103 protein-coding genes (1 of these 103 cut by a window edge) are annotated in these 110,978 nt (G+C 70.3%); 51 read left to right on the forward strand and 52 right to left on the reverse strand.

From position 1 onward, the window contains the following. Positions 1 to 44 precede the first annotated feature (44 nt). A complete protein-coding gene (locus G4D86_RS32895) occupies positions 45 to 1,673 on the forward strand; it encodes a peptide chain release factor 3 (RefSeq protein ID WP_163998047.1) in 1,629 nt (542 codons plus the stop codon). A gap of 22 nt (positions 1,674 to 1,695) precedes the next feature. Here G4D86_RS32895 and G4D86_RS32900 read toward each other — a convergent pair whose 3' ends face one another. Further along, a complete protein-coding gene (locus G4D86_RS32900) occupies positions 1,696 to 2,238 on the reverse strand; it encodes a hypothetical protein (protein WP_163998048.1) in 543 nt (180 codons plus the stop codon). A gap of 71 nt (positions 2,239 to 2,309) precedes the next feature. Here G4D86_RS32900 and G4D86_RS32905 point away from each other — a divergent pair, with 71 nt between their 5' ends. Continuing rightward, positions 2,310 to 3,803: a carboxypeptidase M32 gene (locus tag G4D86_RS32905; RefSeq protein ID WP_163998049.1), complete on the forward strand. Its 1,494-nt coding sequence runs from the start codon at positions 2,310 to 2,312 to the stop codon at positions 3,801 to 3,803. A 7-nt stretch (positions 3,804 to 3,810) separates the two neighbouring features. Here the strand turns inward: G4D86_RS32905 and G4D86_RS32910 are convergent, their stop codons facing one another. The 3 genes from G4D86_RS32910 to G4D86_RS32920 form a co-directional block, all read right to left on the reverse strand. Continuing rightward, the gene (locus G4D86_RS32910) at positions 3,811 to 4,167 is read right to left on the reverse strand and encodes a four-helix bundle copper-binding protein (RefSeq protein ID WP_163998050.1); all 357 of its coding nucleotides are present in this window, start codon (positions 4,165 to 4,167) and stop codon (positions 3,811 to 3,813) included. Between the two features lie 166 nt (positions 4,168 to 4,333). Beyond that, the gene (locus G4D86_RS32915; RefSeq protein ID WP_163998051.1) at positions 4,334 to 7,078 is read right to left on the reverse strand and encodes a M1 family metallopeptidase; all 2,745 of its coding nucleotides are present in this window, start codon (positions 7,076 to 7,078) and stop codon (positions 4,334 to 4,336) included. A gap of 171 nt (positions 7,079 to 7,249) precedes the next feature. Next, positions 7,250 to 8,419, reverse strand: a complete 1,170-nt coding sequence (locus G4D86_RS32920; RefSeq protein WP_163998052.1) for a ribonuclease D — start codon at positions 8,417 to 8,419, stop codon at positions 7,250 to 7,252. 65 nt (positions 8,420 to 8,484) lie between these two features. On the opposite strand from G4D86_RS32920, the gene ttcA reads away from it, so the two are divergent. Genes ttcA through G4D86_RS32940 form a run of 4 tightly spaced genes read left to right on the forward strand, consistent with a single transcriptional unit; the run spans position 8,485 to position 11,490 of the window. Further along, positions 8,485 to 9,339: a tRNA 2-thiocytidine(32) synthetase TtcA gene (ttcA, locus tag G4D86_RS32925; RefSeq protein WP_163998053.1), complete on the forward strand. Its 855-nt coding sequence runs from the start codon at positions 8,485 to 8,487 to the stop codon at positions 9,337 to 9,339. Continuing rightward, entirely contained in the window at positions 9,318 to 10,142 is an 825-nt protein-coding gene (locus G4D86_RS32930) for a TerB family tellurite resistance protein (RefSeq protein WP_163998054.1), read from the forward strand. Before ttcA ends, G4D86_RS32930 begins: the two co-directional genes overlap by 22 nt. Before the next feature lie 12 nt (positions 10,143 to 10,154). Further along, complete coding sequence (locus G4D86_RS32935) at positions 10,155 to 10,979, forward strand: phosphate/phosphite/phosphonate ABC transporter substrate-binding protein (protein WP_163998055.1); 825 nt, start codon at positions 10,155 to 10,157, stop codon at positions 10,977 to 10,979. A gap of 52 nt (positions 10,980 to 11,031) precedes the next feature. Then, complete coding sequence (locus G4D86_RS32940; protein WP_163998056.1) at positions 11,032 to 11,490, forward strand: hypothetical protein; 459 nt, start codon at positions 11,032 to 11,034, stop codon at positions 11,488 to 11,490. 3 nt (positions 11,491 to 11,493) lie between these two features. Here G4D86_RS32940 and G4D86_RS32945 read toward each other — a convergent pair whose 3' ends face one another. Beyond that, positions 11,494 to 12,756 carry a COG3014 family protein gene (locus tag G4D86_RS32945; RefSeq protein ID WP_163998057.1) on the reverse strand — a complete coding sequence of 421 codons (1,263 nt, stop codon included), beginning with the start codon at positions 12,754 to 12,756 and terminating at the stop codon, positions 11,494 to 11,496. Positions 12,757 to 12,827: 71 nt separating this feature from the next. Here G4D86_RS32945 and G4D86_RS32950 point away from each other — a divergent pair, with 71 nt between their 5' ends. Beyond that, positions 12,828 to 13,190, forward strand: a complete 363-nt coding sequence (locus G4D86_RS32950) for a GFA family protein (RefSeq protein ID WP_163998058.1) — start codon at positions 12,828 to 12,830, stop codon at positions 13,188 to 13,190. Positions 13,191 to 13,302: 112 nt separating this feature from the next. Here G4D86_RS32950 and G4D86_RS32955 read toward each other — a convergent pair whose 3' ends face one another. The 6 genes from G4D86_RS32955 to G4D86_RS32980 form a co-directional block, all read right to left on the reverse strand. After that, positions 13,303 to 14,802 (reverse strand): serine/threonine protein kinase, encoded by a 1,500-nt coding sequence (locus G4D86_RS32955; protein WP_240360600.1) that lies wholly within the window; start codon positions 14,800 to 14,802, stop codon positions 13,303 to 13,305. Between the two features lie 104 nt (positions 14,803 to 14,906). After that, a complete protein-coding gene (locus tag G4D86_RS32960; protein ID WP_163998059.1) occupies positions 14,907 to 17,912 on the reverse strand; it encodes a choice-of-anchor D domain-containing protein in 3,006 nt (1,001 codons plus the stop codon). Between the two features lie 235 nt (positions 17,913 to 18,147). Then, the gene (locus G4D86_RS32965; protein WP_163998060.1) at positions 18,148 to 19,008 is read right to left on the reverse strand and encodes an alpha/beta fold hydrolase; all 861 of its coding nucleotides are present in this window, start codon (positions 19,006 to 19,008) and stop codon (positions 18,148 to 18,150) included. Positions 19,009 to 19,097: 89 nt separating this feature from the next. Beyond that, positions 19,098 to 19,277 carry a hypothetical protein gene (locus G4D86_RS32970; RefSeq protein WP_240360601.1) on the reverse strand — a complete coding sequence of 60 codons (180 nt, stop codon included), beginning with the start codon at positions 19,275 to 19,277 and terminating at the stop codon, positions 19,098 to 19,100. A gap of 214 nt (positions 19,278 to 19,491) precedes the next feature. Continuing rightward, a complete protein-coding gene (locus G4D86_RS32975; protein ID WP_163998062.1) occupies positions 19,492 to 21,408 on the reverse strand; it encodes an AAA domain-containing protein in 1,917 nt (638 codons plus the stop codon). A 135-nt stretch (positions 21,409 to 21,543) separates the two neighbouring features. Next, positions 21,544 to 23,868 carry a S8 family serine peptidase gene (locus G4D86_RS32980; RefSeq protein WP_163998063.1) on the reverse strand — a complete coding sequence of 775 codons (2,325 nt, stop codon included), beginning with the start codon at positions 23,866 to 23,868 and terminating at the stop codon, positions 21,544 to 21,546. A gap of 193 nt (positions 23,869 to 24,061) precedes the next feature. Between G4D86_RS32980 and G4D86_RS32985 the strand changes: the two genes are divergently transcribed. Further along, positions 24,062 to 24,535, forward strand: a complete 474-nt coding sequence (locus G4D86_RS32985) for an ATP-binding protein (protein ID WP_163998064.1) — start codon at positions 24,062 to 24,064, stop codon at positions 24,533 to 24,535. Further along, entirely contained in the window at positions 24,522 to 25,280 is a 759-nt protein-coding gene (locus G4D86_RS32990) for a tRNA(His) guanylyltransferase Thg1 family protein (RefSeq protein WP_163998065.1), read from the forward strand. Before G4D86_RS32985 ends, G4D86_RS32990 begins: the two co-directional genes overlap by 14 nt. On the opposite strand, the gene G4D86_RS32995 is transcribed toward G4D86_RS32990, so the two are convergent. The 9 genes from G4D86_RS32995 to G4D86_RS33035 form a co-directional block, all read right to left on the reverse strand. Next, entirely contained in the window at positions 25,267 to 26,142 is an 876-nt protein-coding gene (locus G4D86_RS32995; RefSeq protein WP_163998066.1) for a transglutaminase domain-containing protein, read from the reverse strand. The genes G4D86_RS32990 and G4D86_RS32995 overlap by 14 nt on opposite strands. Before the next feature lie 20 nt (positions 26,143 to 26,162). Beyond that, positions 26,163 to 26,705 carry a DUF350 domain-containing protein gene (locus G4D86_RS33000; RefSeq protein ID WP_163998067.1) on the reverse strand — a complete coding sequence of 181 codons (543 nt, stop codon included), beginning with the start codon at positions 26,703 to 26,705 and terminating at the stop codon, positions 26,163 to 26,165. Between the two features lie 49 nt (positions 26,706 to 26,754). Then, positions 26,755 to 27,360 carry a CAP domain-containing protein gene (locus G4D86_RS33005; RefSeq protein ID WP_163998068.1) on the reverse strand — a complete coding sequence of 202 codons (606 nt, stop codon included), beginning with the start codon at positions 27,358 to 27,360 and terminating at the stop codon, positions 26,755 to 26,757. A 137-nt stretch (positions 27,361 to 27,497) separates the two neighbouring features. Next, on the reverse strand, positions 27,498 to 29,672 hold the full coding sequence (locus G4D86_RS33010) for a S41 family peptidase (protein WP_240360602.1): 2,175 nt from the start codon (positions 29,670 to 29,672) through the stop codon (positions 27,498 to 27,500). Between the two features lie 167 nt (positions 29,673 to 29,839). Next, positions 29,840 to 30,250 (reverse strand): DUF779 domain-containing protein, encoded by a 411-nt coding sequence (locus G4D86_RS33015; protein WP_163998069.1) that lies wholly within the window; start codon positions 30,248 to 30,250, stop codon positions 29,840 to 29,842. Continuing rightward, entirely contained in the window at positions 30,250 to 31,770 is a 1,521-nt protein-coding gene (gene adh, locus G4D86_RS33020) for an aldehyde dehydrogenase (RefSeq protein ID WP_163998070.1), read from the reverse strand. Before adh ends, G4D86_RS33015 begins: the two co-directional genes overlap by 1 nt. Positions 31,771 to 32,024: 254 nt before the next feature. Then, entirely contained in the window at positions 32,025 to 34,031 is a 2,007-nt protein-coding gene (locus tag G4D86_RS33025) for a sigma-54-dependent Fis family transcriptional regulator (RefSeq protein WP_163998071.1), read from the reverse strand. 99 nt (positions 34,032 to 34,130) lie between these two features. Then, a complete protein-coding gene (locus G4D86_RS33030) occupies positions 34,131 to 35,300 on the reverse strand; it encodes a hypothetical protein (RefSeq protein ID WP_163998072.1) in 1,170 nt (389 codons plus the stop codon). An 18-nt stretch (positions 35,301 to 35,318) separates the two neighbouring features. Next, positions 35,319 to 36,044: a helix-turn-helix domain-containing protein gene (locus tag G4D86_RS33035; RefSeq protein ID WP_163998073.1), complete on the reverse strand. Its 726-nt coding sequence runs from the start codon at positions 36,042 to 36,044 to the stop codon at positions 35,319 to 35,321. 257 nt (positions 36,045 to 36,301) lie between these two features. Between G4D86_RS33035 and G4D86_RS33040 the strand changes: the two genes are divergently transcribed. Next, positions 36,302 to 37,108, forward strand: a complete 807-nt coding sequence (locus tag G4D86_RS33040; RefSeq protein WP_163998074.1) for a CPBP family intramembrane glutamic endopeptidase — start codon at positions 36,302 to 36,304, stop codon at positions 37,106 to 37,108. Between the two features lie 66 nt (positions 37,109 to 37,174). Next, positions 37,175 to 38,464, forward strand: coding sequence for an MFS transporter (locus G4D86_RS33045; RefSeq protein ID WP_163998075.1), 1,290 nt, complete (start codon positions 37,175 to 37,177; stop codon positions 38,462 to 38,464). Here G4D86_RS33045 and G4D86_RS33050 read toward each other — a convergent pair. From G4D86_RS33050 to G4D86_RS33070, 5 genes are all read right to left on the reverse strand, one after another. Further along, entirely contained in the window at positions 38,442 to 38,939 is a 498-nt protein-coding gene (locus G4D86_RS33050; protein WP_240360603.1) for a nuclear transport factor 2 family protein, read from the reverse strand. The genes G4D86_RS33045 and G4D86_RS33050 overlap by 23 nt on opposite strands. A 107-nt stretch (positions 38,940 to 39,046) precedes the next feature. Then, positions 39,047 to 40,420, reverse strand: coding sequence for a hypothetical protein (locus tag G4D86_RS33055; protein WP_163998076.1), 1,374 nt, complete (start codon positions 40,418 to 40,420; stop codon positions 39,047 to 39,049). Further along, on the reverse strand, positions 40,417 to 41,340 hold the full coding sequence (locus tag G4D86_RS33060; protein ID WP_163998077.1) for a hypothetical protein: 924 nt from the start codon (positions 41,338 to 41,340) through the stop codon (positions 40,417 to 40,419). Before G4D86_RS33060 ends, G4D86_RS33055 begins: the two co-directional genes overlap by 4 nt. Positions 41,341 to 41,506: 166 nt before the next feature. Beyond that, complete coding sequence (locus G4D86_RS33065) at positions 41,507 to 42,400, reverse strand: phosphatase PAP2 family protein (RefSeq protein WP_163998078.1); 894 nt, start codon at positions 42,398 to 42,400, stop codon at positions 41,507 to 41,509. Beyond that, the gene (locus G4D86_RS33070) at positions 42,393 to 43,322 is read right to left on the reverse strand and encodes a fatty acid desaturase family protein (RefSeq protein WP_163998079.1); all 930 of its coding nucleotides are present in this window, start codon (positions 43,320 to 43,322) and stop codon (positions 42,393 to 42,395) included. The genes G4D86_RS33065 and G4D86_RS33070 overlap by 8 nt, the downstream gene beginning before the upstream one ends. A gap of 77 nt (positions 43,323 to 43,399) precedes the next feature. Between G4D86_RS33070 and G4D86_RS33075 the strand changes: the two genes are divergently transcribed. Genes G4D86_RS33075 through G4D86_RS33085 form a run of 3 tightly spaced genes read left to right on the forward strand, consistent with a single transcriptional unit; the run spans position 43,400 to position 45,965 of the window. Next, positions 43,400 to 44,362: a DUF3419 family protein gene (locus G4D86_RS33075; RefSeq protein ID WP_240360604.1), complete on the forward strand. Its 963-nt coding sequence runs from the start codon at positions 43,400 to 43,402 to the stop codon at positions 44,360 to 44,362. Further along, complete coding sequence (locus G4D86_RS33080) at positions 44,359 to 45,279, forward strand: GNAT family N-acetyltransferase (protein WP_163998081.1); 921 nt, start codon at positions 44,359 to 44,361, stop codon at positions 45,277 to 45,279. Before G4D86_RS33075 ends, G4D86_RS33080 begins: the two co-directional genes overlap by 4 nt. Beyond that, complete coding sequence (locus G4D86_RS33085) at positions 45,249 to 45,965, forward strand: iron-containing redox enzyme family protein (RefSeq protein WP_163998082.1); 717 nt, start codon at positions 45,249 to 45,251, stop codon at positions 45,963 to 45,965. Before G4D86_RS33080 ends, G4D86_RS33085 begins: the two co-directional genes overlap by 31 nt. On the opposite strand, the gene G4D86_RS33090 is transcribed toward G4D86_RS33085, so the two are convergent. Together G4D86_RS33090 and G4D86_RS53175 are read right to left on the reverse strand one after the other, a co-directional pair. Beyond that, a complete protein-coding gene (locus G4D86_RS33090) occupies positions 45,962 to 46,558 on the reverse strand; it encodes an imm11 family protein (protein WP_163998083.1) in 597 nt (198 codons plus the stop codon). The genes G4D86_RS33085 and G4D86_RS33090 overlap by 4 nt on opposite strands. Before the next feature lie 5 nt (positions 46,559 to 46,563). Then, positions 46,564 to 47,694 (reverse strand): PAAR-like domain-containing protein, encoded by a 1,131-nt coding sequence (locus tag G4D86_RS53175; RefSeq protein WP_240360605.1) that lies wholly within the window; start codon positions 47,692 to 47,694, stop codon positions 46,564 to 46,566. A 101-nt stretch (positions 47,695 to 47,795) separates the two neighbouring features. Here G4D86_RS53175 and G4D86_RS33105 point away from each other — a divergent pair, with 101 nt between their 5' ends. Further along, positions 47,796 to 48,452, forward strand: a complete 657-nt coding sequence (locus tag G4D86_RS33105) for a YigZ family protein (protein ID WP_240360606.1) — start codon at positions 47,796 to 47,798, stop codon at positions 48,450 to 48,452. A gap of 33 nt (positions 48,453 to 48,485) precedes the next feature. Beyond that, a complete protein-coding gene (locus G4D86_RS33110; protein ID WP_163998084.1) occupies positions 48,486 to 49,820 on the forward strand; it encodes a replication-associated recombination protein A in 1,335 nt (444 codons plus the stop codon). A gap of 4 nt (positions 49,821 to 49,824) precedes the next feature. On the opposite strand, the gene G4D86_RS33115 is transcribed toward G4D86_RS33110, so the two are convergent. The 4 genes from G4D86_RS33115 to G4D86_RS33130 are packed head-to-tail and all read right to left on the reverse strand — an operon-like array spanning position 49,825 to position 53,099. After that, complete coding sequence (locus G4D86_RS33115) at positions 49,825 to 50,517, reverse strand: lycopene cyclase domain-containing protein (protein ID WP_163998085.1); 693 nt, start codon at positions 50,515 to 50,517, stop codon at positions 49,825 to 49,827. A gap of 7 nt (positions 50,518 to 50,524) precedes the next feature. Beyond that, entirely contained in the window at positions 50,525 to 51,421 is an 897-nt protein-coding gene (locus G4D86_RS33120) for a prenyltransferase (RefSeq protein ID WP_163998086.1), read from the reverse strand. After that, positions 51,418 to 52,143 carry a ferrochelatase gene (locus tag G4D86_RS33125; protein WP_163998087.1) on the reverse strand — a complete coding sequence of 242 codons (726 nt, stop codon included), beginning with the start codon at positions 52,141 to 52,143 and terminating at the stop codon, positions 51,418 to 51,420. Before G4D86_RS33125 ends, G4D86_RS33120 begins: the two co-directional genes overlap by 4 nt. Further along, positions 52,140 to 53,099, reverse strand: coding sequence for a prenyltransferase (locus tag G4D86_RS33130; protein ID WP_163998088.1), 960 nt, complete (start codon positions 53,097 to 53,099; stop codon positions 52,140 to 52,142). Before G4D86_RS33130 ends, G4D86_RS33125 begins: the two co-directional genes overlap by 4 nt. Before the next feature lie 147 nt (positions 53,100 to 53,246). Between G4D86_RS33130 and G4D86_RS33135 the strand changes: the two genes are divergently transcribed. Next, positions 53,247 to 55,337 carry a thioredoxin domain-containing protein gene (locus G4D86_RS33135; RefSeq protein WP_163998089.1) on the forward strand — a complete coding sequence of 697 codons (2,091 nt, stop codon included), beginning with the start codon at positions 53,247 to 53,249 and terminating at the stop codon, positions 55,335 to 55,337. A gap of 75 nt (positions 55,338 to 55,412) precedes the next feature. Here the strand turns inward: G4D86_RS33135 and G4D86_RS33140 are convergent, their stop codons facing one another. The 5 genes from G4D86_RS33140 to G4D86_RS33160 all read right to left on the reverse strand — a co-directional run bounded on the left by G4D86_RS33140 (position 55,413) and on the right by G4D86_RS33160 (position 61,319). After that, on the reverse strand, positions 55,413 to 56,723 hold the full coding sequence (locus G4D86_RS33140; RefSeq protein WP_163998090.1) for a polysaccharide deacetylase family protein: 1,311 nt from the start codon (positions 56,721 to 56,723) through the stop codon (positions 55,413 to 55,415). A 148-nt stretch (positions 56,724 to 56,871) separates the two neighbouring features. Next, on the reverse strand, positions 56,872 to 58,125 hold the full coding sequence (locus G4D86_RS33145; protein WP_163998091.1) for a hypothetical protein: 1,254 nt from the start codon (positions 58,123 to 58,125) through the stop codon (positions 56,872 to 56,874). 135 nt (positions 58,126 to 58,260) lie between these two features. After that, positions 58,261 to 59,796 carry a transglutaminase family protein gene (locus tag G4D86_RS33150; protein ID WP_205519923.1) on the reverse strand — a complete coding sequence of 512 codons (1,536 nt, stop codon included), beginning with the start codon at positions 59,794 to 59,796 and terminating at the stop codon, positions 58,261 to 58,263. A gap of 64 nt (positions 59,797 to 59,860) precedes the next feature. Continuing rightward, a complete protein-coding gene (locus tag G4D86_RS33155) occupies positions 59,861 to 60,328 on the reverse strand; it encodes a GNAT family N-acetyltransferase (protein WP_163998093.1) in 468 nt (155 codons plus the stop codon). Next, on the reverse strand, positions 60,240 to 61,319 hold the full coding sequence (locus G4D86_RS33160; RefSeq protein WP_163998094.1) for a D-alanine--D-alanine ligase family protein: 1,080 nt from the start codon (positions 61,317 to 61,319) through the stop codon (positions 60,240 to 60,242). Before G4D86_RS33160 ends, G4D86_RS33155 begins: the two co-directional genes overlap by 89 nt. 148 nt (positions 61,320 to 61,467) lie before the next feature. On the opposite strand from G4D86_RS33160, the gene G4D86_RS33165 reads away from it, so the two are divergent. From G4D86_RS33165 to G4D86_RS53180, 3 genes are read left to right on the forward strand one after another with little or no spacing between them, the layout of a single operon-like run. Beyond that, the gene (locus tag G4D86_RS33165) at positions 61,468 to 62,763 is read left to right on the forward strand and encodes an HD domain-containing protein (protein ID WP_163998095.1); all 1,296 of its coding nucleotides are present in this window, start codon (positions 61,468 to 61,470) and stop codon (positions 62,761 to 62,763) included. Continuing rightward, positions 62,760 to 64,286 (forward strand): MBL fold metallo-hydrolase, encoded by a 1,527-nt coding sequence (locus tag G4D86_RS33170; protein WP_163998096.1) that lies wholly within the window; start codon positions 62,760 to 62,762, stop codon positions 64,284 to 64,286. Before G4D86_RS33165 ends, G4D86_RS33170 begins: the two co-directional genes overlap by 4 nt. Before the next feature lie 35 nt (positions 64,287 to 64,321). Then, positions 64,322 to 65,332, forward strand: coding sequence for a hypothetical protein (locus G4D86_RS53180; RefSeq protein WP_240360607.1), 1,011 nt, complete (start codon positions 64,322 to 64,324; stop codon positions 65,330 to 65,332). A 22-nt stretch (positions 65,333 to 65,354) separates the two neighbouring features. On the opposite strand, the gene G4D86_RS33180 is transcribed toward G4D86_RS53180, so the two are convergent. The 3 genes from G4D86_RS33180 to G4D86_RS33190 all read right to left on the reverse strand — a co-directional run bounded on the left by G4D86_RS33180 (position 65,355) and on the right by G4D86_RS33190 (position 68,459). Continuing rightward, positions 65,355 to 66,131, reverse strand: a complete 777-nt coding sequence (locus G4D86_RS33180; protein WP_163998097.1) for a GlsB/YeaQ/YmgE family stress response membrane protein — start codon at positions 66,129 to 66,131, stop codon at positions 65,355 to 65,357. 38 nt (positions 66,132 to 66,169) lie between these two features. Continuing rightward, positions 66,170 to 68,020 (reverse strand): cytochrome c/FTR1 family iron permease, encoded by a 1,851-nt coding sequence (locus tag G4D86_RS33185; RefSeq protein WP_163998098.1) that lies wholly within the window; start codon positions 68,018 to 68,020, stop codon positions 66,170 to 66,172. 67 nt (positions 68,021 to 68,087) lie between these two features. Next, positions 68,088 to 68,459, reverse strand: coding sequence for a hypothetical protein (locus tag G4D86_RS33190; protein WP_163998099.1), 372 nt, complete (start codon positions 68,457 to 68,459; stop codon positions 68,088 to 68,090). 121 nt (positions 68,460 to 68,580) lie between these two features. Between G4D86_RS33190 and G4D86_RS33195 the strand changes: the two genes are divergently transcribed. Continuing rightward, the gene (locus G4D86_RS33195; protein WP_163998100.1) at positions 68,581 to 68,922 is read left to right on the forward strand and encodes a hypothetical protein; all 342 of its coding nucleotides are present in this window, start codon (positions 68,581 to 68,583) and stop codon (positions 68,920 to 68,922) included. A gap of 12 nt (positions 68,923 to 68,934) precedes the next feature. Here the strand turns inward: G4D86_RS33195 and G4D86_RS33200 are convergent, their stop codons facing one another. After that, entirely contained in the window at positions 68,935 to 69,414 is a 480-nt protein-coding gene (locus G4D86_RS33200; RefSeq protein ID WP_163998101.1) for a dihydrofolate reductase, read from the reverse strand. After that, positions 69,411 to 70,205, reverse strand: a complete 795-nt coding sequence (locus G4D86_RS33205) for a thymidylate synthase (protein ID WP_163998102.1) — start codon at positions 70,203 to 70,205, stop codon at positions 69,411 to 69,413. Before G4D86_RS33205 ends, G4D86_RS33200 begins: the two co-directional genes overlap by 4 nt. 101 nt (positions 70,206 to 70,306) lie before the next feature. Here G4D86_RS33205 and G4D86_RS33210 point away from each other — a divergent pair, with 101 nt between their 5' ends. Genes G4D86_RS33210 through G4D86_RS33220 form a run of 3 tightly spaced genes read left to right on the forward strand, consistent with a single transcriptional unit; the run spans position 70,307 to position 72,844 of the window. Beyond that, the gene (locus G4D86_RS33210; RefSeq protein ID WP_163998103.1) at positions 70,307 to 70,870 is read left to right on the forward strand and encodes a cob(I)yrinic acid a,c-diamide adenosyltransferase; all 564 of its coding nucleotides are present in this window, start codon (positions 70,307 to 70,309) and stop codon (positions 70,868 to 70,870) included. Positions 70,871 to 70,880: 10 nt separating this feature from the next. Continuing rightward, a complete protein-coding gene (gene queG, locus G4D86_RS33215) occupies positions 70,881 to 71,900 on the forward strand; it encodes a tRNA epoxyqueuosine(34) reductase QueG (protein WP_163998104.1) in 1,020 nt (339 codons plus the stop codon). Continuing rightward, on the forward strand, positions 71,873 to 72,844 hold the full coding sequence (locus G4D86_RS33220) for a DMT family transporter (protein WP_163998105.1): 972 nt from the start codon (positions 71,873 to 71,875) through the stop codon (positions 72,842 to 72,844). Before queG ends, G4D86_RS33220 begins: the two co-directional genes overlap by 28 nt. A gap of 18 nt (positions 72,845 to 72,862) precedes the next feature. Here the strand turns inward: G4D86_RS33220 and G4D86_RS33225 are convergent, their stop codons facing one another. Then, the gene (locus G4D86_RS33225; protein ID WP_205519924.1) at positions 72,863 to 74,545 is read right to left on the reverse strand and encodes a mechanosensitive ion channel family protein; all 1,683 of its coding nucleotides are present in this window, start codon (positions 74,543 to 74,545) and stop codon (positions 72,863 to 72,865) included. A 196-nt stretch (positions 74,546 to 74,741) separates the two neighbouring features. After that, positions 74,742 to 75,062, reverse strand: a complete 321-nt coding sequence (locus tag G4D86_RS33230) for a hypothetical protein (RefSeq protein ID WP_163998106.1) — start codon at positions 75,060 to 75,062, stop codon at positions 74,742 to 74,744. A 166-nt stretch (positions 75,063 to 75,228) separates the two neighbouring features. Between G4D86_RS33230 and G4D86_RS33235 the strand changes: the two genes are divergently transcribed. From G4D86_RS33235 to G4D86_RS33245, 3 genes are all read left to right on the forward strand, one after another. Then, complete coding sequence (locus tag G4D86_RS33235) at positions 75,229 to 76,272, forward strand: NAD-dependent epimerase/dehydratase family protein (protein ID WP_163998107.1); 1,044 nt, start codon at positions 75,229 to 75,231, stop codon at positions 76,270 to 76,272. Further along, a complete protein-coding gene (locus G4D86_RS33240; RefSeq protein ID WP_163998108.1) occupies positions 76,244 to 76,756 on the forward strand; it encodes a WbuC family cupin fold metalloprotein in 513 nt (170 codons plus the stop codon). Before G4D86_RS33235 ends, G4D86_RS33240 begins: the two co-directional genes overlap by 29 nt. Positions 76,757 to 77,307: 551 nt before the next feature. Further along, complete coding sequence (locus G4D86_RS33245; RefSeq protein WP_163998109.1) at positions 77,308 to 77,922, forward strand: hypothetical protein; 615 nt, start codon at positions 77,308 to 77,310, stop codon at positions 77,920 to 77,922. Positions 77,923 to 78,023: 101 nt separating this feature from the next. On the opposite strand, the gene G4D86_RS33250 is transcribed toward G4D86_RS33245, so the two are convergent. Next, on the reverse strand, positions 78,024 to 78,929 hold the full coding sequence (locus G4D86_RS33250) for a hypothetical protein (protein WP_163998110.1): 906 nt from the start codon (positions 78,927 to 78,929) through the stop codon (positions 78,024 to 78,026). A gap of 93 nt (positions 78,930 to 79,022) precedes the next feature. Between G4D86_RS33250 and G4D86_RS33255 the strand changes: the two genes are divergently transcribed. Together G4D86_RS33255 and G4D86_RS33260 are read left to right on the forward strand one after the other, a co-directional pair. Then, positions 79,023 to 79,922 (forward strand): MTAP family purine nucleoside phosphorylase, encoded by a 900-nt coding sequence (locus tag G4D86_RS33255; RefSeq protein ID WP_163998111.1) that lies wholly within the window; start codon positions 79,023 to 79,025, stop codon positions 79,920 to 79,922. Positions 79,923 to 80,032: 110 nt separating this feature from the next. Further along, complete coding sequence (locus tag G4D86_RS33260; RefSeq protein ID WP_163998112.1) at positions 80,033 to 81,082, forward strand: YihY/virulence factor BrkB family protein; 1,050 nt, start codon at positions 80,033 to 80,035, stop codon at positions 81,080 to 81,082. Positions 81,083 to 81,092: 10 nt separating this feature from the next. Here the strand turns inward: G4D86_RS33260 and G4D86_RS33265 are convergent, their stop codons facing one another. After that, positions 81,093 to 81,917 carry a M48 family metallopeptidase gene (locus G4D86_RS33265; protein ID WP_163998113.1) on the reverse strand — a complete coding sequence of 275 codons (825 nt, stop codon included), beginning with the start codon at positions 81,915 to 81,917 and terminating at the stop codon, positions 81,093 to 81,095. Positions 81,918 to 82,180: 263 nt separating this feature from the next. Here G4D86_RS33265 and ku point away from each other — a divergent pair, with 263 nt between their 5' ends. Continuing rightward, positions 82,181 to 83,143 (forward strand): non-homologous end joining protein Ku, encoded by a 963-nt coding sequence (gene ku / locus G4D86_RS33270; protein WP_163998114.1) that lies wholly within the window; start codon positions 82,181 to 82,183, stop codon positions 83,141 to 83,143. 28 nt (positions 83,144 to 83,171) lie between these two features. On the opposite strand, the gene G4D86_RS33275 is transcribed toward ku, so the two are convergent. Then, positions 83,172 to 83,780 carry a superoxide dismutase gene (locus G4D86_RS33275; RefSeq protein WP_163998115.1) on the reverse strand — a complete coding sequence of 203 codons (609 nt, stop codon included), beginning with the start codon at positions 83,778 to 83,780 and terminating at the stop codon, positions 83,172 to 83,174. Positions 83,781 to 83,931: 151 nt separating this feature from the next. Between G4D86_RS33275 and mutM the strand changes: the two genes are divergently transcribed. The 9 genes from mutM (at position 83,932) to G4D86_RS33320 (ending at position 92,547) form a co-directional block, all read left to right on the forward strand. Next, positions 83,932 to 84,777, forward strand: coding sequence for a bifunctional DNA-formamidopyrimidine glycosylase/DNA-(apurinic or apyrimidinic site) lyase (gene mutM / locus G4D86_RS33280; protein WP_163998116.1), 846 nt, complete (start codon positions 83,932 to 83,934; stop codon positions 84,775 to 84,777). Between the two features lie 76 nt (positions 84,778 to 84,853). Continuing rightward, positions 84,854 to 86,668 carry a TIGR04551 family protein gene (locus tag G4D86_RS33285; protein ID WP_163998117.1) on the forward strand — a complete coding sequence of 605 codons (1,815 nt, stop codon included), beginning with the start codon at positions 84,854 to 84,856 and terminating at the stop codon, positions 86,666 to 86,668. Positions 86,669 to 86,670: 2 nt separating this feature from the next. After that, the gene (locus tag G4D86_RS33290) at positions 86,671 to 86,898 is read left to right on the forward strand and encodes a hypothetical protein (protein ID WP_205519925.1); all 228 of its coding nucleotides are present in this window, start codon (positions 86,671 to 86,673) and stop codon (positions 86,896 to 86,898) included. Continuing rightward, complete coding sequence (gene lysA, locus G4D86_RS33295) at positions 86,895 to 88,136, forward strand: diaminopimelate decarboxylase (RefSeq protein ID WP_163998118.1); 1,242 nt, start codon at positions 86,895 to 86,897, stop codon at positions 88,134 to 88,136. The genes G4D86_RS33290 and lysA overlap by 4 nt, the downstream gene beginning before the upstream one ends. A gap of 16 nt (positions 88,137 to 88,152) precedes the next feature. Next, complete coding sequence (gene dapA, locus G4D86_RS33300; protein ID WP_163998119.1) at positions 88,153 to 89,040, forward strand: 4-hydroxy-tetrahydrodipicolinate synthase; 888 nt, start codon at positions 88,153 to 88,155, stop codon at positions 89,038 to 89,040. Positions 89,041 to 89,079: 39 nt separating this feature from the next. Next, complete coding sequence (gene dapB, locus G4D86_RS33305; protein ID WP_163998120.1) at positions 89,080 to 89,895, forward strand: 4-hydroxy-tetrahydrodipicolinate reductase; 816 nt, start codon at positions 89,080 to 89,082, stop codon at positions 89,893 to 89,895. Continuing rightward, entirely contained in the window at positions 89,892 to 90,662 is a 771-nt protein-coding gene (locus G4D86_RS33310) for a fumarylacetoacetate hydrolase family protein (protein ID WP_163998121.1), read from the forward strand. The genes dapB and G4D86_RS33310 overlap by 4 nt, the downstream gene beginning before the upstream one ends. Further along, the gene (gene folK, locus G4D86_RS33315) at positions 90,659 to 91,183 is read left to right on the forward strand and encodes a 2-amino-4-hydroxy-6-hydroxymethyldihydropteridine diphosphokinase (RefSeq protein ID WP_163998122.1); all 525 of its coding nucleotides are present in this window, start codon (positions 90,659 to 90,661) and stop codon (positions 91,181 to 91,183) included. Before G4D86_RS33310 ends, folK begins: the two co-directional genes overlap by 4 nt. Continuing rightward, on the forward strand, positions 91,180 to 92,547 hold the full coding sequence (locus tag G4D86_RS33320; protein WP_163998123.1) for a tetratricopeptide repeat protein: 1,368 nt from the start codon (positions 91,180 to 91,182) through the stop codon (positions 92,545 to 92,547). Before folK ends, G4D86_RS33320 begins: the two co-directional genes overlap by 4 nt. Before the next feature lie 100 nt (positions 92,548 to 92,647). Here the strand turns inward: G4D86_RS33320 and G4D86_RS33325 are convergent, their stop codons facing one another. Next, entirely contained in the window at positions 92,648 to 93,700 is a 1,053-nt protein-coding gene (locus G4D86_RS33325; RefSeq protein ID WP_163998124.1) for a KpsF/GutQ family sugar-phosphate isomerase, read from the reverse strand. 153 nt (positions 93,701 to 93,853) lie between these two features. Between G4D86_RS33325 and fsa the strand changes: the two genes are divergently transcribed. The 4 genes from fsa (at position 93,854) to G4D86_RS33345 (ending at position 97,779) form a co-directional block, all read left to right on the forward strand. Beyond that, on the forward strand, positions 93,854 to 94,522 hold the full coding sequence (fsa, locus tag G4D86_RS33330) for a fructose-6-phosphate aldolase (RefSeq protein WP_163998125.1): 669 nt from the start codon (positions 93,854 to 93,856) through the stop codon (positions 94,520 to 94,522). 161 nt (positions 94,523 to 94,683) lie between these two features. Then, positions 94,684 to 95,820, forward strand: coding sequence for an acyl-CoA dehydrogenase family protein (locus G4D86_RS33335; RefSeq protein ID WP_163998126.1), 1,137 nt, complete (start codon positions 94,684 to 94,686; stop codon positions 95,818 to 95,820). Positions 95,821 to 95,970: 150 nt separating this feature from the next. Then, positions 95,971 to 96,768 carry an electron transfer flavoprotein subunit beta/FixA family protein gene (locus tag G4D86_RS33340; protein ID WP_163998127.1) on the forward strand — a complete coding sequence of 266 codons (798 nt, stop codon included), beginning with the start codon at positions 95,971 to 95,973 and terminating at the stop codon, positions 96,766 to 96,768. Positions 96,769 to 96,813: 45 nt separating this feature from the next. After that, entirely contained in the window at positions 96,814 to 97,779 is a 966-nt protein-coding gene (locus tag G4D86_RS33345) for an electron transfer flavoprotein subunit alpha/FixB family protein (protein WP_163998128.1), read from the forward strand. Positions 97,780 to 97,858: 79 nt separating this feature from the next. On the opposite strand, the gene G4D86_RS33350 is transcribed toward G4D86_RS33345, so the two are convergent. Then, a complete protein-coding gene (locus tag G4D86_RS33350; RefSeq protein WP_163998129.1) occupies positions 97,859 to 98,461 on the reverse strand; it encodes a cytochrome c oxidase assembly factor Coa1 family protein in 603 nt (200 codons plus the stop codon). A 124-nt stretch (positions 98,462 to 98,585) separates the two neighbouring features. Between G4D86_RS33350 and G4D86_RS33355 the strand changes: the two genes are divergently transcribed. The 5 genes from G4D86_RS33355 (at position 98,586) to G4D86_RS33375 (ending at position 103,430) form a co-directional block, all read left to right on the forward strand. Further along, complete coding sequence (locus G4D86_RS33355) at positions 98,586 to 99,569, forward strand: GNAT family N-acetyltransferase (RefSeq protein ID WP_163998130.1); 984 nt, start codon at positions 98,586 to 98,588, stop codon at positions 99,567 to 99,569. Positions 99,570 to 99,641: 72 nt separating this feature from the next. Further along, positions 99,642 to 100,772, forward strand: coding sequence for a calcium/proton exchanger (gene cax, locus G4D86_RS33360; RefSeq protein WP_205519926.1), 1,131 nt, complete (start codon positions 99,642 to 99,644; stop codon positions 100,770 to 100,772). A gap of 6 nt (positions 100,773 to 100,778) precedes the next feature. Then, complete coding sequence (locus G4D86_RS33365) at positions 100,779 to 101,717, forward strand: DMT family transporter (RefSeq protein WP_163998131.1); 939 nt, start codon at positions 100,779 to 100,781, stop codon at positions 101,715 to 101,717. Positions 101,718 to 101,803: 86 nt separating this feature from the next. Then, positions 101,804 to 102,781, forward strand: a complete 978-nt coding sequence (locus G4D86_RS33370; protein WP_163998132.1) for an MBL fold metallo-hydrolase — start codon at positions 101,804 to 101,806, stop codon at positions 102,779 to 102,781. Between the two features lie 31 nt (positions 102,782 to 102,812). Continuing rightward, complete coding sequence (locus G4D86_RS33375) at positions 102,813 to 103,430, forward strand: MOSC domain-containing protein (protein WP_163998133.1); 618 nt, start codon at positions 102,813 to 102,815, stop codon at positions 103,428 to 103,430. Here the strand turns inward: G4D86_RS33375 and G4D86_RS33380 are convergent, their stop codons facing one another. After that, the gene (locus G4D86_RS33380) at positions 103,431 to 103,652 is read right to left on the reverse strand and encodes a hypothetical protein (protein ID WP_163998134.1); all 222 of its coding nucleotides are present in this window, start codon (positions 103,650 to 103,652) and stop codon (positions 103,431 to 103,433) included. 91 nt (positions 103,653 to 103,743) lie between these two features. Continuing rightward, positions 103,744 to 105,210: a pentapeptide repeat-containing protein gene (locus tag G4D86_RS33385; RefSeq protein ID WP_205519927.1), complete on the reverse strand. Its 1,467-nt coding sequence runs from the start codon at positions 105,208 to 105,210 to the stop codon at positions 103,744 to 103,746. Positions 105,211 to 105,254: 44 nt separating this feature from the next. On the opposite strand from G4D86_RS33385, the gene G4D86_RS33390 reads away from it, so the two are divergent. Together G4D86_RS33390 and G4D86_RS33395 are read left to right on the forward strand one after the other, a co-directional pair. Next, positions 105,255 to 106,220 (forward strand): RluA family pseudouridine synthase, encoded by a 966-nt coding sequence (locus G4D86_RS33390; protein ID WP_163998136.1) that lies wholly within the window; start codon positions 105,255 to 105,257, stop codon positions 106,218 to 106,220. Between the two features lie 24 nt (positions 106,221 to 106,244). After that, positions 106,245 to 108,818 (forward strand): penicillin-binding protein 1A, encoded by a 2,574-nt coding sequence (locus tag G4D86_RS33395; RefSeq protein WP_163998137.1) that lies wholly within the window; start codon positions 106,245 to 106,247, stop codon positions 108,816 to 108,818. An 89-nt stretch (positions 108,819 to 108,907) separates the two neighbouring features. Here the strand turns inward: G4D86_RS33395 and pyrF are convergent, their stop codons facing one another. Continuing rightward, positions 108,908 to 109,774: an orotidine-5'-phosphate decarboxylase gene (pyrF, locus tag G4D86_RS33400; RefSeq protein WP_163998138.1), complete on the reverse strand. Its 867-nt coding sequence runs from the start codon at positions 109,772 to 109,774 to the stop codon at positions 108,908 to 108,910. A 29-nt stretch (positions 109,775 to 109,803) separates the two neighbouring features. Then, complete coding sequence (locus G4D86_RS33405) at positions 109,804 to 110,565, reverse strand: SDR family oxidoreductase (RefSeq protein ID WP_163998139.1); 762 nt, start codon at positions 110,563 to 110,565, stop codon at positions 109,804 to 109,806. A gap of 246 nt (positions 110,566 to 110,811) precedes the next feature. Here G4D86_RS33405 and G4D86_RS33410 point away from each other — a divergent pair, with 246 nt between their 5' ends. Continuing rightward, positions 110,812 to 110,978: the start of a response regulator gene (locus G4D86_RS33410; protein WP_163998140.1), read on the forward strand. The gene runs 229 nt beyond the window's last position; only the first 167 of its 396 coding nucleotides appear in the window; the start codon lies at positions 110,812 to 110,814; its stop codon lies off the right edge, out of view.

A 110,978-nucleotide genomic window follows, 5' to 3' on the forward strand; every position in this document is an offset into this window, starting at 1 on the left:
GCGGGCTGCAAGGAAAGACCGCGCGTGATAGTTGGCCTCGGGTCATGACGAACGAGCTCGACAGGGAGGTCGCCCGCAGGCGGACCTTCGCGATCATCTCCCACCCCGACGCGGGCAAGACCACGCTGACGGAGAAGCTGCTTCTCTACGGCGGCGCCATCCACCTGGCCGGCAGCGTGAAGGCCAAACGGGCGCGGCGCCACGCCACCTCCGACTGGATGGAGCTGGAGAAGGAGCGCGGCATCTCCGTGACGTCGTCCGTCCTCCAGTTCGTCTACCGCGACCACGCGGTGAACCTGCTGGACACCCCGGGCCACCAGGACTTCTCCGAGGACACCTACCGCACCCTCGCGGCGGCCGACTCGGCGGTGATGCTCATCGACGCCGCGAAGGGCGTCGAGCCGCAGACCAAGAAGCTCTTCAAGGTCTGCCGCCTGCGCGGCATCCCCATCTTCACCTTCGTCAACAAGCTGGACCGGTACGGCCGCGAGCCCCTGGACCTCATGGACGAGCTGGAGCAGGTGCTCGGCATCCGCTCCTACCCGATGAACTGGCCCATCGGCATGGGGCCGGACTTCCGCGGCGTCTATGACCGGCAGGCCCGCGTCGTCCACGTCTTCTCCGCCGAGGGCTCCCACGGCGAGTCGGAAGTGGCGGAGCGCTCGGTCTCCATCGACTCGGACGAAATCAAGACCATCCTCACCGAGTCGGAGCTGGAGAAGCTCCACGGCGACATCGAGCTGCTCGACATCGGCGGCGACGAGTTCACCCGCGAGAAGCACGACTCGGGTCAGCTCTCCCCCATGTTCTTCGGCAGCGCGATGACGAACTTCGGCGTGCGCCCCTTCCTGGACGCGTTCCTGGACCTGGCGCCCGCGCCCACCGCGCGCCCCACCACGAAGGGGCCCCGCGAGCCCAGCAACCCCAAGTTCGCGGGCTTCGTCTTCAAGATTCAGGCGAACATGGACCCGGCGCACCGGGACCGCATCGCCTTCATGCGCGTGGTGAGCGGCCGCTACGTGAAGGGCATGAGCGCCTTCCACTCGCGCCTGGGCAAGGAAGTGCGCCTGGCCAAGCCGAGCCAGTTCATGGCCGCCGAGCGCACGGCGATTGAAGACGCCTGGCCGGGAGACGTCATCGGCCTGTTCGACCCGGGGCAGTACCGCATCGGCGACACGCTGGCCGAGGGCAGCACCGAGGTGGAGTTCGAGGGCGTGCCGCGCTTCAGCCCGGAGCACTTCGCCGTGGTGCGCTCCAAGGACCCGCTGCGCCGCAAGCAGATGGAGAAGGGGCTGGAGCAGCTCTCGGAAGAGGGCACGGTGCAGATCTTCCAGCAGCTCCACATGGGCATGAAGGACCCCATCGTCGGGGTGGTGGGCGCCCTCCAGTTCGAGGTGCTGCAGTACCGCCTGGAGCACGAGTACGGGGCGAAGATTGCCCTGGACCGGCTGCCCTTCGGCCACGCGCGCTGGGTGGTGGGCGCCAACTTCGACCCGAAGTCGTTCGACTGGGAAGGCAACCGCCAGACGGTGCAGGACCGCGACGGCCTGCCCCTGGTGCTCTTCCGCGACGACTGGGCGCTCCAGCACGCCGAGGACAAGCACCCGGAGCTGAAGTTCCTCTCCGAGGCGCCCATGCTCCGGAAGATGGCCGAAGTGGCCACCGGCTCGTAGTCCGTGACACGCGCGGCGGCGCCTACTTGTACGGCGCCACCGTGCCGCCGCGGAACGCGGAGTCGCGCAGCACCAGGCCTTCCTTGAAGAGGCGCGCGGCCTTGGGGCCGACGAAGAAGCCCTTGGGGTCGCCCTTGCGGTAGGTCTTCTTCACGAACTCCTCAATCTCCAGGAACAGGAGCCGGAACCTGTCCGGCGCCGCGTTCTTGCGGCCCGTCTGCGCGGTGATGTCCAGCTCCGCCCAGAACTGGCCGCTGAGCAGCTCGCCCTCCTCGTTGGGGCGCGAGCGCTCCATGAAGATGACGGGCGAGCGCACCTCGTCGATGCGCCAGTGCCCCTTGTCGGGCCCGCGCTTCACCTTGTCCACGATGGCGGGGCCGAGGTCGGTGGCCACCATGTAGAGGTCCTCGGGCGGGAGCTTGGGGATGTTCTCCATGCTCGCGCGGAAGGTCTTCCAGTCCTCGGGGACGCGCCGCGGGTAGACCTCCAACGTGAAGCGCTCCAGGAAGCGGAAGAAGGCGACTTCGTCATCGGGGGACATGAAGAACTGAAGGACGTTGGCCATCGCGCAGCCCTCATACCCCCGAGTGCGTCTCTCGCGAAAGTCCGCCGCGAAGCGCGCTAAGAATCCCGGGCATGGATACCTGGCTGCTCTCCCGAATGCAGGAGCTCCGCGACCTCCAGGGCCTCATCGGCCTGGCCACCTGGGACCAGGAGACGTACCTGCCCGCCAAGGCGGGCCCCGCGCGCGCCCACCAGCTCTCCACCCTCCAGGGGCTGCACCACGAGCGGCTGGTGCACCCCCGGCTGGGCGAGGCCCTCGCCAAGGCCGCCACCCAGGACGACCTCTCGGAGGACGAGCGCGCCATGGTGCGCGTGCTCAGCCGCGAGCGGGAGCGCGAGGTGCGCGTCCCCTCCGCGCTGGTGAAGGCCCTCTCCGAGGCCCAGAGCCGCTCCCTCCACGCGTGGCGCGAGGCGCGAAAGGAGAGGCGCTTCGCCCTCTTCCAGCCCGCGCTGGGGCGCCTGCTGGAGCTGCGCCGCGAGCAGGCAGACGCCTACGGCCACGGCGGCGAGCGCTACGACGCGCTGCTGGAGGGCCACGAGCCCGGCATGCGCGTGGAGCGGCTCACCCCGGTGCTGGCCGCGCTGCGCGAGCAGCTCATCCCCATGGTGGGCAAGCTCGCCGCCGCGCGCCGCACCGTGCCCCGCCTCTTCGACGGGCGCCGGTACGACAGGGACGCGCAGTGGGCCTTCACCGTGCGGCTCTTGAAGGACATTGGCTTCGACCTGGAGGCGGGCCGGCAGGACGTCAGCATCCACCCCTTCACCGGCGGCACGCACCCCTTGGACGTGCGCCTCACCACGCACCTGGACGAGTCCAACCCGCTGTCCGCCATCTTCAGCACCATCCACGAGGCGGGCCACGGCCTGTACGAGCAGGGCTTCGCGCTCGAGCACTTCCGCACGCCGCTGGCCGCCGCGCCCTCCATGGGCCTGCACGAGTCCCAGTCCCGCCTCTGGGAGAACATCGTCGGCCGGAGCCGGCCCTTCTGGGAGCACTACTTCCCCGGGCTGCGCGCCGCCTTCCCGGACGCCCTGGCCGGCGTGGACGTGGAGGGCTTCCACGCCGCCGTCAACGAGGTGAGCCCCTCGCTCATCCGCATCGAATCCGACGAGCTGACGTACAACCTCCACATCGCCCTGCGCTACGAGCTGGAGCTGCTGCTCGTGCGCGACGAGCTGCCGCTTTCGGACCTGCCCGCCGCGTGGAACGCGCGCATGGAGAAGTACCTGGGCATCGTCCCGCCCGACGACACGCGCGGCGTGCTCCAGGACATCCACTGGGCCTGGGGCGAGCTGGGCTACTTCCCCACGTACTCGCTGGGCAACCTCTACGCCGCGTCCCTCTACCGGGCCGCGGAGCGGGCGCTGCCGGACCTCCAGGGCCACCTGCGCCGGGGTGAGCTGCTGCCCCTGCGCGACTGGCTGCGCGCCAACGTCCACAGCCAGGGCTTCCGCCTGCCGGCCGAGGAGCTGGTGCGGGGCGTGACGGGAAAGGGCCTCACCGACGCGGACTTCCTCGCCTACCTGCGCGAGAAGTACGGCGCGCTGTACGGCGTGACGCTCTGAAGAAGTGTCAGTGAGCGAACAGCAGGGGCCTGCACGCGCGGGCCAGCTGCAGCGCGTCGCGGGCGAGCGCGTAGGAGTCCGGGTCCTCCGCGTCCAGCCACGCGGTACGGGCCACGCGGTTGCCCAGCTCGAAGCACAGGCTGGCGGTGCGGCGGGCCAGCCGGCTCTCCTTCTGCAGCGCGCGCACGTTCAGCTCGCACAGCTCCGCACACTGCCGGAGCAGGCGTACCACCTCGCCGCCCATCGGCTGTCCGCGGGCCACCATGCGCGCCATGCCTTCCTCGCAGGACGCCTGGCACTGGAGGCTCGCGGCGATGCAACGGGAAATGTCCGCGCGTGCACCGTCCACCCTGGCTCCCAGCATTGCGTACACCTCCACGAGGAGGACAAAGCTATGCACGCGCGTCCGGCTGGCAACCTGAAGTGGGGGGCCCCGGGGTGCGTGTTCAACGGTGGGCCCTGTGCGCGCTCACCTCCCGTCCCCTCGGGAAATGAGGAGTCCGCGTGAGCACACAACCCTGCACCGGCTGTCAGTAGCGCGTCAGGAATCGCTCCAGCCCCGGGCGCAGGGCCTCGCGCTGGGCGATGCACAGGTCCACGCGTTCCAGCGACTGCGCCAGGGTGCGCTCGCCGCCCTCGATTTGCCGTGCGTGCGGGCCGAAGAAGTCGGCCACCTGCTGGCGGTGCTCGGCGTCGCAGAAGAAGCTGCCGGTGGCCAGCAGCCACGTGGAGATGTCGCGGGGAAGGCGCTGGCGCAGCGGCTCGAAGTGCTCGCGCAGGAAGCCGAAGGCGCCGGCGCGGGTGGGGGGCTCGGAGAGCTGGCCGAAGAGGATGGGCAGCGCCTCGCGTGCGTCCACCTCCGGGGCCAGCAGCAGGTCCAGGCTGGCGCGAGAGAGCGCCGGGTCCTTGAAGGTGCCCAGCGCGCCGAAGATGAGCTCGCGCTCGCGGCCGCTCGGCGTGGAGCGCAGGGCCTCGCGCAGGCGCTGGTGCAGGGCGGCGTCACCCGAGGCCGCGGCGGTGCTGAGCACGGCGGAGGCCGCGTCCAGGGAGAGGGCGCTCCGGTCCTTCAGCCAGCGCAGGGCGAGCCTGCGGGCGTCGGCGCGCAAGGTGGAGTCCTCGCCCACGTTGGCCACCATCCACACCAGCAGCGGGCGCAGCATGCGCTGGTCCTCGCTCTCGCCCGGGCGCGACACGAAGCCCAGCTTGCGCGCGAGCGGACCGAAGAGCCCGCGCACGAAGCGCGCGCGGTGTGGCAGGAGCGCGTCGGGAACGAACTCGTCTCGCACGCTGCCCACCACGCCCACCGCGCCCGCCAACAGGTCCGGGTCCTCCGGGCGCAGCAGCCGCGTGGTCAGCGTGAGCGCCTGGGCCACGTCGAGGTCACCGCTCGCCACCAGGGCCTGTGCGTCGTCCATCAGCACGCGGCGCTCGGTGATGCTCAGGCCCTGGCCGCCCCGGCGCGCCAGCCGCTCCAGTCCGTCTCCGTGCAGCAGCGCGTGGTAGTAGCCGCGCCCGTCCGCGTTGGGGTGGACCTGCTCCGGGCAGGCCTTCGCGTCCTTCAGCACCAGCGTGCCCGTGGGCTCCGCGAGCACCGTGCACGCGCGGGCCTTGGCGCCACCGGCCGTGTAGACCACGCACACCGGCACCCGCCACGGCGTCGCGTCTTCTCCACCGGGAGAGCCCAGCGGCAGGTAGCGCCGCTGCGCCAGGGCGAGCTGGGGCGGCGCGCCCTTGGGGCACTGGAGCTCCATGGACACCAGCGGCACGCCGGGCTGGTCCAGGAAGGTGGAGAACGCGGGCCCCACGTCCCGGTCCACGGTGGCGGAGAGGGCCTGGAAGAAGTCGGAGGTCGTCGCGGTGCCGCGCGCATGCGACTGGAGGTAGCGGCGCACGCCGAGCTGGAAGGCGTCCGGCCCCAGCCAGGACTCGAACATGGCCAGCACCGCGGCGCCCTTGCCGTAGGTGATGCCGTCGAAGGCGCCGTTGATGTCGCCGACGGACTCGATGGGCTGGCGGATGCTGCGGGCGCTGACGAGCTGGTCCTCCGCCATGGCCTGGCCGCGCGCCTCCACGCGGCGCACGTCCCAGCGCCACCCGGGCTGCCACTGCGTGACGATTTTGTACGCGAGCCAGTCCGCGAAGGACTCGTTGAGCCACAGGTCGTCCCACCACGCCATGGTGACGAGGTTGCCGAACCACTGGTGCGCCAGCTCGTGCGCCTGCGTCTCCGCGAAGGCGCGCTGGCGCCACAGCGAGTCCCCCTCCACCGGGCCCAGGATGGACTGCGCGCCGAAGGTGATGAGGCCCGGGTGCTCCATGGCGCCGCCCGGCCCGCCGGGCACGGCCAGCACGTCCAGCTTCGCGAAGGGGTAGGGCGTGCCGAACCACTCCTCCAGCCGCTCCAGCAGCGGCGGCGTGACGCGCGCGGCCCAGGCGGCCTCGGCGCCATGGCCGCGCGGCACCAACATGCGCACCGGCACGGCGTTGCGGCCCGCCCTGCCCGCGTCCACCACGTCGAAGGGGCCCACCGCGAAGGCCACGAGGTATGAGGGCAGCGGCGGCGTGGGCCGGAAGCGCACCGTCTTCCAGCCGTCCTCGCCGCGCTCCTCGGCCTCCACCAGCGAGTTGGAGAAGGCGCCGTCCTCCGCGCGCACGCGCAGGGTGAGCTGCCAGGGAAGCTTGAAGCCGGGCTCGTCGAAGCAGGGGAAGGCGCGCCGCGCGTACAGCGCCTCGAACTGCGTCATCGCGTACCAGCGCCCGTCGTCCTGCTCGCGGAAGATGCCGGAGTCCTCGTTCGCGAGCGCGCGGCCCATGTACTCCACGTGCAACGTGGCGGCACCGGGCCCCACCGGCTCCTCGGTGACGAAGGCGAGGAACTCCCCCATGGGCAGCGCGGTGACGGGCACCTTCCGGCCATTCACCTCGAGGGTGGCGGCCTCCACGTCCAACTCCTCGCCATGGAGCCACAGCTCACGCGTGGCCTCCGTCAGGGTGAGGTCCACGTCCGCCGTGCCGCGGAAGGCCTCCTTGCGCGGGTCCAGCTCCAGCGTCACCGCCTGCCGCAGCGGGCGGGCCCGCACGTCCAGCCGCAGCTTCGGCGGAACGAGGGCGCGCGGTCCTTCGTCGGAGGACACGGCGGAGGGCACCGCTTCGCGGGCCGCCACGGGCGCTGCCGGGGCCTTGGGGGAGGGCGGCTCCTGCCGCGTGCTCGCACAGCCGGCGAGGGTGAGCGCCGTCAGGAGGCACGTCGCCGCGCCGAGGTGTCCGAGCCGCATCAGGAAGGTCTCCGCTCGCGGGACACAACGGCCCGCAGCCTCGGACATTCCACCACTCGCCACCTCGCGGCGATAGCGCCCCGCGCGGGTGTCAGGCGTGACGCAGGCGGGCGTGGAACGCCTGCCTCCCCGAGACGGGGAAAGATTGCGGTGACGGTGTCACCCCATGTGTCAGCCGTTGAGCACGGGGTGTTTGGCGAGCAGCTCGATGAGCGCCAGGCCGTACAGCCGCACCCGCTTCTCGCCGAAGTAGGGCACCTGGGCCAGCTCCTCCACGTCCTTCGGCGGCCGGCCCGCGAGCATTTCGAGGATGGGGTTGGGCAGCACCGCGCTGGGCGTCACCTTGCGCTCGGTGGCCTTCTCCACGCGGAACTGCTTGAGGGCGTCCTCGCGCTTGCGCCGGTTCACGTCCCGGGGCCCCTTGGCCTCGCGCTCGGGCTCCAGCTCTCCCTTGCGCGACTTCTCCACCAATTCGCGCACCACGCCGAGCACCTCGTCGCCATACGTGCGGACGAAGGAGCCGCGCACACCGGCCATGCGCGCCAGCTCGCGGGGGTTCGTGGGAAGCTTCACGGCGATGTCACCCATCGCCATGTTGGAGAGCATGCGCCCCATGGGGACGTTCTCCTTCTCCGCCCACTCCAGCCGCTTGCGGTGCAGCGCGTGGGCAATGGCGTTGGCCAGGGCCATCTGGGCGGGGTTCATCCCGGCGCGCGGCAGCTTGGGCTTGAAGTCCGCGCCCACGTCGGGCCGCGCCACCGCCTCGTCACACAGGCGCACGCAGTCCAGCAGCACCTCTTCCAGGATGTCCGCCTCCCTGCACGCGTCGCGGACGTTGCGGCCCAGCTCGCAGAGGTAGCGCACGTCGTTGGCGATGTACTCGCGCATGCCGGCGGGCAGCGGGCGGATGGAGAAGTCCGACTGCTGGTGCTCCTTGGGCAGGTCCACGCCCAGCCGTTCGCGGGCGACGTCGGCCAGGCCCACCTTGGGCCAACCCAGCAGCGTGGCCGCCCGGTGGGTATCGAACAGGCCCTGCACCCGGACGCCCGCCTCGGCGAGGAACTGCAGGTCCCCCTGCGCGGCGTGGAAGAACTTGGTGCGCGCCGGGTCGGCCATCAGCGGGGCGAGCAGGCGGGCCTCCACCCCGGGCTGGAGGGTGTCGAAGAGGAAGACGTCGTCGTCGGTGGCGAGCTGGAGGAAGCACAGCCGGGCGCGGAAGGCGTGCATGGAGTCCGCCTCCAGGTCCACGGCAATCTCGCGAGCCTCCTCGAGCTTGCGCGTGGCGCTCTGCGCACCAGCGGAATCCACCACGTCCACGGCACCCTGCGGGTAGGTCGGCATCGGGCTGGGCAGGCTAGCGGACCAGGGCTTCCCTTTGAGGTGTTTTTTCCCGGGCCGCCGCTAGGATGGCCACGCCGATGAACGACGTCCAGCGCCTGGAGAAGAGTCTGCTTGGCCACATGGGCCGGGCTATCGCGGACCACCGCCTCATCGAGGCGGGGGACCGCATCATGGTGGGCGTGTCGGGAGGCAAGGACTCCTACACGATGCTCCATCTGCTGCGGGAGCTGCAGCGGCGAGCGCCCGTGAAGTTCGAGCTGCTGGCAGTGAACCTGGACCAGGGCCACCCCGGCTTCCCCGCGGACAAGCTGGAGGGCTACTTCCAGCGCGAGGGCTACGCCTACAAGATGCTGAAGGAGGACACCTACAGCATCGTCCTGGAGAAGACGCCTCCCGGCAAGACGCAGTGCTCGGTGTGCTCGCGGATGCGCCGCGGCATCCTCTACACGGCGGCGGTGGAGCTGGGCTGCACCAAGATTGCCCTGGGCCACCACCGGGACGACCTCATCCACACGCTGCTGTTGAACCTCTTCTTCGCCGGCTCCATCAAGGCGATGCCGCCGTTGCTCCGAAGTGACGACGGGCGCAACGTGGTCATCCGCCCGCTGTGCTACGCGCCGGAGAAGGACATCGCGAAGTTCGCGGAGCTGATGCAGTTTCCCATCATCCCCTGTGATTTGTGCGGCACGCAGGAGAACCTCCAGCGCAAGCGGATGCAGCGGCTGGTGGAGGAGCTGGGCAAGGAGATTCCGAACGTCCGTCAGAGCGTGCTCAACGCGATGATGAACGTGCGGCCGTCGCACCTCCTGGACAAGACGCTCAACCCCGACCCGCTGCACGCGCGGGAAGATGGGGCACCGACAACGGATTCGAACGATACGCAAGGGAGCGCCAGCCCATGGCTCGAGAGCAGGCAGTAAAAGCGCGCAAGGACCGCAACGGCGCGCTGGTGGAGGCGATGCTGCTGGCCGCCATGGCCGACGGCCGGGTGTCGCAGCGGGAGATGCAGACGCTGCTCAGCCGCGTGCTGGAGCGGCCGGAGTTCGAGGGCACGAAGCCCGACGAATTGAACGCGCTGGTGGAGACGAGCGCGGCGCGGCTTTCCGAGGCGAACGATTTGGAGGAGGTGCTGGCCTCGCTGCGGCGCCGGCTGCCGGACCACAAGAACCGGATGCTGGCCTTCGGGTTGGCGGCGGCGGTGGCGCTGGCGGACCAGCGGGCCACGCGCAACGAGCTGGGCCTCTTGAAGACGTTCCAGGCCGCGCTGGGCATCTCCGAAGACGAGGTGGCGCAAATCATCGACGTCATCGAGAACGGCGGCAGCCTGGCGGAGGCGCTGGGCGAGCCCCTGGAGCGGCTGTTCGCGGAGGTCATGGTGCTGGTGAGCGCCGCGGACGGGAAGCTGAAGGAGGCCGAGGCGCGGGCGCTGGTGGAGAGCTTCGCGGCGGACCCCCTCTTCGAGAACGTCAGCCCGGAGCGCGCGCAGAGCTTCGTCAGCGAGTCGGTGGTGGCCCTGGCCGCGGAGGGGCTGCCCCAGCGGCTCCAGGTGCTGGCGCACGGGCTCACCACCCATACCCAGCGGGTCAAGGCCTACCGGCTGGCGACGAAGATTGCCCACGCGGGCGGCGAGCCGAGCCTGGCGGAGCAGCGCATCCTGGACATGCTCCAGGCCACTTTCGGGTTGGCCGACGACGAAGTGGCGCGACTGGGCAGGGAGGGGTAGTTAGGGGACTGCATGACCCTGCAAGTCCCATCCGGCCCCCGGCATTCGTTCCGCTTCGGGCTGCCTCCTTCGCTGGGCAACGAGACGGCGCGGGAGCGCGCGGAGCGGCTCGCGGCGTTCCTTCAGCGGGCCCTGGGCAAGGTGGTGGAGGTGTCCGTGGCGCCCAGCTACGAGACGCTCGCCAAGGACCTCCTGTCCGGGCGGGCGGACGCGGCCTGGGCGCCGCCCTTCGTCTGCGCTCGGATGGAGGCGATGGGCGTGCGGGTGGTGGTGCGCGGGGTGCGCCGGGGCATGTCCTCCTACCGGTCGGCATTGGTGTGCCGGGCGGGGGCGGGGCTGACGGTGGAGCGGCTGAAGGGCACCACGGCGGCGTGGGTGGACCGGGATTCGGTGGCGGGCTACCTGCTGCCCACCGCGTACCTCAAGGCGCAGGGGCATGAGCCCACGCGGGCCTTCTCCGCGCAGCAATTCACCGGCTCGTACCGGGGCGCGCTGGAGGCGGTGCTGGACGGCAAGGCGGACGTGGCGAGCGTCTTCTGCCCGCCGGCCTCCACGGGCCTGACGTTCGCCACGGGTGTGGAGGACGTGCTGGGCCCTGGCGCGGGGCGCCGCTTCGAGCTGATTGCGTACACGGACGAGGCGCCCAATGACGGGGTGCCCGTGGCCATGGGCCTGCCGCCGGAGTTGGTGAGCACGCTGGAGTCCTCGCTGCTGGGCCTGCAGGCGTCGGCGGAGGGCCAGGCGCTGCTGAAGGACATCTTCAACGCGGACCGCTTCGAGCCCGCGCCGCGCATGGGCTACCGCGCGCTGTACCGCGTCGCGCTGGCGAGCCTGTAGCCGCGCACGCCGGCTTGTCGTGGCGGGCCTTCGCGGGCTTGACTGCGCGGGCATGCGTCTCCTCCTTCGCCGCCTGTCCCTCACGGGGGCCGTCCTCCTCGCCGGCTGTGGCGGTATCCGCCAGGGCCTCGCGGAGGAGGGGTACCTGCAACAGCAGCTCTACGACTACGCCTACGACGTCCCCCTGGACAGCCTCTGGACCGAGGCGAAGGGACTGACGGGGCAGGGGGAGGAGTCGGCGGAGCGGGGTGTGCGCACCCTCTCCGTGCCTGCTCGGAGGGGAGAGGGGGACGTCCCGGAGTCCTACGGACTCCTGCTCCGGGGCTGGGAGTCGGAGGGGCGCAGCTACGTGCGCGTCTTCCGGGTCCGGTATGGCGACCCCGCGCCGAATCTCTCGGACCCCGCGGCACGCGTGATGGAGCTGGAGCTGCGGCTCCTCGAGCGCTTCCACCCGGAGGACGCGCGGAGGTTCCAGGAGGGCGCGCGCCTCGCCGGGCAGCGCGCCCGGTAGCGCTCACTCCATCTGCACGACGAGCACCGCGGGCCTGCCGGGGGAGATGTCCACCTCGCGCACCTGCTCCCGGGTTGCCGTCCGGACTCGCACCACCTGCCGTCCCTTCGGCACCGGCAGGCGCACGACCTGGAACTCGGCGGGAAGGCTGAGCCAGCCCTGGGCCATGCGGTTGTTCACCTCCGACACCCGGCGGATGACCAGCGCGCCTCCCACGGGAGGAATCAGCAGCCAGCTCACCGCCGTGCCCAGGTTCACCGCGAGCGACGGTGCCCGCTCCGTATCGGTGAGCGCTCCCAGCGCGCCACGGCGGAGCAGCAGGTTCTCCAGCGAGGTGACGGTCTCCGCCTCCTGGGACTGTCCGGCCACCTCCACCCGCGCCTTCACGTGAGACCAGCTCCGCGCGCAGACGGACCAGACGCTGGTCTCGCCCATGGGAACGACGCAGCGCTCGGGGATGCGGCCGGCTTCCACGAAGACCACCAGCTCCCCTTCATCCGGCGCTGCGGGCGACACAGGCTCCGGGTGTGCCTGCTCCAGCTCCGGCAGCTCCGGGCGAGCCAGCCGCCGGGCCTCCGCGACGAGCTTCGGCGTCAGGTGCGCCAGGTGCGAGGGCGCTCCCGGGGGCGCCAGGCGGGTGACACGCCACGCGTCCAGGTAGTCGATGAACGCTGACGCCTCGTTTCCCGACAGCTCGAGCGCCAGCGCGCTCACGTACAGCCCGAACGCGAGCCGCTCCAGGTACGCACGGAAGTCCTCGTCGAAGGGCACCAGCGCGAGGTTCCGCTCCAGCTCCGTGCGGTGCCGTGCCTCCAGGTGTTGCCGCAGGTGCAGCGCGTCCGTGAGCCGCGCCTCCACCGCCGCCTCCTCCGGGCGGCCGAGCTGGAGGAAGTTGAGCGCGTTCAGGGTGTGCAGCGCCTGTCGCTCCAGCGTCCCCATCCGCCACGGCGCACTCCCGAAGAGCTCCTCGGACAGCCGCACCGTCTCTCGCTCGTCCGCGAGCTCCGCCGCCTCCTGGAGAGCCCGGGCGCTCTGCTCCCACTCTCCGGCCCGGTGCAGCAGCGCGCCCCGGTCCGCCACCACCAGCAGCGGGTCCAGGGACTCGCGTCCCGCCTCGGCGTCCAGCTCCCGCAGGGCCTCGGGGTACTGCTCCGCCTCGGCCAGTGCTTGCACCCGGGCGGTGTGCCGCACGTAGCTCGGTGTGCAGGCGCCCAGGGCCAGTACGAGCAGGAGCCCGACACAGCGGATGGAGCGGGGGACGACCATGGCGGCCCTCATGCTACCCCGTGTCGCATTTCTCCAATGCAGGCCCCGAGAGACGGCGGCAGGATGCGCGCATGACCGAGCTCAAGACCTACGAAGGTGGCTGTCACTGCGGGAAGGTTCGCTACTCCGTGAAGCTGGACCTCTCCCAGCCCGCGGTGTCGTGTAATTGCTCCATCTGCCAGAAGACGGGGACGATGCTCAGCTTCGTGCCCGTGGAGAACTTCACGCTGAAGTCCGGTGAGAAGGACCTCACCGACTACCAGTTCAACAAGAAGGTCATCCACCACCTGTTCTGCTCCACGTGCGGCGTGCGCTCGTTCGCGCGCGGCACCGGCCCGGATGGCAAGGAGATGCGCGCCATCAACGTGCGCTGCCTGGACGGCGTGGAGCTCGACAAGTTGAACGTGATGAAGTTCAACGGCAAGGACCGGTAGTCCCGTAGGACGATGAAGCGGAAGTCCCCGCGCTCCAGTCCGCACCAGGGACTGCGTGGGATCAGGCCTGCTCCAGTCCCTCCAGCATGGGCGGAGCCTGGAGCCTGGACTGCTACCGCTCACCCTCGCCGTGGCCACCACCGCGAGGCGGCGCACGCCGGGGCGGAGGAGCCTCCTCCGCCGTGGGCCGAGCGGACTTCGCTGGGGCAGGCTTCGTGCCCGGTGCCGCGGCCGGTGACTTGCTCACCGCAGCGCTCTTGCCCTGCGGCGGCGAGGGCGGCACGGGCGCGGCGGACGCGGAAGAGCCGGCCCCCGCGCTCCGTCCCGGTGAAGCGGGGCCAGGCGAACCACCCCCCACGTTCCTGCCAGGAGTCGCGGGGACGGGCGAAGCCGAGGCGGAGGACCCGCCACTCGCGCTCCGCGCAGGCGGGGACACGGGGGGCACCGACGCGGACGACACCGTCCGGCCCGGTGCACCCGGCACGGGCGCCGCCGACGCGGATGAAGCCCCAGGAGCCTTCACGGGTGCCGCCGAAGCGGACGAGCTCCCCTTCACCGGCGACGCCGCGGGAGACGAGCCGCCACCCTGCCGCGCCGGCTTCGCCTCGGCCGACGGCGCACTGGCCGCCAGCCGCGCCGCGAGCTTCGGGTCGTAGTGGATGACGGTGGGCTCGGCGGCGAAGCGCTCCTCCTCCAATTCATCCGCGTACATGTCCTGCATGAACGCGGCGAGGTGCGTGGGCGTGGCGTGCAGCTTCTGCTGCATGAGGAACTCCTCCAGCGCGAGCTGCAGCTCACCCGCCGTGGAGAAGCGCTCCTCGCGCTTGCGCGCCAGCGCCTTGAGGACAATCGCGTCCAGCGCCTTGGGAATCTCCGGCACCACCTCCGACGGCGGGAGGATCTTCGCCCCCACCACCGCCTTGAGCGTGGCGAACTCCGTGTCCCGCTTGAACAGCCGCGTCAGCGTCAACAGCTCGTAGAACACCGTCCCCAGGCCATACACGTCCGAGCGGTGGTCCAACGGCTCGCCTCGCGCCTGCTCCGGGGACATGTACGCGTGCTTGCCCTTGATGGTGCCCACCATCGTCTGGGACAGCTTCCCGGACGCCTTGGCCACCCCGAAGTCGATGAGCTTCACGCCGCCGTTGAAGCCCACCAGCACGTTCTGCGGCGACACGTCCCGGTGGATCAGCGCCAGCTTCCGTCCGGACGGGCTGCGCGCGTTGTGCGCCGCGTCCAGCCCCGCGGCCGCGTCCGCGATGATGCGGCACTTCAGCCCCAGGGGAATCGTCACCTTGCGCTGCTGGGCGCGCACCCCCAGCGGCCCCACCGCCTCGCCGTGCACGTACTCCATGGCGATGAAGTACTGCCCGTCCACGTCGCCCAGGTCGTAGATCTGCGCGATGTGGGGGTGGTTGAGGTGCGCGGCGATGCGCCCCTCGTCGAGGAACATCTGGATGAACTCGTCGTCCTCGGACAGGTGGGGCAACAGCCGCTTGAGCACCAGCAGCTTCTGGAAGCCCACGGGGCCCTTCTGCCTCGCGAGGTAGACGGCCCCCATACCGCCAACGGCGATTCTCCGGAGCAGCTCGTAGCGGCCGAACGTTTCCACGACGACCGCCACGATAGCCGCGCCGGGGCTGGGGGCGGAAGCCCGCGGCGCGTCATTTCCCGCAAGGCCCGGACTCCCGTGTCAACCCCCGAGTCCGTGAAACCTCAGGGCGAGGACGGAGGGGCCTTGCACACGCTGCGGTAGCGGACCTCCACGGCCTGTCCGGGCGTGGGCACCGCGTCCGCGTTGAAGACGACGGAGTTGCTGCCCGCGTCAAACGTCCACCGGCTGCCGGGCAGCACCTGCCCCTGGACGCGCACCGTCATCTCCGCCGTGCCCGTGGGGTCCGCCGTGAGCGGGAAGTCCGCCTGCAGGGCCCCGGCGCGCTGGATGACCGACTCGAGCAGCGGGCGGTAGTCGGAGCGGCAGATGGACTCCACCTGGCCGCCCGTGCCGCGCGCCACGCTGACGAAGCGGTCCGCCTCGTTGCCGGCGGTGGAGCAGCTGCTGTCGGTGGGCACCAGCGCGTAGAGCTGGCTGCGGTGGGACATGCCCGTGCCCTTCAGCGTCTGCAGGAACTGGATGTAGCTGTCCGGGCTGAAGCCGGAGTTGTCGTCCTCGTCGGCCAGCACCACCACCGCCATGCGGGCGGCCGCGCGGGTGAAGCCCGCGTTGCCGTCGTTCGCCTGCGCGGTGCGCGGGTCGTCCATCTGCTCGGACAGCGGCGCGGACAGCGCCGCGCGCATCGTCTCCAGGCCCTGCACCAGGTTGTGGCAGAGGCCCACGTCCAGGTTCTGCTGGATGATGTTGGCCGCGTTGGCGTTGTTGCCGGACACCACGCGCGGGCTGCTGCCGTCCACCGGGAACAGGCGTCCGGCCTCGCCGCCGTTGGCCCCGCCGCCGCACTGCTGGCCGCGTGCCACCAGGCCCGTGCTGGTGACGCCCACGCGCACGTCCACGCCCTGGTCCTTCGCCGTCTTCAGCCAGTCCGGAATCGCCGCCTTCAGCCGGCTCTGGTAGGGCGACATGGTGGTGGTGTTGGACACCACGAAGAGCACGTCCAGTTGGCTGTCGGTGCCCTGCGTGTAGCGGTCCACCTGGATGCCCTCGTGGTTCGTCTCCGCCAGCAGCGGGACGAGGAACGGGCCGGGGTCCGTGTCGGTGTACAGGTACAGCGGGCTGAAGTGCTGCCCGTGCACGTTGCGGGCGTAGCCCACCTCAAGCTCGAAGCCTTCGCCCGGGCCCAGCGTGCGCGGCGTGGTGACCGGCGTCAGCAGGCTGAACTGGGTGCTGGTGCCGTTGCCAATCTCCGCGTCGGAGACGGTAATCGGCTCGCTGCAGCGGTTGGAGACGTACGTCTTGCGCGGGGCCGCGGCGCAGTCGTAGCGGATGGGGCCGAAGTCCACGAAGGACGGCGTGGCCACGAGGCAGCTCGCCTTCGACATGCCCTTCAGGGGCAGCGTCACCGTGGGGTATGCCGGGTTGTTCACCGTCAGCTTCAGCTCGCCCGTGTAGCTGCCCTCAGCCGGAGGCCGGAAGGCCACCATGGCGCTGAAGGCCGTGTCATAGACGACCACGCCACCGGTGAGCCGGCCGCCGGGCATGAAGAAGGCGCCGCCCGCGTCGTTGGAGAGGTGGATGTCCTTCACCGCGCACTCGGCGCGGCCCGGGTTGCGGAAGTAGAAGCCCAGCACCGCGCCGCGGCCGGGCACCACGTTGCCGAAGTCCATCGCCGGCTGCGGCAGCAATTCATACACGCAGGGGCCGCTCGCGCGAGCCCGGCCGGTGAGGACGATGGCGCGCTCCGGGTTGAACATGTCGTCCGAGCGCACGTACAGCGTGGCCTGCCAGCTGCCCTCCGCCTTGGGCTCGAAGTAGACCTTCAGCTCCAGCGCGTCGTTGCCGGGGGCAATCGTCAGCGCATTCGAGTCCAGCGTGGGCCAGGTGCCGCCGCTCCACGCGTAGCGCTGGGTGCCGCGCGTGGGCACGTCGACGTTGAACTGGGTGCTGGCGCCGTCGGCGCGCACGCCGGTGAAGCGCAAATCCCCGTTGCTGCCCGCGTTGGTGATGCGGATGAGCTTCTCCACCTTGCCGCCCACCGGCAGCTCGCCGAAGTCGAGCGCCACCGGCGTCACCGCCAGGGTGGGCCGGCCGCCGCGCGCGTCCAGAATCACCTGCGACTGGCGCGCCTTGTCGGACGCGTAGTGCACGGTGAGGTCGCCCACGTTGGGGCCGGAGAAGCGGGCGGCGAACTCCATCTTCACCTCCACCGTCTCGCCCGGCTGCACCGTGCTGCCCTCCGGCTTGGAGAGCGGCTGGAAGGCGCGGTCGCTGGTGGCGAGCTTGGAGATGGTGACCGGGCGCCAGGTGATGTTGCGCGCGCGGGTGAAGGACTCGGTGCGCTCGTGCACCGGAATCTGGTCGAACGGCACCGGCGCCGGGTCGAACGCGAAGGCGTTGGCCACCGAGTTGCCCTTCAGGTCCACCACGGAGGGCGTGCAGCCCTCGCACGAGCGGACTTCCAGGCGCGCGCCCATGGCACCCAGCGCGCGGGGCAGGTACTTCGTGCTGACCTTCTGCGAGGCGAAGGGCGGAATGGTGATGGTGTCCGGAGTGAAGGGGTCCGGGGTGTCACCCTGCACCACCAGCGTCAGCGGCAGGTCCACCGGGTTGGTGACGGTGACGTCGAGCGTACGGTCGCTCTCCACCTCCAGCGTCTCGTAGTCCAGCAGGGGCGGGTACACGCCGATGTGCGTGGGCGTCCCCAGGCCCATGACGCGCACCTGCGCCTGGGCGCCCTGGTTGGCGTCCGTCGTCACGTGCACCGTCTCTTCGGTGTTGCCCTCCTTCAGCGGGTGGAAGCGCACGTGCACCAGGTGCGACTCGCCCGGCTCCACCCTTCCGCCGCCCTCCCCGAGCTCCACCTCATAGGAGGGGTTGCCGGCCAGCCCCAGCGCGTCGAGCGCGAAGAAGGGCACATAGCCGACGTTCCGGATGCGTACTTCCTTCTCACGCCACTCGCCCACCGGCACCTCGCCGAAGTCGAGCACGTCCACGTCCAACACCGCCGTCGCCTGCACCGCGCGGGTTTCATCCCCCTCGTGGCAGGCCGCTCCGGTGATGGCGAGCAACGCCAGCGCGAGCAAACGCCCCCTCAGCCCCATCCTCATCTTCCGCTCCCCACCCTTCTCCCAACCCCGCCCGGTGCGTGATCCACCGCGCCCTCCCTAATCAATTCGCGTACCAACCGGCGCGCGGGGAACGGGCTCGTGAAATCAAGGGGTTGTGGAACGGAGTTCCCCGCTTGGGGGAAGAAAGGAAGAGTCTTGCCCTGGAGGGTGAAAGGTTTTTCCCGACCTTTTTGGAGGGAGTTCAGGGTCCCTCCAGGCTCCGCTCAGGATCCGCTCAGGCTTTTTCGACGAAGTCGGTGACGGCGCGGGCCACGTCTTCGGGCTGCTCCATGTGGACGTGGTGGCCCCCGGGGAGCATGAGCGTCGGCCCGGCGAGCGTGGGCAGCCCGTCCAGCCGGCGGCGCAGCAGGGCCTCGTCGGGGACCAGTCCCTCGGTGCCTCGGAGCAGCCGCACCGGGCACCGGATTCCGGCCTGCACCGCCAGCCACTGCGCCTCGTCGTAGCTCATGCCGAAGCGGCGGCGGTGTCGCGGATCAAACGTGAAGGCCACGCCGTCCTCGAAGGCCTCCGTGCCGTGTCGGGCCAGGTGCAGCGCGGCCGGCTCGGGCAGGGAGGGATTGTTCTCCCGCAGACGTGCGGCGGCGGCCTCCACGCTCGGGTAGCGCTTGCGGTTGGGCGGCCGGTGCGAGTCGTCCAGGAAGCCGCGCAGCCGCTGCAGCGCCAGGCCAGGCGCGCCGGCGGTGGGGCCGATGCTCTCGATGAGGAAGACGCTCTTCACCGCGTCCGGCCGCGCGGCGGCGTAGGCCAGCGAGACGATGCCGCCCAGCGAGTGCCCGACGAGGTGCACCGCGTCCAGGCCGAGCCCGGCGCGCACCGACTCGACGTCCAGGACGTAGTCGCTGAAGTGGTAGGTGCCCCCGCCGCCCACGTGCCCGCTGCGGCCCATGCCGCGGAAGTCCATCATCACCAGGCGCCAGTCGTCGGGCAGGTGCGCGGTGAGCGCGTCGAAGCTGTGCGAGTGGTCCAGCCAGCCGTGGAGGAACAGGACGGCCGGCGCGCCCGACGCATTGCGCTGGCGCACGTGCAGGGGCAGGCCCTGCGCATCAACGGTGAGGGACTCGAAGGGTGCGGGCACGGGAGCCTCCTGCCCCGTGCCTTACCCGTTAACGGCCCGCATGAGAATCGCCGCCTGCCATGTGGCCGGCGGGCGGGAGGCGGAGTCTTCTAGCGTGACTCGGCTGGCGCGCGCGGCGGCCCGCCCGTGTCTGGCTTCGAGAGCACCATCGCGAGCTGCCGCGCCTGGTTCTCCGTCGCACAGCGGTACTCCTGCATCTTCCCGTTGTCCTTCTCGATACGGAGAACCCAGACGTCGTTCTCCTGCGTCACAGTGGGCCGTTGAGGCATTTGGCGGTTCCTCCCCACCGTGGGGAGAAGCATGTTCCGTGCCGGACAGTGGTCTGCGTCCAAGCGCTCGGAATTCCAGGACAACACCCCAAATCCAGGCGCGCGGGGTGACAAAAATTGTGCAGCCCTGCGACAAAAGAGGCGCTCGTGACTCGCACTCCTTGCGTAGTACCGCAGGGTCGGGTCGGAGTGGACCCGCACCGGGGCCGCATTGTCACTCCATTGCGTCTGGCCACTCCCAGGCGGAGCGGTAGGCGCCGGTGGCCTGGGTGCCCTCGATGAAGCGCGCGTAGAAGGGGTGGCCGCTGAGCGTCGCGGAGTCGCCCACCACGAAGAGATGCCGGCGCGCGCGGGTGAGGGCGACGTTCATGCGGCGCAAGTCGGTGAGGAAGCCGAGCTGGCCCTCGCCGTTGGAGCGGGTGAGGGAGACGAGGATGGCGTCCTTCTCCCGGCCCTGGAAGGCGTCCACGGTGTCCACCTCCACGTCGGGGTGGAGCGCCTCCACGCGCTCGCGCAGGCGGTGGGCCTGGGCGCTGTAGGGCGTAATCACGGCCAGCTCGCGCGGCGACAGTCCCAGGGCGAGCAGGGCCTTCACGCGCGCCTCAATGAGGCCGGCCTCGCCGTCATTGAAGAGGCTGCGCGTGGTGGTCTCCACCTCCTCGTCGAAGCCCTTGCCGGCGGTGTCCAGGTAGATGACGGGCGGGGCATCCACCTCCGCGCCCGGCGTGAGGACGTCCGCGAGCGTGCGCTCCGCCACGGACGGGTGGGCGCGCAGCTCGCCGCCGTACATCTCGCGCGAGGGGAAGTCCATGATGGCCGCGTTCATCCGGTACTGCTCGCGCAGCATGCGCTTGACGCCCTCGCCGTGGTCCTTGAGGAGGCGCTCGAAGAGGCTCACCCCGAGGCCGGCCTTGGCGGCCTCCTGTGAGAGGACGGTGGGTGGGAGCTGCTGCGGGTCTCCGGCGAGGATGACCTTCGGCGCGCGCAGGAAGCCGAGCAGCGCGAGGGGCTCGGTGGCCTGGGTGGCCTCGTCGAGCAGGGCCAGGTCGAACTCCTCGCTGGCGAGCACGCTGGAGCCCAGGCTGGCCAGGGTGACGCAGACGACGTCGGCGCGGGCGAGCACGGCGCGCACGGCCTTCTTCTCCAGGGCGCGGGCCTCGTCGAGCATGCTCTTGGCCTCGGTGGAGGAGGCACGGGCATTGGCGAAGCGCGCGCGGCTGCGCCCCTGCGTGCGCTGGCGGCGCGCGTAGCCGAGCAAATCGTAGGCCTCCTCGAAGAGGTCGCGTGACACGACGCGGTCCGGGTGGTCCTCCACGACGATGTCCAGCGTGTGCTCCTGGAGGCGCGCGGCGACGCGGGCGGGGTGGCCCACGCGGATGGCGCGCAGTCCCTTGTCCAGGCAGAGGTCCAGCAGGTGGTCCACGGCGGCGTTGCTGGCGGCGGTGCACAACAGGCGCTTGCCCTGCGCGACGGCCTGGGCGGCGATTTCGGCGAGCACGGTGGACTTGCCGGTGCCCGGCGGGCCGTGGACGAGGAAGAAGTCCTCGGCGGCGAGCGCGCGGGAGGCCGCGTCGAGCTGCTCGGGGTTGAGGGGGCGGGTGGGCTCGAACTCGAGGGGTTTGTCGAAGCGCGGGGGCTCGTTGCCGAGCACCACCTCTCGCTTGCGGCGCTCGGCGCCCTTGTCCATGGACTTGATGCGCTGCAGCCCGGCGCGGAGCCTGTCGTAGGTGACGTCGTTGGGGACGATGTCCAGGCGGAGCAGGCCTTCATGGACATAGGGCGGAGGCGCGCGGTCGAAGGCGAGCTGGATGCGGGTGGAGGTGGCGCGGGAGATGAGCGCGCGGGCGGGCTCCTTCACCTCGGCGCGACGGGGGAGGACGGCCACGAGGTCGCCGTTGTGCAGGCGCGTGGGCAGGGGGCGCCGGTCGGCGCGGCCGAGGGTGAGCAGGTAGCGGCCGCCCAGGCCCACCTCCTCCTCGATGGACTCCAGGTCCAGCACGGACAGGCCGTGCTCCTCGCGCTCGGAGAGGGAGAGGCTCTCGGCGAGGGCGGCCAGGCGGGCTTTCTCGGCCTCGCGCTCCCGGGCGAGGAGGGAGCCGAGGTGGTCGAAGAAGGAGACGTCACGGGCCATGGCCACGTCATGCCACCCGGGCGCGGGGACGGCCAGCGTCTCCGCGCATGCCGTGTCGCCGGGCGGGCGGCGGGGCACGGAAAGAGGGCCGGTGCTCCCGAGCGGAAAGCACCGGCCCCGTGAGTCACCCGACGGCTAGATGAACTTCCCGCCGCTCACCACGAGGCCGTAGTCGGCGTCGATGGCCGGGGTCTCCGGGCGAGCGTCCTGGACGAGCTCATCCGCCAGCACCTCCACCGTCCACGTGCCGGCCGCGGGGTTCTGCAGGAAGACGTTCTCCACCGTGTCCAACTTGTTGGAGACGCCACCCGCCGTGGACACGTTGCCCGCCGTCAGGCCGTTGTTGCCCCAGTAGATGACGCCGCTGGGAGACGTCACGCGCAGGGACAAGTCATTGATGCGCGCCCGTGCGGCGCCCACCGTGCCCGCGGGGTCGTTGTAGACCATGGTGACGTTCAGCTCCGTCTGCCCGGTGGCCACGCTGACGTTGTAGGTCTTCTTCCCGAGCGGGAGGAGGACGTCCGTCTCGTTGACGATGCTCGTCACCGCCGCGCGGTCATACAGGCGCTTCACGTCCGCGGTGCCCCAGCCCTGCTTGTTGCGGTCCAGGTCGCCGTTGGCGCCGCCCGCCGGCCAGTTGTAGCGGTAGGCCATGTTGATCATCAGCGCCTTCGCGGTGGCCATCTGCGGGCGGCTGGCGAACACGTCCGCTCCGCCGCCGAAGCCGGCCCACACGCCGTTGTGCCACATCTGGAACAGCAGCCCGAAGTGGCCCGCCGTCTGGGGCGTGGCCGCGCTGGTGCCGCTGAAGTTGTAGTACGACGTGTTGCTCGTGTTGTTCGCCGAGCGGACCGCATCATAGAAGTAAGCGAGGTCCGGCTTGATGCGGCCGTCCGCCGCCGGGCCGATGCTGGCGCCGCTGCCCCAGTGGTCATCCGTGCGGCTGGTGTTGTCGTAGTGGTACATGCCGCCCACGGAGACGATGTTCTTCGCCCACGCCTGCGGCCGCGAGTTGCGCGTGCCGGAGTTGCTCTGCGACTGCGTGCTGAGGATGGGGTGCTTCAACAGGTAGTCGTCCACCTCGGCGGAGATGGTGGTGTACGTGGTGCCCAGCGTGCTGCCCACGCTCGACGTCTGGAACACGGCGCGGTACGGGCCGGCCGGGTCGATGAGCTCCTTGTTGATGTCGTAGCGGGACTTGGTGCCGCCGAACTGCGTGGACTGGCTGTAGAGGTAGAAGATGCCCTGGCCCGAGGGCAGCAGGCCCCGCGCCGTGGCGTCCACGCCCCGGGCGAAGTTGATGCTGTAGCACGCGGTGCCGTGCGCGCTGCCCGTGGTGGAGGTGCTGTGGATGATGGGCGGGGTGGCCCACTCCTGGTGCGTGGTGCGCAGCTCCGTGTCGAAGACCTCGCCGCGCACGCCCTGGCCCGTCCAGCCGCGCAGCGTCTCCAGCGCGGCGGCGCCGCCCACCGTGCGCACGTTGTTCATGTCCACCTCACCGGGGCCGCCCCAGCGGTCGATGAACTGCACCGCGTTGGAGCGCACCAGCCGCTCCAGCTGCGGCTGCGTGAGCGTGGCCTCCACGCGCCAGCCGCCCGGCTCCACCAGGTCCACCGTGCCGCCCAGCTTGCGCACCAGGTCCGCCACTTCGCCCTGCCGCGCCGCCCCGTGCTCCCCCACCATGATGGAGTAGCGCTGCGCCTCCAGGCGCGCCGCGCGGCCCAGCAGCGCCTCGCGCAGCGGCGCCTCCACGCGGTACTCCGGATGGTACGGGCCCACCCACCGCACGTAGGGCAACTCCGCCACGCGCTTGTGCGTGCTCGCGTCCATCTCGACGAGGAAGGTGTGGTCCGACAGGAAGCGCAGCACCTTGCCTCCGGAGGCCTCAATCGCCGCGCGGAACTCCGGCAGCGGCGTGCCCTGGAACTGCACCAGCCGCAGCGTGTTGTCCGGGTCCGCGGACAGCAGCCCCGTCGTCAGCGGCATGGCGCCGCGGACCGGGTCGAACTGCGTGTGCTCCAAGCGGATGACGTAGCTGGTGGCCTGCACGCGGCCCATCAGCTCCGTGCCGCCCCGGCTGTAGGCGAAGAAGTCCTGGCGCACGCCGTCCGCCCCTTCCTCCTCCCACGTGTGGAGCTGCACCGCCGTGGCCGGCACGTCGAGCGTCCGCAGCGAGCGGACGGCCGCGTCCGTGCGGTGGAAGACGAGCCCCGCCCCGGTGACGAGCGCGAAGCGGCCGTCCGTCCCGCCCTCGAAGCCGGGAATGAGGCGGGTCTTCGCCGCCGCGTCCGCTTCGACGAGCCGCGCCGGCCCCACCGCCTCCGAGGCCCGTGCCACGCCCGGCCGCGCGTGCGGCCCCTGCGCCGCGAGCACAGGCAGTGGGACGACCAGGCCCCAGCCCAGGGCCAGGACGGAGAGGGGACGCCAACGATCCGCATACGACGAGAAGGGAAGCTTCATCTCGGTGTCTCCTTTGCAGCGGGCGGGTTGCGACAGCTCACGGGAAACGCGGAAATCGAGATGAAATGGATAATCCAGACAAGCACGGAGAGTCAATTCACCCGGCCGGTAGGTGACATCCGCTGTTGTCGGTGCCACTCAAGGAGGAGGGCGTCAGGCGTCGGAGCGGCGTCGCGTCGAGTGAGGCTCCGCCATGGAACTGGTCCTGTTCATCGGCCTGCAGGGCTCCGGGAAGAGCAGCTTCCAGCGCCAGCGCTTCGCTGAAACGCACGTGCTGGTGAGCAAGGACCTGTGGCCCCACGCGCGCCGGAAGGAGGCGAGGCAGCGGCGGTACATCTCCGAGGCGCTCGCGGCGGGACGCGCGGTGGTGGTGGACAACACGAACCCGTCGCCCGAGGTGCGCGCGCCCCTCATCGCCCTGGGCCGGGCGCACGGCGCGCGCGTCATCGGCTACTACTTCGCCTCGGACTTGAAGCTGTGTCTGGAGCGCAATGCCCAGCGGCAGGGACGGGCGAGGGTGCCGGAGGTGGCGCTGTTCGCCACCGTGAAGCAGCTCCAGCGGCCGAGCCGCGCCGAGGGCTTCGATGCGCTGTACCACGTGACGTTGACCGCGGAAGGCGACTTCCGCGTCGAGGACTGGAAGGAGGAGACCGATGGAACCGGATGAGCTGGCGACCCGCATGCGACAGGGTGAGGTGTTCCACGGCCTGCGCCTGTTGCCGGGGGCGTGGACGGTGCTGCGCGTGGACGGCCGGGGCTTCTCGCGCTTCACCGGGGAGCGCTTCGAGAAGCCCTTCGACCCGGCCTTCCACCAGCTGATGGTGCGCACCGCCAGCGCGCTGCTGGAGGACCTACAGGGCGTGTACGCGTACACGCAGAGCGACGAAATCTCCGTCCTCTTCCGGCCGGAGTGGTCGCTGTTCGACCGCTCGATGGAGAAGCTCGTCTCGCTGTCGGCGGGCCTCGCCAGCGCCACCTTCACGCTCGCGGCGGGCGTGCCGGCCGTGTTCGACGGCCGCGCGTGGCTGGGCACCAACGAGCGCGCGGTGCTGGACTACTTCCAATGGCGCCAGTCGGACGGCAGCCGGTGCGCGCTGCATGGCTATTGCTACTGGACGCTGCGCAAGGAGGGCCGGACGGCGACCCAGGCCACGCGTGAGCTGGACGGCCGCAACGTGGGCTACAAGAACGAGCTGCTCTTCCAGCGCGGCATCAACTTCAACGAGGTGCCGCTCTGGCAGCGCCGGGGCTCCGCCATCTTCTGGGAGCAGTACTTGAAGGAGGGCGTGGACCCGCGCAACGGCCAGCGCACGCAGACGTCGCGGCGGCGGCTGAAGGTGGACTCGGAGCTGCCGATGAAGGAGGCGTACGAGGATTACCTGCGCGGCCTCCTCGCCGTCAGCCCGACGTAGGCGCGCCCAGCGCCAGCACCTTCCACAGCCGGGGCTTGTCGTACTGGGGAGGAATCATCCCCAGCGGCCAGCCCTCGGCTGTGACTTCCGCGTACTGGTAGCTGCGCCCGCCCAGCCGCAGGCGGGTGCCGTTGCCGGGCAGCCCCACGCCCACCGCCGCGTGCGACAGCGGGTCCGAGTACAGCAGCACCGCGTCGATGCCCGCCTGGCGCAGCAGCATCACCGCCAGCACCGCCTTGGAGTCGCAGTCCCCGCGGTCCTGCGCGGGCACCAGCGCCGGGGGGATGATGCCGAAGGGCATGTCGTGCGGCAGCTCGTAGCGGATGCGCTGCACGAAGCCGAGGATGAGCTGCGCGGCCTGAGCGGCGTCCAGCCCGCGCTCGCGGATGGAGGTGACGAAGCGCTCGCCCAGCGCGTGCACCGGCTCCGCGTTGGTGCGCATCAGCTCCTCGTAGATGCAGCGCATGTCCGCGGTGCACCCGGCCGGGGCGTTGTAGGTGAAGCGCTCGGGGCCCATGGAGCGGTAGCGCAGCCGCCGGCCCAGGGCGGCGTGCTCCTCCTCCAGCTCCAGGGTCAGCTCCTCGCCCAGCCCGTAGGAGACGTAGTGCTGTGGGGGGCTGATGCTCTCCGCCTTCCACTCGTAATTCTTCGCGCGCTGCGGCGGCGTGTCGGACGGGAGCAGCACCGCGCCCAGGTCCACCAGGCGCACGCTGCTCGGGAAGCCCGGCAGGGGCGCGCGCACATCCACGTCGGCCAGCCGGCCCAGCATGCCCAGTCCGCAGCAGCAGAAGCAGCTGCCGAGGGCGATGCCCGCGAGCAGCAGCTTGAACAGCGTCTTCCAGGAACCGGAGCCGGAGGCCATGGGCGCGCGCCTACCTCACGTCACGCGGGTGCGCGCAGCGTCCCCTCGGGCAGCTGCGGGAAGGGGATGAGGCCGTTGAGTGCCGCCTGGAGCCCCGGCGCCGTCAGCAGCGCGAGCACCACCAGGATGGCGGAGAGGATGAGCGCCGCGGCGACGTTGCCCTTGCGCACCTCCGCCAGCTCGTCGATGCCGGGCGTCATCCGGTCGAACAGCAGGATGCCCATCGCCAGCACCGCCACGCCCACGCCCAGAGACAGCCCCACGTGCAGCACCGCGACGGCGAGCAGCTTGCCCACCATCAGCGGCTGGAAGGGCAGGGTGCGCACGGTGAGGTCCACCGCGTCCGACGTGGCCTGCACCGCGTGCTGCACCAGCAGGCCCAGTGACAACAGGCTCGCGGCGTGCACGGTGCAGGCGGCGGCGTTCCCCTGGCGCAACTCCTCCACGGGGTTGGTGCCGAGGATGCGGCTCAAGCCGCGCAGCCCCAGCCAGATTCCGAGCGCGGCGACGAGGCCGCCGAACACCACCTTGACGAGACCGACGAGGAGAAGGACGAGGTCCATAGCAGGCGCGGCGCCCCGAGACCAGGCGCCGCGCCGCGGACTCTACCGCTCAGGGCGTGCCGAAGTCCTGCGTCCAGTAGTGCTTGTAGGTGCTCGTCGGCGCGTAGAAGTAGCCGATGCCGATGTGGCGCAGGCCGGCGTTCATGATGTTGTTGCAGTGGCCGGTGCTGGACATCCACCCGTTCACGACGGCGGCTGCGGTGGAGTAGCCGGCCGCGACGTTCTCCGCGGCGCTCCGGTACGTGTAGCCGGCCGAGGTGATTCGCTGCCACGGCGTGGTGCCGTCCGAGCCGGTGTGGCTCATGAAGTTGTTCGTCCCCATGTCGCGCGAGTGGTGGCGCGCCGCGCAGCGCAGCCGGGTGTCGAGCGTGAGCGCGGGCGCCGCCGGCTTCGCCACGCCGCCACAGGTGGCACCCGCGGCCCGGCGCTGGTTCACCAGGGTGAGCACCTGGGACTCCAGGCTGGCCCAGTTCGCATCCCACGTCGTCACGTCATCACAGTAGGCGAATGCGGAGACGGCATGGGACGGCTCGGAAGTCTCCACGGCGGGGACGAGCGCGCCCTCGCCCGTCTCGGTGACGGGAGACTCGGGTGCACCGCAGCCGCCGAGGACGGCGGCACCCAGGAGAAACAGCGGAAGGGAGCGGGAGGCCATGTCGGTTCCTTTGGTCAGAGGTGATGCGGCCCGCCTCGGGGGAAGCGGACCGCCCACGCATCCTGCCCGCTCTCCTCGCGGAGTCGAGGACGGGCCGGACTGGGGCCCGCATGCTCGGGTGTTTCCGTCAGCCCATCCTATTGCAGCAGCAATTCAATGGCCCCGAGCAGCTCCGAATCCCTGCCCGTGGCGAGGTCCTCCGCCGTGGGTGTCACCTCCACGTCCGGGACGATGCCCACGCCATGGAAGGTGGAGCGGTCCGGGAAGAGGACCTCGGTGCCGGTGGAGATGAAGCGGAAGGCCCCCGGCAGCACGAGCATGGTGACGTTGCCGTTGGTGCCCGCGCTGCGCTGGCCCACGACGCGCACGCGCTTCTGCGCGACGAGCATGATGGAGAAGTTCTCCGCCGCGGACACCGTGTGCGGGCCCACCAGCAGGACGATGGGGCCCGTGAAGGACGGCTCCGGCAGGGGCGGGTTGGCGTACTGGAGCTCATCGAAGTCGAGCTGGTCCGGGCCCGTCCAGCGCCTCGTGCGGAAGATGGCGGAGAACACGGTGTCCTGGAGCAGGTGCTGGGCAACCGCGGAGTGGTCGATGGCGGGATAGTCCCGCATGTCCAGCACCAGGCCGCGTGCGCCCGCCGCCTCCTTCAATTGGGTGCGGAAGTCCACGAGGCGGGTGAGCACCTCGCCCGCCAGGTTGATGTAGTAGACGGACGGCGCGCCCAGGTCCCCGAGGAAGCCCGCCGCCCGCCGCGAGCCCCAGGGGCCCAGCCCCGCGGCCGCATCGGCGGGGGCCCAGGGCTTCACCGTCTCCGTGCGCTCGCTGCCATCCACGGCCCGCAGTCCGAGCGTGAGCGGTTCACCCTGCTCGCCCAGCCTGCGCGTGGCGAGGTCGAAACGGTAGCCCTGCGTCGCGGCGGAGGTGCGCCCCAGCTCCTCGGCATACCAGTCGGCCGTGGACTGGCTCCCGATGCGCACCAGCGTGTCTCCCGGCCGCAGCTCCGGCACCAGCGAGCGGTGCACCACCGGCGCTCCGGCAACTTCTTCCATGAGCGCGGGCAGTATCCCGACGGCGGGCGGATTCGTGTCGATGACGAAGCCATGCCCGTCCTGCAGGACGGCGCCAAGCCGGCGCAGCAGCAGGCGGATGCGCTCGCGGCTCACGGGCGCCGCGTCCACGGCGGCGAGCGTCTCCTCCAGCCGCGCGTCGAGGCTGTCCCCGACGACAGCGAAGTAGGGAAAGAAGCGCCGCATGGTGCCGTGGATGATGAGCAGGTCCGCGCGGGCGATGCCGGCGGACTGCTCTGGCGCGGGAGGGGTATGGAGTTGCGGGGTGCGTGGCACCATGCGCGCCCGGGCGGGAGTCACGCTTCGGTCCAGCGCGCCTGGCGTGCCTGCCGTGGGAAGCTCGCGCAGGCTGTCCGCCAGGGACGCTTGCAGCGTCCGGTCCGCGGGCAGCAGGTCCGGCAGCGGGCCCTCGGCGTCCGCGAGCTGCAGGAGGCGGATGGCGAGCCCCTGCGCGGCGCCGATGGGCACCCAGCGGGACTCCGCCACGGCAGTGGCCACGGGCACACCCTGGAGCCAGGCACGTCCCGAGGCGCGCAGGTCCACCGCGAAGCGCGCCGCCGTGGGAGGCAGGGCAGCACTCGTGAGCAGCGCCACCGGCAGCTCCGCCTGCCCCGAGGCGGCATACGGCGGAGAGGTCAACAGGGCCGTGGTGTTCGAGTAGATGTTCCGGGCGTTGAACTCGTCCGTCAGTCCCGCGTGGCGGCGGACGCGGTGGCTCACCCGCGCGACGGGCCGGGTGCTGGCGGCGGCGATGGCGCGCGCGAGGGCCTCCTCCAGTCCCGGCGCTTCGGTCAGCCCCCGGAGGTCGATGGCCACGGCCCGTGTGCCCGGCGGCAGCGTCACCTCGCCCGTGCCCGGATGGATGACCGCGATGCCGCCTGCGTCCTCCACGCTCACGGCGGGCAGTGGCTGCGCGGCGGTGGCCTCCCGCGCGCACACGTCCTCGAGCGACTCGGCGTAGGTGCGGGCCGCGACATCCCAGTCGACGGTGGGGCCGTCCAGCGCCTTCGCGAGCGCGGCATCCAGCTCGAAGGCGTGACTGCCCGGACTGAAGAAGCGCACCAGGGCGTGAGCCGAGGACATCGCCAGGGCGGGGCTTCCGGAACCGGCGGGGCCCGGAGCCACGAGGGGGCACCAGTCGATGGCCACCGGCGGAGGCCCCGGCTCCGGCGCGGGGGCAGGGGGCTTCTCGTCATCCGTACAGGCCGACAGGAGGCAGGCCGCCAAGAGCAGCCACCCCATGCGCGGGGCGCTCCGGCCCCTTGTCATTTCAGGGTTGAGCAGGGTCATGCACCCAGAACGCAAGCACGGGCGCGAAGTCTCGGCCAGGGGGCGGGAGACTGCGCGGGGCGCCAGCGCACGTCGGAGGGGGGAAGTCCGTCACGCTGGCGCCCCGGTGCCGGCCGTGGCTACTCCGGCGGTCCCCGCCGGGGCGGCGGGGCGTGCTTCATGCGCTCGTACTCCTCATCGGTGAAGACGCGGCTGCGGGTGAGGAAGCGCACGCCCATCGGGGCCTCCAGGCTGAAGCCCGCGCCCCGTCCCTTCACCACGTCCACGGTGAGGTGGGTGTGCTGCCAGTACTCGAACTGCGCGCCGCCGATGTAGACGGGGCAGCCCTCCACCTCGCCCAGGAAGACGTCGCGCTGGCCGATGCGGAACTCGCGTTGCGCGTAGCACATGGGGGCGCTGCCATCACAGCAGCCGCCCGACTGGTGGAACATCAATGGCCCGTGCGTGGCGCGCAACTCGCGGATGACGGCGGCGGCCTCGGGCGTCACAGCCACCCGGGCCACCTCCGCTTCCGGCTGCTCGGCAGCCATCAGAAGAAACCCAGGGCCTTGGGGCTGTAGCTCACCAGCAGGTTCTTCGTCTGCTGGTAGTGGTCCAGCATCTTCTTGTGGTTCTCGCGGCCGATGCCGGACTGCTTGTAGCCGCCGAAGGCCGCGTGCGCGGGGTACAGGTGGTAGCAGTTGGTCCAGACGCGACCGGCCTCGATGGTGCGCCCGGCGCGGTAGGCCTGGTTGATGTCACGCGTCCACACGCCCGCGCCCAGGCCGTACAGCGTCTCGTTGGCGATGCGCATGGCGTCGTCGAAGTCCTTGAACGTCGTGACGCTCACCACGGGGCCGAAGATCTCCTCCTGGAAGATGCGCATCCGGTTGGTGCCCTGGAACACCGTGGGCGACACGTAGTAGCCGTCCTTCAAGTCACCCGGCAGGTGCGCGCGCTCGCCGCCGGTGAGGACCTTGGCGCCCTCCTTCTTGCCGATGTCGATGTAGCCGAGAATCTTCTCCAGTTGGTCGCTGGAGGCCTGTGCGCCCAGCATCGTTTCGGTGTCCAGCGGGTTGCCCGGCTTGACGCGCTTGACGCGCTCCAGGGCGCGCTCGATGAACTGGCCGTAGATGCGCTCGTGCACCAGGGCGCGCGAGGGGCAGGTGCACACCTCGCCCTGGTTGAGGGCGAACATGGCGAAGCCCTCGAGCGCCTTGTCGAAGAAGTCGTCGTCATGGGCCATGACGTCTTCGAAGAAGATGTTCGGGCTCTTGCCGCCCAGCTCCAGCGTCACCGGGATGAGGTTCTCGCTGGCGTACTGGAGGATGAGCCGGCCGGTGGTCGTCTCGCCGGTGAAGGCCACCTTGGCTACGCGGTTGCTGCTGGCCAGGGGCTTGCCGGCCTCGATGCCGAAGCCGTTGACGATGTTGAGCACGCCGTCCGGGAGGAGGTCCTGGATGAGCTCGGTGAGGACGAGGATGCCGACGGGCGTCTGCTCCGCGGGCTTGAGCACCACGCAGTTGCCCGCCGCGAGCGCCGGGGCGAGCTTCCACGCCGCCATCAGGATGGGGAAGTTCCAGGGGATGATTTGCGCCACCACGCCGAGCGGCTCGTGGAAGTGGTAGGCGACGGTGTCGGCGTCCAGCTCGCCCGCGGAGCCTTCCTGGGCGCGGATGCAGCCGGCGAAGTAGCGGAAGTGGTCGATGGCCAGCGGCAGGTCGGCGGCGAGCGTCTCACGCACCGGCTTGCCGTTGTCCCAGGTCTCCGCCAGCGCGAGCAGCTCCAGGTTCTGCTCCAGGCGGTCGGCAATCTTGTTGAGGATGTTGGCGCGCGCGGTGGGCGAGGTGCGGCCCCAGGCGACGCGCGCGGCGTGGGCGGCGTCGAGCGCCTTGTCGACGTCCTCGGAGGTGGAGCGGGGCACCTCACAGAAGGGCTGGCCCGTGACAGGGCTGATGTTCTGGAAGTACTGACCGCGCGTGGGCTCGACCCAGCGTCCGCCGATGAAGTTCTGATAGCGGGACTTGAACTTCACCTTCGAGCCGGGCTGATTGGGGGCGGCGTAGATCATGACGCTCTCCTTCACGTGGGCTGCGGGTTGGGACGCCGCCGTCCCGGAGCAGCGCGCGTGCCAGCGGACACTTCTCCGACGTCGCGGCGCGTCGTGTCCCGCTCTGCAACACTGTTGCGGACACAGGTGACGCGGGACGCAACACGTGCGTCGCATGGGGGAGACAGGGTTGGAGCGCTGACCGTGCGCGTCACGGTGCGGATGCGAACCCCGGGCCGGAGCGTCACGCGAAGGGAGTCAGGCGGGCGCGGTGCTCACGGGCGGGGCGGCAGCACCAGCCCGAAGCGCTCCACCATCCGGTACAGCGTGCTGCGAGCAATGCCCAGCCGGCGCGCGGCCTGTGCCACGTTGCCGCCGCTGCGCGCGAGCGCTTCCTGGATGGCGTGGGCCTCCAATTCCCGGAGCGCGCGCGGGGCAGCTACATCGGCCGGCGGCGGTGCGGACTCCACCGGGCGAGGTGCGGCGGCGACACCAGACACCGGCCCTCTCCCGAGCTCGGGCGGCAGTGCATCCACGTCCAGCACTGGCGAGCCCGAGGCCCGCACCAGCGCTAGACGCAGCACCGTCTTCAGTTCACGCACGTTGCCGGGCCACGAGTGGGCCGCGAGCCGCGCGAGCGCGGCGGGTGACAGCGTGGGTCTCGCCTGGCCTGACGCCTCCGCCAGCCCGGCGAGGAGTGCCTGCGCCAGCTCGCCAAGGTCCGAGCGTTCCCGCAGTGGTGGGAGCCGCAGCATGACCCCCTGGAGGCGGTAGTAGAGGTCGGAGCGGAACGTGCCGGCCCGCACCGCCGCATCGAGGTCTCTGCACGTGGCGCCGATGAGCCGGAAGCGCGACTGTCGTACCCGGGACTCGCCCACGCGCGAATAGCTCCCGTCCTCCAGCACGCGCAGCAGCAGCACCTGGAGCGCCGGAGGCATCTCCGCGAGCTCGTCGAGGAACAGCGTGCCGCCATCCGCCGCCGCGAGCTTGCCGTCCGCGCCCCCCGAGCGCGCACCGGTGAAGGCGCCCGGAGCATGGCCGAACAGCTCGCTCTCCAGCAGCGCGGGAGAGAGCGCCCCGCAGTTGACGGCCACGAAGGGACCGGAGGCCACGGTGCTCGCGGAGTGCAGCGCCCGCGCGAGCAGTTCCTTCCCGGTGCCCGTCTCCGACAGCAGCAGCACCGGGAGCGCCGTCGGAGCGAAGCGCGCCGCCTCACGCAGCGTGGCGCTCAGGTGTGCGTCACTCCCCTTGAGCTCGGCCCACGGCCCGCTCCTGGGGGCCGGTGCGTCCACGGCCACGGACCGCGCGCGCGCCACCAGCGGCTCCAGTCTCACGAGCACCGCGAGCGTCGCGCCACCTCCGCCCTCGCCCACCGCCTCCGCGTGGACGCGCCAGGGTGTGCCGCGCTCGGAGGGCCGGACCTCCAGCGACTCTCCCCGCAGCGCCGCCGCCTTCAGCTCCGGCCACGACAGTCCCAGCACTCCGCCCGCGCCCGTGGACGCAGCGTCCCCGAGCAGCGCACGCGCCGCGCCGTTCGCATGGCGCACGCGCCCCGGGGGCTCGACGATGAGGACCGGGCCGTCCTCGCGCGCCAGCCGCGCCTCCAGCCCACCACGCGCCGCGGCGGCCACACGCGCCCAGGCCACCTCGCGCAGGCGTGCCTCGGCCGCGTACGCCATGCTCACCACCGCCACGAGCACGAGCGGGTCCGCCGCGCCGGCGGGCCCCGTGACGTCCAGCACGCACACCAATTCCCCGAAGGGGTCATGCACCGGGGCCGCGTAGCAGACGAGCCCATGGTGCCGATGCGCGTAGTGCGCGGGCCCCACCACGGCCACGGACGAAGCCTCCGCCAGCGCGGTGCCGATGGCGTTGGTGCCCCGCGACGTCTCATCCCAGCATGCGCCCTCGATGAGGCGCACCGCGTCCGCGTGGTCCCGGAAGTCCCCACCCGAGGTGCGGGTGGCGAGGATGACGCCATCCCGGTCCGCGAGCAGCGCCACGCGCCCCGAGGGCAGGGGCGCCGCCGCGAGCACCTCCATCATCCCTCCGAGCTCGTGCCACACCGGCTCCAGCCGCGCGCGCCGCTCGACGAGGGCCAGGTGCCCGACGCTGGGGCCCTCATCCGGAACGCCCGTGCTCGGAGCCCCCAGCATGCGCGCGCGGTGCCAGCGCGTGAGGAGAGGCTGCAGCTCCGGACGCGCTCCGGCATCCCGGTCGAGCGCGCCGACGAGGAACTGCTCCCAGAGGAACGGTGAGGCGCTGAGGGTGAGCGTACCCACGAGGTTGCATTATGCCGCCAGCCCTCGCGCTGACGGCAACCCGGGGGCCCACGAATCGTGGACTGTTCACTGACGCGGCGCGCCGTCCCGCGCAGTGGCTCACGGCTTCGCGGGCGGTGCCCAGAGGCGCTCGGGCGGCAGCTCCAGCACGGAGGCCGCGGACGCATGCAGCGACGCGGGCTCGAGCCGTCCCTCGCGCGCGGCCTTGCCCAGCCACTCCTGGATGGCTCCGCCGGTGCGCTCGAAGCCGTCGGCCTTGAGGAGTCCATAAAGCCCGGCGGCGAGCACGTGCATGCCGTCATCAGCGCGGCGCCAGCGCTCGCCCGCCGGGACGGCGACGCCGAGTCGCTCGGTGATGAGCTGCTCCAGCGCCTCAGCGGTGTCCTCGTCGAAGAGGCCTTCGAGCGTGGTGTAGCCGAAGCTCGGGTCATGGTCCGCGACGATGCGGGTGAGCAGCGGGTCGCGGTGCAGCACCTCCATGGCCGCGCGAATGGTGGGGTGCTTCGCGTCGAAGGGCGGGTGCAGGATTTCGTGGGCCGCGTTCCGGATGACCAGCTCGTCCGGGTAGCTGAGGTGCGTGAGGAAGCGCTGGCCAATGACCTTGATGCCGTGCGGCTTGGAGAAGTGCAGCAGGTCGATGGTGATGTCCTCCTGCAGCGGGTGGCCCAGGAGCCGCTCCTGCTCGGCGATGACGTCGACTCCGGCCAGGCGCTGTCGCAGCGCCGCCGCGCGCTGCTCCGCGCTGTCACCGAGCACGTCCCGACGGAGCGAGGGGAAGCCCGAGGCCGCCATCGCTTCGAGCACGCGCGCCAGCGCGGGGCGGGCCGTGAGGAACCAGTCCCAGGCCTCGGGCTCCCAGTAGGGGCTGGCGCGGAAGCCGGGAAGCAGTTGCGCCTCGGCGCTCGCGAGCGAGCCGCGCAGGTCCTCCAGCGTCGCCGTGGGGCCGGCGGAGAACACCACGCAGAGGAACGGGCCCATCAGCCGGTTCTGCGCCTTCGAAGACTCCTTGAGCTGCTGGAGCGTGGTGACGGCGTCCGTGGAGAAGCCGGGAGTGAACCGGGCCAGCTCCTCGGCGTAGTAGCGCGTGTAGAAGGAATCCCCGGACAGGGGATTGAGGAAGCAGAGCGCATCCATGCCCTCGGAGCCGGCGACCTTCCAGCGAGTGCGGGGAGTGGCGGCGGCCGGGGCCCGAGTGCCTCCGGAAGCGCAGCCCAGCGTGGCGGCGAGGGGCAGGGTGAGCAGGGCGGAGAGACAATCGCGTCGGTTCATGTCCTCCGTGTGTAGTCGCTAGCGCCGGGTCGTTCTTGAATCCAGTTGACCCTCGGGCCGTGGTGGTCCGCGCCTCAGTACCCCGGGCGTCCGCCCCGTCAGGGCGACCACGTCGCGAGTCATGTGCGCCTGGTCGGTGAAGCCCAGCGCCAGGGCGAGCTGCGCGAGCGGCAATGTGGAGCGGGGAATCAGTCGCCAGGCCTGGAGCGCACGCACGTCGGCGCGGTAGCGCTTGGGCGAGACGCCGTAGGCCCGCTTGAAGCCACGGGCCACGGTCTCCACGGCGAGGCCCATGCGCTCCGCCCAGTCCGTCAGGCCCAGGGAGGGATTGTCGCGCAGCGCCGCGGCGAGCAGGTCGGGCCAGTCCCCAGGACTGGCGAGCGGCGCCATCAGCGACGAGACGGCGAGGTCCGCCGCCGCGATGGAGTTCCGCTCGGCCATCCGCACCACGGCATCCACGTCTCGCAGCAGTCCCACGGGCACTTCGGGCACGGCAGCGGGTAGTGGCAGGTTGAGGATGACGGCTCCGGTGGTGCCGAAGTGGTCCGCGTGTGCCTCGTAGGCGCGGTGGAAGACCACGGAGCCCGCCTCCAGCCTGAAGCGGCCGGAGTCGCCCGCCTCGACATAGCCACCCGCCACGACGACGGCGGTGTACCCCGTCACATGCCGGTGGCGATCGAGGCGGGCCGCCGCCGTGAAGCGCTGCCGTGCTGCGGTCCTCGTGGCGGTCATCGGCTCGGACATCGCGGCCTCACGGTTCCTTGCAAGGGCGCGGCATGGCGCCGAAGGAGTGCCGATTGAAGCACGGGTTTCGGGCCCCACCGCTCGGTGTCGGAAGCAATCGTTCCGGTGTGCAACGTAGGGAGAGCGTATGTGCGAAGGTTTCCCCGCTCGCCGCGTCGTCCTCGTGGAGCAGCGGCTCGGGCCTCGGAACCCCGGGGGACGCGCGGGGCGAGGCTGACGACGGCACGCCTCCCGGTGGGCGCCAAGGAGCTGAGGTCGTGAATCGAAGCCGGCTGACATCCCGTTGGAGCGTGACGCTCTTCGCCATCGGCGTGTTCTTCCTCATCAGTGAGTACGTCCGGCGGCTTCTGCTCCTGGCTTCGATGCAGCTCACGACGCGCAACGTGACGCGGCAGGCCCTGGAGGTGGTCCTCTGTCTCATCGCGGTCGCGCTCGTGCACCGCCTGCGTCCCGGCGCCGCCTTCCGAGAGGTCGGCTTCGGACGCTCCCCGCTCCGGGCCGCTGTCTTCTCGCTGGTCGCCACCGTGCCCATGTTCGTCACCTACGGCCACGCCGCGGGCTTCATGCCGCAGCGGCTCACGGCGGGCTACGTCCTGACGTCGGTGGTGATGGCGGCCCTCGCCGAGGAGGTGCTCTTCCGAGGCTTCCTCTTCGGTCAGTTGCGCCGGCGGGCGGGCTGGTCGTTCTGGGGGGCGGCGCTGGTGGGCATGGTGCCCTTCGCGCTCGGGCACTTCTATCAGGGCTACCAGACGGGCCATGGCGTCTGGGGCCTCGTGGGCGTGCTCGCCATCACCGGAGCGGGACACCTCTTCTTCACGTGGCTGCTGGAGCGCTGGGGCGACCTGTGGGTGCCCATCGGGATGCATGCGCTGATGAACCTGTGGTGGGACCTGTTCGGGGTGGATGCCACCGCGTTGGGCGGGGTCCAGGCCAACATCGCCCGGCTCCTCACCGTGGCGCTCGCCATCGGGCTCACGCTGAGGCTGCGGCGAGGAAGGCCCACGTGGGCGGACGAGGGACGGAGCCCGACGCTGGGCGCCCTCGGTGAGCGAGTCGCGCCGTGACAGCACGGGCTGGAGTGGTCTTTCCCGCTCGTCTACGGTGCGCGCCATTGCACCGAGGAGACGCGCATGTCGGCACCGGCAGCGGAGGATAAAGCCGAGACGCGCGCATCGGGGCTCCTGCTCCGCAACAGGGCCTTCCGCTCACTGTGGACCGCGCGAGTCATCTCCTTCACGGGAGACTCGCTCAGCCTCGTGGCGCTGATGCTCCATGTCGCCGGGGCCACCGGGCAGGCACTCGCGGTGTCGCTGCTGCTGCTGGTGGGAGACTTCGCTCCCGCGCTGCTGAGCCCCATCACCGGAGCCCTCAGTGACAGGTTCGACCTCAAGCGGGTGATGGTCGTCTGCGAGCTGCTCCAGGGCGCGCTCCTCCTGACGCTCGCGCTCTTCCTGCCGCCGCTGCCGGTGCTGCTGGTCCTGGTGGGACTGCGCGCGATTGCCGGACAGGCCTTCCAGCCCGCGTCCCGGGCCGCGCTGCCGGCGCTGGTGAAGGAGCGGGAGTTGGAGGTCGCGAACTCCACCCTCGGCTTCGGCACCAACGCCGCGGAGGCGCTGGGCCCGCTGGTGGCCGCGGCGCTGCTGCCGTTCGTGGGCGTGCGCGGCGTGCTCCTCATCGACGCCGCGTCCTTCCTCCTCTCCGCGCTGCTGCTGGCCTTCGTACCGTCCCTGCCGCCAGCACCGAGCGAGGCGCACGGCCCTCCGCCGTCGCTCCTCCGTCAGGCGAGGCTGGGCCTGGGCTACATCTGGTCCGCTCCCGCTGTGCGCGTCATCGCGCTGGGCTTCTGCGCCGTCGTCGCGTTCAACGGCGTGGACGACGTGGCGCTGGTGGTGCTGGCGAAGGACACCTTCCGCGCGGGGGACTCGACGGTGGGGCTCTTGCTGGGCGCGGTGGGTGTCGGGCTGGTGTGCGGCTATGGGCTGCTGGCGCGGTATGGCCCGCGCGTGTCGATGCCGCTGCTCCTCGTGCTCGGGTTCGCGGTGAGCAGCGTGGGCAACCTGCTCACCGGGCTGGCCTGGGCCGTCTCCGCCGCGCTCGCGATGCAGACGGTGCGGGGCCTGGGCATCGCCGCGATGGACGTGGCCACCAACACGTTGCTCCAGCGGGTGGTGCCCCCGGGAATGCTCGGGCGGGTCTTCGGCAATCTCTACGGTGCGATTGGCGTGGCCGCCGCGGTGTCCTATCTGGGCGGCGGCCTGCTGCTGGATGCGACCTCCGCCCCGGTGACGCTGATGGTCGCCGGGGCTGGAGGCACGCTGGCCACCCTCCTGGTGGCGCTCACGCTGCCGGGCTCCCTTCGCAGGAGCCTGGCCGCGCGAGACGCCGCGTCCGACGACGTCAGACGAGCCGCTTCCCCTTGACGAACTCCGCGCCGAGCAGATTGCCGCGATGGTGGATGGGGTCCAGCAGCACCTTGCGAATCCTCCAGCCCTCGGCGGTCTTCTCCACGTCGTGCGTGTAGCGGATGACGAGCGTCCACTCCTGGGGAACGCCGTTCAGCGAGAAGAAGTGGCCGACGTCCGCGTAGGCCATCACCTGGGCCTCCGTGGCGTTCTTGAAGTGGGTCCGCACCGTGTTGGCGGTGGCGTGCTGGACGCGGCTGTAGGGCGCCAGGGCGTCACCGCCCAACTTGCCCATCTCCTCCCGCGCAATGGTGATGGGCTCTCCTCCGAAGAGCCGGGTGTAGTCCGCCGTCACCTGGGGCGTGAAGACATTCACCCAGCGGCTCCAGTCCCCGGTGTCCTTGCCGAAGTCGATGGCCTGCCCGTACTCCGCCACCAGTTCCTGGACCGCAATCCAGTCCAGTACGTACTGCAAGTCCTGACCCTTCATCATGTCGGTGCACCTCACTGAGACGAGATGCCACCAGCTTGCTATTGATTGCCCTGTCACGGAAGCGCCCACCCGGGGCGATGGGCGCTCCGCGTCAACCGGGCCCCGGGTCAGGGGCCCGCGAAGAGATACGAGATGTGCATGAAGTTGAAGACCCGCTCGAAGTTCGCCCTGTAGTTCACCGACTCCGGAGCGGAGGCCTCGGTGTAGACAATCATGCCGGTGGAGCCGTCGGGCACCCGCTTGACGACGACGTCGAAGGACCCCTTGCCCGCGACGCTGTGTACGGACTCGACGTAGAGGGCTCCCGCACTGTCCAGCGCCGACGCGTACGTGACGTTGCCCACGTTCTCTGGGGCGGGGCCATATTCCCCCTGGAGGGTTGCAACGCCGTTGTTGGCGACGTGCCACAATTGCCGGGCGATGATTCCGGTGCCGGAGCTGAACCGGTAGCCAGCCAGCCAGAAGCCCGTCGTCGGGTGCGCGCGCGCGTCGACGAACGACCAATCGAACGGCAGCCCGGTGACGGGGATGAGCGTCCGCGAGGGAGTCCGGACAACCAGGTCGTGGGAGTAGTTCTGCTCGCCGAGCATGAAGTCCTCGGCGCTCCACGCAAGCATCCGGTACCCGGAGGCCACGACGTCCCCCGCGGAGTTGTAGAACGAGCGGACCTCGGTGTTTCCACAGGTGTAGGCAATGGCGCCGGTGCCCGCCTGCATGACGAAGCTCCGAACGTCCTCGGTGTCGCCGCACTTCGGCGCCGCGACCCGGGTGTCGTTCGCGATTCCATTCGTGGGGTACGAGCGTTCCCCTCCCTGGAGCTTGAAGCCGTCCGGAACGAAGATCTTCACCCTCTGCGGGGACTCCTCCCCATCGAGGTAGTAGATGCGGCCGGAGGGTGAGAGCACCGCACGCTCCAGGGAGCTGGTGGTGTTGCAGCCGAAGCCCACCTGCACGCGCGTGGGGGACAGGACGCTGGAGATGGCGTCGGAGTCGCAGCTGCCCGGCGAGAGCGTGCCCCAGATGAGCACGTCGTTCTCGCCCGACGGCTCGGAGTGACACCGGTTGTCCGCCCCACACGTCGTCGCCCAGAGGCCCCCACCGACACAGTTGTCGGAGGTGCTGCACCGGCCGGCCTGGAGGACGCACTTCCTCGTCGTGCCGTCGCAGTCCTCGTAGGACTGGCAGTCCGTCGCCGACTGGCAGGAGCCCTCCGCGAGCTGGCAGGTGTTGGCGGTCCCGCAGACCTCCCACGCCTCGCATTGCGCGTTGGTTCCGCACATCCCCGCGCGCAGCTCGCACCGCCGGCCCGCCGAACAGGCCTCCCAGGCCTGACACTCACCATCGCCGCCGCACCCGACGCACACCCCTTCCTCGCAGCGCAGGCCCGGCAGACAGCCCGAGTCGTTCTCACACAGCCCCTCGGGCACCGTCGTACACGCGAGGAACAGCACCGCACCACACACGACGAACGAGCGAATCACCACCGCCCCCCTACGTTGACGTTTCCGCCGCGGCCATTCGATTCGAACGACACCGCGGACAAGCCCCAGAAGCTGAGGCCGGTGAGCGCGATGACGCCGCCGCCAATCATCAGGGTGTTCGCCAGCGTGTTGTACGTCTTCACCTGGTCGTACCTGGAGCGGTCCGACGTCACCAGGAGGCCCTCGGAGTAGCGGCGCGAGAGGTCGTTGTTCAGGCTCTTGCTGCGCAGCCCGAAGAAGCCGCCGGCGCCGAGCACGAGCGCGCCGCCAATCGACGCGTAGATGCCCGTGCTCCGCATCCACTTGGAGGTCGAGCTCGGGGCCGCCGTGTCGTCGAGCGACTCCGCGAGCGACGTCGAGTCGGCCTCATATTGCGAGTCGGCTTCATCGGAGGGCCGTGGCGCGCTCTCGACGGGCTGCGGTTGCGGCACGGGCTGAAGCTCGGCCTGGGGCGCGGATGGGGCGGGCTCCAGCTCGACGAGGGCCTTCTCGAGCTGCTCGACCGCGAAGTGCGCCGGCCGCAGGTCCAGGAACCCGGGGATGAAGCGGAAGTGGACGGGATTCGTCCGCTGCTGCTTGCCGGTGATCAGCGACAGGGTGACGGAGACCACTCCGTCGTTCATCGCCGCCTCGGCATAGATGATGGCGCCGCCACGCCCGAGCGCCGCCAGGCACTCCGGCGTCGCCTGGGGCGCACACGACGCCTTCAGCGGCACGGGGCCGCGCAGGATGAACGTCCCCCGCCGTCGGTCACTGGCACGGACACCGGACACGATGAGCCCTTCCGCGTCAGCGCGGACCTTGGGCTCGAGATTTCCCTGTACAGGGTAGAGGCCGACCACGACCTGCGCGCGGGCAATTCCAGGCAACGCGAGGATCGCCGCCAGCACGAACAGTCGAAAGACTCGCGCATGCAGCATCGCGCGGCAAACTAGCTTAGCGGATGCTTAATGGTAAACAGCCCGGCGCTCGCATTGGATTGTCTGAACTGTCATTGCGTTCCGTTCTCGCGGGTCTTTCTGGGGGGGGGTGCAATGGCAAGCCTGGGGCATTGCTGACACGAATTGATGTCGTGCCCGACGCGGGTCACTCCAGACGCGCTGGGGGCGTCGGAAGCGGAGCGGGTGCCGTACCGTCGCGGTTCCACCGCGCGTGGATGCGCGGGTACACGGAGCGGAAAAAGGCAAACCACAGCACGCCCGCGAGAACGTCCACGGCGTAGTGGTAGCGCAGCACCAGCGTGGACGACACGATGGCCACTGCAACGGGCAGCAGAATCCTGAAACGCCGCGGGTGCGTGAGCCGGTCATGCTCCAGCAGCACCAGCGTGATGTACGTGTGCAGGCTCGGGAAGATGTCGTAGGCGGACGAGCCGCTCGCCACCACCGCCGCATTCAGCCGGGTGAGCCACCCGCCTTCGATGGGGACGGTGAAGAGCGCGGGCCACGCCACCGAGGGCCCCAGTGCCGGCACGAGGTAGTAGCCCGCGATGCCCGGCACGTACGCGGAGAAGACGTGGACGAAGAAGCGCTCCGCTCGCGCACGGGGACCGATGACAGCCCACGCCATTGCCAGGTGCAGGTACGCGTGGAACGCGAGGTAGCTCGCGCTGAACAGGTCATTCACCCACGGGGTGCTCCAGCGCTGGAGCCACACCGCTGGTGTGACGCCGAACAGGCGCTCGTCCACGGCGAGCAGCGCCGCGTCGTACGAAGGCAGCCCGAGCGCCGGCACCGTGTGCTTCACGGACGCATAGAAGAAGAACGTCGCGGCATACGCGAGCAACAGCCGCACGCGGAATGCATGGACGAAGCCATCCAGGCGCGCGAGCAGTGCCACGCCACCCACGAACAGCACCGTCGCCCCGAGCACCTGCGAGGTGATGGGAGCCCCGGCGCCCGCGACGAGCAGCAGCGCCAGGGAGAGGGCCGCGCCGAAGGTGGCCAGCAGCACCTCGTGCAGATACGGCCGCTCAGGCATCCGGCGAGGCGCTCTTCGCTCCGCGCACGAGCGAGCCGGTGACGACGCCGCGCACGAACGAGAAATAGGACGGAATGAAGGGAGCGCCCTGGGCGAGGAGCTCCGCGCGCAGTGTCCGGTGCAGCTCGGGCAGGTTGTACCAGGGGACGCGCGGGTAGAGGTGGTGCTCGAGGTGGTAGTTCTCGTTGCACATGAAGAAGCGCGTCACCGGGTTCGACAGGATGGTGCGCGAGCCGCGGACCGGATGGTTGCTCTCCGCGAGGAACGTGTGCTGGCTCATCCCGCGGATGTTCACGAGCGTGTTGATGACGAGCATGGGCACCACCCATGCGTGAAGCAGCACCGTCCCGGGTACGAAGGCCACGGCGAGCGCGGCGCCCACCGCGAGCAGCGCCACCTCGACTTCAATCCACCGGCGCTCGGAGGGCGTGCCGTGCCGCCAGCCCAGGATGGGAATCATCGTGATGTACGCGGGATAGCCGAGCAGCAGCCGCCCCACGTGCATCGACAGCTCCAGCCAGCGGCGCCCCGTGTAGTTGCCGTAGTGGTCCGGGTCCCTCCCGCCACCGAGGTCGATGTGGTGGCGCAGGTGGAGCACCTTGTACGCCGCGAAGTTCTGCAGCACGGGCAGCGCGCACAGCATGCCCCCGAGCCGGTTGAGCCACCGCCGCCGAGACAGGCTGCCGTGGACCGCCTCGTGGGTGAACAGGCTGATGCCGTGCAGTGACGCCGCGGCGATGACGTACAGCACCGCGCGCGCGAGCCACCCGGAAGCGGAGGTCTCCGTCGCGAGCCTGACGGCCAGGGCCGCCGCGACGAGGTACAGCGCCAGGAAGAGGAGGAGCCGGGGGACGTGCCGGGCGTCGACCTGCTCCAGCGTGCGCAACCGGGCGGGTGTGAGGGACTCTGTCGGCGACGGCATGGGCTGTTCCGGTGGAGACGACCATGCCATACAGTCGGCGCTTTCGTCGACGTCACCTCCCTCCGTCCCGCCTGCCCGTGAGCTCAACGCCGTACCGACTGAAGTTCGCCGTCGTTCGTGAAGACCCCGAGCTGGAGCTGGCGCTCATCGAACGCACGAAGGCCCGCGCCGTCCTCACGGTGGCCTCCGGTGGCTGCACCCTCCTCACCCTGGCGCGGCGTCACCCCGGGGTGGACCTGGTCGGCTTCGACTTCAACCCGAGACAGCTCGCCCACGTGCGGGAGAAGGCCGCCGCGCTGGGAAGCGAGCCGCTGGAGCGGTTCAACGTGGGCAGCGCGGACCCCTCCGGGCTGAACCAGCGCGGCGAGTTCGAGGGCCTCTTCCGGACGCTCCGTCGCTTCATCGAGGAGTTCGTCGCGCCCGCGCGGGAGCTGGCGGCGTTCTTCGAGCCGGCCACGCCCGACACGGAGCGACGCGCGCTGCTCGCCCGCTGGTTCGGCTCGCCGTACTGGCCGGTGGCGTTCGAGCTGGCCCTCGCGGCCCCGTTGCTCCATGCCATGTTCGGTCCGGCGGCCACGCAGCACGCGGCGCCCGGCTCGTACCCCGGCTACTTCCAGGCCGTCTTCGAGCGGGGACTCCGCCGCGAGGACGCCCCGCGCAACCCGTTCCTCCAGCACGTGCTGCTCGGCCAGTACCGCGCGGAGGACGCGCCGGAGTACCTGCGCGCGGACAAGCCCGTGCCGCTCACGCTGGTGGAGGGCTCGCTGCCCGATGTCCCCGGACTGGGCCGCTTCGACGTCATCTCGCTCTCCAACATCTTCGACTGGTCGGATGACACGCTCGTCGCGAGCTGGGCGACGCTGCTCTCCCGCGAGGCCCGGCCGGGCTGTGCGGTGGTCTGCCGGCAGCTCAACAACCAGAGAAACCTCCGGCGCTTCTTCGAGCCGGCGTTCGAGTTCGACGACGCGCTCGGGGCGGAGCTGCTCGCGAAGGACCGCAGCCTCTTCTACGAGCGCATCGAAGTCGGCTTCCGCGCATGAGCGGCGTGCGCTTCGTGGTGGCCCGGCCCGACTCGCTCGGGCCGTATGTCGAGCGCCTGCGCCGGCTGGAGCAGGGCATCCTCTATCCGCTCGCGGATGGGGCGGACCACTTCTTCATCGACCACGGGCCGGAGTACCACCCGTTCTTCTCGTCCATGGGGGACGCGTACTTCCTGCTCGCCCTGCGCGGTGACGAGCTGCTGGGCTCCGTTACAGGAGTGGCCCGGAAGGTCTTTCGCGGCAGCCGTGCGCTGGACGCGCTCTACATCTGCGACCTCAAGCTGGTGGAGCACGCACGCGGCCAGGGACTGTCGCGGCGGCTCATCTTCGAGGGGCTCACGCACCTGTTCCGCATCCCCGCCCTGCGCCGCACCCGGTTCCTGTATGGCGCCGCGATGCGAGGCGCGCGGGGCGACGTGATGCGCACCGCGCGAGGATGGAACCCGCTGCGGATGGGGCGGCCGGCGAGCCGGCTCGCGCTCTACTTCGTGCCTCCCGCGAGGCTCGCGGCGCTGGAACTCCAGGGTAGCCCCGGGCGTCCCATGGGGGACGGGCTGTGCCTGGGGCCGGCCCCCGGGCGGAGGCTGGAAGGAGCGGGCTGGTGCAGCACGGTGGGAGCCAAGGACCTGCAGCGGCTGTCGACCCGGAGCCCGTGGCTGCTGGTCCACCTGGCCGCGCCTCCGGGCGCCTGGACGCATGGTTGGGCGGCGTACCTGCGCGCGTGTGGTGAGGAGCTGATGGCGCGGGGCACGGATGCGCTGGCCTGCTTCAGCATCGACGAGCGGCTGGAGGACCACGTCGCCTGGTTGCGTGGCGCGGGTCTTCCTCCGGACTCGGTGTGTACTGTCTATTCACTCGACCTCTCCTTCTCGACGAAAGCGCCAGCATGGGTGCACCTTCCCTCGTCCGAAATCTGAAGCTGCGCCAGCGCATCTCCGGGCTGAAGGCGGAGTGGAATGCCCTGGATGTGCCCTACCTGCGCGCGCTGCGGGACGGCTCCTTCGAGCGCGACGACTTCGTGGAGACGCAGGTGCAGTTCTTTGGCGCGGTCGCGCACTTCTCGCGGCCCATGGCCGTCCTTGCCAGCCGGCTGCCCCGGCCCGAGCAGCGGCTGCCACTCGTGGAGAATGTGTTCGACGAGCATGGGCGTGGGAACCTGGTGCACGGCCATGAGCGCACGTTCCGACTGCTGTTGGAGCGGCTTGGAGTGGAGGCGGCCCGGGTGGGGCGTGTGCCCTGGCCGGAGGTGCGTGCCTTCAACGCGGCGCTGACGGGGTTGGCCGCGTTCGACTCGACGCTCACCGGGCTCGCGGTGTTCGGCATCATCGAGGACCTGTTCAGCGGAATCTCGCTGGAGCTGGGTCGCGGCATCGTCTCGCGCGGCTGGCTCGACTCCGCGCAGGTGGTGCACTACCCCACGCACGCGACGCTCGACGAGGAGCATGCGGACGGCTTCTACCGCCAGCTCGACGGGCCGTATGGCGCGGACGCGCGTGACGCGGAGGAGATTGAGCAGGGGCTTCGCCTGGGAGGCCACCTCTTCCTGAGCCTCTACGACGACCTCTACCGGGCGCGGGGGCGCCGCGAGCCCGGGTGTTTCTAATCCGCGGTGGGCGGCTGGAACCCTGCGGAGTCATTCCACCTGTCCACACGGAAGAACCGAAGACCTTCGGGTGGCGGTGTGAGCGCGAGGATGCGGTCAACCAGGGTGTGGTGGAACACGTAGGTGGAGGTTGACTCCGCCAGCACGAACAGCAGGCGCTGCTCCAGTGGGATTTCCTGCAACGCACGCTCGTCGAGGACGAGCCTGTTGATGCTCAGCACGTCTCCATCCGAGTAGAAGGTGCAGCTGGAACGTTGCCGGTCGAGGCAGTGGATTTCGTTGAAGACATGCAGCAGCCAGTACCGTCGGACGTCATCTGGCTTCACCTTCACGTCGGCAGGCACGAGCTGAACCCCATGGAGCCCGAGCGGCTCCAGCACCTCCTTCACCCGGGTGGAAAACACCGGCTGCGGCAGGCTGTGATGGTCCACCATCACCGGGTTGCGCGGAACAGGCTTGCCGAGACGCAGGCGAACTGGCTCGGTTACGGTGACGTGCCTTCCTTTTCGGAAACGCCCTCCATGCTCATCCCATTGCAGCAGGGGGTGAGAGTTGTTCGGCGCGGACTCGATGACGAAGTAGTCGGTCTGCACGGTGCTCACTCTCCAACGCGCAGGGGCCGTTTCGCCAGAGGCTGGCCCGTGACTGTGTGCTTCTGGCCGTGGCGTCGCTCCTGGGGGCAGGCCACGGAGCTGGGCTTCTGTTGGATGCTCTTGAGGCCCGAACACCCATGGCCTCCTGGCGCATAGTCGAGCCCGTCCCGGGTCAGCGTCCAGATGAAGCTCGCCACCTTTCCCAGGATCTCCGCACTGAGCTGATCGAGCCTGCGAACGAGAGCACCAGGGTCGGAGCAAAATGCGCCTCGCTCCAGATTGTCCTCAACCTCCTGAAGCTTCTTCATCACAGCTTTCGGGTAGGGCAGATGCAGGTCAAATGCATGACCCTCTGCGTGGTTCCCGCGGTGCACCGCGACGTGGAGTTCGCAGGCGCTGGCCATCTTCATTGGGAGGAAGACCCCGTTCTCCTTGCGGTCAGGGTGGTAGCCAAAGCGAGGGCAGTGCGTTGCCCACTGCTCGTTGTCTAGCGCTTCCAGGCAGATGAGGTGGTGCGCGGCGACCGAGAACGGCCCCACGTACCACGGGTGAGTCGCCAGCTCCTTTCCTTGCAGCATGTTCCGCCCGAGCACCGCCGAGCTGCCCAGATTTCCGCCGATGCGCCCCTTGGTGTCGAAGGGGTGCTTCTCCTTGCCGCAGTACTCGCACGACTCTACGGGCTTCGACTCCTCTCGCGTGTCGATGCGTCCGGCGATGGGGCGCGAGACCTGCGGCTGCACGATGGGAGACGGCGGCACGTTGTGGTCGTTGAGGGTGAACAGGTCGAAGTTCCGCACGACGTTCTTCCCTTCAATCCTCACGTCGAAGGAGTAGTTGGCCGGGTGTGCCGCACCTTTCGTCTTGCCGGAAGCAACGCCTCCACCTGCGCTCCCCGCTTCATTCCCAGTGGACTTGCCCAGGCAGGAACTGGAGAGGCCCACCGGCGCGTCGTTGATGGTGACCGACCGCGAGCCACCCTCGAGCGAGTCGCTTTCCGCGACGTTGGGATACGGCACCGGAACGGGCCCGGCAGGTCCTGGCGTCTTGCACACGTCCGGAAACCCAGCCACCGTTCCACCACTGTCCTTTGTGACAGGGCTCATCCCGTTGACGAGTGTGGTGTTCTCCTTCGGCATGGCGCGCCCCCCGGGAACGAACAGGAGGATGAATTGCTCGCGGTGCCGGGCTGCATTGCCCTGGAGCGCAGGTGCTCCCCAGATGACAGCGGCAGCCACCGATGGTGTGCGAGAGTGCGGCCACGCACTCCATGGACGACAGGCGCTACCCCATACCGGCGGGGCTCCACCGGGTGGAGCAGGACATCCAGCGAAGCCGCTTCGTCACCACCGCCATGCACACGCCGACGGTGGAAGAGGCAAAAGCCTTCGTCGCTCGCGTCCGCGACGAATTCCCGGACGCGAACCACAACTGCTGGGCGTACGTCGTGGGGGCTCCGGGCTCGACGGCCCAGGTGGGCATGAGCGACGACGGCGAGCCCCACGGTACGGCGGGCCGGCCCATGCTCACTGCGCTGCTTCACGGTGGAGTGGGGGACGTGGCCGTGGTCGTCACCCGCTACTTCGGCGGCACGCTGCTCGGGAAGGGCGGGCTGGTGCGGGCGTACACCGGCTGCGTCCAGCAGGCGCTGGAGCACCTCCCCACCACCGAGCGTGTGCGGAAGGTCCGACTCGCCGTCGAACTGGAGTACGCGAGCATCGACGGCGTGCGCCGGCTCCTGCCCGAGCACGAGGCCCAGGTGGTGTCCGAGGAGTACGCCGCCACGGTGAGCTACCGGTTCGAACTGCCCGTCACCCGCGTGGACGCGTTCCGCACGGCGCTGACCGACCTGACCCAGGGCCAGGTCCTCATCGAGCCGGTGGAGTCCGAAGATTGACCCTGGGGCCCGCAGGGGAGAGCCTCCGGGGCGATGAGCGCAGGTCCCGACCTCTTCTCCGCCTCCGTCGATTTGAACCGCTTCGCGCCCCTGGCCGAGCGGATGCGCCCGCGCACGCCCGAGGACTTCATCGGGCAGGCCCACCTGCTCGGCCCCGGTGCGCCGCTGCGCCAGCTCATGGAGCGCAAGTCGATTGTGTCCTCCCTCTTCTGGGGGCCGCCCGGCGTGGGCAAGACGACGCTCGCGCGCATGCTGGCGTCGAGCGTGGACGCGGAGTTCGTCATCCTCTCCGCCGTGTCCGACGGCATCCCCCGCATCCGCGAGGTGGTGGCCGAGGCGGAGCTCCAGCGCAACCGCTACTCCCGCCGCACGGTGCTCTTCGTCGACGAAATCCACCGCTGGGCGAAGAACGTCCAGGAGCAGGCGCTGCCCCACGTGGAGAGCGGGCTCCTCGTCCTGCTCGGCGCCACCACGGAGAACGTTAGCTTCGAGGTGCGCCCCGCCCTCATCAGCCGGTGCCGCGTCTTCCAGCTCAAGGAGCTCACCCTCGCGGACATCCAGCGCGCGCTCACCCGGGCGCTCGCGGACGAGAAGCGGGGCTTGGGGACGCGCAAACTGATGCTGGGTGAGGACGCGCTGACGCTGCTGGCGAAGGGTGGCGCGGGCGATGTGCGCAAGGCGCTCGGCGCGCTGGAGCTGGCGGCGAGCCTCACCGCCGACGGCGCGGAAATCACCGTGGAGACGGCGCGCGAGGCCGTGGGCACCAGCCTGTCGCGCCACGACAAGGACGGGGACGAGCACTTCGACCTGCTCAGCGCGCTCCAGAAGTCGTGCCGGGGCTCCAACGCGCAGGGCGCCATCTTCTGGGCGGCGAAGCTGCTCCAGACGGGCGACGTCGTGTCGCTGTGGCGCCGACTGAAGGTGATTGCCGTGGAGGACGTGGGCATGGCGATGCCCGAGGCCATCACCATCGTCCGGGCCTGCGAGGAGAGCTTCCACTCCATCGGCATGCCGGAGGGCCGGCTCTTCGTCGCGCACGCGGTGGTGACGCTGGCCACCGCGAAGAAGAGCAACCGCGCCTACCAGGCGATGAACGCCGCCATGGAGGCACTGGAGCAGCACCCCAACGCCGCGCCGCCGCTGAACCTCCGCAACGCGCCCACGGAGTTGATGAAGGACCTGGGCCACGGCAAGGGCTACCAGCCTCCGTGGAACTTCCCGAATCACTACGCCCCGGGGCAGGCGTACCTGCCCGCGCCGCTGGAGCGCGCCGTCTTCTACCGTCCGAGCAAGGAAGGCTACGAGGCCGAGGTCCACGAGCGCATGACGCAGTGGTGGCGCGAGGACAAGGGCGCGAAGGACGAGTAGCGCTTCAGGCGCTTCGCCGGAGCGGCACGAAGCGCCACCCGAAGGCCCACGCTGGAACGGCCGTTGCCGAGAAGCCCGCGCCCAGCCCGTACAGCACCTCGTCGAGCGGGACGCCGAGGAGTCGGCCCGGCAGCAACATGCTGGGCCTCCACGTTCGCTCGAAGACGCCGGGGATGAGCATGCCGAAGACGAGGCACAGGCCCAGGTAGATGACGGCCGATACCAGCGCTCCGAGCAGGCTGGGAACGACGAGGTCCCTGCGCATCAGCAGCAGCACCGAGGACACGGACACCATGGCCGCCACCGCCGCGTAGAGGATGGACAGGCCCACCGCGAGCAGCGCTCCCGTCACCACCATGGCCAGCGCGAAGGCGCCCACGGCCCGCGCCCAGGCCCTCACGGCTGCCCCGTGAGGCGCGAGCGTGCGGCGGAACGCCACCGCGTAGGCGGTGGAGGAGAAGGCGCCCAGGCCCGCGACGAACAACACGTCCTCGATGCCGAAGCCGATGTGGTCCGCCAGCCCGAAGAGGAAGCGGGGCGTCCAGTACTCCGGATAGAAGAGCCACTCCGTCGCCGCGAAGGGCAGGGACACCACCACGACCCGTCTCAGCAGCGGGCGCAGGTCCGGACGTGTAAGCCAGACGCAGCTCCCCGGTACCAGGAACAGCACCGAGAGGACGAGGAACTCGTAGGGCACGACAGCCTCAGCGCAGCGCCAGGGCGACGAGAGGGATTGCCACCATGGCCGTGGTGGCGGTGATGGCGGAGGCCACACGGACCAGGATGCGCCGCGAGCCGGGCGGCGCGGGCCGCGTCAGCGCCACGCCCAGCGCCGCCAGCGCGGGTAGCAGCAGCCACGGGCTCACGCTCACGCCCACGGACTCCAATCCGAGCGGAGCCAGCGCGAGCGTGAGAGCATTCAGTGCCAGGATGAACCACGCGGCACGCTCACCTCCCACGCGCGCCGGTAGGGTGCGCTTCTGGCTCTCCCGGTCGGACGGCTCGTCGGGCAGCGCGGTGGCGATGGCACAGGCCAGGTGCGTGGGCAGCAGGCACGCGACGAGCCACCACGGAAAGCCTCCGAGCGCTCCGCCCTGCGCGAGGTAGCCGTAGAGCGGGAGCACGCCGCTCACGCCCACCATCTGCAGCACTTCACCGCCGCCCCGATACGACAGCCGCAGCGGCGCATAGCTGTAGGCCCACAGCAGCGCCAGGGCCGACAGCGCGAGGGGGACGAGCAACGGCACCCCGCGCGTCACCGCCAGCGCCGTGCTGACGGCCACCAATCCCAATGCACAGACGAGCGCAGCGGCGCCAATCGCCCGGGGCGAGAGCCGCCCTTCCACGAGCACTCGCGAGCCACCGGAGAAGAGAGTGGCCGTCCGGTTGCGGCGGTCCGTCTCCTGGTCTGCCCAATCATTGGCGTAGACGATGAAGAGCTGGTCCAGCACGCCGAAGAGCTGGACGCCGAGCAGCGTCGCGACGTCGAGCGAGCGCCCCGTGAGGCGAACGGCGACGAGCTGCCCGAGGAGGAGTGGCAGCGCGATATACGACTGCGACGGCAGCCGGGATGCCTGGAGCCACGCGCGCAGGGTCGTCATGAGGAGGAGCCCCGAGACAGGCGCAGCCGGAGCGCCGCCTCGGTGCGCAGGTCGGCGAAGGGCAGGTGCCATCGCGGGTCACCATCCAGCCGCCACGCCTTCACCGGGATGAGGTCCTCGCGCGCGAGCGCCTGGTGCAGTCGCGCCTCTTCGTCGGGCTCGCGCGAGAAGCCGAAGGGGTTCCGGAACTCCGGGCCCCGCAGTTGCGAGTACTTCGCGTCGTTGCTCGCGACCAGTGCGAACAGCTCCTGCTGACGCGCCTCGAGGTAGTCGAGGAAGGCGGCATCGAACGGGCGGATGGCCGAGCGCTGCTCCGGCTCGCGCAGCACCCAGCGGGCCCAGTCGTAGCCGAAGAAGAAGTCGTGCGCGTACCGGAAGCGCAGCGGAGAGCGCACGCCGAAGCCACGGCACAGCGCGACCACCCGGCGCGCGAAGGTCTCCATCTCGCGCGGCCCGCCCGCGTCCCAGAGGCAGCGGGCCGGGTAGTCGAGGTCCCAGAAGATGTTGTGCGGGAAGTCCTCCACGAGCGCCTCGATGATGGCGCAGAGTCCCTCGGTAAAGGCTCGCAGCCGTGCCTCGTCACCCAGGCCCGAAGTCACCAGCTCCGCCAGCTCGCACGGCGTCGGTGCGCGAGCGCGGTCCGGCGCGAGCGAGGCCCGCTCGCCGAGCAGTGGCTCCAGGCGCTCCAGCCGGGAGCGCAGCGTGTTCTCCAGCCTCCTCATGCCGGCGCCCCTCCCAGCAGCCCGAGACCGCCGAGCAGCACGAGTCCGGACAGCGCGAGCGTCCCCCACCAGATGGCGCGGTGCAGCTCCAGCTTGAACGCGGACTGCGCGCCGAAGGCGTTCGTCACCGCGCCCGGGCTGCGCCTCCGTACGCGTGCCGCGAAGACGAGCACCACCCCGGCCGCGAGAAGGACGGTGAGCGGCGGTGCCTTGCGAGTCATCCACGGCGCCGCGAGCCAGAGGAGCGCGCCGAGCACCAGCAGCACCTCCGAGCCCCGGCGAGCAGAGGCATTGCCCCGGACCGAGGCCCACGTGCGCTTGCCTCCGGCGCGGTCGCTCTCCTCGTCGGACAGGCCGCTGGCCAGGGCGCTGGACAGCGACAGCGCGAGCAGCCCCGGCGCCAGCGCCACGAACCACGCCGGAGCCCACTGGCCGCACTGTGCATACGCATGCAGCGCGGGGAGCACGGCGCCGACGCCCACCATCTCCAGCACCTCGCCGCCGCCCCGGTAGTTGAGCCGCAGGGGCGGCAGCGAGTAGGCGATGAAGACGAACAGCGCCAGCGCGGCGAGCGGCGCCAGCAGCGGGCGCTCCAGGGTGGCACCGGCCACCATGGCCAGCAGCAGCGCCACCGTGCCCGCGCCCAGTCCAGCGGCGAGCAGCGCGGTTGCGGGGAGGATGCCGTCTGGAATCGTCTTGGGCGAGCCGGCCTTGGGGAACATGCGGCGCTTGAGCGCATCCACCGCGCGGTCGCCCCAGTCGTTGAGCAGGACGATGAAGGCGACGTCCGCCACCATCCACAGCACGCCGAAGGCGAGCGCTCCCACGGAGAGGCGTCCCGCATGGGCGGCGCCTACCGCCTGTCCGAAGAGGGCGGGGACGAAGACCTTCGGCCAGCTCGCGGGCTTGAGGGCGTACCACCAGCGCTCCGCAAGGCCCATGGTCTCGACGTGCATGCGTCCCGTTTCTCTCCCGAGGCTCGGAGGTTCTGCCCTCCGGTGGACAGCGTCAATGATTCGCTTTCCGCAACCGCCAACCCTTTGTGCTTGCTCGCACTCGGGGCGCTTCCTATCTCCAGGAGAGGCCCCTTCCCTGGAGTCCCCATGGCCGCCCCCAGTTCGCCTTCCGGTCCCACCAATCGGCTGGGCCAGGAGCCCTCGCCCTACCTGCGCCAGCACGCCCACAACCCGGTGGACTGGTTCCCCTGGGGCGAGGAGGCGCTCGCGCGGGCGAAGGCGGAGGACAAGCCCATCCTGCTGTCGGTGGGCTACTCGGCCTGCCACTGGTGCCACGTCATGGCGCACGAGTCCTTCGAGTCGCCGGAGACGGCCCGGCTGATGAACGAGGGCTTCATCAACATCAAGGTGGACCGCGAGGAGCGGCCGGACCTGGACCAGATCTACCAGGGCGTGGTGCAGCTCATGGGGCAGGGCGGAGGCTGGCCGCTCACGGTGTTCCTCACGCCGGACCTGAAGCCCTTCTACGGCGGCACCTACTTCCCGCCGAATGACAAGTACGGCCGGCCCGGCTTCCCCCGGCTGCTGGCCTCGCTGCGCGACGCGTGGGTGAACAAGCAGGACGAAATCCAGAAGCAGGCCCGCCTCTTCGAGGAGGGCCTGGGCGAGCTGGCCTCCTACGGCCTCGACGCGGCGCCCGGCGCGCTGTCCGCTGAAGACGTGGTGGCCATCGCCCGCTCCATGGCCCAGCAGGTGGACCCGGTGCATGGCGGCTTCGGCGGCGCGCCCAAGTTCCCCAACCCGATGAACCTCGCGCTGATGCTGCGTGGGTGGCGTCGGGGTGGGGGCGCGGCGCTGAAGGACGGCGTGTTCCGCACGCTGGAGCGCATGGCCCTGGGAGGCATCTACGACCAGCTCGGCGGAGGCTTCCACCGGTACTCGGTGGACGAGCGGTGGCTGGTGCCCCACTTCGAGAAGATGCTCTACGACAACGCGCAGCTCCTGCACCTGTACGCGCAGGCGCAGCAGGTGGAGCCCCGGCCGCTGTGGCGCAAGGTGGTGGAGGAGACGGTGGAGTACGTCCGCCGCGAGATGACGGACGCGGGCGGCGCCTTCTACGCGGCCCAGGACGCGGACAGCGAGGGCGAGGAGGGGAAGTTCTTCGTCTGGCGCCCGGAGCAGATACAGGCGGCGCTGCCCGAGTCCCAATCCGAGCTGGTGCTGCGCCACTTCCGCGTCACGCCCGCGGGCAACTTCGAGCACGGCACGACGGTGCTGGAAGTCGTGCTTCCCTCGGCGGAGCTGGCGACTCAGTGCGGACTGTCACTGGAGCACGTGGATCGGGAGCTGGCAGCGGCAAGGCAGACCCTCTTCAACGCGCGCGAGCAGCGGGTGAAGCCGGGGCGGGACGACAAGATTCTCTCGGGCTGGAACGGGCTGATGATTCGCGGGCTGGCGCTCGCCGCGCGCGTCTTCGAGCGGCCGGATTGGGCCCGCCAGGCAGCGGCCGCGGCGGACTTCGTGCTCGCGAAGCTGTGGAACGGGACGCGGCTGGCGCGCTCGTATCAGGACGGGCAGGCGCGCATCGACGGCTTCCTGGAGGACTACGGGGACCTGTCCTCGGGGCTTACCGCGCTCTACCAGGCGACCTTCGATGTGCAGTACCTGGAGGCGGCGGAAGCGCTGGTGCGGCGCGCGGTGGAGCTGTTCTGGGACGCGGAGAAGGCGGCCTGGCTCACCGCGCCTCGCGGACAGAAGGACCTGGTGGTGGCGACGTATGGCCTCTTCGACAACGCCTTCCCCTCGGGCGCGTCCACGCTGGCGGAGGCGCAGGTGGAGCTGGCGGCGCTCACCGGGGACAAGCGGCACCTGGAGCTGCCGGAGAAGTACGTGGCGCGGATGCGCGAGGGGCTGGTGAAGAACGCCATGGGCTATGGCTACCTCGGGCTGGCGGCGGATGCGCTGCTGGACGGCGCGGCGGGCGTCACCTTCTCCGGCGCGCGCGACGCGGTGGCGCCGCTGCTGGCCTCGGCGAATCGCGTGTACGCGCCCACGTTCGCCTTCGGCTGGCGGGAGCCGGGAGCACCGGTGCCGGCGCTCCTGAAGGACATCTTCGAGGGCCGCGAGCCGGTGGGCGGCAGGGGCGCGGCGTACCTGTGCCGGGGCTTCGTCTGCGAGCGGCCCCTCACGGATGCCGAGGCCCTGGCTCAGCGACTGGCGGCTCCAGCGGGGGCCTGAGCGCCTCGCGCGTGGCCTCGGCGCGGGGCCCGAGCGCGATGCTCAGGGCCTCGAGAGGCGCTCGGCGCCACGTGCTCAGGGCGACATCGGGGCCGCGGCTTCTTCCTCCTCGGCGCGCGGGTAGTCCGCCGGGCGGGCCATCGCCGCGTCGATGTCGTTGAGCGAGTAGTCGTCCACGGTGAGGGTGCCCACCCGGTCTATCGACATGCCGAGGCTGAGCCGGCGGGCCGTGCTCGGCACTCCCGGCGTCGTCCACTCGGCGCGGGTGTAGCTGCTCACGGCGGGCAGCAGCGCGCCCTGCGTCCAGTAGTCCCAGACGCCCGCGCTGTCGCGGGTGTACGCCTTGAAGCGCACCGACGTGGTGGCCTTGTACCAGGTGGAGATGCGGTAGCGGTGGCCGCTCGCGGCCGCTGGGGCGCACGTGCCGCTGTCCTGCAGGCTGATGAGCTTGCGGTCGCCGCTGGTGTAGCTGGTGATGCGCACCTGCTGCGCCCAGCTCCCGCTGTGCGCGTCCGACGTCCGCGTCCACGTGAAGGTGTTGGTGCCGAAGCCGCCTCGCTGCCAGCAGTCCGGCGTGCCGTCGCCGTTGCTGTCCGTCTCCAGCGACGGGTTCTTGAACAGCTGCGAGGACGAGGGCGGCCAGGACACGGGCGGCTTCAGGGCGCCGCCGATGACGGTGTCCATGAGGGCGACGGTGGTGCCTCGCGAGACGCGGGGGGCCAGCCAGTCGAGGAACGCCGTCAGGTTGGCCGGTGAGATGGAGTACTGCTGGGGCGGGTCGCACGGCGAGCAGATGTGGTGGAAGACGATGGGAATCCATCCGCCGCCGGAGTTCTCCGCGTTGAGCACCCAGGCCTTCAGCGTGTCGAGCGAGGTGGTGTTCTGCACCGAGCCATGCGTGCGAATCGCGTAGGCGTCCGTGGGAGGCACGGGCTCGCCGTAGGGATTGCTGCTGCTGCCGCCGGGCGAGCGCAGGCCGCCACTCTCCCGGGCCGAGTTGTAGTTGCAGTCGATGACAATCTGCCGTGTGACGGAGTCCTTGTCGCCGAACGGGTAGGCGAAGGACGTCACCCGGAAGCCGGCGTTGAGCAGGGCCACCCTGTCGTTGCAGATTTCCTTGCGCTGGTCGTCCGCGGAAAGCGAGGTGAGATGCGGGTGCGTCAGCGTGTGGCCGCCAATCTCATGCCCGGCGTCCCGGAGGGCGCGCACCTGGGTGAGCGTCAGGCGGCCGGACATGCCCAGCCTGGCGCTGTTGATGAAGAAGGTGCCGCGCATTCCTCGTGCTTCGAGCATGGACGCGGCCTGGAGCTGGTTGGCCAGACAGTCATCGAAGTTCAGCGAGACGATGACCTGACCCGGCGCCAGCGCGCGAGTGGTGGTTTCCATGGTGCCCCCTCAGGTGGCGATGTGGGACCAGCCTGAAGTTGGGCATGAGGGGCGCCCCGGGCACATGCTTCGCTCCAAATGCACACGGGGCGCGAAGGCCCTTTCCAGGCCCCGCGCCCCGCGTGTCACTCACGTGTGCGAGTGAGGACTAGAACAGCCGGATGGTGCTCGGCTGGCCGCCCGAGCGCACGCTGCGCAGCGGCTGCGCGCTGCCATACACGTTGGCCTCGGTGCAGGCGCCCAGCGCGCCGATGTAGCGCACGTTGATGCTGTCCACGGCGCCGAGCGGGCGCACGATGATGCCGCTGAAGCGCACCAGCGTGTTGCGGTCGCCGGAGTCGAACGGCGTCTCCGGATTCTTGAAGCCCACCGTCAGCGTCAGGCCGTCCGCGGACACCTCGGTCGTCACCGTCTCGGAGGCGTTGTTGTTCGGCTGGTCCGTCACGAAGCGTCCCATGTTGCCGTCGGTGTCGATGTCCGCGGTGAGCAGCTGCGCCACCTGGCAGTCCGCCGTGCGCGGCGCGACTTCCACCGGCCGGTTGAACGTCACCACCAGCTTGCCCGAGGCGCCCAGCAGCGCGTCCGGGTCATCCGCGTTGGAGAACACCGCGTAGAAGCTCTGGTCCGTCGCGCCGGGGGCGCTGATGGCCATCGCCTGCTCCGGCTGGCTCATGCCCGCGACGATGTCCGACTGGCCCGACAGCACGCGGCCGTCCACCGCGCCGCTCAGCACCGCCTCGCAGTGGTACGAGGCGCCGTTGACGAGCTGCGCGCCCGGAATCACCGCGACGCCGTTGGCATCCGTGGTGGCGCTCACCGTCGTGCTGCCCGTGGCCTCCGGAGGCAGGAAGCTGCCCGCCGTCTGCAGCGTGTTCGTCTGGTCCAGCCGGTACTGGCAGTTCACCTTCACGTCCGGCACCGCGCGGCCGTTGAGGTTCACCAGGAAGCGGTAGTCCACCGCGAAGCCCGTGGGGAACATGCGGAGGTTGACCACCTCCTGCGCGCCCTCCTGCTCGAAGTCGTTGTTCCACGTCTGCATGGTGTAGCGGCCCATGAAGCGCTCGTAGCCCGGCGCCTGCGCGAAGATGGGGAACTCCTCGCCCAGCGGAATGCCCTCAATCTGGTAGCAGCCGTCCGCCTCGATGCTGTTTTCCTTCGTCAGGTCGCCCTCGCCACAGGGCTTCGCCCGGCGGAACTCGCCGCCAATGACGGCGTACACCTGCGACTTGGACGCGTCGTCGTCGTCGAGGTTGTTCTTCCCGTCGTTCTCCTGGAAGAAGTTCATGCGCTGGCCGCTCTGGCCATCCACCACGAACCCGACAACGCGACCTTCACCACCGCTGCTGCAGCCCGTGGCCGCCGCCAGCGTGAGCACCACGAACGCCTTCTTCAAATTCTGCATGTTGGCCCCCCTCTGTTGGGTTTTGAGGCAGGGCCGCTCAATAGTCGAAGAGTCAACGCGTGACCAGTGGGCGCACGCACGGGGTGCCCGCACCCCGGGGCCGGCGCTACCCGGCCCGCCGGTGCGTGCGGACGCTCACTTCACGTCAGTCACCTTCAGCGCGCCGATGAGGGGGGTGATTTCCGCGTTCCCCTCCTCGCCGAAGCCGAAGTGCGTGGCGTCCGCCACCACCTGGTTGAAGGTGGGGTCCATCTGGGTCCACTCCCCCACGTAGGCCTCCACCCACTCGTGCCAGTAGAGGGCGGGCACGCCGTCCTGGTTCACCATGTAGATGACGCCGTCCACGCGCCGAGCGGGGATGCCCGCCGCGCGCAGCAGGGCCACCGTCAGCAGCGAGTGCTCCGTGCAGTCCCCGCGCCGCTGGCTCAGCACGTCCGTGGCCCGGTCCGCGCTGGCCCCGTAGTCCTTCTCCAGATTCGTGGCCACCCAGGTGCTCACCTTCTGGGCCGCCCGGTACGCGTCCTTCTCGTCCCCGACAATCTTCTTCGCCTGCTCGCGGATGGCCGGGGCGTCGCTCTCCACGATGATGGAGGACTTGAGGTTCTCCCCGCCGTCCGGGTCCGCCAGCGGCCGGGGCTTGCGGGCGGCCTCCGAGGGCGCCGCGGCCGACAGCGTCACCTCCACCTTGCCGTCGGGCAGGGGCTTGAAGTGCTGCCGGTACGTCTCCTCGCGGAACTTCTCCGGCAGCCCCTGCACCACCAGCGTGACTTTGCCGGGCACCGCGCGCGCGGACTCGGGCAGCGGCTTGGGGAGCACCACGCGGGTGAGGCCGAACACCTCCACCAGGTCCAGGCGCTTGGCGACGGGCTCCGTCTCCTTGCGCGCCTGCATCGTCTGGCCGAAGTCCACCAGCACCGTCTCTCCGCGCTGGGTGATGAACGAGGTGACGGGCACCTTCTCCTTCTCCGACAGCGAGCTGACCTTGCTGAGCTTCACCTTCACCCCGTTGATGACCCGCTGCTCCGGGGGCTCCACGGTGGTGGTGAGGCCGTAGGTCTCCAAATCCAAACCGTCCAGCGTGAAGCCCGTCACCTTCGCCTTGCGCAGCAGGGCCACGCGCGCCGGGTCCGCGTCCTCCACGTGCTCCATCGAGGTGGGCAGCTTCGCCAGCTCCTCGTCAGGGCGGCCCGGGCGCTTGCGCACCACGCGCATGCCGTCGGGCGTGGCGGTGCCCTCCAGGGTCTGGTCGCCGCCGTCCCCCTTCTGCGTCACGGTGAAGGACAGGAGGCGCCCGCCGGGCTTCGCCTCGTAGATGCGCTCCTCGCGGTGCACGCGCTCGGAGACGCGCGTGGCCACCATGGCCTTGAAGACGAGCTGGTTGGAGGACTTCACCCGCGCGGGCTCGCCGGGCAGCAGCTCCACGTCCGTGAAGAGCCAGCCCACCTTCTTGTCCATGAGGTAGAGGCCGAAGTACTCGCCCCCCTTCGGGCGGGGAGCCTTCACCACGTCCGACAGCTCGGCCTTCGCCGGGGCGGTCGTGGACGCCGAGGACCGGGCCGCGGGCTTCGGCGCGGACGCGGCGGGGGCCTGGGCGAGGACAGGCGGCGCGCCCGTCAGCAGGGCGCACAGGGACACGGCGGCGAGGGACGTCAGGCGGAGCGGGCGGGTCATCACGCCCCTTCTAACGAGGGAAGGGGCGGTTGTCTTCAACCGCCCCGCGCCGCGTCCCGCGGGACTACATCCGCTTGGTGAGGATGATGAGGTCGTCCCCCACCTTGTAGAAGTCGCGGATGCGCGCTTCCTCGCCGTACTTCATGGAGGCGTAGAAGCCGCGGGTGGGGCCGTAGGCCTCCGTGGCGCTCGTCTCCACGCGGATGAGCCGGCCGTTGCGGCGGCGGATGTCGCCCTCCATGGCCGACACCAGCGCGGCGCCCACGCCCTGGCCCCGCACCTCGGGCGCGGAGGCAATCCAGTACAGGTCGTAGGTGTCCTCCGTCATCGGCGTGGGGCCGTAACAGACGTAGCCCACCAGCTGCCCGCCCCGGTCCGCGACGACGATGGAGTAGTCCGTGTTGCCCGGCGTGAGCGCGATGCCGACCAGCTCGATGGCGACCTCAACCTCCTGCGGCGAGAAGGTTTCGATCTTTCGAATCAGCCCGGCGAGGGGCTCCTTGTCCTTTGCGACGAGTGGCCGGATATCCATGTGCTCTCTCGAGAGCGACCTCCACGAGCCGGGTGGCCAGGGCTGGGTAGTCCATGCCCGCGGCCTTGGCGGCCTTGGCGAACCCTGCGCCCGGATGAAGGTCACAGTTGGGGTTGATGTCGATGACGTAGGGCACGCCCTCCGGGGAAACCCGGAGATCGACCCGTCCATAGTCCTGACAGTCCAGTGCTGCAAAGGCTTCTAGCGCCACTTGCACGCAACGCGCCTCCAGCGTCACGTCCACCTGGCAGGGCCCGCTGGTCGTGTCGCGGTACTCGTCCGACTCCGGCTCCCACTTGGCGGTGTAGGAGACGATGTTCGGCCGCTCCTCGAAGGTACGGCCGAAGTGAATCTCCGTCAGCGGCAGTGGCTGGCGCGGCTGGTTGCCCAGCAGCGGCACGTAGATTTCGCGCCCGGGAATGAACTGCTCCACGAGGGCCGGCTGATGGAAGGTGCGGAGCACCGCGTCACAGGCGCGCACCAGCGCGGCGCGCTCATGGACGACGGAGTCGGCCGTCACGCCCACGCTGGCGTCTTCGCGCGCGGGCTTGACGATGAGGGGCCAGGGCAGGTCCACCGCCAGCGCGTCCTCCAGCTTGTTCACCACGCGGAAGGGCGGGGTGGGCACGCCGCGCGCGCTCAGCACCTCCTTGGCCTTCGGCTTGTGGAGCGCCAGCCCGAGCGACAGGGCGGACGAGCCGGTGTACGCCAGCCCCAGCGCGTCGAGCAGGCAGGGGACGGCCATCTCTCCGCGGCTGTCCGCCGCGAGCGACTCGCAGAGGTTGACGACGAGGTCCGGCTGGCGCCGGCGCAGCGTGTCCACGAAGTCCAGCCGGTCGCCTTCGATGGCGAGCGGCTCGGCAAGGGTGTCCCCGCGGGAGAGGGCCTCGGCCAGGGCCGAGGCGACGCGCACGACATCCTCGCGGGCCTCCCGTCCGGGGTCGTCCTCGAGGAGGTCGTGGTCGCGGTTGTGCAGCAGAATGATGTGCATTCGGAGGTGGGCGAAGGGTTAGCACGTCCCCCGGATTGATCCCAGTCCGTGGATGACGGTTGGCTACCTCCTGGGCTACCTCCCGGAGAGGTATGAAGTACGGTTGGCTACCTCCCGGAGAGGTATCCAGGAGTATGGAAAGAGAACCATGCGTATCCGCGACCCCATCCACGGCACCATTCCGGTGAGCGACCCGGAGAAGGCCGTCATTGATAGCCGGCACTACCAGCGGCTGCGCTACGTGCGCCAGTTGGGCTTCGGAGACCTCGCCTTCCCGGGTGCCACGCACACCCGTCATGTCCACTCCCTGGGCGCCATGCACGTGGCCTCGCGCGTGTTCGGCGCGGTGGCCGCGCGCTCGTCGCTGCCGGACGAGGTGCGGGAGCGCTTCTGTGCGGCCGTCCGGCTGGCGGTGCTCTGCCACGACCTGGGGCACATGCCCCTGTCGCACGCCTCGGAGCGCATCGCCCCGAAGCGCTCGCTCTTGCGCCTGCCCTCCTGGCTGGACTCCGCGGCGGAGGGCGAGCAGGCCACCCACGAGGACTACACGGCGAAGATCCTGCTCGACAGCTCGTTGACGCCCATCATCGAGCGGCACTTCGGCTCGTTGGGCATCACCCCCATGGCGTCCGTGGCGCTGATTTCCGGCGCGAAGCCGCCGAAGGACCCGGGCTTCACGCACGCGGGCGTGGACTGGACGCCGCTCTTGCGGGCCATCGTCTCGGGGGAGCTGGACGCGGACCGGATGGACTACCTGCTGCGGGATTCCTTCTACACGGGGGTCAACTACGGTCGCTACGACATGGACTGGATCATCGGGAACCTCAACCCGGCGGTGAAGGACGGGCGGGCGTACCTCGCGCTGAGCCGCGCGGCGGCGTTCGCCTTCGAGGACTTCCTGCTCAGTCGCTACCACATGTTCGTGTCGGTCTACCTGCACCACACCTCGGTGAACTTCGACTACATGCTGCGGCGCTACTACGAGGAGTCGCCCGGCGAGTTCGAGATTCCGTCGGACCCGGAGGACTTCCTCCTCTGCGACGACGCGGCGCTCTGGTACACGCTGCGCCGCTCGAAGAATCGCTGGGCCGAGCGCATCAGCCGGCGGCAGGGCTTCAAGCTGCTGGCCCAGTTCACCGAGCGCGACACCGGCTACGATTTGGACGTCCTGCGCAGCGCGCTGGTGACGCACAACTTCGAGCACTACGTCGTCGAGTCGATGAACGTCCTCAGCAAGTACGCCTCGGGCGCGGGGGGCAAGGGACCGAGCCTGTTCATCATCGACGCTTCCACCGGGCGGCTGACGGAAGTGGCGCGCTACACCCCCCTGTATCAGCGCTACAGTGGCGCGGTGCGCCTCAGCCGGCTGTACGTGCGGCCGGACCAGGCGGAGAAGGCACACGAGCTGATGGGCCGGCTCCTCGGCCAGACGGTGCAACCATGAGTGAGCGTCTCCCCGGTCTGGGCCTCGGCCTGGACACCAGTCACACCCCCGTCGAGCCCCGCCCGTCCTCGGTGGCGGTGCTCTACCGGCGCGCGGGCGCGGGCGTGGAGGTGTACTGGGTGAAGCGTGGAAAGGCGCTCGCCTTCGCGGGCGGCTTCTACGCCTTCCCGGGCGGAAAGCTGGACGCCGCGGACGCCGAGGTGCCCGTGCGGGGCGCGACGGGCGAGGAGGCCGCGCTGCGCTCGGCCGCCGCGCGCGAGCTGTTCGAGGAGGCCGGTGTGTTGGTTGCCGAGGGCGCGGAGGCGCTCTCCCCGGAGCGGTTGAAGGAGCTGCGCAAGGCGCTGTTGGCGGGGGAGCGGGGCTGGGGCGACATCCTGAAGGCAGAGAAGCTGGAGCTGCGCGCGGACGACTTCCGCGCCGCGGGCCGGTGGGTGACGCCGCCGTCCCTGCCGGTGCGCTTCGACACGCGCTTCTACCTGGTGGAGGCGCCGGAGCATGCGCGCGCGGAGTGGTGGCCCGGAGAGCTGGCCGAGGGCGCGTGGGTGACGCCGGCGGACGCGCTGGCGCGCTGGGGAGACGGCACGGCGCTGCTGCACCCGCCCGCGCTGCATGCCTTCCAGGTGCTCGGTGGCTTCGCGGACGAGGGGGAGGCGCGGGCGCGGATGACGACGCCGCCGTTCTGCCCGGGCTACGTCGCCCAGCGCATCGAGTTCCAGCAGGGCGTGCGCGTCATGGCGCTGGAGACGCCCACGCTGCCGCCGGCCGCGCACACGAATGCGTACGTGCTGGGCAACGGTGAGCTGCTGGTGGTGGACCCGGGCGCGTCGGATGTGAAGCAGTACGCGAAGCTGCTGTCGCTCCTGTCCGGGCTGAAGGCGGAGGGCCTCAAGGTGGCGGCGGTGGTGCTCACCCACCACCATGGGGACCACGTTGGCGGGGCGCGCGCGGTGAAGGAGCGGCTGGGCGTGCCGCTGTGGTGCCATGCGCTCACCGCGGACCGGCTGGACTTCCCGGTGGAGCGGCTGCTGGAGGATGGCGAGGTGCTGGAGTTGGCCGGCGATGTGCCGCAGCGCTGGCGCGTGTTGCATACGCCCGGCCATGCGCGGGGCCACATCTGCCTGGTGGACGAGCGCAGCCGCGCGGCGGTGGTGGGGGACATGGTGGCGGGCGTGGGCAGCATCGTCATCGACCCGCCCGAGGGCAACATGCGCGAGTACCTGGCGCAGCTCGCGCGGCTGCGGGACTGGCCGGTGACGACGCTGTACCCCGCGCACGGCCCGCCGATGCCGGACGGGCCCGCGAAGCTGCAGGAGTACCTGAACCACCGCGCCCTGCGTGAGTCGCTCATCCTCCAGGCGGTGACGCCGGAGGGCACCACGCTGGCGCAGGTGGTGTCCACGGCCTACGCGGACACGCCGCCGCTGTTGCACCCGGTAGCCGAGCGCAGCGCGCTGGCCACGCTGGAGAAGCTGATGGAAGAGGGCCGCGTGCGCGAGGAGTCGCTCCAGTACTTCCGCGTGTAGTCGCAACGGGCGCCTTTTCCAGGGCAGGATGGCGCATGCTCGTCACCGAGAATGCGCTCCGGAGGTTCATCGCCGCCCTGCGAAGGGGCGCCACGTTGCGGGAGCCGTCGCCCGCCGTGCGGGACTTCGCCGAGCGCGCCCGCACCCTCGACCCGCGCACCCTGGTTCGTGAAGGCACGGCGCTGCTCGAGAAGGAAGAGGACCTCGCCGTCGCGCGCGTGGTGCTGCGCACGCTCCAGGGCGTGATGGGGGACATCGAGGAGCACGGCAAGTACAGCGAGTTCGCCGGCGAGGCGCGATTCGTGCGGAGCGCTGTCCCCACCTGGGAGAAGCGGGTGGGCGACGCCGAGGACGACGACGTGCTGCTCGCCGACGACCTCGAGTCGTCGCTGGTGGTCGTGGTTCCGTCGGCCGACATCCTGCCCGCGGAGGTGAAGGCCTGGAAGGTGCTCGACAAGAGCCGCCGCCTCGCCACGGCACTGACGGCCCTCGTGAAGAAGCCCGTCACGCCGTGGTTCGCGGAGCTGGCCGCCGCGTACATCGGGCGCGAGGTGACGCACATCGCGAAGAGCCCGCGGGGCGAGTCCTGGCAGTCGAAGCTCGACGACGTGCCGGTGCTGCTCGGCCTGCTGCCCCGGCTGGGCATGCCGCCGATCTTCTCCCCGCGCGTGCTGCGTGCCGCGAATCTGGTGGTGCTCTGTCACCGGCATGCCCCCACGCGTGAGGCGCTGGCCGCGCTGGGCGGTCTCGAGGCCTCCGCCTCCGACACGGAGCGCGCCAACCGCATCAAGCTGGGGGCCGCCGTCAGGGCGGGGGTCCGCGCCGCGAACGAGCGACGGGCGGCGAAGACGCCGCGTCGGGCCGCGAAGACGCCGCGACAGGCCGCGAAGACGCCACGGGCCGCGAAGACGCCACGGGCCGCGAAGACGCCACGGGCCGCGAAGACGCCACGGGCCGCGAAGGCGCCTCGGGCCGCGAAGACTCCACGGGCCGCGAAGACGCCACGGGCCGCGAAGACGCCACGACGGCGGACGACGGACGGCTGAGGCGTCGGGGCCAAGGGCCGCGTCAGAAGCGGCCCATCAACCCGAGCCGGGGCCCGTGCTCCGTCATGCCCGCGAGGGGTACCACCCGGACCTGGGACTGGCGGGAGACGGGGGGCGGAGGCGCGGCGAGCGCGGAGGCCTGGGACAATTCGTAGCCCACGGTGGCGCCCGCAATCGGCATCACCAGCAGCGCGAGCGAGAGCGCGTCACTGTCGCCCGTGTCCAGCACCAGCGTGCCCAGCAGCGCGCCGCCCCAGCCCACGAGGCTGCCGCCCGCGGTGGCGAGGAACTGGCCCTTGCCGCCCATGAGTCGGCCGCCCACCCACGTGCCCGCGGGGATGCCAATCAACACGCCGGTGAAGCCACCCACGAGCGACACGACGCGACAGTCGTCGCAGCCCACCGTGGGCAGCGCCAGGAGATAGCCCGCCACCAGCCCCACCGTGCCCGCCACGATTCCGCCGGCGGTGCCTCCCACCAACTCCACCGCCACCCGGGGCACGGGGTCCTCTGCGCGCGCGGCGGCGCGCCCGGGTCGGGCGGGCTCGCTCACGGTGGTGGGGGGCACTTCCCCTCGGCCCGACGGCTCGCGGGTGTCCGCGTCCTCGGGAGGCAGCTCCTGGCGGGACGGCCGGTCCGACGTCCCCGGCGGAGGGACGGGGATGAGCGGTGGCGGGGTCAGCTCGCTGGCGGGGGCCTCGGCCGGCTCCTCCGCGGGCGTCTCCTGTCCCCAGGCGGCACCGCTGCCCGCGAGGACGAGGACGGACAGCCATGTGGAGAGCGTGCGCGGAGGCTTCACCGGGGCGACGCTACCGCAAGGCAGGGCCGGCCGTCGCGTCAGCTCGCGGAGACCTCGGGCACGCGCTGAGCGCGGCCCCGGCGGCGCAGCAGCACCCAGACGATGGGGGCCGCGGCCAGCACTACCTGCGGGACGAGCGACACCGCGTCCGGGTAGATGCCCAGCAGGTCCACGGTGATGAAGCGCAGCGGCACCAGCGGCAGCGCGCCCACCTCCTGCAGCGAGTGCAGGCCCTTGCCCAGCAGCATGACGGCGGTGACGACGAGCACGACGGTGGACGCGTTGAAGAGCGTCTTCATGGGCAGCCGGTAGCCCATGCGGTTGACGAAGAGGACCAGCACGAGGATGGCCAGCACACCGAGCAGCGCGCCCCAGGCCACGCCCGCCGGAGAGTCCAGCGCGAGCCCCTGGAGGAAGATGGCCGTCTCGAAGCTCTCGCGCAGCACGGCGGTGAAGGAGATGAAGAACAGTCCCGCCATGCTGCCGCGCCCCAGCGCACCCTGCATCTTCTGGCGCAGCTCGCCCATGAACTGGCTCATGTTGGAGCGCGCGTTGAGCCACAGCGCGGCGTACACCAGCATGCCCACCGCCAGCAGCGCGGCCAGGCCCTCCATCCACTCGCGCTGCGCGCCGGCCAGCAGGTGGCGGCCCAGCACGTAGGAGATGGCGCCGACGACGAGCGCGGAAATCCACCCGGCCTGCACCACGCGGATGTGCTCGGTGGCCTTCATCTTCTTCAGCGCCGCCAGCAGCGCGGCGACGATGATGGTGGCCTCGAAGCCCTCGCGCAGCATGATGAGCAGCGTCAGCCACATCGTGGACAGCAGGTCCGCCGCGCTGCCCGTGCTGCGGCGCGCCTGGTCCAGCACGGAGATGAGCTCGCGTCCCTCGTCCTGCAGGTGGGGGCTGCCGCTCTCCGCCGCCAGCCGTGCCTGGAGGAAGGCCTTCTCCATGCGCAACACCAGCTCCGGGTCTCTCGAGCGCAGCTTGGGCTCCACCGGCTCCACTCCGTTGAGGTACGCGTCCAGCAGGGCCGCCTTCGCGGCGGCGGCGTTGCCGGCGGCGCCCTGGCGCATGGCCTCTTCGATGCCCGCGCGCGCGAGCAGCAGCGAGCGCTCCTCGTCCGCGTCCGGCAGCTTGCGGCGCAGGCACGCGAGGTGCTGCTGGCCGTACTCCTTCACCAGGTCGTCATCGGTGGAGTTGGCCAGGCGCTCCAGCGAGGCGCTCGGCGGAGTGCCCTCGCACGGGGGCTGGCGCAGGGTGAAGACGAAGAAGGCCAGCGACCAGCGCTCCTCCTCGGAGAGGGTGGGGTAGGACGGCATCGCCGTGCCCGGCACGCCGAAGCTGGTGGTGTTGAAGGCCTTGTAGGGGGTGAGGCCGCCCATCACCTCTGCGTCCTGGAACTTCGCGGGGGCGGGCTCCATGTTCGCGGCGATGGACACGTCCGAGTGGCCGTCGCCGCCGTGGCACGCCGCGCAGTTGGTCTTGTAGAGCGCCTCGCCGCGCTTCAGGTCCGGCAGACGGCGCGGGCTGCGGGCGAGGCCGCCGGCCAGCACGAGGTCCTCCACCAGCGCGCCGCAGTCCCGGCTGACGCCCGGCGCGTCCTGGGCGTGGTCCACTCGCGCCTGGATGGCCTGCACGCGCGGCAGGAAGGCCTCCGCGGCGGGGCCCAGGCCCTTCGCCGCGTCCACCGCCTCCGCCGCGAAGCTCTTCTGCTCCGCCAGCTCGAACTCCGACTGGGACTCGATGGCGTTGGGGTAGTCGGCCTCCAGGTACTGGAGGATGCCGATCAGCCGGTGCCAGGTGCGCTCCTCGGAGGTGCCCTCGGCACGGGCCGACAGGGGCAGCACGAACAGCAGGCACAGCACGGACAGGGCAGCGCGATTCATGGGCCCCGGTCTACCAGCCGAGGGCCCGTATATCAATCTTGAGAATCAATATCAAAATTACGACGCATCAGACGCTCGATAAGGCGGGACGGGTGGGGCCGGTCCACTGCTCCACCTGGAGCGAGTGGATGCGCAGACTGTCCACCTTCCAATCCCCACCCCGGAGCCGGCCGATGGCCAGGGTGCCGATGGCGAGCGCACCGATGGCGAGCGCGCCGACGCTGAGCGCCCCCAGGGTGAGGGCGCCCAGGGCGGTGGCACCCGAGGCGAGCGCGGGGAAGACGCGGGGCCGGGGAAGACCGCGGGCCCGGAGCCGGGAGGCGAGTCGCAGGGAGACGGTGAGCGCGGCGCTGTTGGCGGCGGTGAGCGCGGCGGCGCTGGCCAGGGCCGCGACGCGCCAGGGGAAGTCGGCGGGACGGGTGGTGATGGCGGTCTGCATGCCGTGGAAGTGGGCACGTACCGGCGGGGTGCCAGCAGCCGTCAAGCGGGGCGCCCGCTCGGACGGGCACTCCCTGGGCGGTCAGGATGTCAGCAGCCGGAGAGTAGGGCGTCCATGCCCCATGGACCTGGATGTCCCCGCCCCGAAGCCCGCCGCGCCGCTGAAGATGTACATCCTCATCCGCGAGTCGGTGCCCACCGGGCACGCGGTGCTGGCGGCGGCGCACGCGTCGCTCGCGGCGTACCTCAAGTTCAAGGACACGCCCGAGGTGGCCGAGTGGCTCGCCGGTCCGTTCTACAAGGCCGTGTGCCGGGTGTCGGACGCGGAGTTCGAGCAGGGCCGGGCCTGCGAGGGCCACGTGGTGCTCACCGAGTCCTCCCTGGGCGGGCAGGAGGTGGCCATCGCCTTCAAGCCCCGGCGCGAGTGGCCGAAGGCGTTCCGCTTCTTCCGCCTGTTCAAGTGACGCGGACGCGCCTCAGCGCTCGTACGTGAGGAACGCGTGGGGCAGCTCGGCCTCCGGGTGCTGCTCGTCCTCGACGAGCCGCCAGCCGGACAGGTCCACCTCGGGGAAGTACGTGTCGCCGGGAAACTCGCGGGCGATGCGGGTGAGGTAGAGCCGGTTCCAGCGGTCCATCGTCTGCGCGTAGAGGTCCGCGCCACCGGCGATGAACACCTCGTCGTCGCCGCGTGCCTGGGCCAGCGAGAGCGCCTCGTCCACCGAGTGCGCCACCGTGACGCCCTGGGGCGCGTAGTCCTGCTGCCGGGTGACGACGACGAAGGTGCGGCCCGGGAGCGGGCGGCCGATGGACTCGTACGTCTTGCGACCCATGACCAGGGTGTGGCCCATGGTGAGCTTCTTGAAGCGGGCCAAGTCCGCGGACAGGCGCCACGGGAGCTGGTTGCCGGCGCCGATGACCCGGTTGGAGGCCATGGCGACGATGGCGGACAGTCTCATACGGCCACGGGCGCCTTGATGGCGGGGTGCGGCTCGTAGTCCTCGAGCGTGAAGTCCTCGTACTTGAAGGCGAACAGGTCCTTCACGTCGGGGTTGATGCGCATGCGGGGCAGGGGCTTCGGCTCGCGCGCGAGCTGCGTCTTCGCCTGCTCCACGTGGTTGAGGTACAGGTGCGCGTCGCCCACGGTGTGGATGAACTCGTGCGCCTTCAGGCCCGTCACCTGCGCCACCATCATCGTCAGCAGCGAGTACGAGGCGATGTTGAACGGCAGCCCGAGGAAGATGTCCGCGCTGCGCTGGTAGAGCTGGCAGGACAGCTTCCCGTCGGCCACGTAGAACTGGAAGAGCACGTGGCAGGGCGGCAGCTTCATGGACGGCAGGTCCGCCACGTTCCACGCGCTGACGATGTGCCGGCGCGAGTCGGGGTTCTTCTTCAGCCCCTCCACCAGCCCCTTCATCTGGTCGATGTGTTCACCGTTGGGCGCGGTCCAAGAGCGCCACTGGTGGCCGTAGACGGGGCCGAGGCTGCCGTCCGCGTTGGCCCACTCGTCCCAGATGGTGACGTTGTGCGCCTGGAGCGAGCGCACGTTGGTGTCCCCCGCGAGCATCCACAGCAGCTCGTGGAGGATGGACTTCACGTGCAGCTTCTTCGTCGTGACGAGCGGGAAGCCCTGCGTGAGGTCGAACCGCAGTTGGTGGCCGAAGACGCTGAGCGTGCCCGTGCCGGTTCGGTCGCCCTTCTTCGCCCCATGGGTGAGGACGTGGTCAACGAGGGACAGATATTGCCGCATACGGCCATGTAGGATCGCTTGCGCGGTGGATCAAGTCCTTGACGCCGCGCGCGGCTTCCCGTGGACGGCGCACACGCGGTGCCGTTACAAGCCCGCCAACGATGAAGATCTACACGAAGACGGGTGATGCCGGAGAGACGGGCCTGTTCGGTGGCGGACGCGTCGCGAAGGACGACGAACGCGTGGACGCGTATGGCGAGGTGGACGAGCTGAACGCCACCATCGGCCTGGCGCGCGGCTTCCCGATGCCGGCGGACATGGATGCGCTGCTGCAGCGCCTCCAGGACCAGCTCTTCACGCTGGGCGCGGTGATGGCGACACCCGCGGACACGAAGGCGTCCTCGTACATTCCCGAGCTGAAGGCGGAGTGGGCGGAGGACATGGAGCGCGCCATCGACGGCTTCGAGGCCGAGCTGCCGAAGATGACCCACTTCATCCTCCCTGGGGGCACCCAGGCCGCCGCCGCGCTGCACCTGGCGCGCACCGTGTGCCGCCGCACGGAGCGCCGCACGGTGCCACTGTTGCGCGAGGGAAAGATTCCGCAGGCCGTGGTCGTCTACCTGAACCGGCTCTCCGATTTGCTCTTCGTCATGGCCCGGCTGGCGAACCACCGGGCTGGCGTCCCGGACGTGAAGTGGATACCGGAGAAGAAGAGCACGCCGTAGAAGACGCCCGATGAATCCGCTGCCCACCTCCCAGCTTCGCGAGCTCGCCAGCCTCGTTGGCTTCGACCTGGTGGGCTTCTCGCGCGCGGAGCCGATTCCGCCCACCTTCCTGATGGAGTGGCTGGAGTCCGGCTACGCGGCGGACATGGACTGGATGGGAGAGCGGGCCGCCGAGCGCCTGGACGTGCAGAAGCTGCTCCCGGGCGCGAGGACGGTCATCTCCTTCGCGAACAACTACTGGCGGGACGACGCGCAGTCGGTGGACTCGCCGATTGCCCGCTACGCGCGGGGGCGTGACTACCACTCCACACTGCGCGACAGGATGAAGGCCTTCCGCAAGTCGGTGGTCGCCATGTTCCCTGGCGTGGGCACCTACGGGAGCGTGGACAGTGGCCCGCTGATGGAGAAGGTGTGGGCGGCGCGCGCGGGGCTGGGGTACGTGGGGAAGAACGGCTGCTTCATCACCGAGCCCTATGGCTCGTGGGTGCTGCTGGCCACGCTCATCCTGGACGCGGAGGTAGACGCGTACGGGGAGGGCCCGGCGGCGGACCGCTGTGGTTCATGCCGCCGCTGCCTCATGTCCTGTCCCACGGGAGCGCTGGTGGGCAATGGCCGCGTGGACGCGCGGGCGTGCCTCTCCTACCAGACGATTGAGAACCGTGAGCGCGAGGTGCCCGAGGCGTTCCGGCTCAAGTTCGACAACCTCATCTTCGGCTGCGACATCTGCCAGCAGGTGTGTCCGCTGAATCGCCGTCCGGTGTTCGCGGAACATCCGCGCTTCGCGCCGCGAGCGGTGGCGGAGCTGGGGACGCTGGAGTTGGCGGGGCTCACACCGGAACAGTATGAGCACCTGGTACCCGGTACAGCGCTGGCACGCGCACGGTACGACGGGCTGCGCCGCAACGCGGTGTATGCGCTGGGCGTCGCGAAGCAGGCGGATGCCCGGCACTTGCTCGAAAAGCTCTGCGGCGACACGAGCGAGTTGGTACGTACAGCGGCGCAATGGGCGCTCAGCCAGCTCGACCCCTGACTTCCACCGCTGCCTCCTCGTCGCTGGGCCTGGTGTACGCCGGGATGTGCGTCCAGGTCCTCATCAGCGCGGGCACGTACCTTGCTGGCAAGCGGGCGATGACGGAGTTGCCGCCGCTCACGGTGGTGCTGTGGCGCTTCATCCTGAGCGGCGCGGTGTTCGTGCTGCTGCTGGGGCTGACGCCGGGACCGAAGCTGCCGCCGCGCCATGAGTGGAAGCGGGTGCTGGGACTGGGGCTGCTGGCGGGGCCGGTGAACCAGGCGTTCTTCTTCTATGGCCTGTCGAAGTCCTCGGCGGCGCACGCGGCGCTGTTCTATTCGCTCACGCCTCTGGGCGTGTACCTGCTGAGCCTGGCGCGAGGGCATGAGCGGGCCTCGCTGCGCGCGGTGGGTGGCATCGCCACGGCCTTCGCGGGTGTGGTGGTGCTGCTGCTGGGCCGGGGGCTGGCGGACGCGAGCGGCTCATTGATGGGGGATTTGCTCATCCTCGGCGCGGTGGTGGCGTGGGTGGGGTACACGACGGAGGGCAAGCCCTTCGTGGCGGCGCACGGGACGATTCGCGCGACGGCGTGGAGCATGGTGGCGGCGACGCTGATGATGTTGCTCATGGCGCCGTTCATGGCGAGGCCCGCCGAGGTGATGGCGGCGAGCAACGCGGCGAAGGGCTCCATCGTGTACCTGGGGCTGCTCACGTCGGTGGTGGCGTACCTCATCTGGTACTACGCGCTCTCGAAGGTGCCGGCGTCGAAGGTGGCCATCTTCTCCAACCTCCAGCCCCCGACCACCGCAGTGGCCGCGTGGCTGCTGCTGGGCGAGTCGCTGCACTGGGAGATTGCGGTGGGCGGTGTGCTCGTGCTCGCGGGCGTGCGGTTGACGCAGACGGCGCACGTGCGGCCTCCGCCTTCGGCGCCGGTGCCTCCGGAAGCGGAGCGGCAGGCAGCGTAGCGCTGAAACCGGGCGCCCCTACCGGTTCGCGACGGCGAGGGCCTGGGGTTCCTCCTGCGGCGGCGCGGCGAGGGGGGCGGGAAGCAACGTGGCGCCCTCGTATTGCACCGACTTGGGGTAGGGGATTTCCAGGCCGTTGGCGTTGAAGGCCTCGAACAGCAGCCGGTTGAGCAGCCGCTTCACATCGAAGTGCGTCCCTGGCTGCACCCTGGCTTCAATGCGCACGGTCATCCAGCTCTCGTCCATGCTCTCGATACCCAGCAGCTTGGGCATCTCGGACACCTTGCCCTGCGCGAGCATGGGCACCTGCTCGCAGACCTGGCGAATCACATCCATCACCTTCTTCAAGTCGCACTCATAGGCCACGGCCATGTCCACGACCGCCAGTGTCCAGCCGCGACTGTAATTGATGACATTCTTGACTTCGCCATTGCGGAGGATGTGAAGGCGCCCGAAGCGGTCGCGAATGCGGGTAATGCGAGGCGTTATCTCCTCCACCACGCCCTCGGTCTCGTTGATGCGGATGTAGTCGCCGTTCAATATCTGGTCCTCGAAGAGCAGGAAGATGCCGTTGACCAGGTCCGTGACGATGGCCTGCGAGCCCAGGCCCACGGTGAGGCCGACGATGCCGGCGCCCGCAAGGATGGGGGTGGGGTCCACGCCCAGGTCGCTGAGCACCATCATCCCGACCAGGAAGTAGACCAGGTACTTGGAGGCGCTCTGGATGAGGGCGACGAAGGTGTTGCGCCGCCGGGCCGCATCATTCAGGTCGGGGCCGTCCACCTTGAATGCCCGGGCGATGAGCAGCCGGACGAACTCCACGACGACGCTGGCGGCGAAGAACAGGGCGATGACGCGGATGAGCACCGGCCCGTATGGAGCAAAGGCTTCCAGGCCCTGGAACCGGCGGACGATGAGCGTCGCCACCGAGATGTAGACGATGGCCTCCAGGCTCCTCTGCCCCACCGGCAGCAGCCGGCTGAGGGACACGAAGTACTCCTCGTACTTCGTGTCCTTGCTCTTCACCTCCCAGGACTCGACCAGCCGCCCCGACATCAAGTGCAGCAAGGACACCGCCAGGCGCCCGCCGCTGATGGACAGCAGCACGAAGATGGTGGTGCCCGCGAGCCACTCCAGCGCGGCCGGGGGTTGCAGCGAGGTGACCACCACGCCCACCGCGAAGTAGGCCAGCACCAGCTTGATGAAGCTGGGCCCCTGCTCCAGCGCCTTCTGGGCATGTTCCCTGTGCTCCGGACGCAGTTGCCACTCGTTCAACCTGCGTTCGAGCTTCACCAGGAGCTGGCGCGCCGCCCGCTCCAGCACCAGGAAGGCCGCCAGCAGCAGCAGCAGCAGCCCCACTCCGCGCCCCAGGGCCGCCAGCCCCTCCCGCGTCACCCCCGCCAGCAGGGCCGTGAAGTGGGGCTCCAGGTCCTGCTTCGCCCACAGGGAGAAGCCCAACACGGCGATGCCGACGAAGACCACCACGAAGGACAGGAGGGCGGCGCTCAGCCGGGCGCGCTTGCGCAGGCCGTCGGCCACCTGCTCCAGCGCCTTCACACCCATCAGCCGGATGCCATGGTACAGCAGCGCGGTGGTGGTCACGAGCACGGCCCAGAGGGCGAGTAGCAGCAACGTCACGCTCAGACCGACGAGCCAGGCGTTGTTCAACTCGACTGTGTCCGCGAGTCGGAAGATTCCCATACGGCGGCGGCATAGCATCCAACGAACACGCCGTGCCAGACGCGCCGGGCCACTGCGCCCGAGGAGGGGGAGAGAGACTCCAACCGCTCACCAGGCAGGAGGGTCGCGAGCCGTTCTCCGTCCTGGGACGTGCGCTCGCGCGGCCAGGCGCCGGCCTCGAGGGCCTCTGGAAGCGGAGCGGCAGGCGGCGTAGCGGTCAGGAGAGGCGCAGGGTTGGAGACAGGCTCTCCGTGTGTCCGCGCGAGAGCAGCACGATGTTCTTCCCGGGCTGCACCTGCTCCGGTGCGTAGATGACCTGCACGAGGATGCCGTCATCACGCAGGATGGCCCAGTGCCGGAATCCTTCTTCAGGCACATCCAGGTCGGGATGGCGCGGACCCGAGCCGGGGATGTAGCAGACGACACCTTCCCGGTCCTTGAGGAGCCAGCGCTTGATGCGGACGCGGTCTCCGAGACGGACCTCCTCACGCGTGCCGAAGTAGTAGAGCCTGCAGCCTGAGGAGTTTTCAGCGCTCATCTGGATGGACGAAGCTGATACCGCTACTCGCGGGCACCGCGCCAGCGCGCGGCCTGCTTCAAGTGAGGTTGCGGCGCCGTCCCCTGAGCGCAGGCCAGGCGAGTGTCCGCGGACGCTCGCCCGGCTCCGTCACGAAGGCCGGCACCGTCCTCCACCCGGAGTGACCATGCCGACCGATAGAATCCTGACCTCGCATCGCGTCCTCATCACTGGCGCCTCGGGCTTCATGGGCTCCTGGCTCGCCGAGTACCTGCGCCAGCAGGGGGCGTACGTCATCAACCTGCTCTCGCAGTGGGAGCCCCAGGGACGCTTCGTCCAGAGCGGCCTCGTCCAGCGGGTCCACAACGTCATCGGGCAGGTCGAGGACTACGCCCTGCTGGAGCGGCTCCTCGCGGAGCAGGGCGTGGACACGGTGTTCCACCTCGCGGCCATCTCCATCGAGGGGCGCGCCTTCCAGTCGCCCCATACGGCGATGGAGGTGAACGTCCGCGGCACGTACAACGTCCTGGAGGCGTGCCGGCGGAACAGCGACACCGTCCGGCGCGTCATCATCGCCTCCAGCGACAAGGCCTATGGTGACAGCCCCGTCCTCCCCTACACCGAGGACATGCCGCTCCAGGGCCGCCACCCCTATGACGTCTCGAAGTCGTGCGCGGACCTCATCGCCCATGCCTATGCCCACAGCTATGGCCTGCCCGTGACGATTGGACGGTTCGGCAACATCTACGGCGGCGGAGACCTCAACTGGAGCCGGCTCATTCCCAACACCGTCCGCCGGCTGCTGGCCGGACAGCCTCCGCTCGTGCGCATGCCACCGCAGGGGGACTTCATGCGTGACTTCCTCTACGTGCGGGACGCGGTGCGGGCCTACATGGCCATGTTCGACGGACTCGACGCGGGCATGGCCCGGGGCGAGGCGTTCAACTTCGCCATGGGCGGGAGCTGGACGGTGCTCGACGTGGTGAGGACGCTCCAACGGCTGCTTCACCGCGAGGAGCTCGTGCCCGACGTCCTCCCTGCCTCGCACGGGGAAATCTTCCACCAGCACGTGTCCGCCGAGAAGGCACGGCGGCTCCTGGGCTGGGCCCCGCGCTACGCCCTGGAGGAGGGACTGCGGGAGACTGCCGAGTGGTACCGTGAGCACCTGAGCGCCACCTCCTCGCCCTCCTTCTCCGAGCCGCATGAACGAGTCCACGCCGCTGCCTCGTGAGCTGCTGCTGCGGCTCTGCGCGGAGGCCACCGCCAGCAAGCGCCTGCGCACCACGCACTGCCTCCATGCCCCCACGGGCCGCGTGCAGCGGATGCTGCTCGCGTTGCAGCCGGGGACCTATGTCCCGCCGCACCGGCATCCGCGTCCTCCGGGGCGCGATGGCTTCGAGCTGCTGTGCGTGGTGCAGGGGGCCCTGGGAGTGCTGGCCTTCGAGGAGGACGGCCGCATCCACTCTCTCCATCACCTGCGGGTGGGTGGGGCACACTGGGGCATCGAGTTGCCCGGGCGGACGTTTCACTCCGTCGTGGTGCTCGAGCCGGACACGGTGGTGCTCGAAGTCAAGGAGGGGCCCTACGCGCCCCAGGGCGAGAAGGAGTTCCTGGCCGGCTTCCCCGAGGAAGACGCTCCCGAGGCCCCTCGGATTGTCGCGGGCTGGCGGGCCCACTTCAGCCCAGGCGCTGCGCGCTCTCCGCCCAGAGGTTGAGCCTCGACGCCCCGCCGCCTCATGTGGCCCTCGCGCTCTCTGAACGTCCAACCCGGACTCAGAAATTCATGGGCCCCAGGTCATGAATGGCAGACATGCTCCTGGCTTCGATTGCTCACGTGCCCCTGCGTCCGGGCCGCTGGCGGGAGGGCGGCACGGCTCCTGCTGACGACGGACCGTCCAAGAGGAGCCAATCAGGCCGTGGGGTTGGACCCAGTGGACGAGGGGGTTCCATGTTTTTTCGAAAGAGTGGGCTGCTGCCGAAGAACCGCGTGGTGAGACACACCCTGTACCGGCTGCTGCTCGCCGCGCCAATGCTCCCACTGGCGGCATGCGGTCCTTCCGAGGACTGCAGTACCGGGCCGGAGTCCCTGACCGTCGATGGCGTCGGGTACGAGTCGGATGGAAAAGTGTCTTGCGCCAGATGCCCCCTGGACTCTATCGGACACCACGCGCTCAATTGTTTCGAGGCTGCGGCCGGAGGGAAGACCACCTGTTACTACTACGCGTGTTCCAGTGATGGCCGCCGGCCAGAGGGATTGAGGGAGTCCTTGCAGCATGAGCAAGCTTGCGAGCTCGGTGCCCTCTATGCCCACGTGGCCTGGCTGGAGGCCGCCTCCGTCCCGGCCTTCCTCCGGCTCGCCGACGAGCTGGCCGCACACGGTGCTCCCAAAGCCCTGGTGAAGGCGGCACGGCGCGCGGCCGGGGACGAGGTTCGCCACACCCGCGCCATGCAGGCCCTGGCCCGCCGCCACGGAGCGCTCATGCCCGAGGTGGACCTCCCCCCCTTCCAGCCCCGCTCCCTGGAGGCCATGTGCACCGAGAACGCCGTCGAGGGCTGCGTGCGCGAGACATTCGGCGCCCTGGTCACGGGCTGGCAGGCACGCACCGCCGGTGACGCCGAGGTGCGCCGCGCGCTGGAGCCCATCTCGCGGGACGAGCTGCGCCACGCCGAGCTGGCCTGGGCCGTGGATGCCTGGGCCGCCGAGCGTCTCACCTCACCGGAGCGTGAGCGCATCCGTCAGGCCCGCCGCGAGGCGCTGAGCGCGCTGGAGCACGAAGTGGGCAGCCAGCCTCCACCCGAGCACTTCGTGCGTGAGGCGGGGGTCCCCTCCCGTGAGCAGGCCCTGGGCCTGCTTCAGGGCCTGGCGGTGCTCGTCGTGTAGACCCGCGGTGGCCCGCGCTGACGTCGAAAGACGAAGGGCCTCGGGACATTGCGTCCCGAGGCCCCCATGGCGGTGGTTTCAGCCCCGAGATGCGGCGCGCTTCAGTCGCCGTTCGGGTCCCACTCGGAGATGTCCTTCTTGGGCGCGGGCGCAGGAGCCGGCGTCGGCTTGGGCGGCGCCTTCGTCGTCGTCGCGGGCTTCTTCGTGGGCGGCGGCGCCGCCAGCACGGCGGGCTCCTCATCCAGCAGCGGGTCCTTCTTCTCCACCTCCGTGCTCGCGGAAGCGGCGGGCTTCTCCGGCTCGGACTTCGCCGGCGCGCTCTTCCCCCCGGACTTCGCCACGGGCGCGGGCTCCGGCTTCGAGTCCAGCGGCTCCAGGTCCTCCAGCCCCAGCGACTTCTCGGGCTCCGGCTCCACGTCCGAGGCCCGGTAGCCACCGCGCTTCGGACCCTCCGTGGAACTCCCCTTCACCATCTCCTCCGCGTTTGCACGGCTCGACGTCGCCCGTGAGCCCGGGGCACCACGAGTCGGCGCCGGCTCCGGCGCGGGGGGCACCTCCTCACGCTCACGCGGCGCCTCCGAGGCCCGATACGACTCCCTCTTCTCCGTCCCACCCTTCGCGTCGGACGGCGGCACATCACCGTACGGGTCGTCCCGGCTCGACCGCTTGGGCGCCGGCTCGTCGTCCCCGAACGGGTCCTCCTCCTTGTCCTTGTCCTTCTTCGACTTCTTCTTCGCCGGCTCCGACCTCCGAGCCGGACGCGCATCGTCCTCCGCCACTCCGGGCGGCAGGTCCTTCAGCGACGAGTGCCGGTTGGCGCAGTGGTCCAGCGTCTCCTGGCACTCGGCCATGCACGAGGTCAGCTTCGAAACGGCGCGCCCTCTGCCTCCGTACTCGATGGCGCAGTCCTCCTTGCACGAGGAGTAGTCCTCCTGGCAGCCGGTGGGGACGGCGGCGGCCGCGGGGCCGGAGGCGAAGAGCAGGGCGAGGAGCGGGTAGGCACGCATGACGAATGCGAAAACTACCAGTCTTCTCGCCTCACGGCGCGAGGGGCCCGCGCTATGGTTCGCGTTCGCGGCACTCACGCCAAGAGGAGGCACATGGCTGTCAGGGTGGGCATCATCGGGAGCCACGGACTCGGACAGACGCTCGGAGTCCTCGGTCGGGGGGAATCCCACACCCTGGAGACACCCTTCGGCCCCCACGCCGGCCCCATCATCACCACCGAGCTGGACGGCGTACCCGTGGTCTACGTGTCCCGCCACGGCCCCGGCCACATCTACAACGCCACCCGCGCCCCGTACCGCGCCAACCTCTTCGCCCTGAAGCTGCTCGGCGTCACCCACGTCCTCGCCACCGGCACCGTGGGCAGCCTGCGCGAGCACCTCCAGCCGCTCCAGCTCGTCCTGCCGGACCAGGTCATCGACCGCACCTACCGCCGGCCCTGCACCTTCTACGACGACATCGCCGTCCACGTGGAGCTGGGCAACCCCTTCTGCGCCACGCTCCGCACCGTGCTCGCCGCCGCCGCGGACCCGCTGGGTCCCACCGTCCACCCCGAGGCCACCTACGTCTGCATCGAGGGCCCCTCGCTCAGCACCCGGGCGGAGAGCCTGCTGTACCAGGCCTCGGGCGCGGACGTGGTGGGCATGACCGTCATGCCCGAGGCCCGGCTCGCGCGCGAGGCGGAGCTGCACTACGCGATGGTGGCCCTTCCCACCGACTACGACTCGTGGCGGCCCCCGCCTGCGGGACAGGCGCACGAGGAGCGGCTGACGCAGGTCTCCCACAACGTCCAGGCCGCCACCGTCAGCGCCGCCGCCCTCGTCCGCCGCGCGCTGCCCCGGATTGCCGAGCCTCGCGAGCCCCGCGGCAACGGCTGCCGCTGTGACACCGCGCTCGCGCTGGCCATCGCCACCGACCGGGCCCGCATCCCCGACGAGGTCCGCACTCGACTTCGTCCACTGCTGGGCAGATACCTCCCGCCCAACGTCGCCTGAGCGGGCCCGGGCGGCGCCTGTCCAGCCGGGCGCCTGCCTGCTCGCCTGCTGCCAACCGTCTCCACCGTTCCCACCTTCCTCACCCCGGGGGATGTGAGCGAGGAGGGGAGATGCGGTTGTTCAGGCTCAAGCACCTGACATGGCGTGAGTTCGGCCGGCGCTTCGTGAAGGAGTTCCAGGAGGACACCGTCACCGACATCGCCGCCCAGCTCTCGTACTACCTGCTGTTCTCCCTGTTCCCGTTCCTCTTCTTCCTCTTCACGCTCGTCGCCTACATGCCCTTCGCACCGGGCGCGGTGGACGCGATGGTGGACCGCATCCGTCCGCTGGTCCCCGGAGACGCGCTGGAATTGGTGACGGGCCACCTGCAGTCGCTGGTCAACCAGCCGAGGCCGAAGCTGCTGACGGCGGGCCTCATCATCGCCCTGTGGACGGCGTCGCGCGGCGTGGATGCCCTGCGCAAGGCGCTCAACCTGGCCTACGACGTGCCCGAGTCCCGCCCCCTCTGGAAGACGCAGGGGCTGGCCATGCTGGTGACGCTTGTCGCCACGCTGCTCATCCCGCTGTCCTTCACCATCTTCCTGCTCGGCGGGCGGCTGGGCGCGTGGGTCGCCGACAAGCTGCAGCTCGTCGACGCGTTCTATCTCGTGTGGTCCTGGCTGCGCTGGCCCTTCACCGCGTCACTGGTGATGCTGGCGCTGGCGCTCTGCTACTACCTGCTCCCCGACGTGAAGCAGAAGTTCAAGTACATCACCCCCGGCTCCATGCTGGGCACGGGCATCTGGCTGGTGAGTACCTGGGGCTTCACGCAGTACGTGGAGCACTTCGGCAAGTACAACGTCACCTACGGCTCCATCGGCGGCGTCGTGGTGCTGCTGTTGTGGCTCTACATCTCCGGGCTCGTCTTCATCCTCGGCGGCGAAATCAACGCCATCCTCGAGCACGCGTCCGCGGAGGGGAAGGAGAAGGGCGCTCGCGACTTCAACCAGCCCGCGCCGCTGGAGCCGCCCGTGATGACTCCCGGGGCGGCGAAGAGCGCCAGCAGCGCGAAGAAGTCTCGGCTGGCGCGCTTCCGGTGGAGGCGGCGGGTGGCCCGGGGACAGCCCCCCGAGCCCACCCTTCCGGAGCTGGAGGGCGAGCCTCCCTCCCACCTGCACTGAGCGCCGCGGGCTACTTCTTGCCCAGCTTCTGGTGGATGGCCGGCAGCCCGCCCGGGCTGTTGTTGCTGCCGCGCAGGTTGTTCTGCGAGATGACCTTCTGCAGGTGCGCGATGCGGTCCTTGTTCGTCGGGTGCGTGCTCAGCCACTTCATGATGGCCGGCGAGTCGCCCTGCTCCTTCTGGAGCTTCTGGAAGAAGGTGATGAGCCCGCGCGGGTCATAGCCGGCGCCGGACGCATAGCGGGCGCCGTACTCGTCGGCCTCGGTCTCCTCGCTGCGGCCGTGCGCGAGCATCGTCCCGCCGCCCACGAGCTGCGCGGCAATGGTCCCCACCGCGCCCGGGTTCTTCCCCAACGCCGCCTGGGTGACGGTCTGCAGGCCCATCTGGTTGACCATGGCGCGCGCCGAGTGCCGGCCCACCACGTGGCCCGCCTCGTGCGCCATGACGCCGGCCAGCTCCGCCTCGGTGTCCGCCGCCAGGAGCAGGCCCGTGTAGACGTACAGGTAGCCGCCCGGCGTGGCGAACGCGTTCACCGTCTTCGGGTCGTCGATGACGTTGACCTTCCACTTCACGCCCGGCCGGTCCTTCGTCGCCTGCTTGAGGATGGGCGAGGAGATGCTCTTCACGTAGTCGACGATGGAGGCGTCCTGGACGTACTTGATCTTCTCCTTCGTCTCGAGCTCCGCCTTCACCTGCTTGCCCAGCTCCTCCTCCTGCTCGTCGGAGATGAGGGTGGACGCAATGGCCTTCTCCGCCTGGATGCGCTGCTTCGCGCAGCCTGCCGTGAGGCCCATCGCCAGGGTGAGGCCCAGCACCATCGAGAGGATTCGTTGCATGACCGGGTGTGCCTTTCTTTCCAATGAGTTGTTTCGTCGGGAGCGGGCCCGACTCTTGGGCAGCGCCCGCCTCCGGGCAAGCGCCGCGTAGGGCTTCGTCCCTCAAGGACGTGAAGCGGACGGAATCCATCCAATCGGGGTGAGGCCCCACGCCGTGCCGCCCGCGCTCCTACCGGGGGGCCCGGCGAGCCTTGCGGCCTCGGGATTCGGTACGGATTTTTGAAGTTACGGGTGCCCCGAGCGCGGCGCCCGGGGAGGCGCGGATGTCACGTCCCGTATGGGTGGGCTCGCTGGGCTTCGGCCTGGTGAGCGTCCCGGTGAAGCTCTACAGCGCCGTCAGCCCGAGGCAGGTTCAATTCCACCTGCTGCACGACGCGGACGGTGCCCGCATCCAGAACAAGCGGGTGTGCTCGGCGGACGGCGAGGAGGTGGCCTACGAGCACGTGGTGAAGGGGTATGCGCTCGACGACGGCCGCCACGTGGCGGTGACGCGCGGGGAATTGGAGGCGTTCGACCCGGAATCCAGCCGCGTCATCGAGCTGGAGGACTTCGTGGAGGCAGGGGAGATAGACCCCATCTACTACGACACGCCCTATCACCTGGTCCCCGCCGAGGGGGCCGAGCGCGCGTACTCGCTGCTGGTCTCCACGCTGCGCGAGGCGGGCCGCGTGGGCATCGGCCGCTTCGTGCTCTACCAGAAGGGGCACCTGTGCTCGGTGCGGCCCCATGGCCGGGGGCTGCTCCTGTCCACGCTCCACTACGCGGAGGAGGTGGTGTCCCAGGACAGCCTCGCGGAGCTGGCGCTCGCGGGTGCGCGTCCCCAGGAGCGCGAATTGGAGGCGGCGCTGCACCTCGTCGAGGCCCGCGCCACGCACTTCGAGCCCCAGCGCTACCACGACGTCCACCGCGAGCGGCTCCTGGCCTTCATCGAGCGCCGTGCGGCGCGCACCCGTCCGAAGGCGGCGGAGAAGTGGCCCGTGGTGCACGCGGGGGCCACCGCGGGGCAGCCGTCGCAGAGTGATTTGCTCACGGCGCTGGAGCGAAGCGTGGCCGCGCTCCGGGCCGGTCAGCCGCTACCGCCGCTGCCCGAGCAGGGCTCGCTGCGACTGCGCCCTCAGGCCTCGGCGCGCCAGGTCCGGGAGCGGAGCGGCGAAGGCGAGGCCTCCACGTCCAGCACCCCGGAGTCCCGGCGGAAGGAGGACGACGGCGGGGAGCCATCGGCCTGAGCCTTTCGCCGGGCGGGAAGACGACGGACTACTTCAGCCGGCCTTCGCAGGCGTCGTAGTCGATGTTGGAGAAGTACGCGTCCACGTACTTGCCGCGCTCGTTCGCCTTGTAGTCCGGCGTGAAGGCGTGCTCCCACGCGTCCATGATGATGATGGGCTTGAAGCCGGCGATGTTGTTGGTCTCGTGCAGGGTGATCCAGTGGTTGGACAGCCACCCGGTGCGCGGGTCCTGGAACGTCACGGCCCAGCCGATGCCCGGCATGGTGGCCACGGCCTTGAAGTCCGCGAACCAGTTCTCGAAGGAGCCGAAGCTCTCCTCCATGGCCTTCTTCAGCTTCGCCGGCGGCGTGGCGCCCGAGCCGCCCGGCTTCATGTTGCCGAAGTAGTACTCGTGGAGGACCATGCCGTTGTACTCGAAGCCCAGCCGGCGGGTCATCTCCGCGTAGGCCGGGTTGGTGCCAGCGGCCTCACCCTTGAGCTGCAGGCCCGAGAGCGTCTCGGTCAGCTTGTTGGTGCGGTTGACATAGCCCTCGTACAGCTTGAAGTGCGTCTCGAGGACCGCGTCGCTGAGCCCCTTGAGGCCCTTGAGCTGAGGGAACTGCATCGGCGCGTACTTCTTCTGCGGAACGTCCGCCATGCTGCCTCCAGAGAATGGGTGGGTGTTGGGTCGGAAGCCCGCCTCATAACGGAGGCGGGGATTCCCGGCGCGGAGAACTTCGCGCCGGTGTGCGCGGTACGACAAGTAAGAAATGCGCGCGCCCCGTTCGCGGTGCTATGTGCCGGGGCGGATGCCTGAGCTTCCGGAAGTGGAGATCGCCCGGCGCAACCTGGTGCGCTGGTTCAGCGGCCGGCGCCTCGTCCGCGCCGAGGCCGACGACACCCGCATCTTCCGCGGCGCCGAGCTCCGCCACTTCACCGAGCTGTCCGGCCGCCTGGAGTCCCTCGTCCGCCGGGGCAAGTACCTCCTCTTCGCCTTCGAGGGAGGACGGGGCCTCTTGGGCCACCTGGGGATGACAGGGAAGTTCGTCCGTCGCACGGAAGGGCAGGGCGAGCCCTACAGCCGCGCCCGCTTCCACCTCGACGACGGGCACGTCCTCCACTTCAGCGATGCACGCATGTTCGGCCGGCTGGAGCCCGCCCCCGCCGCCCAGCTGCGGGAGCTGGACGTGGTGAAGGCGCTGGGGAGGGACCCGCTGGCGGACGGCCTCACCGCGGGCCAGCTCGAGAAGGCCGTGGCCCCCTCCCGGCAGCCCCTCAAGGTGGCGCTGATGGACCAGGCGCGAATCACCGGCCTGGGCAACATCCACGCCGCCGAGGCCCTCTTCCGCGCCGGAATCCACCCCTCCCGGGAGCCCGCCTCCCTCTCCCCGGACGAGTGGAAGCGTCTGGTGGGCGCCATCCGGGCCACCATCGACTTCGGCCTGAAGGAGCAGGAGGGGGAGGAACCGGTGTACCTGGAGGAGGGACGCTCGGAGAACCCGTTCCTCGTCTACGGCCGGGCCGGGGGCCCATGCTCCCGGTGCGGGACCCCCGTCGAGTCCTTCACCCAGGCCGGCCGCACCACCCACTTCTGTCCGAAATGCCAGCCCCGCTCAGGCGTTCACGCGTCGAAGCCCCGGGCCGGTAAGCGTTGACACCCCCATGTCCCGTGGCTTGAATCGCCCGCCTTTCAGACCCGGCCGCCCCAAGCGGCCCTGGAGAACGTTGCCCATGTCTCACGCCCTGCTGGCGGCGCTGCTCGTCGCTTCGTCCACGGCCACCGCGCAGACGCCGGTGCCCGACGGTAGCGCGCCCGCGCCCGCCGCCACCGAGGCCGCGCCCGCCGCGCCCGCTTCTCCCTCCGCCGAGCCGCCCCCCGCCGCCGCTGGCACCGCCGCCCAGGGGGACTCCGTCAGCCGCGAGGACCTGGACGCCGCCAAGCAGGAACTGCGCGAGGAGATCCGCGCCGAGGCCGCCAAGCAGTCCGTCGACTCCAGCGAGTGGAACGAGGAGTACCCCGAGGAGAAGCGCAAGCTGGAGGTCTTCACGCTCGACGGCTACTTCCGCCTGCGCCCCACGCTCTTCTACAAGTTCGACCTGGGCAAGCAGCCCGGCCAGGAGCTCTTCCCGCGCTCGCCGCGCAGCGCCGGGGAGAACACCCAGTCCTTCGCCACCATGCGCCTGCGCATGGAGCCCGTGTTCAACATCTCCGAGCAGGTCAGCCTCAAGATGGAGGTGCTCGGTCTGGACAACGTGGTGCTGGGCTCGCAGCCGGACAACCTCTACCCGGGTGACCAGCACAACCTCTTCGGCGTGTTCTCGGAGAGCCAGGACTCCGCCGTGGACATGCTGGAGGACTCCATCAAGCTTCGCCGCGCCTATGGCGAGGTGAAGACGCCGGTGGGCATCCTGCGCTTCGGCCGCATGGGCAGCCAGTGGGGCCTGGGCATGCTGCGCAACGACGGCACCTGCTTCGACTGCGACTTCGGCGACACGGTGGACCGCATCCAGTTCGTCACCAACCCCTTCGAGGGCTGGTACGTGACGCCCATGCTCGACTTCAACGCCGAGGGCGTCGTCGACGGGCGTGGCTCGCAGGGCGAGCCGGTGGACCTGACGCAGTCCGACGACAGCACCGGCTGGGTGCTTGCGATTGCCCGCCGCGACACCGACGCGGTCATCCGCTCCAAGCTGGACAACAACCAGGCCGTGCTCCAGTACGGCCTGCACTTCACCTACCGCACGCAGAACTGGGAGTACGACGCCAGCACCCAGAACGGCACCGGCACGGGCTTCATCCCCCGCTCCGCGTCGCTCTACGTCCCGGACCTGTGGCTGCGGTACGAGGAGCGCAGCTGGCGGCTGGAGTTCGAGCTCGCCGGCATGTTCGGCAACATCGGCAACCGCGCCCTGGACGTGGGCGGCATCAACGACCCCACGCAGAACCAGAGCCTGCGCGTCGCCCAGTTCGGCGGCGTGGCCCAGGGCGAGGTGAAGGTGGCCAAGAACAAGCTGTCTCTTGGCCTGGAAGTGGGCTTCGCCTCGGGCGACAAGGCCCCCGGCTTCGGCAACTACCCGGCGCGCCCCGGCTCCGGCAACAACGGCTTCACCGAGCCGGGTGACTCGGAAGGCCCGCAGTTCCGCTGCGGCTCCGGCGGCTGCTCCGACAACGCCATCCGCAACTTCCGCTTCAACCGCGACTACCGCGTGGACCTCATCCTCTGGCGGGAAATCATCGGCGGCATCACCGACGCGTTCTACGTGCGCCCCTCCGCCAAGTACACGATTACGGAGGGCTTCGACCTGTACGCCCGCCTCATCTACTCGCAGGCGCTCTACTCGGAGTCCACCCCGTCCTTCACCAGCAGCGCGCTGGGCGTGGAGGCCAACGTCGGCGCGGACTACAAGACCGAGGACGGCTTCATCGCGGGCGTGGCGTACGGCATCCTGTTCCCGATGAGCGGCCTGCAGGAGTTCGACCCCACGCTGCGCGCCGACTTCGAGACGCCGCAGACCATCCGCGGCTGGCTGGGCATCAGCTTCTAGCCATGCGCCGCGTCCTCTCGTCCGTGTGTGTCGCCACCGGCCTCGCGCTGGTGCTGGTGGCGTGTGGCATCAAGGGCTCGCCGAAGCCGCCGGTGCCGCCTCCCGCGCCTCCCACGGAGACGCAGCCGCCTCCGGAGGACCCGTCCCGCGGTCCCCTCGAGCCGTCGGGGCCGACCATCTCGCCGACTCCGGACGCGGGGCCCGGCGTCCCCGGCACCGAGCCCACGTGAACCACTTCATCTGGCGCAAGGGCGTGCTGCACGCCGAGGGCGTGCCGCTGCCGGCCATCGCCGAGTCGGTGGGCACGCCCACCTACGTGTACTCCGCGGCCACGCTCACCCGGCACTTCCGGGTGGTGTCGGAGGCCTTCGGCGCCACGCCGCACCTCATCTGCTACTCGGTGAAGGCGAACTCCAACCTCGCCATCCTCCGGCTCTTCGCGGGGCTGGGCGGCGGGTTCGACATCGTCTCCGGCGGCGAATTGGCCCGGGTGAAGCAGGCGGGCGGCGCGGCGGAGAAGACGGTGTTCGCCGGCGTGGGCAAGACGCAGGAGGAGATGGAGGCGGCGCTGGCCGCCGGCATCCTCCTCTTCAACGTGGAGAGCGCCGAGGAACTGGACGCCCTGGACGCGGTGGGCCGCCGCCTGGGCCGCCGCGCGCCCTTCGCGCTGCGCGTGAATCCGGACGTGGACGCGCGCACGCACCGCTACATCTCCACCGGGCTGAAGACGTCCAAGTTCGGCGTCCCCTTCGAGGAGGCCGTCGCCCTCTACACGCGCGCGAAGAAGCTGAAGGGCGTGCGCGCGGCCGGGCTGGACTGCCACATCGGCTCGCAGCTCACCCAGGCCTCGCCCATGCGCGCCGCCCTCACCAAGGTGGCCGGCCTCTACACGGAGCTGAAGGCGGCCGGGCACCCGCTGGCGTACCTGGACGTGGGCGGCGGCCTGGGGATTACGTACACGGACGAGACGCCTCCCTCTCCCGAGGAGTACGCGCGCACCGTCCTGGACGCGACGAAGGGCACCGGCGCGCACCTGGTGCTGGAGCCGGGCCGGGCGCTGGTGGGCAATGCCGGCGTGCTGCTCACCCGCGTGCTGTACCGGAAGAAGACCCCGGCCAAGCACTTCGTGGTGGTGGACGCGGGGATGAACGACCTCATCCGCCCGGCCCTCTACGAGGCGCACCACGGCTTCCAGCCGCTGGTGAAGCGGCGGGGGAAGGCGGTGGAGGTGGATGTGGTGGGGCCGGTGTGTGAGTCCACGGACGTGCTGGCCAAGGCCCGGTCCCTGGTCCTCCCCCAGGCGGGCGAGCTGTATGCCTTCATGAGTGCCGGGGCTTACGGGATGAGCATGGCTTCCAACTACAACTCCCGCCCCCGCCCGGCCGAGGTCATGGTGGACGGGGAGGCGTGGAGGGTGGTTCGCGAACGGGAGCGGATTGAGGACCTCTGGCGTGGCGAGCGGGCCTGAACGTATAAGCGCCGCCATGAAGACCTTCGAAGGCTCCATGACGGCGCTGGCCACCCCGTTCCGAGACGGGGCGTTCGATGAGCAGGCCTACCGGGCCCTGGTGCGCTACCAGATTGAAGGCGGCACCAGCGTCCTCATCCCCATGGGCACCACGGGCGAGTCGGTGACGATGACGCCCGACGAGCGCGCCCGCGCCGTGAAGGTGGCCGTGGAGGAGTCGAAGGGGCGCGCGGCGGTGGTGGGCGGCGCCGGCTCCAACAGCACCGCGGAGGCGGTCGAGGGCGTGAAGCGCGTGCGCGAGACGGGCGCGGACGGCACGCTCATCGTCACGCCGTACTACAACAGGCCCACGCAGGCGGGCCTGGTGGAGCACTTCCGCGCCATCGCGCGCGCGCACCCGGGCTTCCCGATTGTCGCCTACAACGTGCCGGGCCGCACCGGCGTGGACCTGCTGCCGGAGACGGTGCAGCGGCTGTGCGACATCCCCGAGGTGGTGGCCATCAAGGAGGCCACCGGCAACATGCCTCGCGCCATCGACATCCTCGAGAAGTGCGGCGAGCGGATGACGCTGCTGTCCGGTGACGACTTCACGGTGCTGCCCTTCATCGCCTGCGGCGGCAAGGGCGTCATCTCCGTGTCCTCCAACGTGGCGCCGCGGATGATGGCGGACCTGGTGGCCCAGGCGCGCGCGGGGAACTTCGCCAAGGCGCGCGACATCCAGGTGCGGATGAACAACCTGCACCGGCTGCTCTTCGTGGAGTCCAGCCCGATTCCGGTGAAGTGGGCGCTGCACCTCATGGGCCTCTTCGGTCCGGAAGTGCGCCTGCCGCTGGTGCAGATGACGGAGCCCAACGCGGCGAAGCTGCGCGACGAGCTGCGCGCGTTGGGGCTGCTCAAGGGCTGAAGGCCCGATACTCGATAGCTAGCCAGGAGCGCCGGCACCATGATTCGCACCGTCATCACCGGAGTCACCGGCCGCATGGGCAGCACGCTGCTGCGCCTGGCGCGGGACGCGGAGGACTTGAAGGTGGTGGGCGCCACGGAGCGCCCGGGCGGCGCCGCCGTGGGGCTGGACGCGGGGCTCGCCGCGCGGCAGGGGGCGCTGGAGGTGCAGGTGGTGGATGACCTGGCCAAGGCGCTGGACGCGGCGAAGGCGGACGTCGTCATCGACTTCACCAGCGCCGAGGTGAGCGTGGCCCACGCGAAGGTGTGCGCGGCGCGCGGCGTGGCGCTGGTGGTGGGCTCCACCGGCTTCACTCCTGAGACCACCGCCGCGCTGGCCGAGAGCGCGAAGTCCATCCCCGTGGTGGCCGCGCCCAACATGTCAGTGGGCGTCAACGTGGTGTTCCGCATGGCGGCGGAGTTGGCGCGGGTGCTGGGCCAGGGCTTCGACGTGGAGGTGCTGGAGGCGCACCACCGCATGAAGAAGGACGCGCCCAGCGGCACCGCGCTGCGGCTGGCGGAGGTGCTGGCCGGGTCGCTGGGGCGCTCGCAGGAGGACCTCACCTTCGCGCGCCACGGCATGGTGGGCGCGCGGCCGCCGAATGAGATTGGCGTGCAGACGCTGCGGGGCGGGGACGTGGTGGGCGAGCACACGGTGTACTTCTTCGGCGAGGGCGAGCGCATCGAGCTCACCCACCGCGCCACCAGCCGGGACCAGTTCGCACTCGGTGCGCTGCGTGCCGCGCGCTGGACGGTGGGCCGGGCGCCAGGGCTCTATGACATGGCCGACGTGCTCGGCTTCCAGAGGACTTCATGACGACCGCGCGCTACTGCCGCTTCCTGCACGAGGGCCGTGCGCACCACGGCCGCGTCGAGGGCAACGAGGTGGTGGTGCTCTCCGCCGCGCCCTGGGTGGGCGCGAAGGACACGGGTATCCGCCGCTCGCTGGCCGGCCTGACGCTGCTGGTGCCGTCGGACGCATCCAAGGTCGTCTGCATCGGCCAGAACTACCGCAAGCACGCGGAGGAGATGGGCAAGCCCGTCCCGCCCGAGCCGCTCATCTTCATCAAGCCCTCCACGGCCCTCAACGGCATGGGCTCGCCCATCCGCATTCCGAAGGCGAGCCAGGAGGTGCACTACGAGGCGGAATTGGCGCTCGTCATCGGTGAGCGCGTGCGCAACGCCGACGAGGCGACGGCCGCGCGCGCCATCTGGGGCCTCACCTGCTTCAACGACGTGACGGCGCGAGACATCCAGAAGCGCGAAATCCAGCACACGCGCGCCAAGGGCTACGACACCTTCGCCTGCGCCGGGCCGTGGGCGGTGACGGGCCTGTCCCCCGGGGATTTGCGGATTGTCTGCCGGGTGAACGGGCAGGTGCGACAGGACAGCCGCACGTCCGACATGATCTTCAGCCCCGCTCGCCTGGTGTCCTTCATCTCCCAGGGCATGACGCTGCTGCCCGGCGACCTGGTGAGCACGGGGACGCCGTCGGGGGTGGGGAAGCTGGAGGCGGGGGACACGGTGGAGGTGGAGGTCGAGGGAATCGGGACCCTGGTCAACCCGGTTGAGATGGAGCCGTGAGCGACACCGTCTATGTGGGGCTGGGTTCCAACGAGGGTGACCGCGAGGCCCACCTCGTCGCCGCCCTGACCGCGCTGTCCCGCATCGACGCGGTGGCGGTGCTGAGCTGTTCCTCGCTCTTCGACAGCGCCCCCGTGGGGCCGCCGCAGCCGCGCTACCTCAACGCAGTGGTGGCGCTGGAGTGCGGCCTGTCGCCCCAGCGGCTGCTGTGCATCCTCCAGCAGATAGAGAAGGACCTGGGGCGCCAGCGCGAGCTGCGCTGGGGACCGCGCACCATCGACCTGGACATCCTCCTCTGGGAGGGCCAGGTGGTGGCCGACCCGAACCTCCAGGTGCCCCACCTGGAATTGCACAAGCGCCGCTTCGCGCTCGAGCCGCTGGCCGAGCTGGCTCCGGAGCAGAAACACCCGGTGCTGGGCGTCACGGTGAAGGAGCTCCTCGGGAAACTCGCCCCGCAGGATGTCCGCAGGAGCGAGGCCACCTGGTGGCCCGAAGCGAGCTACTCGAGCAACGACTCATGAACCTGTCCCTTGCCCTGGCCACCGCGGCGCTGCTCGCCGCCGAGCCGACGAATCTTCCGCCCGGCCACCCGACCGTCCCCTCGGGGACCACGGCGTCGCCTGCCCGCTCGCCCGCCGCCGCTCCTGGCGCCACGGCCCTTCCCGAGGGACACCCCCAGGTGGACGGTGCGCAGCCCGGCGCCGCGGCGCCCACGGGGGCGCTGCCCGAGGGCCACCCGCCCATGTCGGGCACCGGCCGCGCGCCGCCGTCCGCGGACGAGCTGCTGCGCCAGCTCGACTCCACGGAGGGGCTGCGCGACAGGGAGAAGACCTTTGAAATCGCCTCGTCGCTGGGGCGGCTCTACTACGTGAACGGCCGCAACACGGACGCCGTCATCTACCTGCTGCAGGCGGAGCTGCGGGCGAAGCCGGCGCGGGATTTGTTCCTCGCGCAGCGCAAGAAGCTGGGCAAGGCGGCCGTGCCGTCGGCGGCGGCAGTGGGCTGCGGCTTCTCGGCGGGCACGCCGGTGGAGGACATGACGGCGGCGGCACAGGAGCGCGCGAAGAAGGGCGACACCGCGGGCGCGGCGGCCTGTGCGCGCGCGGCGCTGGCGCCGGTGCTGGACGTGGGGATGATGCGGGCGAACGCGCTCTTCCTCTCCGGTGACATGGACGGTGCGCTGGCGGCGTACGCGGCGGTGCTGGAGGTGGAGCCCACGCACGAGGAGGCGCTCTACTCGCGCTCGGCGCTGCTGTTCGAGACGAAGGGCGAGGACGTGGCCGCGCTGAAGCAGGCGCGCGCGGGCTTCGACGCCATGGTGGCCGCGCACCCGGACTCGCAGCGGGCGCCCATGGCGAAGCGGATGAGCACGCTCGCGGAGGAGACGGTGAAGGCCGGCGGCCGGAAGAAGCTGCTCGCCTCGCGCGCGGAGGACCGGCGCATCCGGCTGTCGCAGGCGGCCACGGCCCCCGCGGACGCGCCGCGCCCGCTGTCGCAGGAGGCCATCGACGCCGTGCAGAACACCGAGCGCACGCCGGAGCTGGAGCAGGGCCTGGCGAAGCTGGTGGACGAGGGCGAGGAGCACCTGGCGAAGGGCCGCTACCAGGAGGCGCTCGCCAACTACACGCGCGTGGTGCCCTTCCAGCCGGAGAACGGGCGCGCGAAGGCGGGCATGGCGTGGGCGCTGGTGGGCCTGGGCCGTCCCATGGCCGCGCGCGTGTGGGGCGTGGCCGTGCAGGCCGACCCGGCCGCGGTGGAGAAGCTGGGCGACACGCTCAAGAGCAAGGGCGACGAGAAGGGCGCGAAGGCGCTCTGGGAGAAGCTCGCCGCCGACGCTCCGAACTACCCCAACAAGGCTGCCTTGCAGGCCAAGCTGGGCCAGTAGGCGCGAAGGCAACGGGGCCCGAGGCGGGCCCCGCGCGTCGCAGCGCTTCCGACCGGAGTGCCGAGGACGCTGGCGTTCCGAGGGACGCCAGCCGCGCGGCTCAGACAAACTTCGCGGCCAGCAGGTCCTGCACGTCGAGCAGTCCCACGGCGTGCCCTTCCGCGTCCACGACGGGGAGCTGGTCCACCTTCAGCTCCCGCATCTGCGCGGTGGCGGTGAGCACCAGCGTCTCCGGCGTCACGCAGCGCGGGCGCTTGCCCATGACGTCGCGCACCGGCACGGTGAAGTCGGTGAAGCCACCCTCCACGCGGCGGCGCAAGTCGCCGTCGGTGAAGATGCCCACCAGCAGTCCGGCCTTGTCCACCACGCACGCGGCGCCCGGCCGGCCCGGCGTCTTCGTCATCACGCCCACCACCTGCGACAGGGGCGCGGTGTCCAGCACCAGCGGGTTGGCGGGGCCGCTGCGCATCAGCTCGAACACCCGCTGCACGGAGCGCCCCAGCTTCCCACCCGGGTGAAGCAGCGCGTAGTCCTCCGTGCCGAAGGGCCGCGAGCGCAGCACCGCCATGGCCAGCGCATCTCCCAGCGCGTGCAGCGCCGCGGTGGACGCGGTGGGCACCAGCCCCATGGGGCAGGCTTCTTCAATCCGCCCGATGTCCAGCACCAGTTCCGCGCCCCGCGCGAGCGGACTCTCCGCGTCGCCGGTGAGGGCGATGACGGGCGTGGCCATGCGCTTGAACGCGGGCAACAGCCGCACCAGCTCCTCGGTGGAGCCGCTGTTGGACAGGGCCAGGATGACGTCCCCGCGCCCCACGCGGCCCAGGTCGCCGTGCACCGCCTCGGCCGGGTGCAGGTACACCGAGCGGATGCCGGTGGACGCCAGCGTGGCGGACAGCTTCTGGCCGATGTGGCCCGCCTTCCCCATGCCGGTGACGACCACCTGGCCCGTGCACTCGCGCACCAAAGTCACTGCGCGGAGGAAGGCGTCGCCCAGGCGCTCCGTGACGTTGAGGATGGCGCGGGCCTCGGCCTCCAGCACGCCCCTCGCGTAGGCGAGCGTGGCCTCGGCGTCAGAGGCAGGAGCCTGGGCAGGGCGGCCAGGGAGGGCGCGCAGGCGGGGCTTCTTGGCGGCGGAGCGGGGGGCGCGGGCCATGGTGTTGGCCGGACCTTCTACACGCCACCCTCCACGGTGGCCACCCTTGACGCGTGGGGGGGCATCGGTTACGCGCCTGCTCGCCTGGGCTTTTCGGCCCGGCTACATCCACCTTCATTCAATCGCAGGTTCTTTCCCAGGAGAGGGGACGAGATGAAGTTCTTCATCGACACCGCCGACGTCGAGGAGATCCGCAAGGCCCATGCAATGGGCTGCGTGGACGGCGTCACCACCAACCCGTCGCTCCTCGCCAAGGTGGGGCGACCCCTGGAGGAGACCATCCGGGAGATCTGCTCCATCGTGGACGGGCCCATCAGCGCCGAGTGCGTCTCGCTGGAGGCGGACGAGCTCGTGAAGGAGGGGCGCGGCCTCGCGAAGATTCACGACAACGTCGTCGTGAAGGTTCCCATGGGCGTGGAGGGCATGAAGGCCGTCAAGGTGTTCACCTCCGAGGGCATCCGCACCAACGTCACCCTCTGCTTCTCCGCCAACCAGGCCCTGCTGGCCGCCAAGGCGGGCGCCACGTACATCTCGCCCTTCGTCGGCCGGCTGGACGACATCTCCCAGGACGGCATGGAGCTCATCGCCACCATCCTGGAGATCTACCGGAACTACGACTTCACCACGCAGGTGCTGGTGGCCAGCGTGCGCAACCCCGTGCACGTCCTCCAGGCCGCCCGCATGGGCGCCGACGTGGCCACGCTGCCCTTCAGCGTCATCGCCCAGCTGGCCCAGCACCCGCTCACCGACGCGGGCATCAAGAAGTTCCTGGCCGACTGGGAGAAGGTCCCCAAGGCCGCCAAGCCTCCGGCGGCGCGCTAGCACACCGGCTCCCGGACCTCGTCCCTCCGGGAGTCGCCCCGCGGGGGTGTGGGAGCAACTCCTCCCCACCCCCGGACAGCGCATGGGACTGGCGATTTCGCGGCGCGGCATGTATTCGTTGACTCCCGAATCAACGAGCAGCCCGAGTCACGAGGAATCGCATGGAATTCCAGCTCACCGACGCCCAGCGCGCACTCCAGGAAGCGGCGCGCAAGTACGCCCGCGAGGTGGTGCGCCCCAAGGCCGCGCACTACGACGAGACGGCCACCTTCCCCCGCGACTTGCTGTCCACCGCGTGGGAGCTGGGCCTGTTGAACATGGCCATCCCCACCGAGTACGGCGGCGTGGGCCTGTCCCACCTGGAGCAGGTCATCGTCTCGGAGGAGCTGAGCTGGGGCTGTGCCGGCGTGGCGACGTCCATCATCGCCAACGACCTGGCCAACCTGCCCATCATCCTCCACGGCACCGAGGACCAGAAGAAGCGCCTGCTGGGCCACTTCTCCGAGCGGGTGAAGTTCTCGTCCTTCTGCCTCACGGAGCCGGAGGCGGGCAGCGACGTGGCCAACATGCAGACCACCGCGCGCCGCGAGGGTGACTTCTACGTCCTCAACGGCGCCAAGTGCTTCATCACCAACGGTGGCCAGGCCGAGCAGTACACGGTGTTCGCCACGGTGGACAAGGCGAAGAAGCACAAGGGCATTACGTGCTTCGTGGTGGAGGGCCGTCCCAAGGGCCTCACCCCCAGCAAGCACGAGAACAAGATGGGCCAGCGCGCCAGCGAGACGGTGTCGCTGACCTTCGAGGACGTGCGTGTCCCGGTGGCCAACCGCATCGGCGAGGAGGGCCAGGGCTTCGCCGTGGCCATGTCCACGCTGGACAACAGCCGCCCGCTCACCGCCATGTTTTCCGTGGGCATCGCCCGCGCCGCGCTCGAGTACTCCATGGAGTACGCCAGCCAGCGCAAGACGTTCGGCAAGCCCATCATCGAGCACCAGGCCATCCAGTTCATGATCGCCGACATGGCCATGAACACCCACGCGGCGCGCCTGCTCACCTACGAGAGCGCCTGGCTCCTGGACGAGGGCAAGCGCAACACCCTCCAGTCGAGCTACGCCAAGAGCTTCGCCGCGGACATGGCCATGAAGGTCGCCACCGACGCGGTGCAGGTGTACGGCGGTTACGGCTACATCAAGGACTACCCCGTGGAGAAGCTGATGCGCGACGCCAAGCTCATCCAGGTCTACGAGGGCACCAGCCAGGTCCAGCGGCTCGTCATCGCTCGCGAACTGTTCAAGTAGAAAAGCGGAACTAGGGCCGGCGGCCGTTTCCCGTTGCCGCCGTGACTCCCGGATGCCTATTAACCCTGACTGTTCGCGCGCCGCGTCAACCCGGCCCGCACGGACTGTTTCGCAGACTTCAATCGTCTCCCGGTAAGGAGAAGCACCACCGTGAAGATCCTCGTCACCGCCAAGCGCGTGGAAGACCCCGAGTCGAAGATCAAGGTCAAGCCGGATGGCTCGGGCATCGTGCAGGAGGGGCTCAAGTACAAGATCAACCCCTTCGACGAGATTGGTGTCGAAGAGGGGCTGCGCCTCGTCGCGAAGCACCAGGGCGAAGTCGTCGTGGTGTCCATTGGCGGCAAGGAGGTGCAGGAGCAGCTCCGGCACGCCCTGGCCATGGGCGCCCACCGCGCGGTGTGGGTGAACCACACCGGCCCGCTGGACCAGCTCGGCATCGCCGGCCTGCTCCAGAAGGTCGTGGAGAAGGAGAAGCCGGACATGGTCATCCTTGGCAAGCAGTCCATCGACGATGACCAGAACCAGGTGGGCCAGTACCTCGCCGAGTTCCTCGGCTGGGGCCAGGCGACGTTCGCCTCCAAGGTGGAGTCGCTGGAGAGCGAGCAGGAGAAGAACAAGGTGCCCGCGCTCGTCGTCGGCGCCGACGGCAAGACGGTGCGCGTGGTGCGCGAGGTGGACAACGGGCTGGCCACGCTGGAGTGCCAGCTGCCCGCCATCGTCACCACCGACCTGCGCCTCAACCAGCCGCGCTACGCCAGCCTCCCCGGCATCATGAAGGCCAAGAGCAAGCCCATCGAGGAGCTGACGCCGGCCAAGCTGGGCGTGGACGTCACCCCGGCCATCCAGGTGCTGAAGATGTCGGCGCCTCCCGCGCGCAAGGCGGGCATCAAGGTCGCCGACGTGCCGGCCCTGGTGGAGAAGCTCCACAACGAGGCGAAGGTCGTCTGATTCGAACCCGGATTCGAACCTCTTAGAGATTACGGAGTCACGCAGATGCCAATCGTTCTCATCATCGCCGAGCAGCAGCCGGACGGGCACCTTCGCAAGGCCACCTTCAACGCCATTGGCGCCGGCAAGCAGCTGGCCGACAAGGCTGGTGGCGAGCTTCACGTCGCCCTGGTGGGCAAGGACCCCGGGAAGGTCGCGGACGAGCTCAAGGGCTACGGCGCCAAGGCCGTGCACGTGGGCGCCGCCCCCGAGCTGGAGCACTACCTGGCCGAGACGTACGCCCCGGCCCTGGCCACGCTGGCCCAGGAGCTGAAGGCGGACTACGTGGGCATGGCCTCCACGGCGCAGGGCAAGGACCTGATGCCGCGCCTGGCCGCGCGCCTGCGCGCCGCCATGGCCACGGACGTCATGGCCTTCAACGGCGGCGGGGCCGACGTCACCTTCAGCCGTCCCATGTGGGCCGGCAACGTCTTCGCCGAGGTGAAGCTCACCACGCCGGTGAAGGTGTTCACCCTGCGCGCCACCGAGTTCACCGCCGCCCAGGGTGGCCAGGGCGCCGCCGAGGTGAAGACCTTCACCCCGAAGGTGGAGGCCTCCAAGACGAAGTTCGTCGACTTCAAGGAAGTGAAGAGCGCCCGCCCCGAGCTGACCGAGGCGCGCGTGGTGGTCTCCGGCGGCCGCGGCACCAAGGGCGACTTCAAGGAGATTGAGGCGCTGGCGGACGAGCTGGGCGCCGCGGTGGGCGCGTCCCGCGCGGTGTGCGACGCGGGCTGGGTGCCCAACGACTTGCAGGTCGGCCAGACGGGCAAGGTGGTGGCCCCGGCGCTCTACATCGCGGCCGGCATCAGCGGCGCCATCCAGCACCTGGCAGGCATGAAGAGCTCGAAGACCATCGTCGCCATCAACAAGGACCCCGAGGCCCCCATCTTCCAGGTGGCGGACTACGGAATCGTGGCGGACCTCTTCAAGGTCCTGCCCGAGCTGCGCGCCGAGCTGGGCAAGCTGAAGTAGCCAGCCGCCGGTACGCCGGTTCCGAATCACGAGGGGCGGACGTGGGGACACTCCCCGCGCCGCCCCTTCGCTTTGGGGGCTACAGCTCGATGTCGCTGTCGCCCTTCTCGTCCGCGGGCGCGTCCCGCCCGGGAGGCTCGGCGCCGAAGGGCGGCTCGGGAGGGACGGGCGGCTTCGGCGTGGGGGGCGGCATTCCGTCCTCTTCGGGCTCGTCGCCGGGCTCCGCTTCATCGGGCTCCGCGGAGGGCGCGTCGTCCCGCAGGTCGATGACGCGGCCGTCCTCCACCTCCACGGCGAGCTTGCGGTAGTGCCACTCCGCGCCGCCCTCGGACTGCTCCGCGTCCACCTGCAGGGTGCCGTCCGCCTTGGGGCCGTCGAGGGGAATGGAGAAGCGGGCCTCGGTGCGGCCGTTGTTGGAGCTCACGGAGGACTGCCTCGGCAGCCCGGGGTCGATGGGCGCGCCCAGCGCGCGCTGCACCTCCGCATCGCCGGTGGCCAGCGCCACCGCCTCCGTGTACGCCCCCATCTTCGACAGCGACGAGAAGCCCGCATAGGCGAGGACGGCACCCAGGCAGCCACACGAGGCCACGATGCCCAGGCAACCCACGGGGACCATCCACTTCCAGTTGCGACTCCACCAACCCCGCTGGGGCACCAGGGAACCCTCGGGCACCGTGTCCATGGACTCGTCCTTCCTTCGTGCGCACAGATGACAGGCGCGGGAACCCCCTCATATCGGGCCCGGGCGGGGCGCGGTAGAAACCCGCACGGGCCGGTGTCTGCCACGAAATGTGAAGGCCAGGGACATGCCGTCTCGGAAAACCCCCTCCACCGAAGTCCTGCTGGGTGTGCTGGAGGCCCTGCCTCCCGGGCAGCGGCTGTGGGTGCACGGCGTGGGCGGCTGCCTCCACCCGCTGCTGCGCGGCGGGGACGCGGTGCGCGTGCTGCGCTGCGGGCCCGGGGCGCTGGCGCGGGGGGACGTGGCGCTCCTGCGGCAGGGCCGCAAGCTGGTGGCGCACGTGGTGGTGTCCACGCGCCCATGGCGGACGGCCCCGCTGCTGGGGGGCGTGGACGCACCGGCCGGGGTGACGCTGGGGCGGGTGGTGGCGGTGAAGCGCGGGGAGTGGGTGGTGCCGCTGCCCCGGCCCGTTCGCCCGGCCTTGTGGATGACGCAGCGGGCGCTGGCGGCGGTGTGGGCGCGGCCTGGAGGCCGGGTAGTCTACCGGCGCGTGCGGGACTTCTTCTTCTCCGGCTGGTCACGGCCCTTGCGGCGCCGGCTCGTGGGGCCGCTGGAGGTGCGGCTGCTGCGGGCTGACGACCTGGACGCGTTGCTCGCCTTCGCGGGAGAGCGGCTGGTGGTGTCCATCGGGTTCCTGCGCCGCCAGCTCCGCGAGCGGTGGGGGCTGGACGCGCCGGCCCGCCGCGGGGCCGCCGCCGGGGCCTTCGACGCGGAGGGGCGCATGCGGGGCTTCGCCTGGGTGGACTCGTATCGCCAGGAGGCGCTGCCGCTGGACGGCGTCTGGGTGCGCTCCCTCGTGGTGGCGCCCCAGGTCCGGCGGATGGGCGTGGCCACGCGGCTGCTGGGCTGCCTGCTGGACGAGGCGCGGCGCCAGGGCGAGGTCTGGGTCCACGCGGACGTGGACGATGACAACACCGCCTCGCTGCAGACCTTCGCGAGGCTGGGCTTCCGGCCCGCCCCCGCGGAGCTGACCCGGCAGGCGAACGAGGCCTGGGACGCGGCGGGCCGGGCCAAGACCCTGGTGGTCCTGGAGCGGGAACTGGGGCCGTGACGCAGCGGGGGTTGCGTTATGCCCTTGGGGTAGGCCAAAAGCACCCGGGCCTTTCCCGTAGCGAGGACCCCTGTGAGTACGCCTGCCTCCGTCACGCCTCCCGCCTCCGCCCCCACCCCCACTGGTGAGGACGAGACGTGGCTCACCACGGACCGCGTCTTCATGGGCCTGCTGGTGGTGGCGTTTCCGGCGGCGGTTGCGTCCCACTTCTTCTTCCCAGGCGTGTGGACATTCGTCCTCTGCGCCATCGCGCTGATTCCCCTGGCGCGGCTGATGGGTGAGGCCACCGAGGTCATCGCGCACAAGCTGGGCAGCGGCCTGGGCGGCCTGATGAATGCCTCGTTCGGCAACGCCGCCGAGCTCATCATCGCGCTGGCCGCGCTGCGCTCGGGACATGCGGACGTGGTGAAGGCCTCCATCACCGGCGCCATCCTCGGCAACATCCTGCTGGTGTTGGGCGCGTCGATTCTTGTCGGCGGCATCAAGTTCAACACGCAGAAGTTCAACACCACGGCGGCGATGTCCGGCTTGTCCATCATGTTCCTGGCGCTCACGGCGCTGGCCATTCCGGACCTGTTCCACGCGGTGCGCGGCCCCGCGGCGGACGCCGTCATCTTCCCGATGTCGGTGGCCATCTCCGTCATCCTGCTCATCGTCTACGCGCTGTCGCTGCTCTTCGCGCTGAAGACACACGCGCACCTGTACGCGGGCGAGGACCACGGCACGCCGGAGGAGCTGCCGACCTGGAGCACCAAGAAGGCCACCATCGTCCTGCTCGCCGCCACGCTGGGCGTGGTCATCGTCGCCGAGTTCCTGGTGCACGCGATTGAAGCGGCCATCGCCACCTTCGGCTTCACGCACACCTTCGTGGGCGTCATCATCATCGCCATCATCGGCAACGCGGCCGAGCACTCCACCGCCATCATCATGGCGCTGAAGAACAAGATGGACCTGGCGTTCAACATCGCCTTCGAGTCCTCCAAGCAGATTGCCCTCTTCGTCGCGCCGGTGCTGGTGCTGGTGTCCATTCCCCTGGGCCAGAACCTCACGCTGGAGTTCAGCCACATGGAGGTCATCGGCATGGCGGTGGGCACGGCCGCGGCGACGCTGATTGCGCTCGACGGCGAGTCCAACTGGCTGGAGGGCGTGATGCTGCTGGGCGTCTACGCCATCCTCGGCGTCACCTTCTTCTTCATCCCGTAGCGCGCCGTGAGCACCTCGACTCCAGACACCCTCGACGGCCCCCGCCTGGAGCGCACGCAGCGGCTCCAGGCGGACGGCGCGCTGGTCCTCATCACCCTCTTCTGGGGCGTCACCTTCGTGGTGGTGAAGGACGCCCTGGGGTACGCGGACCCGTTCACCTTCCTCACGCTGCGCTTCCTCGTGGGCGCGTGCGTGCTGAGCGCGCTGGCGGGGCGGCAGGTGCTGAACCCCGTCAACCTGCGGCGCGGCTCGGTGCTGGCCGCCTTCCTCTTCGTGGGCTTCGCGCTGCAGACGGTGGGGCTCACGTTCACCACGCCGTCGCGCTCGGCCTTCATCACCGGGATGAGCGTGGTGTTCGTCCCGCTGCTGTCGCTGGTGCTCTTCAAGCGGGTGCCGAAAGTCACGTCGCTGCTGGGCGTGGTGCTGGCGGTGGTGGGGCTCTACTTCCTCACGCGGCCGGACACCGGAGCCTCCGGCGGGGAGGGTGGCGGGCTGGCCCGGGGCGACGTGCTGACGCTGGGCTGCGCGGTGGCGTACGCATTCCACATCACCCTCACGGAGCGGTACGCGCCGAAGGAGGGGGTGATGGGGCTGGTCGCGGTGCAGCTATGGGGCGTGACGCTCTTGTCCGCGCTGTGCCTGCCCTTCGTGACGCGGCGGGTGGAGTGGAATCCGTCCTTGGTGGCGGCGGTGCTGGTGTGCGGCGTGCTGGCCAGCGCGGTGGCCATCAGCGTGCAGACGTGGGGGCAGGCGCGCACCTCGGCGGTGCGAGCGGCGGTCATCTACTCCATGGAGTCGGTGTTCGCCGCGGGCTGCTCGGTGGCGCTGGGCTACGAGGTGCTCGGCGCGCGCGAGTGGGCCGGGGGCGGGCTCATCCTCCTGGGCGTACTGGTGTCCGACGTGGGTGCGGCGGCGTGGAAGTGGTGGCGCTCGCGGGCGGTGTAGTGGGCCTGGTCACCAGCCGGACGGGCGCGGTGGGGAACTGAGCAGGGCCACCGCCGCCGGGACGCGCTATATCCCTGGCCCTTCCCATGAGTGTGGAGCTGCGGCGAAACGGGATGCACCTGACGGGCACCCCCCTGTCCCTGGACGCGAAGCGGAAGTCTCCGCTGTGCTTCGTCAGTCATGGGCACTCGGACCACATCGCCCGGCACGAGCGCACCATCGCCACGGCGGCCACGCTGCGCTTCATGACGCACCGGCTGGGGCCGGTGAATGCGCCGCTCGCGGTGCCCTACCGTCAACCCTTTGACTTGGGGCCGCTGGTGCTGGAGCTGCTGCCCGCGGGCCATATCCTCGGCAGCGCGCAGCTGCGGGCCATCCGCTCGGATGGGAAGCGCATCGTCTACACGGGTGACCTCAACGTCGCGCCCTCGCTCACCGCCGAGGCGACGGAGGTGGCCGAGTGCGACACGCTCGTCATCGAGTCCACCTTCGGCCATCCGCGCTACCGCTTCCCGCCGCGCGCGGAGGTGCTGGGGCAGGTGGAGGAATGGATTCGCAAGCAGCTCGAGCGGGGCGCGGTGCCGGTGCTGCTCGGCTATCCGCTGGGCAAGAGCCAGGAGGCGATGAAGTACCTCGCCGGCCGGGGCTTCCCGCTGGTGGCGCACGCCTCCATCTACGAAGTCGCGCAGCTCTACGCGGAGCTGGGCGTGCCCATTGAGAACGTGCGCCTCTACAGCGGGAAGGTGGAGCCGGGCGAGGTGCTCTTCATCCCTCCGCACCAGGCGCGCGGTGGGGCGCTGTCAGCGCTGTGGCCGAGGGCCACGGCGGTGCTGACGGGCTGGGCAGTGGACCGGGGCGCGGCATGGCGCTACGGCGCGGACGTGGCCTTCCCCCTGTCGGACCACGCGGACTTTCCCACGCTGATGTCCTACGCGAAGGCGACGGGCGCGAAGGAGGTCATCACCTGCCACGGCTTCGCGGAGGAATTGGCGCAGGCGCTGCGGGATGCCGGCATCGACGCGCGCCCGCTCGGCGGGAAGCCGCAGCAGCTCACCCTGCTCTGACAGGGCGGACGTGTCGGGTTAGAAAAGGGCCATGGCCCGTACCCCGCAGCTGTCCGGACGCATCGTGCGCGTCCTCGTCTGTACCGAGCGGAAGAGCTTCGTCACCCGCGAACTGGCGGAGACGAAGGTGTCCTTCGAGGGCATCGAGGGCGACAGGCACGCGGGGCTGACGCGGGCCGCGGACGTGCGCACGCCGTGGTTCCCCAAGGGCACGCCCATCCGCAACACGCGGCAGCTGTCGCTGGTGTCCACCGAGGAGCTGGCCGAGGTGGCGCAGACGCTGGGCATCCCGAAGGTGCTGGCGTCATGGTTGGGGGCCAACGTGGAAGTGGCGGGCGTGCCCACGCTGACGCAGCTGCCGCCGGGGACGCGGCTGTTCTTCCCCGAGGACGCGGTGCTGGCGGTGGAAGGGGAGAACGAGCCGTGCACCGGCCCGGGGCGCGTGATTGAAGCGCACCACCCGGACACGGAGAAGCTGGCGAGCCGCTTCGTGAAGGCCGCATGGCAGCGCCGGGGACTGGTGGCCTGGGTGGAGCGGCCCGGCCTCATCCGCGCGGGCGACGAGGTGCGGGTGATGTTGCCGAAGCCCGTGACGTACGTGCTGCCGGCAGCGCCTTCGGGCAAGAAGGAGAAGGCAGGCTCCGTGTAGTCACATTGCCGGAAGCAGGTTGGGAAAGCGCTGCTCGAAGTCGGCGACGTCCTTGTGGAGCTGCACCGCCGAGGCCCGCCGCAGGTCCTCGTAAAAGCCCAGGGTGTCCTCACACCGGAGCCGCAGCCATTGGATGTCCAGCACGGGCGCGGCCGGTGCCTTCAGCAGCTGACGCAAGGCGTCCGCGAGTCGTTGGACCTGCTCTTCCTTCGTGAAGTCCATCGATGCCACTCCCCGGAAACACCACGGGGCCGCCAGGCCCGGGAAGCTCCCGAGCACAGCGGCCCCGCGGGGCTCATCCTTCACCGGTCCGTCAGACGTCCGGCGACTGGACGATGAGCTTCTCCTTGCCACACACGTCACAGCGCACGTGGACGAAGAGGTCGTCGTCGCTGTCCTCGGGCACCTCGCCCTCGGGCACGCCGAGCTCCGCCTTCGCCAGCGCCGGCACCTTCGTCGGGATGTCCTGCGCCTTCAGCGCCTGGACGAACGTCATCTCCCGGTCATGGCACTCGCGCGTCTCCGGACCGTTGATCCACGCCGGCTCCATGCCCTCCGGCAGCCGGCTCACCAGCTCCAGGTTGGACACGGACTCGGCCAGGTACGCCAGCCGCCGCAGCCGGGCCTCTTCCGGCAGCGCGGAGAAGACCTGGAAGCCCTCGAACAGGGCATTGCGGTCCTCGCCCGTGGCCGCCTGCGCCAGCTCCATCGCCGCGTCGCTCGACTCCAGCGCCTCGTCCCAGTTGTTCTCCGGGTTGAAGCCCGCCTCGAGCAGCGACGTGTAGAGCTGCGTGGCCGCCAGCCGGCGCCGCGCCTCCTGCAGGTGCTCCACCACCTCGTGCGTCAGCCGCAGCTCCAGGAGCGCGCCCGTCGTCCGCGGGTCGATGGAGCCCGTGAGGTCATCCACCTGGACCTCTTCCAGCAGCGCGCCCTTCAGCACCTGTGCCGCGGAGAAGCGGGCCAGCGGCACCACGCCCACCTCGCGCAGGTACATGGCCGACACGGCCGCGTCCTTGGCGCCCATGCGCAGCGCCTTCTGCGCGCGCTCCACCACGCCCGGGTCCGCGGCGGGCTTCTTGTTCTCCAGCCGCGTCTTCACCGCCTCACGGTAGAGCGTCTCCAGCGAGCTGCCCGGCGGCAGCCGCTGCGGCAAGAGCGGGCGCAGGCCCGGCACGTCCAGCACCCACAGCGGGGGCATGGCCATGCGCTTGAGCGCGCGGAAGAAGAGCGAGCCCGGCGGGTCCTGCGGGCGGAAGGGCGGCAGCTCGTCGCCGCTCGGCTCGCCCTGCATCATCGCGGCGGCCTGGGCGCCCAGCGCCTTCTCGCGCTGCTCGCGGGTGAACGCGGTGATGCCCTGGGCCGGGGGCGGCGGCGGAGGCGGGGCCTCCTCGCCATCCAGGCCGACGACGCGGTCCATATCCACGTCGTCCATCTCCACGTCGTCCAGACCTCTGGCGCCCGTGAAGTCGCAGCGCAGGAGCTTCAACTTCTCGAAGGTCGCCCCTTCGAGGTTGGCCCCCCGGAAGTCGCAGTCCTGGAGCCGCCCGCCGTGGAAGTAGGCGTTGGACAGGTCCGCGTCCCGGAAGTTGACCTTGGAGAGGTCGCACCGCTCCCATTCAGAGCCGATGAGGCCCAGGCCGGACAGGTCCGTGTTGGCGGAGAACAGTTGGGTAAAGGTTGCGCCGGTATGGTCGGTTGAGACCTGGCCGGACTTGCGCATCCGGTTCCATTCCGCCGAACCACTCTGAAGAAGCTTCTCGATACTCGGGGCTTTCGCCATGGACCCGGGATTATTCGTATGGTCTGGTCCGCGCGCCAGCACAAATGATCGAGTACCGAATCGAAGCCGACACCGCCGGGATGCGGCTGGACAAGCTCCTGCGCAAACGGCTCCCCAATGTTCCGGTGAGCCACCTCTTCAAGATGATTCGCACCAAGAAGGTGCGGGTAAACGGGAAGCGCGCCCAGCCTGAGCAGTTGCTAGCCGAGGGAGACGTGCTCACCATCCGCGGCGACGAGCAGCAGCTCACGGCCGACGACCGTCCGAAATCGGACCGTCCAACGCCCCCGCCCCCGCCGGTGGACCCCAGCCGGCTGGTCATCTTGAAGGAGGACGACTGGCTCATGGCCGTGGACAAGCCCAGCGGGATGGCCGTCCATACCGGCAGCGGCATCACCGGCGGAACGCTGGTGGACTACGTGCGCGCCTACCTGGGCCCCAAGGCCGTCCGCAACGACTTCACCGCCTCTCCGGCCCACCGGTTGGACCGGGAGACCTCCGGCGTCATCCTGGTGGCCAAGCGCCGCCCGGCGATGGTGCACTTCACCGAGGTCTTCACCCACGGCCTGTCGAAGAAGCGCTACCTCACCCTGGTGAAGGGGAAGATGCCGAAGGATTCCGGCGTCATCGACCTGCCCCTGTCGGAGCACCAGCAGACGGCCGAGTCCAAGGCCCGTCGTGGGGTGAACATGCAGGAGGCCCTCACCCGGTGGAAGGTCGTCAAGCAATCGGGCGACGCAGCGCTCCTGTCCTGCTCCATCGAGACGGGGCGCACCCATCAGATAAGAAGGCATCTGGCCGCCATCGGACATCCGGTGGCGGGTGACAAGAAGTACGGAGACTTCGCCTTCAACCGCGACGTGCGGGCGCGCTGGGGGCTGAAACGTCTGTTCCTGCACGCCGAGCGCATTGAATTTCCGCACCCCGAAGGCGGTGCGAAGGTGGCCGTGGAGGCCCCCCTCGCACCCGAGCTGAGGGACGTGCTCAAGCGGGCCGCACTGGTGCCCTGAAGCCCGCAAGGTTCCGAAACGCGTATGGCCGACCCCAAGACGACTGACCGCAGCCGCTCGAAGCTGGTGCTCGACGGCGTTCCCCCCGGGCGCTGGTGGAAGTTCCTCCTCAAGGCCGCCGGGTGGCTGGCACTGACCGGGGCCACCGCCGCCGTGTTGGCCGTGACGGCGGTGTACTACGTGTACTCGGACGGGCTGCCCGCCATCCCCAAGGTGGACGAGTACTGGCCGCCCATCGTCACCGAGGTCTACACCGACGACGCGGTGCTGGCCGGCGAGTTCTACAACGAGCGGCGCAAGGTGGTGCCCTACGAGCGCATCCCGAAGCGGCTCGTGCAGGCCTTCATCGCCAGCGAGGACTCCAGCTTCTTCGACCACTTCGGCGTGGACGTGCTGGGCACCGCGCGCGCCGGCTTCAAGACGGTGACCTCCAAGCTGGGCCTGCGCGCCGGCGGCGTGCAGGGCGGCTCCACCCTCACGCAGCAGACGGCGAAGGCCGTCCTCATCTCCGCGGAGGGCTACAAGTCCGCCACCGCCAAGAATCTCACCCGCAAGGTGCGCGAGGCCCTCCTCGCCCTGCGGCTGGAGCAGTCGCTGACGAAGGAGGAGATTCTCTACCTCTACCTGAACAACGTCTTCCTCGGGCACCACAGCTACGGCGTGCAGAGCGCGGCGGAGAACTACTACCGCAAGGACGTGCGCGACCTGACGCTGGGGGAGATGACGCTCATCGCCGGCCTGCCGCAGGCGCCCAGCCGCTACTCGCCCTTCCTGCGCCCGGAGGCCGCCCGCAAGCGCCGCTCCTACGTGCTGCGCCGCATGCTGGACGAGGGCATGATTTCGCAGGCCGAGCACGACACGGCCAACGCCGAGCCGGTGAAGGTGTACCCGGTGGAGGACGTCTTCCACGAGTTCGCGCCGTACTTCGTCGAGCAGGTCCGCAAGGACGTGGTGGACCGGTACGGCAACCCCGTGCTGCTCAAGGACGGCCTCAAGATCTTCACCACCATGGACAGCGAGCGCCAGCGCGCCGCGCAGGACGCGGTGCTGGACGGCCTGCTCTCCGTGGACAAGCGCCAGGGCTGGCGCGGGCCGGTGCAGCAGCTGGCCTCGCCGGAAGACATCAAGACCTTCCTGGAGCGCGCGAAGAAGTCCATGGGCACGCAGGAGCTGGTGGACAACCGGCTCTACGTCGCCGTCGTCACCTCGGTGGACGGGGACGGCAAGGGCGCGGACGTGCAGGTGGGCCCGCACACCGGCCGGCTGCCACTCTTGGGCATGCGCTGGGCGCGCAAGGTGAACCCCGAGGGCTACTACCCGGCGATGATGATTTCGTCGGTGAAGAAGGCCATCGCCGTGGGCGACGTCGTCGTGGTGCGCCACGTGACGAAGAAGGACCTCACCGACGACAAGGAGCAGTGGGACAAGAAGCTGGCCGAGGAGATTCCGGATGAGGGCGTGAAGCTCTTCCGCCTGGAGCAGACGCCCGAGGCGCAGAGCGCGCTCGTCTCCATCGACCCCCACCGCCAGTACCTCACCGCCATGGTGGGCGGGTACGACTTCGACGACAACGAGTTCAACCGCGCGTTCCAGGCCTGCCGCCAGCCGGGCAGCTCCTTCAAGCCCTTCGTCTACTCGGCGGCGCTGGAGCAGCTCAACTGGACGGAAGCCACCGTCATCGTCGACTCGCCGATTGTCGAGCACGACCCGGACAACAAGGTGTCGTGGAAGCCGGAGAACTACAGCGAGGAGTTCGTCGGTGACGTGCTCTTGCGCACCGCGCTCGTCAACTCGATGAACATCCCCGCGGTGAAGACCTTCGCCGCGGTGGGCGTGAAGAACATGGCCGCGTGGAGCCAGAAGCTCGGCCTCTCCACGCCCATGAACATGGACTTCTCCGCCGCGCTCGGCTCGTCGTGCGTGTATCCGTTCGACCTGGCCAACGCGTACGCCACCTTCAACCGCTACGGCCGCAAGAAGCCCACGTACTTCATCCGCAAGGTGGAGGACCGCTGGGGCCGCACGCTGGAGGACCACACCGCCTTCGACGACCCGTGGGCGCCGCTGCAGGACCGCGTGGCCGCCGGCTACGCGCGCCTCTTCGAGCCCGGCGAGCAGGTGATGGCCCCCGAGACGGGCTTCATCCTCACGCACCTCTTGCGCGGCGTGGTGCTCCAGGGCACTGGCGGCCCGGCCACCAAGCTGGGCAAGCCCGCCGCGGGCAAGACGGGCACCACCAACGACTCCTTCGACGCGTGGTTCTCCGCCTATACGCGCGACCTCGTGACGGTGGCGTGGGTGGGCTACGACTTGAACCCGCACCCGCTGGGCCGCTACGAGACGGGCGGCCGCGCGGCGCTGCCCATCTGGCTCAACTACATGAAGCGCGCGCTGGAGGGCCGGCCCCAGGGCGAGTTCTACCCGTGGCAGTCGATGGACCTCGTGAAGCTCTACATCGACAAGAAGACGGGGAAGATTGCCTCGCCGGGCGCCAAGGGCTCGGAGCTGATGTTCTTCAAGAAGGGCACCGAACCCAAGGACGCCGTGCCCGACAAGAACCAGGTCGACGTGGACCAGTTCATGATGGGCGCGCAGTAGCCCCGCGCTGACGGCGTGTCACCCGAGGCCCCGCGGCCCCTCACCTGGAGGGCGCGGGGCCTTCGTGTTTCTTCAGCGCTTCGGCCGCCTCAGCGCTTCGCGCCTTCGCGGAAGCGGCGCGCGGGCTCCAGGTGGCGCTCCAGCGCGTCGCGCAGCGAAGCGGCATCCGGGCCCGCCTCCAGCACGGAGCGCGTGGCGGTGGGGACCACCTGCAGCTCGCGCCCGGCGAACAGGCGCTTCAAGTCGTCGAAGCCCGCGCCCTGCGCGCCGATGCCGGGCGTGAGCATCAGCGTCCCGCCGAGCCGCTCCACCACGCCCCTGTCACTGTCGGGGAGGGTGGCGCCCATGACGGCGCCCACCACCGGCGGCGCGCCTGGGCCGGGCTGCTCGTTCAGCTCGCGGATGCCGTCGGCCAGGGCCTCCGCCACGGTGCGGCCGTCGGCGCCGGTGGCCGTCTGGAGCGACGTGCCCTCCGGGTTGGACGAGCGCACCACGATGAAGGCAAAGGCGTTGGCCGCGCGCGCCAGCTCAATCGTCTTCACCAGGGCGCCGAAGCCCAGGTACGCGGAGAACGTGGCGGCGTCCGCCTGGTACGCGCTGTTCGGTCCGAAGAGGCTCTGCCCATACGCGTCCATGGTGGAGCCGATGTCGCCGCGCTTCACGTCCAGCAGCGTGAGGGCGCCCTGCTTCTTGAAGCGCCTCATCACGTGCTGGAGCACCTTCAACCCGTCCGGCCCGTGGCGCTCGAAGAAGGCGCTCTGCGGCTTCACCAGCGCGACCTTGTCCCCGGCGGCGTCGGCCAGGCGGTCGCAGAAGTCGCGCAGGCCCTGGGCGGTGTCGGGCAGCCCCCAGCGCGTGAGCAGGTCCTTCGACGGGTCGACGCCGAGGCAGAACGGCGAGCGCTGCTCGGCGAGGGCGTGGAAGTTGTAGACGAAGGGCGGAGCAAGGGTCGTCACAGTCTGTCTCCGGGCGGAATGAGTATGTGTCAGCGCAGCCGGCGCGCGGCGGCGTCGAAGAGGGGGTTGGGCAGCACCTTCACGAGGCGCGTGGGCAGCGCGAGCTGCCAGGGGAAGGTCAGCTCCGTGTCGCCGCGGAGGATGCCCTTACCCATCAGCTCCACGGCGGCGTCCGTCTCCATGAGGAAGGGCATGGGGAAGTCGTTCTTCGCCGTCATCTCGCTCTTCACGAAACCGGGATAGACGCAGGTGACGCGCACGCCGGTGCCGCCGAGGTCCACGCGCAGGCTCTCCATGAACGTGGCGAGGTACGCCTTGGACGCGGAGTAGGCCGCGTGGCCCGCGAGCCCCCGGTACGCCGCGAGGCTGGAGATGCCCACCACGTGCCCGCGCCGCCGCTCCACCATCTGCGGCAGCACGGCCGTCAGCGTGGCGGTGGCGCCGGTGACGTTGGTGTCGATGATGGCGCGGACCTTGTCCCACTGCAGGCGCTTGCCGTGGGTGACGCCGCCCACGCCCGCGTTGGCCACCACCAGGTCCAGCCCGCCGCACTCGCTGTCGAGCTCGCGAATGCGCTCCAGCGTCGCGTCCGCCTGGGTGACGTCCAGCTCCAGCGGCTCCACGGTGGCGCCAGCCGCCTGGGCCTCGGCGGACAGGGCCTGGAGTTGCGGCAGCCTCCGTCCGGCGGCGAACACGCGCAGGCCCCGCTTGGCCAGCCACAGCGCCAGCCCGCGTCCAAGGCCGCTCGAGGCGCCCGTCACCAGCGCCGTCCGGTAGCTCATCTCCGCCATGAAGTGCTCCTCCGTGCGTCTGGCTTCTCGCATGGTTGGACGCGGGGTGGGACACAAATCCGTGCCAGGGTCGGCGCCCCGTTGCTCCCTCGGCGGGAGGTCCCTCCCGGGGGGGCAGGGGGTGTGGACTGGCGGGCGTGCGTCAGGCCCGGTAGGGCCCTCGGACGTGTTCGGGGGCTGCGCCGCCAGGCCGATGGCATGCGGCCTGCCCGTCCGCACCTTATGGGCTCCGAGGAGGGCATGGGCATGACGCCATGGAACTGCGTGATGGCGGTCGATGACGACGCTGACATCCTGCTCGCCTTCAAGGACGTGCTGGAGATGGAGGGCTATTGCGTGCTGCTCGCCCGCAGCGGCCGCGAGGCGCTGGACCTCCTGCGGCGGGGCGCGCGGCCGGCCGTCATCCTGCTCGA

The organism is Pyxidicoccus caerfyrddinensis (assembly GCF_010894405.1).
GTDB lineage: Bacteria > Myxococcota > Myxococcia > Myxococcales > Myxococcaceae > Myxococcus > Myxococcus caerfyrddinensis.

Coding starts and splice junctions, on each gene's coding strand:
- G4D86_RS32895 (WP_163998047.1), top strand. CDS start 45: ATGACGAACGAGCTCGACAGGGAGGTCGCCCGCAGGCGGACCTTCGCG.
- G4D86_RS32900 (WP_163998048.1), bottom strand. CDS start 2,238: ATGGCCAACGTCCTTCAGTTCTTCATGTCCCCCGATGACGAAGTCGCC.
- G4D86_RS32905 (WP_163998049.1), top strand. CDS start 2,310: ATGGATACCTGGCTGCTCTCCCGAATGCAGGAGCTCCGCGACCTCCAG.
- G4D86_RS32910 (WP_163998050.1), bottom strand. CDS start 4,167: ATGCTGGGAGCCAGGGTGGACGGTGCACGCGCGGACATTTCCCGTTGC.
- G4D86_RS32915 (WP_163998051.1), bottom strand. CDS start 7,078: ATGCGGCTCGGACACCTCGGCGCGGCGACGTGCCTCCTGACGGCGCTC.
- G4D86_RS32920 (WP_163998052.1), bottom strand. CDS start 8,419: ATGCCGACCTACCCGCAGGGTGCCGTGGACGTGGTGGATTCCGCTGGT.
- ttcA (WP_163998053.1), top strand. CDS start 8,485: ATGGCCACGCCGATGAACGACGTCCAGCGCCTGGAGAAGAGTCTGCTT.
- G4D86_RS32930 (WP_163998054.1), top strand. CDS start 9,318: ATGGCTCGAGAGCAGGCAGTAAAAGCGCGCAAGGACCGCAACGGCGCG.
- G4D86_RS32935 (WP_163998055.1), top strand. CDS start 10,155: ATGACCCTGCAAGTCCCATCCGGCCCCCGGCATTCGTTCCGCTTCGGG.
- G4D86_RS32940 (WP_163998056.1), top strand. CDS start 11,032: ATGCGTCTCCTCCTTCGCCGCCTGTCCCTCACGGGGGCCGTCCTCCTC.
- G4D86_RS32945 (WP_163998057.1), bottom strand. CDS start 12,756: ATGGTCGTCCCCCGCTCCATCCGCTGTGTCGGGCTCCTGCTCGTACTG.
- G4D86_RS32950 (WP_163998058.1), top strand. CDS start 12,828: ATGACCGAGCTCAAGACCTACGAAGGTGGCTGTCACTGCGGGAAGGTT.
- G4D86_RS32960 (WP_163998059.1), bottom strand. CDS start 17,912: ATGAGGATGGGGCTGAGGGGGCGTTTGCTCGCGCTGGCGTTGCTCGCC.
- G4D86_RS32970 (WP_240360601.1), bottom strand. CDS start 19,277: ATGCCTCAACGGCCCACTGTGACGCAGGAGAACGACGTCTGGGTTCTC.
- G4D86_RS32975 (WP_163998062.1), bottom strand. CDS start 21,408: ATGGCCCGTGACGTCTCCTTCTTCGACCACCTCGGCTCCCTCCTCGCC.
- G4D86_RS32980 (WP_163998063.1), bottom strand. CDS start 23,868: ATGAAGCTTCCCTTCTCGTCGTATGCGGATCGTTGGCGTCCCCTCTCC.
- G4D86_RS32985 (WP_163998064.1), top strand. CDS start 24,062: ATGGAACTGGTCCTGTTCATCGGCCTGCAGGGCTCCGGGAAGAGCAGC.
- G4D86_RS32990 (WP_163998065.1), top strand. CDS start 24,522: ATGGAACCGGATGAGCTGGCGACCCGCATGCGACAGGGTGAGGTGTTC.
- G4D86_RS32995 (WP_163998066.1), bottom strand. CDS start 26,142: ATGGCCTCCGGCTCCGGTTCCTGGAAGACGCTGTTCAAGCTGCTGCTC.
- G4D86_RS33000 (WP_163998067.1), bottom strand. CDS start 26,705: ATGGACCTCGTCCTTCTCCTCGTCGGTCTCGTCAAGGTGGTGTTCGGC.
- G4D86_RS33005 (WP_163998068.1), bottom strand. CDS start 27,360: ATGGCCTCCCGCTCCCTTCCGCTGTTTCTCCTGGGTGCCGCCGTCCTC.
- G4D86_RS33010 (WP_240360602.1), bottom strand. CDS start 29,672: ATGGGGTGGCTGCTCTTGGCGGCCTGCCTCCTGTCGGCCTGTACGGAT.
- G4D86_RS33015 (WP_163998069.1), bottom strand. CDS start 30,250: ATGGCTGCCGAGCAGCCGGAAGCGGAGGTGGCCCGGGTGGCTGTGACG.
- adh (WP_163998070.1), bottom strand. CDS start 31,770: ATGATCTACGCCGCCCCCAATCAGCCCGGCTCGAAGGTGAAGTTCAAG.
- G4D86_RS33030 (WP_163998072.1), bottom strand. CDS start 35,300: ATGAACCGACGCGATTGTCTCTCCGCCCTGCTCACCCTGCCCCTCGCC.
- G4D86_RS33035 (WP_163998073.1), bottom strand. CDS start 36,044: ATGTCCGAGCCGATGACCGCCACGAGGACCGCAGCACGGCAGCGCTTC.
- G4D86_RS33045 (WP_163998075.1), top strand. CDS start 37,175: ATGTCGGCACCGGCAGCGGAGGATAAAGCCGAGACGCGCGCATCGGGG.
- G4D86_RS33050 (WP_240360603.1), bottom strand. CDS start 38,939: ATGATGAAGGGTCAGGACTTGCAGTACGTACTGGACTGGATTGCGGTC.
- G4D86_RS33060 (WP_163998077.1), bottom strand. CDS start 41,340: ATGCTGCATGCGCGAGTCTTTCGACTGTTCGTGCTGGCGGCGATCCTC.
- G4D86_RS33065 (WP_163998078.1), bottom strand. CDS start 42,400: ATGCCTGAGCGGCCGTATCTGCACGAGGTGCTGCTGGCCACCTTCGGC.
- G4D86_RS33070 (WP_163998079.1), bottom strand. CDS start 43,322: ATGCCGTCGCCGACAGAGTCCCTCACACCCGCCCGGTTGCGCACGCTG.
- G4D86_RS33080 (WP_163998081.1), top strand. CDS start 44,359: ATGAGCGGCGTGCGCTTCGTGGTGGCCCGGCCCGACTCGCTCGGGCCG.
- G4D86_RS33085 (WP_163998082.1), top strand. CDS start 45,249: ATGGGTGCACCTTCCCTCGTCCGAAATCTGAAGCTGCGCCAGCGCATC.
- G4D86_RS53175 (WP_240360605.1), bottom strand. CDS start 47,694: ATGCCGAAGGAGAACACCACACTCGTCAACGGGATGAGCCCTGTCACA.
- G4D86_RS33105 (WP_240360606.1), top strand. CDS start 47,796: ATGGTGTGCGAGAGTGCGGCCACGCACTCCATGGACGACAGGCGCTAC.
- G4D86_RS33110 (WP_163998084.1), top strand. CDS start 48,486: ATGAGCGCAGGTCCCGACCTCTTCTCCGCCTCCGTCGATTTGAACCGC.
- G4D86_RS33120 (WP_163998086.1), bottom strand. CDS start 51,421: ATGACGACCCTGCGCGCGTGGCTCCAGGCATCCCGGCTGCCGTCGCAG.
- G4D86_RS33125 (WP_163998087.1), bottom strand. CDS start 52,143: ATGAGGAGGCTGGAGAACACGCTGCGCTCCCGGCTGGAGCGCCTGGAG.
- G4D86_RS33130 (WP_163998088.1), bottom strand. CDS start 53,099: ATGCACGTCGAGACCATGGGCCTTGCGGAGCGCTGGTGGTACGCCCTC.
- G4D86_RS33135 (WP_163998089.1), top strand. CDS start 53,247: ATGGCCGCCCCCAGTTCGCCTTCCGGTCCCACCAATCGGCTGGGCCAG.
- G4D86_RS33140 (WP_163998090.1), bottom strand. CDS start 56,723: ATGGAAACCACCACTCGCGCGCTGGCGCCGGGTCAGGTCATCGTCTCG.
- G4D86_RS33145 (WP_163998091.1), bottom strand. CDS start 58,125: ATGCAGAATTTGAAGAAGGCGTTCGTGGTGCTCACGCTGGCGGCGGCC.
- G4D86_RS33150 (WP_205519923.1), bottom strand. CDS start 59,796: ATGACCCGCCCGCTCCGCCTGACGTCCCTCGCCGCCGTGTCCCTGTGC.
- G4D86_RS33155 (WP_163998093.1), bottom strand. CDS start 60,328: ATGGATATCCGGCCACTCGTCGCAAAGGACAAGGAGCCCCTCGCCGGG.
- G4D86_RS33160 (WP_163998094.1), bottom strand. CDS start 61,319: ATGCACATCATTCTGCTGCACAACCGCGACCACGACCTCCTCGAGGAC.
- G4D86_RS33165 (WP_163998095.1), top strand. CDS start 61,468: ATGCGTATCCGCGACCCCATCCACGGCACCATTCCGGTGAGCGACCCG.
- G4D86_RS33170 (WP_163998096.1), top strand. CDS start 62,760: ATGAGTGAGCGTCTCCCCGGTCTGGGCCTCGGCCTGGACACCAGTCAC.
- G4D86_RS53180 (WP_240360607.1), top strand. CDS start 64,322: ATGCTCGTCACCGAGAATGCGCTCCGGAGGTTCATCGCCGCCCTGCGA.
- G4D86_RS33185 (WP_163998098.1), bottom strand. CDS start 68,020: ATGAATCGCGCTGCCCTGTCCGTGCTGTGCCTGCTGTTCGTGCTGCCC.
- G4D86_RS33190 (WP_163998099.1), bottom strand. CDS start 68,459: ATGCAGACCGCCATCACCACCCGTCCCGCCGACTTCCCCTGGCGCGTC.
- G4D86_RS33195 (WP_163998100.1), top strand. CDS start 68,581: ATGGACCTGGATGTCCCCGCCCCGAAGCCCGCCGCGCCGCTGAAGATG.
- G4D86_RS33200 (WP_163998101.1), bottom strand. CDS start 69,414: ATGAGACTGTCCGCCATCGTCGCCATGGCCTCCAACCGGGTCATCGGC.
- G4D86_RS33205 (WP_163998102.1), bottom strand. CDS start 70,205: ATGCGGCAATATCTGTCCCTCGTTGACCACGTCCTCACCCATGGGGCG.
- G4D86_RS33210 (WP_163998103.1), top strand. CDS start 70,307: ATGAAGATCTACACGAAGACGGGTGATGCCGGAGAGACGGGCCTGTTC.
- queG (WP_163998104.1), top strand. CDS start 70,881: ATGAATCCGCTGCCCACCTCCCAGCTTCGCGAGCTCGCCAGCCTCGTT.
- G4D86_RS33220 (WP_163998105.1), top strand. CDS start 71,873: ATGGGCGCTCAGCCAGCTCGACCCCTGACTTCCACCGCTGCCTCCTCG.
- G4D86_RS33225 (WP_205519924.1), bottom strand. CDS start 74,545: ATGGGAATCTTCCGACTCGCGGACACAGTCGAGTTGAACAACGCCTGG.
- G4D86_RS33230 (WP_163998106.1), bottom strand. CDS start 75,062: ATGAGCGCTGAAAACTCCTCAGGCTGCAGGCTCTACTACTTCGGCACG.
- G4D86_RS33235 (WP_163998107.1), top strand. CDS start 75,229: ATGCCGACCGATAGAATCCTGACCTCGCATCGCGTCCTCATCACTGGC.
- G4D86_RS33240 (WP_163998108.1), top strand. CDS start 76,244: ATGAACGAGTCCACGCCGCTGCCTCGTGAGCTGCTGCTGCGGCTCTGC.
- G4D86_RS33250 (WP_163998110.1), bottom strand. CDS start 78,929: ATGCGTGCCTACCCGCTCCTCGCCCTGCTCTTCGCCTCCGGCCCCGCG.
- G4D86_RS33255 (WP_163998111.1), top strand. CDS start 79,023: ATGGCTGTCAGGGTGGGCATCATCGGGAGCCACGGACTCGGACAGACG.
- G4D86_RS33260 (WP_163998112.1), top strand. CDS start 80,033: ATGCGGTTGTTCAGGCTCAAGCACCTGACATGGCGTGAGTTCGGCCGG.
- G4D86_RS33265 (WP_163998113.1), bottom strand. CDS start 81,917: ATGCAACGAATCCTCTCGATGGTGCTGGGCCTCACCCTGGCGATGGGC.
- ku (WP_163998114.1), top strand. CDS start 82,181: ATGTCACGTCCCGTATGGGTGGGCTCGCTGGGCTTCGGCCTGGTGAGC.
- G4D86_RS33275 (WP_163998115.1), bottom strand. CDS start 83,780: ATGGCGGACGTTCCGCAGAAGAAGTACGCGCCGATGCAGTTCCCTCAG.
- mutM (WP_163998116.1), top strand. CDS start 83,932: ATGCCTGAGCTTCCGGAAGTGGAGATCGCCCGGCGCAACCTGGTGCGC.
- G4D86_RS33285 (WP_163998117.1), top strand. CDS start 84,854: ATGTCTCACGCCCTGCTGGCGGCGCTGCTCGTCGCTTCGTCCACGGCC.
- G4D86_RS33290 (WP_205519925.1), top strand. CDS start 86,671: ATGCGCCGCGTCCTCTCGTCCGTGTGTGTCGCCACCGGCCTCGCGCTG.
- dapA (WP_163998119.1), top strand. CDS start 88,153: ATGAAGACCTTCGAAGGCTCCATGACGGCGCTGGCCACCCCGTTCCGA.
- dapB (WP_163998120.1), top strand. CDS start 89,080: ATGATTCGCACCGTCATCACCGGAGTCACCGGCCGCATGGGCAGCACG.
- G4D86_RS33310 (WP_163998121.1), top strand. CDS start 89,892: ATGACGACCGCGCGCTACTGCCGCTTCCTGCACGAGGGCCGTGCGCAC.
- G4D86_RS33320 (WP_163998123.1), top strand. CDS start 91,180: ATGAACCTGTCCCTTGCCCTGGCCACCGCGGCGCTGCTCGCCGCCGAG.
- G4D86_RS33325 (WP_163998124.1), bottom strand. CDS start 93,700: ATGGCCCGCGCCCCCCGCTCCGCCGCCAAGAAGCCCCGCCTGCGCGCC.
- fsa (WP_163998125.1), top strand. CDS start 93,854: ATGAAGTTCTTCATCGACACCGCCGACGTCGAGGAGATCCGCAAGGCC.
- G4D86_RS33335 (WP_163998126.1), top strand. CDS start 94,684: ATGGAATTCCAGCTCACCGACGCCCAGCGCGCACTCCAGGAAGCGGCG.
- G4D86_RS33345 (WP_163998128.1), top strand. CDS start 96,814: ATGCCAATCGTTCTCATCATCGCCGAGCAGCAGCCGGACGGGCACCTT.
- G4D86_RS33350 (WP_163998129.1), bottom strand. CDS start 98,461: ATGGACACGGTGCCCGAGGGTTCCCTGGTGCCCCAGCGGGGTTGGTGG.
- G4D86_RS33355 (WP_163998130.1), top strand. CDS start 98,586: ATGCCGTCTCGGAAAACCCCCTCCACCGAAGTCCTGCTGGGTGTGCTG.
- G4D86_RS33370 (WP_163998132.1), top strand. CDS start 101,804: ATGAGTGTGGAGCTGCGGCGAAACGGGATGCACCTGACGGGCACCCCC.
- G4D86_RS33375 (WP_163998133.1), top strand. CDS start 102,813: ATGGCCCGTACCCCGCAGCTGTCCGGACGCATCGTGCGCGTCCTCGTC.
- G4D86_RS33380 (WP_163998134.1), bottom strand. CDS start 103,652: ATGGACTTCACGAAGGAAGAGCAGGTCCAACGACTCGCGGACGCCTTG.
- G4D86_RS33385 (WP_205519927.1), bottom strand. CDS start 105,210: ATGGCGAAAGCCCCGAGTATCGAGAAGCTTCTTCAGAGTGGTTCGGCG.
- G4D86_RS33390 (WP_163998136.1), top strand. CDS start 105,255: ATGATCGAGTACCGAATCGAAGCCGACACCGCCGGGATGCGGCTGGAC.
- G4D86_RS33395 (WP_163998137.1), top strand. CDS start 106,245: ATGGCCGACCCCAAGACGACTGACCGCAGCCGCTCGAAGCTGGTGCTC.
- G4D86_RS33405 (WP_163998139.1), bottom strand. CDS start 110,565: ATGGCGGAGATGAGCTACCGGACGGCGCTGGTGACGGGCGCCTCGAGC.